This is a genomic window from Bradyrhizobium sp. CSA207 (assembly GCF_029051685.1).
Classification (GTDB): Bacteria; Pseudomonadota; Alphaproteobacteria; order Rhizobiales; family Xanthobacteraceae; genus Bradyrhizobium.
In genome coordinates this window covers 56836-171241 of record NZ_JAACFT010000014.1, presented here as the reverse complement: position 1 = coordinate 171241, position 114406 = coordinate 56836, and the positions used below count along the sequence as shown (strand labels likewise).

The window sequence follows — 114406 nt, the reverse complement described above, 5'->3', positions numbered from 1 at the left end:
GAACAGCCTGTTGAAATAAGAAATATCCCGGAACCCGGCATTAAATGCGATTTCCGCAATAGTTGCGCGTCGATGAGCGTGATCCAGCAAATTCCGGGTGCAAACGAGGATCCGCAGTCCGTTGATGTGTTCTCCGACCGAGCGACCCGTGGTGGAGAACAGCTTGTGCACATATCGTTGCGAGCAGTGGAATTTCAGCGCGAGTGTGGCGGCGTCCAGCTCGGGCTCGTTCCCGTGACGATCGATATAGTCAAGCATCATCGACAGCAAGACAGACCGACCAGCCCGTTCCGGCGGTCTTTCATCCAAAAAGCCAGGAGCATGAGATATCAGGTCAACGACATGTTGAGCGCCGAAGGCAGAGATTCCCGAGTTCGGCTCCGAACGAAGACAGAGTTCGGCATGTCCTGCGAGTGTCCGTGATAGCGCGCGGCCGGTCTCAGTAGCGGAAAGCCTCAACCGTGGTCGCTCCGCAAGAGCACTTGGCAATAACTGTCGCGGCACCGCAAAGCAAAACAGGCTAAAATTCCGACAATTCGCGATTTCGAATGGCTCCGTCGTGTCGACGATTGCAAGATCTCCGGGTCCGCAGATCTGCACGTGGTCGCGCTGAGTGTAGCGACCAACGCCATCGAGCTGGAGATTGACAAAGTACACATCGCCGATGCTTCGCGCGATGTGCGAGCGCAAACGGAGCACGACGTGCTTTGTGGCTTCGACACGGGAAATCTGGATTGACGCGACGTCTGCTCGCGAGATCATTCCTTGGAAAGGTTGCTCGGTGATTTTCCGCGGTTCGAGCTGAACGAAAGCGTCGGCTAAATCTTCGGCCCAACTTCCGAAGGGCCGGTCTGCCTCAATCGCTTTTGTCGACCACTCCATAGGACCACCCACAATTCACAGCGGCAAATTTCATGGTTTGGCCTTCGCTCGATAATACATCAGGGAGTGACGAGGTCAAATCCGCTACGGTATAGGGGACCGAACCTCAGACGGCGCCGGTGGCCGTCTGCTGCAATTTTGCGCTCCCGGAGGCTTCGCCGTTGGATGAGGCGACCGCAGTCATCGGCCGGCTTGTCCCTTATATCGTCGCGCGGCGCCGGATGTCGCGATCCGTCACTGTGAAACCGGACGCTGAGGGCAATCGTGAACGACCTCAGAGCCCGGCCTCGAGCTGTGGGGTACCGTGCGCGGCGAGCACATGGCGCTCGTCGGAGAGCTAGGGACAACGCCGATCGACTACCAACATGAGGACTTCACGCGCGTTGTGCCGGGCGGATTTGACGTCATCGTCGACGGCATTGGCGAAGACGGCTATCGCCGTTCATACGCAGCGCTCAAGCCCGAGGCCTGCTCTGCGCGATCGGCTTCTCGGCGAGCGTGCAGGCGCGGCGTCGCATGTTCCCTATCATGATGGAGATCGCGCGCCTATACCTGTGGAGACTGTTGCTGAGCGGCAAGCCGCTCTCTTTTACTCGGTCAATGCGATGCGAGCGCGGCATCCGACTTGGTTCAAGGAGGACTTGGAGCGGCTGTTCGGGCTCTTGGCTGTCATTCGGCGCGCTGTTTGACCGGGCCGGACATCAATGACGAAGCCCTTGGACGGTCAGCGAAAAATTCATCACGTGTGGGGTCAATCTTGGAAGCCGATGGGGGTCAAAGTTCCTCGCTTATTCACATGCAGAAGTGGCGCTTTCCGCGACCGCCCCACTCACTTCAGAAAGTTTGCTCACGTTGGATGTCGCAAGATTTGACCTCCCGGTGCACACATCGTGCACACGCCGCCCTCTAACCAACTGAAATTCCTGAACTCTCGCTCCAATCCATCAAGGGTCCATTTGTACGAACTGGAGCCTTCACTTCTCGCTCAGCGTTCCTTCAATGGCAGGGCCAAACCTCACCCAGTTCTGTCCGTCGAACTTCTGCAATTGCATCTGCTCGATCGGATAGTGGTCGGCTGGCGACGTGTTCAACGTCACATCCGGGAGCAGCATGTCGAGATGAACCCGGCTCAACGCCTCGGCCTGCCTCATGATGTTGGCGCGTGTCAGGTCATCCTTGCACCGCCCGAGGACCTCGACGAGCGCCTGGGCGGCATTGTAGCCGTAGACCACATAGAAATTGGTCCTGTCCTCTCCTGGCATGTATTTGTCGATGAACCCGGAAAACCGCTTCAAACCGGGATCATCCTTCCAGACGATATCAGCAGGATCCTTGCTGTAGTTCGCCGTGATGATGTCCTTGGCGTTCTCGAGGCCGGCGGGTTTCAACACCGCGCTGATAGACTGCGAGTTGCCATGCAGGATCTGCACGGGCTTCCAGCCGATCTCTGCTGCTTTCTTGATGGCCTGTGCCGCAAATTTCGCCGTGGCGAAGTTGACGAAGACGGTTGCGCCCGAGAATTTCAATTTCACCAATTCGGAATCGATCGTCGGCGCGCTGGTCTCATACGTGACTTCGGCGACGATGTTGCTGACAGCGTCGCCGAGACCATCCTTCAGTCCCTTGATATTGTCCCGCCCGAAGTCGTCGTTGGACGAGAGAACGGCAATCTTCCCGGCGGGATAGTTGTCGTGCAGGTACCTGCCGTAGATGCGTGTTTCGCTTTGGTAGCTTGGCTGGAAGCCCATCGACCACGGATATGTCTTCTGATCGCCGAAGATGGTTCCTCCGGCCGCGATGAACAGCTGCGGCACCTTTTTGGCGTTGACATATTTGATAACCGACATGGTGGTCGGCGTACCCAGTTGATTGAAGAGAAGAAGAACCTCGTCGCTTTCGATCAGCTTGCGGGTCTGCTCAACGGTCTTCGGAGGACTATAGGCGTCGTCGTAGGAGATAAACTCGATCTTGCGGCCGTTGATCCCGCCTTCATCGTTGATCATCTTGAAATAGGCGCCTTCCGTTCTGGCGATGATGCCGTTCGACGACAGCGGCCCGCTGTAGGGAGCGGTATTGCCAATCTTGATGGTAGTATCGCTCGCGCCGGCATCGTACCGCTTCTGCCCTTGCACGCTGCTTGGCGCTGCAACGGCCGATCCGATCAAGATCGCCAGCGCGATACCCCAAAGAGCCGATCGCGGCCTGCGCGTGTGCTGTGACATGCCTCTCCTCTTGGATTTGATTTTCGAGCGATGGTCGGCCGGATCGTCAGGCCGTCTTCAGGTCGAAGTCGAACCGGGTTCCCCATGTCGTCAATTGCTCAATCGTCCATACCCGAGGACGTTGGGGATACGCCTCATGCCAGGGCCGCGGCTCGAAAATGTTGAGCTCCGGAACGAGCACGTCCATGTCGGAATAGAGCTCGATCAGAAAACGGCTCGGGTCGTAGTGATAGGAAGCAAGGTTGTGGCCGGCAGTGTGCCGCGACGGCCCCCAGAGGATCGGATGGTTTTCCTTGGCAAGAAAATCCGCCACGTCGTGATGCGCGGCGCGGCTGCGCAGCTCAAACGCCAGGTGATGCAGCCGGGTTTCCGGCGCACCGATGACGTTGAGAACGTGGTGATCATGATTGCAGGTCAGGAACGTCGCAATTCCCTCGAACCAATCGGTCGTGCGGAATCCGATGGCCGAACAGAAATCCACGAATTTGTCGGCCTCCGGCGTGATCAGGGCAACATGCCCAAGACGCGTTGGGACGACGCCCGAGGTGCGGAAGCCGGGGCCAGGCATGGCCATCTCCGGCAACAGATGGAGCGTGTGCCCCGCAACGACGACCTCCACCAGGACGGGAACGCCCGGCCGGGCGTCGCTTTTCTTTTCGGCAGAGAGACCGAGACCGCGGAGCGACTTCACAGTCTCGTCGGCTGCTTCCTGTTCGATCCTCAGGCCGAGCGCCGTGAGGCGCTTCTCGGGCGCCGGCCTGATGGTGATGTTGTGGTGATCGAGACCGAGGCTGAAATAGGCGCGCCCATCGGATCCACGCTCGGCAGGTGTAGCGCCGAGCACGCGGTCGTAATAGGCGACCTCCTGCTCCGCAGCAGGCGTATCGAGATCGACATAGGCGATTTGGAAAGCGCGGGTCATCGTTTTTCCTCCGGCGTCGGCGCGACGGCTTCTGCGTCGTAGCCATAAAGTCTGTTCATTGCCTCAGGGCTGCCGCGCACACCGCGCGTGGCGAAGAGCTGATCCCTCTCGAGTTGTTGTGGTCCATCCCGGAGGTGGAAGCTCGTGGAATTGGCGCGGGATCTTTCCTGCACCTCGGTCGCGCGCGGCTTACGCAACGTGACGTAAGCCCGAAACGCCGACGGAATGTCGAAGGCTGCGTGCTTCAGGCAAGCCGCCAGCGCCGCACCGTCCTCGATGGCCTGCGCCGCCCCCTGTGCCATGTAAGGCAACATGGGATGGCACGCGTCGCCCAGCAGCGCGACGCGCCCCTGCGCCCATTCCGGAAGTGGATCGCGATCGAACAACGCCCATTTGAACGTCTCGTCGACGGCGTTGAGGATCGTCGCGATCTGCGGATGCCACCCCTCATATTTCTTCGCGGCATCGGAGATCGAACCGCGGTCGGACCATTGCTCCCGGGTCCAGGTCGCCTCTTCGCTGACAGCCACGAAGTTCAGGAATCGACCGGATGAAACGAAGTAGTGGACAAAGTGTCCACCCGGCCCCACCCAGTTCGTGACATCGAGCGGGAGGCCGAGATGCGCAATCCGTTCGGCAGGTGCGAGCCCCCGATACGCGATCTGCCCCGAGAACCGCGGCCTTTCCACACCGAACAGGCGCTCGCGGACCTGGGAGTGAATTCCGTCGGCCCCGATGAGGAGATCGCCATGCTCGGACGTGCCATCCTCGAAGCGGGCGGTCACGCCTCCTTCGTCCTGCTCGACATCGACCAGGCGCCGTCCAAGCTTGATCTCCTTGCGACCGAACGCATCCGCCAGAAGCGCGATGAGGTCAGCCCGGTGGAAATGGTAATAGGGCGAGCCGTAACGGCTCTCGATCGCGTCCCCCAGCTCTTCCCGCCCCAGGACACGACCGTCCTGCCAGCGACGAAAAACGACCGCTGAAGGGCGAACAGCGGCCCGCGCCATGGCGTCGCCGAGCCCATAACGGCCCAGCAGCCGGGAGACGTTGGGGCTGATCTGGATGCCCGCGCCGACTTCGCGTTGCGCCATCGTCTGCTCGAACAAGGAGACGTCGAGGCCGGCCCGACGCAATGCGATGGCAGCCGCCGTGCCGCCGATACCAGCACCGATCACCAGGGCATGAAGCGGCTTCACCGGTCCACCCCCCAGCCGAGAGCCGTCGCGAGGATCGCGTCGGCGTTGGGCGTCGTGCTGCCCGTTCCGCGCCACGCAATGTGGTGGTCGGGCCGAACAAGCAGCATGTCCCGTCCGTAGACGCCCTTCAGATCGGGCTCGTCCAGCTGCAGGATCGAGAGCGGTATCTGTCGTCGCGCCGCCGCGTCGACAAAGGATGACGGATCGCTTCCGCGGAAATCGATCAGCGTGAAATGCAGGCCCAGCCGATCGTAGAGCGCCGTCCCGTCTTTCAGATATGTGCTGGGCAAGCGGGCACCGGGCGTGGTCGTCGGCTTGTAGACAACGGAATCGAATGGAAAGGGAGTAGCCGAGCTATTTGCGACGATCGGCGATCCCTCATAGATAAAGCCGTGTTCGATCCCGAAACATTCGTTCTCGACGTTGCCGAGCCTGGCGATCGCTGCACCGACTTCCGCCCGACGCACGGGATTGTCGCCGTTGTCGCCTTCCAACAGGCTCCCATAGGCTTCGGCAATCTGCATTCGAACCTGCATGTGGCGGCCGGATGCGTCGCGATTTCGTGCCGCCACGGGTCGCCGCTCGATCTCATACGAGGCGAGCAGGCCGGGCCCGCCGAAGCCCTGCAGCGTCGCCGCCAGCTTCCAGCCGAGGTCGACCGCATCGCCGACCCCGGAATTCATCCCGTAGCCGCCGGTCGGGATGAACTGATGCGCGGAATCACCTGCGAGCAGGACACGACCCTTGCCATAGCTTTCGGCGACCAGGAGGTGCGGCGTCCACGCATTCGCGACCAGAATCTCGAAGGAGAATGGTCGGCCGGCATAGGCTTCGACGAGCGCGCGCGGATCGAGCTTGGTCGCGTCCTGGCCGGGAAGCACAGGCATGTGAACAGTCCAGATATCATCGTCGTTCTGGGCGATCATGGTGCCAAGCGGCGATTGGTAGTGCCAGGCAACGCCCCAGCGTTGCAGCAGATCCCGCTCGGTCGATCGAAAGTGGATCATGTAGAGTTCGCCGACGCGCGCCTGCCCCTCCAGCTGAATGCCCAGACCCGCCCGAACGCGGCTGGTACCACCGTCGCAACCGATGAGATATTGGCAGCTGACCTGCTCCTGGGCGCCGCTTCCCTGCTCCCGCAGATGAGCGACCACACGATCATCCTGCTCCTCGAAACTTTCGAAGGCGACGCCGAACCTGACCTCGACTTCCGGACGCGCGTCGATGGCTTTCTTCAGAACCGGCTCGATCTCGACCTGCGAGACCCGCATCGGGGGTTCGAGCGGTTGGGTGCCGTCGTTCTTGATGCGGATCTGCTTTCGAAACTCGCTCGGGGGCATGTATCGAAAGCGATGCAGCTCATATCCGGCGAGACTTGTGATCCAGGAAACATCGAAAGGATGATCTTCCGGCACCGCGACATGTCGCAACGCGTCCGCGAGGCCGAACTTGTGAAAAAGCTCCATGCTGCGGCTGTTGGTGATGTCCATCTTCGGGTGGCGGGTCGTCGTCGCATTCCGCTCGACCAGCATCGAGCGGATTCCGAAATGGGCGAGGACCTTCGCAAGCGTCATCCCGACGGGACCGCCCCCTGCAATCAGAACAGGAACTGATTTCATCGCTTCCTCCCAATAAGAGCGGCGCAGGATTTTTATTGTGCTGCCGCCTCCGAATGACACCCGATCAGAACCTCGCCAGATCAACTCCCTTGAGACGAAGCAGTGCAGCTATCGACACTCGTCATGACCTCGCCTCCGAGGAGACCATATGATGCCCGCATGGATCCGCGAGCAACAGGATCAACGCAGTGTCAGGCCGCCGCCTGCACCGTATTTTTCCCCTCCTGCGCAATCGGATTGCGAAGAACACCCAATCCTTCGATCTCGATCTCGCAGACGTCGCCGGGCTTCATGTAGAGAGGCGGCTTGCGCGCAGCGCCGACGCCGGACGGCGTTCCGGTCACGATAATGTCTCCGGGAGACAACGTGATGCCGACGCTGATCAGCGCGACCAGGGTTGCGACATCGAAGATCAGATCGGAGGTCGACGCCTTCTGCATCACCGTCCCGTTCAATCTCGTCTCGAGTTTCAGGCTGCTGGCGCCGGACGGCAACTCGTCGGCAGTCACGAACGCAGGCCCGAACGCTCCGGTGCCGTCGAAATTCTTGCCAATCGTCCATTGCGGCGTACGGAACTGATAGTCGCGGATCGTACCATCGTTGAAGATCGAATATCCGGCGACATGGTCGAGGGCCGCGGACTGCGGGATATGACGGCCACCGCGCCCGATGACAGCGACAAGCTCTCCCTCAAAGTCGAGCGCATCCGAGACATTCGGACGCACGATCGGCGCACCGTGGCCGACGAGGCTCGATGCGAACCGGCCAAACAGCGTGGGGTAGTCAGGCTGCTGGATACTGCTTTCGGCGGTGTGGTCCGCATAGTTCAATCCCACGCAGATGATCTTGCCGGGTGAGGACAGCGGAGGCAGGAAGCTCACCGCTTCCGGATCGATCGGTTCGCCCTTGAGGAGAGCGGCCGCGAGATCTTTCAGCCCGTCCCTTCCACCGGCAATGGCGCGCTCGAGCCTGCCATCTCCGCCGTCATCAAGCCCCCAGTGCCGGCCGGCCTGATCGGCCACCGCGAGGCCGCGCGTTCCGTTTCTTTCATAGGCGATGAAGCGCATGGGGCGTTTTCCTCCGTGTGCGATCCCCTATATCACATAAAATGCATATTACAATATAAAATGCATAATTTCCAAAGTGTGCATATTTACAAGTGACTCCGGTCATTTCGTCCGCTATGGCTATCAGCACCATGGAATCACCCACGAGCCTCACCCACGGAGCCTATGCGGAGCTTCGCTCCGAACTGCTCGCGTGCAACTTCGCCCCCGGAGAGAAGCTGAAGATCGACGATCTGTGCCGTCGCTTTGCGGTCGGCTCGAGCGCCGTGCGTGAGGCGCTGTCGCGCCTCGCATCGGAGGGATTTGTCGTCAGCGAACCGCAGCGAGGCTTCCGCGTCGCGCCACTGTCGGTCGATGCCCTTCGCGATCTCACCGACGTTCGATGCAGCATTGAGGCGCTCTGCCTTCGAGGCGCGATCGAGAAAGGTGGACTGGAGTGGCAATCGCAGGTCGTCGCCGCCCTGCACCGTCTGACGCATACGCCGGTATGGGCCGACAAGGCCGCGCGTCGCTACAGCAACGAATATGCGAGGGCTCACGAGACCTTTCACGAAGTCCTCGCAGCGGGATGCGGCAGCCCTTGGCTTCTTCATCTGCGAGCGGTTCTTTTCAATCACTCTGCACGCTACCGGTGGTTTACCGGTCCCTTGTCCAAGGTGGATCGAGACCTCGATAAGGAACATCGCGAGATTGCGGAGGCCGCTTTGTTGCGGGACAGCGAACGCGCTGTCGCACTAATGAACGCACACCTACAATTGACCGCAAAAATCGTCCTCGACGCTGTATCGTCCGAGCGCGAGCCGGCTGCGAGATCCTCAAGGGCAAAGCCGGGCAAGGCTCATGCACCCGACGGCCCAAATCTAAAACGCAAGCGCATCACGGCATCCGCCTGACGACCTGCCAGCTCCCGCCCCGGTATGGGCAAACCGGGTGTCGCTACAATCTGATGACCAGCTTCCCCCGATTCTCCCCGGCGTAGAGCATCGCAATCGATGCGGGAGCGGCCTCGATGCCGTCCTGCATGTCCTCGCGATACCGAAGCTCGCCGGAACGAATCCAGCCAGCCAGCGCCGCAATGGCCTCTTCATATCGTGGAGCAAAATCGGTGGTGAGGAAGCCCTGCATGATTGCGCGCTTGACGAGCAGATGCCGCTCCGGCCGCGGTCCCTCGTTCCAGGGATCCCAGCTCGCATATGAGGCGGTGCCGCAAATAGCGATGCGCGCTCCGACATTGATCTGCCGGACAACGGCATCGTGAATTGCACCGGACGTGTTGTCGAAGAACGCGTCGACGCCATTGGCGCAAAGCCGGGCAAGCGCTCCATCAAGATCCGCTGTCGACTTGTAGTCGACGGCAGAATCGTAGCCGAACTCTTCGATGCACTGCCGGACTTTCTCCGCGCCACCAGCGAACCCGATGGTACGGCATCCCTTGATCTTCGCGATCTGGCCCACGGCAGAGCCAACCCCGCCGGCGGCCGTCGAGACCACGACGGTTTCCCCTGTTTTCGGCCGGCACACGTCGAGCAGGCCAAAATAGGCCGTGAGGCCGTTCAGTCCGAGCACGCCGAGCGAGAGCGACAGCGGAAGGTCATCCTCGAGGACCTTCCGCATGACCTGCTGCGGTTTGCCTGCGGCATAGTCCTGCCAGCCGAATATGCCCATGACCTTGTCGCCAACCCCATAGCCAGGGCTTTTCGATTCGATCACCTCTCCGACCGAGAATGCGCGCATGGTATCGCCAACTTCGATCCTCGGCCAATAGGTGCTCTTGTCGGCAATCCATCCGCGCATTGCGGGATCTGCCGACAGGAAGATGTTGCGAACGAGGAACTCGCCGTCCGAAATCCTCGGCACCTCCGCCTCGCGCAGCGCAAAGTCCGTCGGCTGCGGAATTCCGTTGGGGCGTGAACTTAGCCATACTTGCCGGTTTTTCATTGCTACCGCCTTTCCTATCTCGTCGCGCTAGGGAGCCGAGCTGCGTGTTTCGGTCCAGTCGACCATGAGCTTGCGCTCGGCGAAGAGCCAGGTGCCGTCCTGCTTCACGAACTTATCCAGGTAACGGATCGACGCGATCATCAACGTGCGCTTTTCACCGTCCAGGCTCACATGATGAGCAATGCAGTAGCTTTCACCGGTCGCTCCATCGCCATCGAGGCGGAAGGTGCTCTGGCCGTTGAAATGCGTCGTCGCCTGATATTGGTTCAAATCGGCGAAGACGGGCGCAAGCGCGCTGCGGCCGTGGAGGACGTAGGTCGGCTCGGACAAGCGACTGTCCATGAAGACGTGAAACGCCGTGTCCTCAGTGAAGAGCGCCATCTGCCCGCTTGCGTCGCGCCGGTCGGCGCAATGGGCATAGGCGTCGATCAGTTCTCTGATAGCAAGGCGGTCGGCCGCTTCGTCCGGGGTCATGGTCGGGTTCATGGCGCTTCCTGTTGCCGGCTTGAGAAGGTGGCTGAGGTTACTTGAGATCGGTCCCGCGCATCCAGACGACCTGGCTGCCGGAGCTTCGGCCCGCCAGCAGATCGATGAACGCCCGGGGCAGCTGATCGAAGCCGTGCCTGTGCTCCTGGATAATGCGAAGTCGGCCCTGCCGGATCCATTGCCCGAGTTGTTCAAGCGCCTCATGCCGCTTTTGCTCGGAATATTCGAAGATGCCGAATCCTTGCAGTCGCGCGCGCTTCCACACCACGCGCATCAGATTATAGCGCGCCCGCCCACCGTCCTCGTTCAACACCGATACGCCGCCGCACATCACGACGCGGCCGCCCTTGGCCAGGTGCTCGAGGCAAGTATCGAGCACGTCACCCTGCACGTTGTCGAAATAGACATTGATGCCTTCGGGACAAGCATCCCTGAGCTGCCGGGCGAAGTCGGGCGCGGATCGATCGATGCCCGCGTCGAATCCCAGATCGTCGACAAGTTGCCGGATCTTGCCTTGCCCGCCGGCAATGCCGACGACGCGCGCACCGCAAATCCGCGCGATTTGACCCGCAATCGATCCGACCGACCCGGCTGCAGCGGACACGACCACGGTCTCGCCGGTCTTTGGCTGCGCGACATCCATGATTCCGAAATACGCGGTAGAGCACGTCACAGCGCTCGGCCGCGACGATCTCGAGGGTTTTCAACGGATCGAACGACTCGGACGGATACACCATCGTCGCCGCATGGGTAACGCAACCAAGGTTGCCCATCACCATGCCAAAGCAGTGATACAGCGGCACCGGAATACACACGCGTGAACCAGGCACGATGCCGGTCGCTTCACCGACGAAGAATGCATTGTTGATCAGATTGTGGTGCGAGAGGGTCGCCCCTTTCGGCAATCCTGTGGTGCCACTGGTGAACTGAATGTTGACGGCATCATCCATCTGGACCTTCGGCGCAACGAAGTCCAATCGTCCGTTGCCTGCTTTCTTGCCCTTGTCGAGGACCCAGTCAAGCGGATCCACCCCTCCAGTCGGCGATTGTTGCGCAGGCTGAATGGCAAATTGGCCGGCGTTTGGCCGAAGGCCGAAGGAGACGGCAGCGCAAAGGTCGCGAGCACGACGCCGAGCGACTGCGTGAAATGCCTGCGGGAAAGCCTCGCAACGCTCATCGTTCCAGCTCCATGGCGGCCCGGCGAACGGCGCGCACCACCCGATTGTGGACGCCGCAGCGGCAAAGCTGGTTCGCCAGCGCGTCCTTGATTTCGTCTTCGCTGGGGTTCCGATTTTGATCCAGCAAGGCTTTTGCAGCCATGATCATGCCGTTGGAGCAGTAGCCGTATTGGGCCGCCTGCTCGTCGATGAACGCCTTCTGGAGCGGATGCAGCTTCAGCGTCGTGCCCAATCCCTCGAGCGTGACGATGGGGGCGTCTCCGACATCTCGCAGAGCAATCGAGCAGGTCCTCGTGAGCGTTCCGCCAACAGATGCGGCACAGGCACCGCACTGCCCGAGACCGCAGCCGAACTTCGGGCCGTTCAATCCGAGATCGTTCCGGAGCACATACAGAAGCGGGGTCTCCGGAGCCGCCGCGACCACATGGGACTCACCGTTGACCGTAATTTGATATGACATTCCTCACCCACCGTCATGTGCCGGTCGGCCCGCGGTTTACTGCGGGACCGACTGGCGATATAGGCTCTTACGGGACGGTGAGTTCCGAGATCTTGGACAAATCGGCATCACCTGCCCCGGTAGACGTCGCTCCGAAGCCACTCAGCGAGCTGCCGCCGCGTTCGCAACGGACACGCTATCCTTGGACAGTCGGTTGTCGAGGCTGAGGGCACCTGCGCCGAACGCCGCGATCTGAAGCAGGCCGCCGGCCATCATGACGTTCTTGAGGAAGTGGATCATCTGGTTCTGATCGGCGAAGTTGTTGTGGAACGCCACGCCAGCGGCGATACAGAACACTGCCTGCGCGAGCGCGACGAAGCGTACCTGGTAGCCTGCAATCAGTAGGATCCCGCCACCGAGCTCAAGCGCGACGGCCACGATGTAGGCAAGCGGCGGCAGAGGCAGACCGGCGGCGGCGATCATCGCGGTCGTCGGACCGAAAGCGGCGAGCTTGCCGAGGCCGCTCATCGCGAAGGGCAGGCCGATCAAGATGCGACCAATGAGGGGAAGATAGCGGTTCATGTGAGTAGCTCCTTTGCTGGTGTGAGGTCAGGCGACATCGACGAGAATGAACTCCGCATCCTCGATGGCCGTGATGGTGAGTTCGGGTTCGTCGATGGCGGCGAGACCATCGCCGACTGCAACCCGTTGCCCGTTGACAAGAATCGCGCCCTGGGCAGGGGCGAGATAGGTGTGCCGCAAATGTGCCGACGGCGTGTGGGTCAGAGTGGTCCGCGCAAGCAGCGTGGCACCGAGAACACGGGCGTCGGCACGGATCGTGAGGGCCTCGGCATTCTCGGGGTTCCCGCTCGCGAGCTCGATGAGGTGTCCGGCACGATCTGTCTTCGGGAATTTGCGGCTATCCCAGCGAGGCGTCCCGCCGAACTGACGCGGGCGCAGCCAGATCTGGAAGAGCTTGAGCGGACCATCGTCGCGGTTGTGCTCGGAATGGCTGATGCCGGTCCCGGCGCTCATCACCTGCACATCGCCGGCCACGGTCCGGCCGACATTGCCGGCGCTGTCTTCGTGCGTGACGGCGCCCTGGCGGACATAGGTCACGATTTCCATGTCCGTGTGCGAGTGGCGTCCGAAGCCCGTGCCGGGCGCAATCTCGTCGTCGTTCCAGACCACGAGCGCACCAAGGGGGCCATTCGCGGGATTGCCCTCGGCCGACACGATGAAATGGTGGCGCGCTTTCAGCCAGCCGCGATCGCCGTGATCGAGCGTCTCTTTGGAGCGAAGCTGCAACATGACCATTCCTCTGCGTCGGACCCGTGTCCGTTTCGGGAATGGTTATGTGGCCAAACCGGTCGGCTGATTAGTCAGCAGATTCCGGACGCATCGTTCTACCTGGTGAACGATCGCGGGCCGATGGACAAGAAGCAGACGACGATACCAAAGGCCGCGCCCGTCTCCGCCTGAGAGACAAACCACAGCAGCGCAAGGCGGCCGTTGAACTCCGGCTATGAGGCCGCCGACGATCTCAGGGCCGCGGCAGCGAAGTCGATCACCGCCCGGACGCCCGGCAGCATGCCGCGCCGCGAGGCGAAGACGAGATGCAGGATGCCATCGGTGCCGCTCCATTCCGGCAGCACCCGGACGAGCGCGCCGCTCGCGAGCGCGTCCTGACAATATCTGGCCGGCAACAACGTAATTCCGGCGCCCTGGCACGCCGCCGCCATCAGGATATCGAAGCTGCCGCTGGCAAGGCGCGGCTCGACCGGAACGCTGCTGGTCTCACCGTTTTCCGCCGTCAGAAGCCAGGTACCGCCGCTCTGCTCGTCCTGATGCAGAGTAGGAAAATTGCCAAGGTCCGCCGGCGATTTCGGAACGCCCGCCTTTGCCAGCAGGCTCGGGCTCGCGACAAGGATGCGCCGGCTGACACCGATACGCTTCACCTGCAGATCCGCATCGGTGTCGAGGCGCTCGCGAACGCGGATCGCGACATCGACGCCTTCGTGGACCAGGTCGACCCGGCGATTGGTCGCGATGCATTGAACGCGCAATTGAGGATGAGCCGCAAGGAAGCCGGGCAAGGGACCGGCAATCGCGCCCTGAAGTCCGAGCGGACAGCTTAGCCGAACGAGCCCGCGCGGCTCGGCTTGCATGCGAAGCGCGACCTCCTCGACCGCGTCAGCTTCGATCACCGCGGCCTGCGCGTGCTCGTAGACTTGCTGGCCGACCTGGGTCAGGCCAAGTCCGCGCGTCGTCCGATCCAGCAGCCGCACGCCGAGCCGCTCTTCCAGCAAGGCGATGCGGCGACTGACGCGCGATTTGGGTACGCCAAGCACGCGGGAGGCCGCCGAGAATCCCCGATTGACGACAACGGCGACAAAGAACTGGAGATCGTTAAGATCGCGCACCGTTTGCCGCCGTTTCTCTCGTCGAAGCGGACCTTCCCGCACGGATGGCGAGGATGTCACGTTCGTTCTCCGACTCGTTCCATCATCGGCCGGTGAAGACGATCTTTGGCGGCTCGATCCCCTTCTTGATGGCCTCGGACCGCGCTGTGCGTCCGCGCCTTGCATCCTCGGAGCTGTGGAGCGCCATGGTGATATCCAGGATCATTGCATCGGCGGTCGGCACACCGCCTCCAGACCACGCCTTCAGCAGGGTTCGTATGGCCGCGTATGAGCGCGTGGGACCGGTCGACAGATCCTGCGCGAATTTCAGCGCAGCCGCTTCGACGTCATCCGCCGGCACCACGAGGGTCGCAATTCCCAGTTCACCGGCGGTGACGCCCGACATCGGCTCGCAAAGCATCGCGTAGCGGGCCGCACGCGAACGGCCGATCCGCTCCGCCAGTCGCTGCACCGCGCCGGCGACCGGCGCAGATCCCACCGAAGCCTCGATACAGCGAAACACCGCATCTTCGGCCGCAACGATGAAGTCGCAGGCGAGCGCGAGCTCGAAGGCGCCGCCGAACGCGGATCCACGCACGGCCGCGACGGTCGGAATCGGCAAGGCCTCGATGGCGCGAAACGATTGATTGCATTCGGCAATGAAGGTCCGGAACTGACTGGTGTTCTTCTCCAGAAAATCGAGCACATCGCCGCCCTGGCTAAAATTGGGGCCTTCCGCCCTCACCAGCAATGCCCTGATGTCAGTCTCGCCGGCTTCGTGAACGGCCTGCTTGAGCGCATCCGAGAAATCCGATGCAATGAGGTTTTTCGGCGGGTTGGCGAGCACGATGTGACCGACCGAGTCTTTCTGTTCGAACTTGATCACTTGCATTCCGACCTCCCTTCAACACGTGAATATTGTGACACCAAAGACGCCCCTCATCGCGCGCTCTCGGGAACGAGCGACGACATGACACGGCCGGGACGCATCTGCCAATAGACGGCGAGAAGACACAGGCCGCCGGCTATCGCCAGCGCACCGCCGACAGTTGACAGCGCGGAGCCGAGAGCGCTCTGCGTTCCCTCAAACATGCGATCGGCGATCACCGCAACGAGCGTCGGCGCGACCGCCGTTCCCGTGATGCCGACCCACGCGAAATGAACGGCCGTGATTTTCCCGATCACCGAGCCCGGCGACAGATGCACGATCGTAGAGGTGCCGATGGTGAAGAGGCTCGCAGCCAGCAGATTGAAAGCGGCCAGCAGCAACCAGGTCGCGGAGATGGATCCGGCCGCAGGTGCCAAGACGGCCGGCAGGAAGATCAACGCGCATATCGCAATTCCGAGCGCCGGGACCCCCGGCAGGCCGTACCGCCGGTAGACCAGGTCGACGAGGAAGCCCGCGCTGAGTTGGCTCGTGGTGCTGAGCAGCAGCACGATGAGACCATAAGTCAGGCCGATCTCGCCTGCCGGGATCTTCCATACCCGCCCGAGAAATGCGGGAACCCAGGACGAATAGGCCACCGACAGCATGATCGTCGAAGCGTTTGCCAGAAAGAGGAGCGCAAATACCAGCCATCGACCACGGATCGCCTCTAGAACTTCCTTCAAAGCCACAGATTTGGTTGGGCCGGCCGATCGTCTTGCCGGCTCCGGAAACGTGAAAACGAGCAAGGCAACAGGCAGTGCAAACACGCCACAGGCGATCATGACGAGCTGCCACGAGCGAATTGAGATCCCGAGCACCGGCACGACATAGGCCCCGTTCTCGCCGACCAGGTGAAGAATGGCTCCTCCAGCAAGAAGCGCGATCCCGCCGCCGATACTCGCGCCCATCGCCCAGATCGCAACGGCACGCCCGCGGAAGCGCGTATCAAATGCATCTTTCACGAGCGACATGCTCGCCGGCCCACATGTTGCCTCGCCCGCACCAACCCCGCAGCGGCTCAGGAACAGACCTGCATAGGTCGTGGCGGAGCCGCAAAGGATGGTCGACACTCCCCAGGCCGCGATCCCGATGCCGAGAATGCGTCTGCGGGAGAACCGATCGACAAGCACGCCGACAAGAAAGCCTCCGATGGCATAGGTGATGATGAAGGCAGCTCCGATCAGAAGGCTCATCATCGTGTCCGATATGCCGAGATCACGCTTGATGGGTTGAACCAGGAGCGGAAGCGCCGCACGATCGATGAATGCGACCGCATTCACCAGGCAAAGGACGCCGACCATCCACCAATGAGCCGGAGCGGGCCGGTCTGCTTCCTGTTCCATCTTCATCCTTCGTTTCCTCCTGTGTCGGCTTTTGTGTGCTATTTCGTTGCTAAGGCTTCGCTCCACGTTTCAGCCGCGATTTTCCGAACGACAGCGTTGAATTTCGCGGGCGCTTCGAGCTTGAGCATGTGGCCGCAAGCCTCGAACGGATGCGACGTCGCGAAAGGAGCCGAGGCGAGCAGCCGCGCCGCGTGATCCCGATGTGGCGCGACCTGATCGAGCGTGCCGGAAAGGATGGCAATCGGGCACCGCACGGCCGAGATGACGTCCGGCGTGTAGATGGTGAAAAGCGATCGTATCGCCTGCCGCCAGCCGTCGGTCGTCATGGCGTCGCGGAGGCGCTCGACATGCTGCCTGACCAGCGATGGCGTGTCGGGCGCCAGCAACTTGTCCGCGATGGCCGCGCGTGAGACCGGAATGTCGATATCCGCCGTGCAAAGCCAGGCGTTGAGCTCGGCTGCGCGGGCATCGCCGAGGAGATGGCCTCTGGCGACATTCGGGGCGGACAGAACGAGGCCGTCGACCATTGCCGGATATCGCCGCGCGAAGGCCAGCGCCACGACGCTCCCCCATGAGCTGCCGACAAGGACGGCAAGCCGCCGCACCCGAAGCGCGCGCAGCAACCCTTCCAGGGCATCTGCATAGTCGTCGATACCGGCGTCTTGCCCCGGGATGGGCGAGCTGCCGCCGAAGCCCGGCGCATTCCAGGCGATTACGTGAAAGTCCTGCGACAGCCCGGCAAGCTGGGCACGGTATCCGGCCGCGCTGGAGCCGAGCCCGTGCAGCATCAGCACCGCGGGATTGCGCGCGTCTCCGGCGGCACGATATTCGATGTGCCCCCGTTCTCCGGAATAGACCGGCGACGCAACGGCCAGCTGCGCAAGCCTGGACAAGTCCTGCGCAAGGAGTTCGGTGTCGAGGGCGGATAACGCTGCCATCGATCAAGCTCCAGCCGCCAGCTCCAGCCGCTTGGCCGGTTCATGCGCATCGTCGGAGCGGTAGCCGAGGCGACGAGACAGATCTTCTGCGCTCTGCCGAAGGGCACGGGCGAACACGCCGTCGAGATCGGCGCGAAACCGGCTCGCCTCGCCGACCGCAGTCAGAGCCAGCACCGCCTGGCCGCTCGCATCGAGCACCGGAGCACTGAGTGCGTTGATCACGGTCTCGCTACGGTAGAAGGTTTCGAGCTCCTGCCTTGCGAGTCCGGATCGCCGGACGTCATCGAGACGCTGTTCCCAACCGCCCGCCTCGGACATCGCAACGTCGCCGGGCCAGTCCGTCTGCGCGATCGCCTCGGGCGGCAGATGCGCGGCGAATGCCAGACCGGTTGCCGTCGAGGTCACCGGCAATATCAATCCGACGGGAAGCGCGTCGCTGACGGGAGCGGAGGCCGGCTCCCAGTGGGTGATGGTTGGGCCGTGGGTGCCCCAGACGGCGAGCGCCATCGTCTCGTCGAACTGGTTCGCAAGGCGCTCGATCGCGCGCGTGCCGAGCCGCATGGCGGCGAGTTGCGCCTGCTTGCGATCGGGCGACAATACGCCGTCAGCCAGATCGTGGGGATCGGCCAGCAGATATTGACCGTTGCCGAAGACAAGCGGCTTGCGTTCGGCGCAGTCGATCTCAAGCACCTCGCCGACATAGATGGTGTGGTCGCCGCCCGGCACGCGCGACACGACGCGGCACTGGAGCCTGGCGCTGCAATCGCGGAGCAGCGGCACGCCGCCGGAGCCGATATCGACATCGATGCCGACGAACTTCTCATGCGAAGACTTCGCAAAGCGCTTTGACAGCTCGATCTGGTCCTCGGCCAAGATGTTCACGGCAAAACGTTCGGCCGCGAAGAACGCCGGGTGGCTGTGACTTTTGACCGCCTGGCTCCAGAGTACCAGCGGAGGATCAAGCGAGACCGAGCTGAAGGAATTGGCGGTGACGCCATGGAATCTGCCGTCGTCATCGGCCATGGTCACCACGGTGACGCCAGTGACAAAGGTTCCGAGCACGCGCCGCAGGTCGCGGCTGTCGAACAGAGGAGCATCAGCCATCTTCCACCTCCTTGCGTTCACCCGTTTCGGGCACTCAAGCGGCAAGCGCTTCGGCCGCCTTCACCGCAGGCATCACCGCTTCGGCGAAGCGGCGGATCGAGGCCGCCGCCTCCGCATGCGGCATGGTTCCGAACATGAAGCTGCCGATCACGTAGTTCAGTCCGCCAAGCGCGACCTGGTCGGACAGGATTTGCGTGACCGTTCGGGCCGAGCCGGCGATCGCATGGCCGGATTCGACGAGCTGGTCGAACGAGGGCGGCAGCTTCGCGTTGACCGGCTGCGTCCCGTGCTTGCGCCAGAGCTTGATGAAATTGTCGTAGAACGCCGGCCAGGCCTTTCGACCGAGCTCATGGGCGTCGCGGTCGGTCTCGCCGACGATGATGTAGCGATTGACGCCGATGAGGGGCGAGGCTCGGCCCTGTAGACCGGCGGAGGCCATCTCCTCGCGATAACGATCGGAAATGGCGCGCACGCGGGACACCTGTCCGCCGCAGACCACATTCATGCCGTTGCGCGCCGGCCAGACCACGGAATCGGGCGAACCGACCGCGTACCACATCGGCGGATGCGGGCGCTGGAGCGGCTTCATTTCCACCGCGTAGTCGTTCAAGCTCCAGAACTCGCCTGTCGTCGTGACCGAGTCCTGCGCAAAGCAGCGCTGGATCGCTTCGAAGGCCTCCGCGTACATCTTCGCCGCCTTCGCGGACTCGATCCCGAGCGCGTCGAGCTCGTGCGGCGAGGCGCCGCGGCCAATCCCGAACTCGAACCGGCCGCCGCTCAGATGATCGAGCATGCAGATCTCTTCATAGAGACGCGCGGGATTGTAGGTCGGCAACAAATAGACCAGCGGACATAGCCGCAATCTCTTGGTCCGCTGGGACAGAGCCGCCATCCACACACTGGGCGACGGCGTCGTGCTCAGCGGGGTGCCGTGGTGCTCGCTCATATGGAAGCAGTGGAAGCCGAGCCGATCATAGAGCTCGGCGAGCGCAAGCCGGTTCTCGTACTGCTCTGCCAGCGGGAAACCGGAGCGATCGTTCTGATCGAAGACGCCGAACTTCATGATGAGGATCCTTTCGCAAGTGATATGGTTGATGCGCGAGCCGCAGTTAGGTGCTTTGCCGGACGTGGATCTGGAACAGATTGTTCTCGGGGTCGGCAAACGTCGCGACGCTGCCGTGCGAACCCATGTCGCGGCTCGACAGGTGCAGCCCACCGAGCCGCTCGACCCGCTGCGCCAACGCAGCCACGTCGGTCGCGCCGAAAACGACCACACTCCCGCGCGCGCCCGTGGCCGCTTCGGATGGCGAGCTCAGCGCGAACGCGAACTGTCCAACCTTGAACTGGCACCAGTTGTCGCGATCCAGAAAAGCCAGCGGAAGCTCCAGCGCCTCTGCGTAGAAGGCCTGCATGAGATCCATATCGTTGGCGACCGTGTAGACGCTGCGGATGGCACTGAGGGGCATCTTCGTCTCCTTCCCAGATATTTCAACAATATTGAAGACATATTTTATTGTTGTATAGTGCTCGCGACTTTTGTTTGTGTCAATCTCGATTCACTGAACCGGTCGAAGGAAGCAGATGCAGGAGAAGAAGCCGCGCCGCGGCATTCAGTCGGTGGAAATTGCCTTTCGGATTCTGAGCGTTATGCAGACGAGCCAGCAGGCGATGGCTCTCAAGGACATCGCGCCGCTGGCGGGCCTGACGACGAGCGCCGCGAATAACTATCTCGTGAGCCTCGTCAGGATCGGGCTCGCCGCCGCGGACGAGAAGCCGGGCCACTACCGCCTCGGGCCTGCGGCGCTCTCGCTCGGCGTCAGCGCAATCCAGCAGATCGACGGCTTCGAGATCGTCCGCCGCGAGGTCACCAATCTGCGTGACATCACGAGCCGAAGCGCGGCCGTCACGACATGGACCGACAACGGCCCGCTCAGCCTGTTCAAGCAGGACGGCGATCAGCGCGGCGCGTTCGAGTTTCGGACCGGACTGATCCCGATGCTGGGGTCTGCGGCAGGGAAGATCTATGCCGCCCGGCTGGCGCCAAACCTGACGGCGCATCTGATCGAGCAGGAGTGGGGCGCCGTCTTCGGCGGAAGGCCCGACGCCGGCAAGTTCAGGGACGATGCGGCGCGCGAGCTCAAGCGAAAGGGCTACACGACGATCGTCCGATCCGACCTCACCGGCTATGTCTCGATCGCGGCGCCGATCGTGGACTGGAACGGCGATCTTCGCTTCACCCTCAGCCTCGCCGGCACCCGGGCCTCCATGCAGGTCGAGCCGTCGAGCGATCAGGTGAAAGCGCTACTCGCCAGCGCATCGAGCGCGTCGCAAGCGCTTGGCGGCAAGACCGAAAGCCGCGACTAAAGCGCGATGAGAATCATCATCGCGCTTTAGGTTGCTGTTTGAGCATGATCTCCGCGCAAACGAACTCCGCGTTTGTCGCGAGGGGAAAACCGCTTCACGCTTTTCCAGATCATGCTCTCGCCGATTGCGCGACGCCGAACGGAAAGCCGATAGTTATTGCCTGTGGCTGACCAGCACATGGCGGCACGCGGAAGAAGGTTTCAGGCGATTTACCTTGAGGCAGGAAAGCACGACAGAGTCGCGTTGATCCACCAGCTTGCTGGCAGAAGCGCTGGACGTCCGGTGGGCAAGCCTTCTCGTGCCGCTATGCGCGAGGGCGCTCGTCGAAACCGGAACAGACCGCAGGATGAATGCCAAGAAGAATTTGTGTACTGCTCCCAGACGTCCATATTTCCAACGGCCACGGAGTGGGGAATGCCTTTCATTCCATCACCATCGCGTGGTCGTTTTTGCCAGAGGTTGGCGCGCTCCGCAGCAGCAGGACGAGGGGAATGGCCGCGAGCGAAAGGACCATCATCAACTTGAAATCGTCGATGTAGCTGATGATGGAAGCCTGCGTTTGTATGGTCTGATCGAGCGCCGCCCGTCCGCTTGCGGTCAAGGGACTGAGGGCGTGCCGCACGATGCTGCTATCAAATACGTGATTGAATGCCGTGACATGGCTCGCGATGGTCGCATGATTGACCTGATTGTTTCTCGTCAGCAGATAGGAGACGGCCGATATTCCCACACTGGATCCGACGTTGCGAGCGAGGTTGAACAGACCAGTGCCGTCCGCTCGCTGCTGGGGCGCAAGTGTGGCAAAGGTGACGGTGTTGAGCGGGACGAACAGGAATCCAAGTCCCGCACCCTGGATGAACCCGGTTACCGCGATTGTCCACTCCGAGACGTTCGGATTCCATCCGGTCATGTCGTACATGGCCCAAGCGGTCAGCAACAGGCCGATCAGGATCAGGAACCTGGTATCGACCCGTCCGACGAGGCGCCCGACCAGGAACATGCAAGCCATTGTGCCGAGACCGCGCGGACCCATGACGATTCCCGCAGTCACTACGGGATAACCCATCAGTGTCTGCAGATAGGGTGTCAACAACGCCAGGGACGCCAGATAAGTTACCCCGACGATGAAGATGAATAGCACCCCGATCGAGAAATTTCGATCAAGAAACAGCCTCGGATCTACGAATGAATTTCTCGCCGTAAAGGTGTGGACGAGGAAGATGTAGAGTGCTGATGCGCAAACGACCGCCTCAATCAGAATCTCGAAGGAAGAAAACCAGTCGAGTTGCGCACCCCGGTCCAGAAACACCTGCATTGCGGCAATGGCAATGCTCAGGCTGCCAAATCCGAGCCAGTCAAGCTTCGCCGCGGCGCTGGTCTTCGTCTCCTTCAGAAAAAACGATAGGCCGGCGAATGCGAGCACTCCCAACGGCACGTTGATATAGAAGACCCATCGCCAGCTGTAGTGGTCGGTCAGCCAACCGCCGATCACCGGCCCTAGCACCGGTCCCACCATGACCGACACGCCGAACAGGGCCATCGCCGACCCCCGTTCTTCGGCCGTATAGGCGTCGAGCAGAACGGACTGGCCAAGAGGAACGAGCGCCGCACCGAAGAATCCCTGCAGCAATCGGAAAGCCACGATCTGGACCAGCGATTGCGCAACGCCGCACAGCACGGAAGCAACTACGAAACCGACGACGGCCGCCATCAACACGCGCTTGCGGCCGAACCTGTTGGCGAGAAACCCCGATGGCGGGGTCATGATGGCCGCCGCCACGATATAGGACGTCAGCACCCAGTTGATCTGATCGGCGCTCGCCGACACGCTGCCCTGCATATAGGGCAGCGCGACGTTGGCGATCGTCGTATCCAGCGCCTGCATGATGACGGAGAGGATGACGCACAGCGTAACCGCGGGCCGGTTGATCGGCTGCGCATTTCCAGCGGCATCAGCCATGTTCAGCTCCCCGATCCAAAGAGACCGGTTAAAAAGCTCGGAAATCCGCGAGAATGTCCGGTGTAGACATTTACCTCCACGCTCATGCCGACGCGCAGCGGTGGCTTTCCGGGCGCATTGGTAACGCTGACACGCATCGGTATCCGCTGCACGACCTTGACCCAGTTGCCGCTGGTATTTTCGGCCGGCAGCAGCGAAAAGCTCGACGCTGATGCTGGGCTGATGCTGTCGATGGTGCCCGTCCATTGCTGGCCCGGATAGCTGTCGACCTCGACCAACGCCTTCTGCCCAGGCTTGACATAGGTCAGTTCAGTTTCCTTCGGGCTGGCCTGAACCCAGACGCGATCGGTCGAGACAATGTTGAACGCGGTCGCGGCGGCAGCAAGGTATTGGCCGGGCTGTAAGGATGGCACATTGGTCACAACGCCCGCAAAAGGCGCGTGGACCACCGTGTGCGCGAGCTGGCGCGCCGCTTCGTCTCGCGCGGCGACCGCATCCTTGTATCTGGGATGACTTTCGATCGGCGCATCGGGGTCGCCATTCAGATTGGCTGCGATACCGGTCAGTTGCTGTTGCAGCGAGGCGAGCTTTTGCTGTGACCCTTGCAGGGTGTTGCGGGCGGCGTCGAAGGTGGCTCTTGGCGTAAAGTTGTTGACGAGCAATTGCTCCTGCCGCTTGAAGTTGACCATGTTGAAGTCGACATCCTCTTGTGCCTGTTCGACCTGGGCCTGCATGTTGCGGTAGCTGGCCTGCAGCGCAACGAGATCGTTGCGGGTATTTCCGATCTGAGCCTCGGCACGATCCAACGCCAATTGAAACTGCAAAGGTTCCAACTTGAACAGGATGTCGCCCTTGGTGACCTCTTGATTGTCGTGAACCATGACTTGCGTGACGATGCCGGCGACGTCGGTCGACAATCCGACCATATCGGCGTGGACATACGCATTATCCGTCGACATTACGGCGCCGCCGGTCACATAGAAGTAGCCGCCCGCGACAAGGGCTACCGGCAGCAGCGCAAACATCAGCGGGCGCACCCATGATTTTTTGCGTGCTGGGGTACTCGCCGCGACCGGGCTGCCGCACGGTTCTTTGGACGGAACGACTTCCGGTTGACGATTTTCCGGATTCCGCATCTTCCCTTCCGCCAGCCTGGCGATCAAGTCAGCCCAGGCCGCTTCGATCCAAAAAGCGCCACGTTGCCCAGCCAGCCCCCTAGATTCTCGGCCCTGGACGCCTGCAACCGCTGAGGGCGGCCCATCTTTCTCTGCTTCAAACCAGCATGGGCCGCGCCGGCGGCGCGTCGCTCGGCCTCAGTCAATGGGAAGGTGAGAAGAAAGGAATATCCGTCGGCGGCGCAAGACGTATGAACGCGCCCTCCCAAACGGCTGGCCAGCTCGCCGATGATCGCCAGCCCTCGACCGCGCCGGATCGTTTCAGGTGCCGAGCCATTGTCAGAGACCCTGCATTTTACGACGCTGCCTGCAAGCTTCAACTCCACTCGCAATTCTGGATTTCTAGCGTCGAATTGCGCATGTCGCGCCGCATTGGTCAGCAGCTCGGATACAATCAGCCCAAGCTTCCAGCAGCGGGTTCCTTCAAGCCGCAGATCATCGGTTGAAAACAAGAAGCGTATCGCCAGGCGGTTCAGTCGATACTTCGTTATGGAGAGGCAAAGCTGCTGGAGGTACTTCGCGGCATCGGTGAGACGCCCCTGGTCCGGCATGCGCTGCGCGCGATGAACATCGGCGCATTGATGCAGGAGGTCTACGACGTCGAGGAGCGCGGCCTTGACCGCCACGTTGTTCGAGTGCATCGCTTTGGCTGACACCGTGTATATGGCGGAAGTAAGCTCGTTTTTTATTCTGTGATTCAGCTCGCGAAGGAGCAATGATTCATCGGAATTCGGTAACCGCACAGTGTGTTTTGTCATCTCGTGCTCGTTGTTTCTCTCTGACCACAAATGACGCTGAGCGTCCGCCGCGGCTTCGTTCGGTGGCAATGCCGTTCCAGACGGCTCGCGCAACGAATGGTTTCGGACAGGGACCATTATGGCTCGATACCGCGGCGCGCGAGTTCGGCTTCAATCGCATCGAAGGCAACCGCAGCCGGCATTACCGTCAGATTGATCCATAAGATGATCGCGATGCGCGTGACGATCAGGCAACTTGTCATGCCGATGCTACTCCCTGCACGAGATACCCATTAGTCGACGGTGTAGGTGATCGTGCTCCTATTATGATCTCAGGGTACCGCGCACACCCGCAATAATCTTGATCACGCGTGATCTCTTTGGAGGGAAACTGCGTTCTTGCTCTCGATTCTTCAGGTGTAGAAATCGCTGCGCCGCAAGTCCTAGAGATCGCGCCGAGAGGCACGTTCGACGCCCCCAGCAGGACGATGCAAACCTGGTCGTATGGAAGGCGGCCGTGGCGGTTAGACCCCGAACGCCCGCCTCGACGACTCCGCGCCGATCGGAACGGCCGCGAACTCCCGAGGACAGCTGCCTTCCACCCTAAACTCCCCTGCCATCCTGTTTGCCGATCACGCAGCGCCACGCCGCCAGGCGCTCGGCGGGATGCTGCTTCATCCACTCCGCGAGCTGCGGCGCGCCCATCAGGCAGGATTGCATTGAGACCTCAGCGAAGTCCGAGGTGGTGACAGTCTGCTCGTGGCAATTTTCCGGAGAGGAGAGACTGCAGAGCACGGCGATGATCTTGATCACGACAGGGAACTCCCGAGGCTGCGATGGGCATCGGCGCTGCTAACCGTATGACTTACTGGTGCCTCGTTCTGCTTCTCGCTGACTGTGTCATCCGGTGGGGAGATGCTGTCGTATATCGTGCGAGCCTCTCGAATTAGGCGAGCTCGCTCAAGCTCAGACTTTGAGACAAATCGAATAATTTCTCCCATACTCGCTCCAGACCATTAGTTCGAGAAGGGATCCGCAGAACGATTCCGCCGTTAGATGACGATGATAACTCCATATCGATCTAGGATATCACCGCAACTTTGAAGCTCTGCAGACGGTAACGAAGGGATAGAGAGCTCGTGCTGGGCCGCACGCCCGCATCCCAACGTCACTAGGCATTCTTCCGCAGGTGAGGCTGTGAAGCTGCTCATCAGGTCAACTCGCGTTCAGCGCTGGCAGCCGATCGCGCGAATGCTTTGGCCGCATCAACATACGAAGCTTTCTCGGCTCGCCGCTCGTAGTCATCGGCAAGGGCCTTAAGCTGACCCAATCGCTTGGTCCGTCATGGTTTTGGCGGCGCGGAGCAAGGTCCGTGCTGTCTCTAGATATTCCTTGCCCCGTTGCGAGATCTGGACCGTCATGAAACCCTCGCGCGGTTCTCTGGCAGCCGAAAGGCGATTTGGAGCCAGCCCATCCAACTGCGATCACTTTCCCTGCGAGCTCTGAAGCGATCGACGCACTTCGTGGAACAAAGCTGGGTTCGCCACGAGTAGTGCCGAACAAGACCAAACTTACCATCGCAAACTGCGCATCGCGCGGCTCTGCCAGATCTGAGACTTTCGGAGCAGTTTGACACTGTCGCCTCCTCTTGATTCTATCGTCGCTATTCGTCGATCATCCCTTTTTCACCGTCGCACTTCATCAGCCTGTGCGATCTTCCAACGCATGCAGCTTAAGACGATCGCGATCAACGGCTCAATTGCACGTACGTAATCGTGCGGCATCCAAAGGCGTCACGGAAACGATACGAAGGTCTATGGCGCTCGAAAGCCACTTCTCGATGCGAGACTTCGATTGCTCGACGGTGTCGGCGATCGTGCTCCCATCGTGAGCTCAGGGATATCCTACACACCCAAAGCAGTCTTGCTCGGTTGTGACCGGTTTAGAGGGGAAATGCGGTTTTGCTCTCGCCCCTTCGAGAGGAGAAGATAGTAGCGTTCTCGCATTCTCTGATCGCGGCAAATCAAGCAACGGAGCATGCGATGACGCCAACAGACGCGGCATGACCTTTAATTTACCTCCGGGAAATGCCAGCCCATCCATGGGGCCCGATGTGCCACGCGCTTGCGCGATGCAGCTCTCGATATTGGTGGCCTATCCGCCCACTCCAACCGACAGCACTCCTCGCCCGTGCCCCATGTTGGGGACTCGTTGCGATTACGGGCCCTGGCCACATGCGTCGATGGAACTGCTCTTGCAGGCTTACGCTTGGCCTGCGCGGGCCGGCGATGAGCATCGATCGCTCGTACATCAGGATTTGGCTTTGGCAGCGGGTCCGCCGACGTTTGATCCGTCATCTCGTCGGGCAGGCGCGCGACCGACTGCTCGGTCGGCGCCACCTCAATGGACGGTGCTGCGATCGTCGGCTGATGAGTGTCCAGGACGACCTTTTCCGGCCATTTGCGCTCGGATCTGATCCGAATAGTCGCCCTGTCGATGATCTCCGGCCGCTCAGAAAAACTTGGCGGGGGCTCCGGCAAAGACCAGCCGGCTATCAGTAGAAGAACCACAAGCGTGCTTCCGACAACGATAAAATATCTGGCTACGGGCACAGCCGATGGCTCCCGCGAGTTGAGCAATCGCGGTCAGCCCATGGCAGTGATGCTTGACCACACGCATGCTGCGCGGCAACTCGATTGGGGGTGACGCGCTGCCACATCGCACCTTCAATTAGAGAAAATTCTCCCTCACCATTTCCCAGACGTCCCCTCCACGGCCGTGCAGGATGGCGCGAGTCGAATAGAGCGCCATTCCGATCGCCGGCTCTACCTGCATGAATGGCGGCATGACGAGCTGCATCGGGTTGACGTGCACGTGCAGAAGTGCTGGTCCCGGTTGCACCAGCCAGTCCTTGACCGAGGTCTCCAGCTGGTCCGCGTCCGAAACCGTCTGGCCCCAGAGACCCAACGCGCGCGCAACCCCTGCAAAGTTCGGGTTCTTCAATTTCGTGAAGGTATCGAGCATCCCCTCAGCCTTCTGCTCAATCTCCACAAAACCAAGCTTGCCGTTGTCATAGACGGCAATCTTGATCGGCAACTCCTGCTGCACGACCGTCATCAGATCTCCGAACAGCATCGAAATTCCACCGTCACCTGCCATGCACACAACTTGTCGTCCGGGTTCTGCTTTTTGGAGCCCGATCGCTGACGGCATGCCATTGGCCATCGTTCCATGAAGCAGGCTTGCGAAAATGCGGCGCTGACCGTTCGCCTCGATATGGCGATAGGCCCAAGCGGCCGGGGTACCGTCGTCGGCCGTGAACAACGCATCTTTTGCCGCGTGGCGGCTGATCACCTGTGTCAGATAGGTTCCGGGAATGCTGCCATCGTGGCCGACAGCGACTTTAGCCCGTTCCGACTCCCGATACTTCGCATAGCGCTTAACGTATGCGCTTCGGAACGAGTCGTCGGTGCGCTCAACCAGCATGGGCAGCAACGACGCCATCGTCGCCTTGACATCGCCGACTACGCCCTTCGTGATCGGATGACGTCGTCCCAGATGGGTCGGGTCAATATCGACCTGCACGATCTTTGCCTTGTCTGGGTAGAATTGTCGCCAAGCAAAGTCTGCGCCCAGCATCAACAACGCATCGCAGTCCAGCAGGGCATGGTAGCCGGCCTCGTTGCCGAGCATCCCGGTCATTCCGATGTTGTAAGGATTGTCAAACTCAAGGAAGTCCTTTGCCCGCGACGTGTGCGCGATTGGCGCCTTCAGCTTGTTGGCAACCGCGAGAATCTCCTGGTGCGCTCCCTGGCAGCCCGATCCGCCGTACAGCACAACATTTTCGCTTTTGTTGAGGATTTCTGCGATCTCGGCGAGATCGGCGTCGCTCGGCCGTGTGACCGGCCTGGCGACATGCACCGCGTAAGGGATATTATCATCCACGACGGATGCGGAGATATCCGCCGGCACGATCAGAACGGCAACACCGCGTTTCGCCAGGGCCGTTTGGCAGGCGATCACGGTCTTGCGGCGCGCCTGCTCCGGCGTATGGATCATGTCGCAGAAGACGCTGCAGTCCTTGTAGACCTGCTTGAAGTCCACCTCCTGGATGAAATCGAAGCCCAATTCGTCGCGAACGATTTGACTTGCGATCAGGATGACGGGCGCACGGTTCCGATTGGCCTCGAATATCCCGTTGATAAAATGCAGACTACCGGGACCGCAGCTGCCAGCGACTGCCGTTAAGCGATCTGCTACCTGCGCCTCCGCCTGCGCGGCAAACGCTCCTGCTTCTTCATGTCTTACCGACACCCACTCGATTTCGCTTTTTTCGAGTGAGCGGGCGATCAGATTGAGCGTGTCGCCCACGATGCCGTAGCAATGCTTGACGCCCGCATTCTGCAAGGTTTCGACAATGATGTCCGCGACCAGCCTGCCCATTGTATTCAAACCCTGCTGTGACCATTCCTGCCACAACATGCACCCGTCTTCAGGCTCGGGCTTGTATCGGAATGCGAGGATTTGAACCCGACTGCGCAGACAGCGCACAACCGTCGAAGTCTCCGCTTTAGCCGACAGCCTTGGTGCCCGATTGGAGTCGATTGAGGACTTGCAGAGCGCGCTCGTGGTCGGGGGATACAATTCCGGTTGGCATTCGATCAAGAGCCGCCCTGAGATGTTTGTAGGCTTCTGGCACGCGCCTCTGTTCCAGCAATAGCTCGGCAAGGTCCGTCGCGGCCTTCAATTCAAATAGGGTGGCAGACTGGCGTTTCGCCCAGTCGATTGCGGACAGCAGGCTCCCTTCCGCTTCGAAATGATGCTCGGCCGATCGAGACGCCAAGATGAGTCCTTTCATCCTGAACAAGGCGGGCATGTGCAGCAATTTTCCGACGCGCTGCTGGACATCGATTGCGTTCAGGATCAGCCTCAGCGCCTGCTCCTGCCCACCAACCTTCGTGAGCGCCACGGCCAGATCGCAGACGAAATCCATACTCAGCATTTCTTGACGCTGAGCGTGAAGCTCCTCCAAAGCCCTCTTCAGCAATGAGATTCCATCAAGGAGATTGTTTTGAAGAAGCAACCATTGACCTCGCAGACCAGTCGCTATGGCGGAGTATGGTTTCAAGGAGTACGCTGCCGAGAGATCGCTCAATTCGGCGATGTACTGATCCGACCGTCTAGTGTCCATCATGTTCAGAAAGATAGGAACGATCAGAGCCAGGGATCGGCAAAATGTGGCCGGATGCCCCGACTTTTCACCTTCCTCTATGGCGAGCTTCGCGTACTCCAGTGATCGATCGAGCAAGCCGCTATACAGCAGAGACCGTGCCATGCCGATGAGCAAGAAGCTAGTGTAGTGAAACAGGTGCTGGCCGGGTCGAAAGCGCGGAACGGACTGCGAGTAGCGGAGACCGGACTCGCAATGCTGTTGTGCGATGATGTGATTGCCCAGCAGATGATTGGAGGCGGCCAACATCGATTCTGCCAGCGCCATGTCATCGGAGTCCCGCGTCTTCAGCGCCAATTCCCTGCTCCGGGCGGCGATGTCGGTCGCACCACGAATATCCATGGTCCAATGCGAATACATAAAGAGTCCGCTTAGGAGCCTCAGCTCATAGGCGATGTCCCCCAGATTGGTCGCAATCTCCAGTGCGCGCGAAAAAGACGCTCGAACGTTTTGATCGCTACCTTCAGTATGCATCAATACCGACGATAACGATGCATAGATTTCCATTGCCCGGCGAGAGTTTTGATTTCGAATTCCAAGGCGCGCTATCGCCTGTTCCGCCCACGCTTGGCATTCGATGAGCAGTGATAGCTCCAGAAACACCTGTGCTGAAGCCGCGGCCAATCGCGTCGCTATTTCGTCGTCACCGCGTCGCCCAAAGCTCCATTCGAGCGCCGCACGGATGCTGCTCAATTGGTCGGAATAGGCTGCGGTCCTCCTCGCTCTCGGCAAGGACGGCATCATCTCCCTCTGTGATTCGAGAAGTTCCGCAACGTATTTCGCGTGTTGGCCGGAGATCACATCGAGCTCGTCATGCTCCTCCAATTTTCCGAGTGCGTATGCCCGCGTCGTGTCAAGCAGTCGGTACCGTTGCTGGCCATCGTCAAGCCGAGTTACGATCAACGACTTCTCGACCAGGCCGGCGATCGCGTCGAAAATCTCACCGGTGTCTTCACCGAGTTTGCCTGCGACATACCGCGCGCCCTCCAGGGTGAAATGGCCGACGAAAGGAGCAATGCGTCGAAAGACAATCCTCTCTGCGTCAGATAGCAGATCATAGCTCCAATCCAATGTCGCCTTGAGGGTCCGATGTCTGGGAACTGCCGTCCGATGGCTTAGTTTCAGCAATTCCGGCCGAGACACCAGGCGGGAAGCGGTGCTCTTGAGGCCGAGTGCGGCCACCTGCCCCGCTGCCAACTCAATTGCCAACGGCATACCATCGAGATTTCGGCACATTTCCCCGACAAACGGCGCCTCCTCGTCGGTGAGAAGGACGCTTCCTGCCTTCGCCGCCACACGCCGTACAAACAACTGCACTGCCGGATATCGAAGCACGGCATTTGCCGTTTGCTCTGAGTCATCTGGTGGAAAATCAAGGGGAAGCACCCGGCAACAATGCTCGCCCTCTACCTTGAGCAATTCGCGACTCGTGGCCAGAAGATAGATCTGCTCCGTTTCCTGGTAGAGTTGCTCGGCGAGCAATGCGATCGCCTCGATCACATGCTCACAGCTATCGAGAATGATAAGGAGCTTTCGTGAACGAACGAGGTCGATCAGCTCCAGGCCGGGTTCCTTCGATTTGAGTGCAAGCCCCAGGGATGTCGCGACAGCCCCCGCGACATGCTGCGGATCGGTAAGGCTTTCCAAGTCTGCGAGATAGACCTCTCCGCCAAACTCTTCGGCAACGGCGCGGCCAACAGCCAAGGCAACGGTCGTCTTGCCAATGCCGCCGGGGCCGAGCAGTGTCACGAACCGCTCATTTCGAAGCTTGTCGCTAACCTCGCTGACGACCGTTTCGCGCCCAATCAGCATGACCGGTCGCACGGGGAGTCTGCCTTGGTGCCGGAACTTGGCGGTCCTGCTTTCCGTGCCGCCACCGAGAGGGGCCACGGTGCCGACAAACGAATAGCCCCGGCCCTTGATGTTTGCGATGTACCGGCTGCCAAATTGGCCATCACCAAGCGCTTTGCGGATCGCGGCCACGTGGACCCGGAGGCTCCCCTCCTCCACGGTGACGTCTGACCAGACGCGATCAATCAGCTCCTGCTTCGCGATGATTTCACCCGGGCGGTCGGCAAGGTAGATCAAAATATCCAGCGCCCGATCCCCGAGGGGAAGCGCCTGCCCGTCGCGCCGGAGCACCCTCTCGCCGATCGAAAGTTCGAAAGGGCCGAACTTCAGCTTCCTATGAACGGCGGCGCCAGACATGTGTCAGCCAAAATGAGGGATTTCCCAAGTATGCCTACCGCCGGTCGGCAAACGCTGCAACTGTGCGCGCGTAAAGTTGGCTACTACGAAGCTCGTAGGCTTTCCCATGCCTTTGGAAAGCACGAACTAAACCTTGGTATAACTCGATGGCGCTCAATGCGGAGGAAGCCGGACGCCGCGCCGCTGCAACGACAATGACCGGGCACGAGCAGCATGCGCGGGCACAACCCGCCCTACGCTGCGCGTCCAGCCGCTGAAGCCGGTTGCACAAGGATCGGTCGGCAGATAGCGGACAGATCTTATGTTCGCGCGCTCTGAGATGCCGATGTGGATTGAGTTGCAACGCCGGTGGCCAGCGGAAGCGACCTGTGGCCTACTGGCCATTGACGCGACATGGCAAACTAGTGCGCGCCTCTATTCCCCTTTGCGCGATCTAGCGCGGACTGAATACAATTCAGAAGGTCGCTCTCATCGAACGGCTTGGGCAGATAGCAGATGACCCCGGCTTGAAGTGCGCGAGCACGAATTTCATCGCTCGGATAGGCAGTTATCAGTATGGTGGGAATCGTTTTACCCGATCGAGACAAATTGTTGTGCAGATCAAGGCCACTCATCTTTGGCATGTCGAAGTCGACAACCAGGCAGCCGGTGCGGCTCAGTTCGGGTGAGCGCAAGAACTCCTCCCCCGACGAAAATGCCTGGGCGACCAAACCTACCGAACGCATCAAAACTTCGATTGCGTTTCCAACCGCTTGGTCGTCATCGACTATGGCAACTATTGGTTGGCTATTTGGCACTTGGCAAGACCGGTGACCGCGAGCAGCTTCCACGGAGCAACGGATATCGTCCGTGACGACTCTTTCTTATCTAGCCTAGGCACAACCGCTACGTGTTTCGATTGTACAAATGTATAGGAACTCAACGATTGACTTCGGTGGCCGGAAATCTGGTCGTCCATGGAGCAAGCTGCGCCACGGGCATAGACCCCTCGTTGACTCTGACCCCTGTTAGCTCGCGAGAGGCCCCTCCAGCGTAGACCGCGCTGGAGGGGCAAGAGAGGCCGCAGGAGTGATCGGCCTCGAGGGAGGAGAGCCTGACCATAACGGCACACGTTGGCACTCACAATTGATCCGGCGGAGAGGTCGGTTACCAAATAGGCGCATGCACACTATACAAAGGTTGGGCTGCCAGTCGGGCCGACTTTGGTGGCACCTGGCGTCTGTCGCAGAACACCGGCCGACTTCAACCGGCCGGTTCGCCGATGGCTGCGATCCGCGGAACCGAATTGGGCTCGTCCTCCCCTCTATCGCCAACGCGATAATCTCGCTATGCTCCATCGTGAACTGGCAAAGCTAATGCGCATGTCAACGAGGAACATGTGGTAGAGCAACCGCCAACAGTGATGGTCATCGACGATGATCCGGGAGTGCGGGGTTCATTAGGCAAGCTGCTTCAATCGGCGGGCTTTCGGGTCAGCCTGTTCGGTTCGGTGAGCGAATTTCTCGCGGCGCAACGGCCAGAGGGACCCGCTTGCTTGGTGCTGGATGTGCGGCTTCCCGGCCAGAGTGGACTCGAACTGCAGCGCGAACTGGCAGGTGCCAAAAGGCAGTTACCAATCATCTTCATTACCGGACATGGTGACATTCCAATGTCGGTGCAGGCGATGAAGGGTGGCGCGATCGAATTCCTGACAAAGCCATTCCGAGAGCAGGATTTGCTTGAAGCGATTCAGCTTGGTCATGCCCGTGACCAAGCGCGGCTTGAGCAGGAACGAGCTATCGCAGAGCTAAAAGTTCGTTTCGAAACGCTGACGCCGCGGGAGCGCGAGGTCATGGCGTTCGTGGTGACCGGACGGTTAAACAAGCAGATCGCAGCCGATCTCGGCGTAAGCGAAATCACGGTAAAAGTTCATCGTGGCCAAGTCATGCGCAAGATGCGGGCATCGTCCTTGCCTGACTTGGCACGCATGGCCGACCAATTACAGCTGACGCCAACAAAGCCGCATAACCCGGGTCGCGTTGCCTAGCGCAAACGCTCAACCTGCATCCGCCGTAACGATCCGATGCGTCTCACCACCGATCATCAGGATGCCTGTTAGGCTCGACGTCTGTCCTGTTTTCCCATCCGAAGCGGCATTCTACTCACGATGCGGCGGCCGGATGAGCCGGCGCAATGAAACGAAAGATAGCGCCACGTGGCGCGTTTGGGCTCGCCCACAATCGCCCGTTATGCGCTTCGATAATCGACCGGCAGATCGACAGCCCAAGTCCCAAACCGCTCGATTTTGTCGTGTAGAAAGCCTCGAACACGCGGTCAAGATCCGCCGGTACGAAGCCCGGACCAGAATCTCGCACCTCGACTGACACGCCATCCGGTTCGGAACGGGTGCTGATGAGCAATTCTCGCTCGTCTTCGCCGACGTCGCGCATCGCTTCGATGGCATTGATGATCAAGTTAAGTAGCACCTGTTGCAGCTGGACCCGATCTCCCTGGACACGCGGCAAGCCCTCCGCTAATTGCGTCCGCACCGAGACGCTATTGTTTGCGGCCTCCGCACGGGTGAGAGCAATAACCTCGAGGATGGCATCGTTGATCTCTACAGCGTCTTTTCGTGCGGGCGACTTCTTAATGAGCGCGCGAATTCGCCCGACGACCTCGCCTGCGCGATTCCCCTCCTTGACAATAAGAGAGAGCGCGTCGTCCACCTCGCGGAGGTTCGGTGGCTCAGCGCTTAGAAAACGTCGAGCGGCTAACGCGTACGTGACTGCGGCTGTGATCGGCTGGTTCACTTCATGGGTGATCGAGGCCGTCAACTGGCCCGTCGTCGCGACGCGGTTGGCATGCTCGAGCTCTAATTGTACCTCACGGTATCGCCGCTCGTTTTCGCGAGCTTCTGCCTCCGCCCGTTTGCGCGCCGTCAGATCAAGTACGTAGGCGACACCCTGGTTACCGCCCTCCTCAAATGTTGCCCCACCTATTAGTACAGGCACACGTCTACCGTCCTTTCTCGTATATTCTTTTTCGAATGGCTCGAAACGGCCGCTACTCTTTTGCTGTTCGATCCTAGCGTTATTCCGGTCGCGCCAGTCCGGCGGCGTCAGGTCCGCCCACCTTATGCGGCCCAAACACAGGTCTTCACGGTCATAGCCCACCATGCGAAGAAATTCGTCGTTGGCCTCAAGAATGCGACCGTCGAAATCCCAGATGAAAACTCCGATGATATTGGAATCGACAAGGCGCTGGATCTTCGCCTCGCGTTCCCGCAAAGCATGTTCTGCCCGCTTGCGCTCCGTCACGTCCATGCCCGTGGCGACAATCTCGAGAAACTCTCCGCTTGCCGTGAACACAGGATAGTTAGTTGCTTCGACGTGTTTGACCGTTCCGTCGGGAAGCATGATTCTGAACTCGTTCACAAAGCTTCTCTTTTCGCGCACTCCGTGTTCGATGCTTTCGTTCACCCTGTCTAGGTCGTCTGGATGGATCCGTTGCCACACCGCTTCGCGGCTAGGAATGCCCAGCAGCGGATCAAACCCAAAGATGCGGGCAGCTTCGTCGGACCAATAGGAAACTTCCGTCTCGGTGTAGACCGCGGAACCAGTGTGGCTCAACCTCTGTGCTTCCGCCAGATAGGCTTCGCTGCGGCGTAGCCGGTCTTCGGCCTTCTTGGCTTCATCGACATCAACAGACAGACCATACCACTGGATGATGCGTCCCTGCCGATCGCGCAGAGGCTCACCACGAACATGGTGCCAACGAAACTCGCCGTCCGCCCGGCGCAGGCGATGCACAACCTGGTACGAAGTTCCGGTCTGAATTGCGTGATAGAAAGCACTAGCAGTCTCTGGAAAATCGTCCGGGTGAACGAGTGCCTCCCAACCACCATGCAAATAGTCCTCAAATTGCATGCCGCTATAGTCCAATATGCGCTGATTGAGGTGGGTTGGTTCGCCGTCGGGCGCCGTTGACCAGATAAGGCCTGGTACTGTTTCGATGAGTTGACGGAGCTTGTATTCGCTTTCCCGCAGGGATTGCTCAGCGCGCTTAAGATCGTCAATATCCACGTTGACCCCGACCCACTGCAGCAGGGTTCCATCGCTCGCCCGGAGCGGTTCGACGCGACTGCGGAACCAGCGGTAGCCTCCTTGGGCGTTACGAACTCGAAAACTCTCCTCAGCGGGCTCGCCCGTGCGCAGGCAGGTTGACCAGGATTCGCGTGATCTTTCGTGGTCGTCGGGATGCAACAACGGGATATGGGCGTCCCACTGTGCGCCAATGTCGATGCCGAACCGTAGGGGATGATCTTTCGGAAGACCAAGGTAATCCGCAGTTCGTTTATTCACGAAGGTGAGGCCACCGGACGGAGCCGCGCACCACGCATACGCCGGAATCACATTTAGAGTGGCTTGCAGCTGAGCCAAGAATCTCGACTGTTCTTCGGCCTTCTTGCCATCAACGTCGACAGTCATGTTCTGCCTGCGGGTTTTGTGCATCGACCGGGCGCCGTAGCGGCCCTTATGGCTAACTCTTTCGCTCTGGATACATTGCGTTGGACAACATTATCGCAAAACATCCGTGAGAGCACGTTCCGAGTACGTGCCGTTCGTCGAATGCAGCACCACCTTTCAGCTCCGGCGCTGAGCTTGCTACTTGAATTCGGCAAGGCCTTACGTGCGCCACGCACCGCGGCGGCAGTCCGTCCTGCAGAATCTTACTGCATCGCCTGCATCTCGAGGAATCTTTGGCTTCGATGATCCGTCCCCGCGAACTCCCGCTAAAGATGCCGATCATGTTCGAGTTGACCAAGCGCTGGATCCTTGCCCCCGCTCCTTGGAGATCATTGTACAGGCGCGCTTTCGATCGTGTTCACCGTCAGGTCGGCGAGGGGACCGGACATGCAGGAGATTAGCACGCAAGCCAAAGCACCCGTCAGCATATTTGACAGCTTCAAGCTCACGCTCTGCCCGACGATTTCGCCATCCTTCGCCCGCCTTGCCGCGCCCGAACGCTCGTCTGGTCGAGGATTCGCCTGGCCGAAATGAGATCGGGTGTTGCGAGACCTTCGGAGAATCGATTGTAGACAGGACCGATCAGATCACGGGCTTCCTGCACTTCGCCGCGCCCGATCCAGATACGCGCGAGCTCCAATCCAGCACGCAATTCGAACGGCAGCGCTGATTCCTGCCGGGCCTGCATCATCGCCTTCGCGAAAAACTCCTCTGCCAAGAGACTCTCGGGCACGTCCCCGGACGCAAACGCGGAGCCTTTCGCCAGGAAGAAGGCGGGCAGATGAAGGGGCTTTTTGGCCTTGACAACGGTAGCAATCGATCGATCGATAAGCGCCAACGCTTCCGAGCGTGCGTTTTGCTTCGCCAAGCCAACCGTTAGCTCAGAGACAAAGTCGCTCGTCAGGACTTCGTGCCGGTGAATTGCAAGTTTCTCCAAGCTCTCTTGCAGAAGTTGCACGCCATCCGCCGTTCGGCCGACGTGGACCAAGTAGCGGCCCCTAAGCCCCGAAGCGACCGCACGAGCTGGCGCCAACGAATAGCTCTCAGCGGTATGCTCGAGCATTGAAAGGCTATGTTCGACCTGCTCTAAATCTCCGATCCAAAAATAGAGCCGCATCGGGTGAGTGAGCGCCCGAAACAGTCCGATTGAATGCCCTGACCTTGCGGCCTCCTCAATGTTCATTTTGGCGTAGTGGACGGCTTGGTCGAGATTGCCCGAGAAAAACAGTGAATGGATAAGAACGCTAAGCGAAGAACTCCGAAAATCGAACAGATATTGGCTCGCGTTGAACCGTCGGAGGTGAGGCAAGCCATGCAATGAGCGTTTCAGATGCTCCTGCGCCCGCAGTTGGTCAGAACGCAGACAGTATGCTGCCCCCAGCAAGGAATCAGCGATGGCCGCATCGTCCGGACTTCCGGTTTTCCCTGCAGCGGCCACGCTACGAAGCGCGAGCTCATACGCTCCTGCCGCGTCGACAATGCCATGAAGATACATCGACATGCCGCTAATTAGAGACAAGTGCAGACGCGTATCTTCGTGGCGCTGCACAAAGTTCAGCGCTGTATGGAACGCCTCGCGAACCCTCTCACTATTCCCTTCGGTGTACATAAGCGACAAAGCCAAAGCCGCCTGAATCTTCATCTGATGCCGAGGATCGCAATCCGGCGTCATCCGGTCTATCGCCTTCTCCATCCATGTTCGGCATTCCAAAAGCAGCGACATGGCCAGGAGTAGCTGCGAAGCCGCGGCAGCCAATCTTATCGCTGTGGGGTCATCTCCATTGGGACCAAAGCTCCATTCAAGCGCGGCACGGATATTCCCGAGATGGTCTCGCACGGCGTCGGCTGCCGCTTCCGTGGACTCCAGATCGAAGAGGTTGACCGGGTTGCTTTCCAGCATTTGAATCGAGAAGCTCGCGTGCCGCTCGGCGATAGACTCCTGCTCGCCACTGGCGGCCAACTTCTCTAAAGCGTAGGCACGCGTCGTATCAAGCAACCGGTAGCACGGCCCCCGCGAGCTCGGCCAAACCCCGATCAGAGATTTATTGACGAGATTTCCTAACGCGCCCGCGATCTCGGACTCGTCTTTCCCCAATTCCTCCGCCACTGCGAGCGCTGCCTCCAGCGTGAAGTGCCCCACAAAAATTGCGACACGTCGCAAGAGGACTCGTTCAATCTCCGAAAGATGGTCGTGGCTCCAGTCCAGCGTCGCGATGAGCGTTTGATGCCGTGGATTTGCGGTTCGCCGACCGAACTTCAACAGATCAAGGCGCGACCCCAGTCTTGCCATCATATTCCTGACGCCGAAGATAGCGGCCCTTCCGGCGGCGAGCTCAATAGCGAGTGCAATGCCGTCAAGCTTGCGGCAAATCTCGGCAACCATGAAGGCTTCGTCGTTACCGAGCGAAAAGTCGCCACGGCGAGCACTGACACGCTCGGCGAACAACCGTACGGCCGGATAGGCAAGCACCTCTGACGCAGTCAGTCCCGGCTGCTCTGGCGGGCAATCCAGTGGACAAAGACGGAGTACGCGTTCACCAGGGACGTGCAGTGCCTCCCTGCTGGTCGCAAGTACGTAGGCGTCGGGGGCATTTTGGAAAACATAGTCTGCGATCTCAGCGGTTTTCTCGATCAGATGCTCGCAACTATCAAGAATGATAAGCAGCCTGCGAGGGCGCAGAAACTCAAGCACCGCTTCCTTTGGATCGACTAACTGCGGGTCGAGCCCGATCGCAGAAGCGATGGCGCCTATGACCTGCTCCTTGTCTCTAACTGTCGAAAGATCGACAAAGAAAACCGCACCGGAGAAATCCGCCAGCACCCTGTGTCCGACGGCCAGAGCAACCGTCGTTTTGCCTATGCCGCCCGCACCCAGAATCGTAATCAGACGTTCCGTCTGGAGCCTGACTTGAATTTCAAGAACAACGGCGTCGCGACCGACCATGCGGCCCAGTGCGGGCGGCAGGTTGGACAGTCCCGAAGATGAGTTATCTCTATCGCGGTCCGCGGGAACACGCGTGACCGGTGCGATAAAGCTATAGCCCTGGCCCTGTACATTCGCGATGTACTTGTTACCGAACTGACCGTCGCCCAGTGCCTTGCGCAGTGTCGACAGATGGACGCGAAGACTGCCTTCCTCGACCGTTACGTCAGGCCACGCCTTTGCAATCAGTTCGGCCTTCGCGACAACCTCACCGGCCTTTTCGAGAAGTGCGATCAGGATGTCGTAACCCCTGCCGCCAAGCGGAATGACCTGGGTTGCCTTCTTGAGAGAGCGCTCCGCGACATTCAGCTCGAATGGGCCAAACCGAAGCCGGATTGCACCCTGTGGGCCTATTTGTTGAACCGACATGAGCTATTCCGCCAAGATCGTCGATGATTCGGTCGTTGCGCTCATCGTCGTCAGTCTTGTGCAAATATACCCCCGGCCCATCAAGTGTTAGCCAAAACCTCTTTCAGCGACAAGCCCGTCACTATATCGAATTGACGGCGCCATCACGCCAGTGTGAACAGTCTAGCATCTGCGTGGCCAACCGCAGATCGGGAGTATCAAATCCCTCTCGAAATTTCGCGTGAATGGCTTGTAAGGCCTGCCACGCGGCCTCCTTTCGCCCGTCCGACTTTTCGGCAATAGCAAGGCTGGTCGCGGCCCTGAGCGCCCACGACAAGCTCGCTTGTCTGTCCGATAGTTCGAGCGCACTGAGAAAATACTGCCTGCCAACCGCAAGTCCCTCGTCGTTCCCAAGGGCCAATTCGCCCCTGATACGGCGCAGTTCCGGAGCGTACCATTGGGTGTCGCCAAGATTGATCTTCGCCCGTTCGAAGACTGCTAGTCCTTGCCGGGGTTGACCTGCGACGGCCGTACACCTTGCAAACTCTGCTTGCAGGATCCAATTGAAGACCCCATAGCGCGCCGCCGACAACTTCTCCAATCCTCGGTAAAGCGTCGCCGAAGCTGTATCCCCCTCGCCCCGCCTGACTCTGCAGAGAGCCTGCATGCTGAGGCCGAAGCCGTGATAGCTCTCCACGGCGTATTTCGCGGCGTGGTCGACAAGCTCGTTGGCAAGCGCTTCAGTCTCGAGATCGTCCGGAGTTGTCAGGTACGTGTTGAAGCTTGCCCAGGCGAGCGCCACGCAGAGCGGTACCGCGTGATCGAGTTGGCGTGCCTCGGCGATCGACATCAAGTTGAGGCGTCGCGCCTGATCAGGGCGGCCCAGGAGCCACGCCAGGTTGGCCAATACCGCCAGGGAATCGACTTTCCGATCGTAGCCGAATCGCTTGATGAGAGATTGTCGGGACGCTTCATCATCGCGATGCAGAGACAATTCGAAATGAGCTTCGGCCTGCAGCATGCGTCCAACGTGGTGGTATGTTACGCCGCGCATGTAGTTGGCCGTTGCGATCGCGCCACGATTGCCGGTCCCTTCAGCGACATCGCCGCATCGATCAGCCAACTCTGTCGCCTCGGCATAACTAGGAAGCCGTATCTGGTGAGCCCAGAGGACAAGCAGAGAATCGAGCTGGCATGCGGTGTCGTTGAGGCACTCGGCAAGAAGGCGAGCTTTCGCCCAGTTCGCGTACGACTCTTCAGTCATACCATCCGTGAACATCATGCAACTGGCGAGTGCGGACTGAATGATCATTTCTTGCCTTGAGCCGGCACTCGCATCGTCGAGTCGACTGCTGGCTTTCGCCATCCACTCCCGGCATTCGGTAAGAAGGGCCATTGCCATCCAGGTGCTTGCCGAGGCGGCAGCAAGTTCAACGCCGATTTTCGCATCACCCTCGATTGAAAAAGCCCAGTTCAGGGCGGCTCTGAGATTGTCCACCTCGCCCCCAAACGCCCTTAGCCTTTCAGGCATATCCATTGAAGCGCCTTGTTTGAACAAGTCGCAGAAGTAGAGGGCGTGGCGCCGGCGACAGTGGTTTCCTTCATCGCTTTTGGCAAGCCGCTGTGAAGCAAAAGCAAGAGTGGTGTCGAGTAGACGCAGCCGCCCTTCCTGCCCTCGAGCGGCAATCATCGACTTCGAACGAAGCTCCCAAAGGCAATCCGAGACATGTGCTTCATCTATCATCTCGTCAGCGACAACAGCGACCGCAGCTTCGAACGTAAATCCGCCGGCAAAAACACTGAGCCGGCTCAGTACACGCTTCTCTGCTTCACCGAGCAGGTCATAGCTCCACTCCAGCGCGGCGTTTAAGGTCTGGTGCTTCGGCAAAGCCGTTCTACGCCCCACCCATGACAGGTTTAGTCGGTCGTCGAGCAAGCTCGCGGTCTTGCTGAGACCAAATATGTCAACCCTGCCGGCTGCGAGTTCGATCGCCAGTGGAATTCCATCAAGCCGCCGACACATTCCCGCGGCAATCGGCGCATCTGCATCGACCAACTCGAAGGCACCTCGCACGGCGCGCACACGGTCGACCAGCAGTTGGACCGCGGGATATTGCAGGACATCGTGTGCCGACACGCTGCTGTCTTCAGGAGGGCATTCAAGCGGGCAGAGTTCATAGACATGCTCACCTTCAACACGCATCGCCTCCCGGCTGGTAGCGAGCAAATGCAGTGTCGGGACACGGCGAATCAGTTCTTCTGCCAAAGCCGACGCCCCGTCGATAAGGTGTTCGCAACAGTCGAGAATGATGAGCGTTGGCCTATCCTGCAAACGGTCGATCAAGGCTGGTACGACATTATTTGTTTGTACCGACACACCGAGTGCCGCGGCCACGGCTGGTGCGACGAGCCAAGCGTCGCTGAGAGCACTCAGGTCGACGAAATGAAGCTCGCCATTGAAGGTAGCGCTCATCTCATGGGCAACTGCCACGGCTACCGTGGTTTTGCCGATACCGCCAGGACCGACGATCGTCACAAACTTCTGCTCGGCCAGTTTCATCTGGATTGCGGCGAGCGCCTCTCTTCGTCCGAGCATCCGCATCAAGCGCGCAGGCAGTTGAGACCTCGAGGATGGCTTGAGATCCCCCGACGTTGACGAGGAAAGTGACGTTACCGGAACAACGAAGCTGTATCCCCGCCCGGGCACGTTCGCGATATATCGCCTACCAGGGTCACTCTGAGCGAAAGCCTTCCGTAGTGCCGAGATATGGACGCGCAGGCTGACCTGTTCGGCTCCTCTCTTTGGCCAGACGAGCTCGATCAGAGCTCTCTTGTCGACGACCTTGTTTGCCTGCTCCACTAGGACGATCAGGAGATCCATGGCGCGCGCGCCAAGCGGCACGACCTTTGAACCATTTGTCAGAAGCCTGCTTCCGATCGACAGCTCGAAGGGGCCGAAGCTCAGGACTTTCCCCTGCTGACCGCTCATGGGATGTTCTCGTCCGCGCTGGTTCTCGAGGCTTCGCCATGGATTCCACGCTCGCGTCGCCAGCGGGCCGGACTTTGACCAAAGGCCTGTCTAAAGAGCCTGCATAGATGAGCTTGATCCGAAAAGCCAACGCTCAAGGCTATTTCGCTCAGTGATGCCTCGTTGGTCATCATCAGATGGCAGGCCCTCTCGAGACGCCTTTTCACCACGTAGGCATGCGGCGACTCGCCGACAGCCAGTTTGAATTTCCGAGAGAAGTGCGCCTTGCTTCGACGCGCGACCGCACTGAGATCCCGGATGTGAATGGTGCGGTGTAAATTGCTGTCAACGTAAGCTCGCACGCGAGCGACCTGCCAGGCCGCCAGACCGCCTATTGCGGAGCCGTTAGCGCCTGAACAGCGTTCAATCTCCGCTTGCAGGATATGCGATGCTGTGACCAACGACGCCTTGGCCGCCTCCCGATCACGCGCGAACTCTCGCGTCGCGGTTTCAAGCAACTGGGCCAGGCTGTTCGCAACAAGGTGGAACTGCTGGTCGGCTGCCAGAGAAGGGTCGGGTCCGATTTGAAGTCCTTCCATGATCACTCCCTCGACGAACTCTATCCGAGGCTTCGGGTCGGCGAGAGAGTGCAGCAAGGAGCCCGCCTTGGCTTGTTAAGTAGCGTTCTGAACTGTTAAAGATGGGCAAATGCCCTTTCCATGAGCAAACGCTCGGATCGAATAAAATACTGTTTATTTTCAATTCGTTGCCGGCGCGACGGGGCCCCAGGCGCGGACCGATCGCCGACAACAAGAGCTGTCCGGAACGCCTTAGGCTGGCTCAGATCCAACGCGCTACAAGGGAAGCGAGGATGCAGACGTACAGGGCCGCCTCCGCGAGCGGAGGATTCGCGAACATTGATCTCAATCCGAGGCGACCGACAACAAATCGGACGGCTATCAGAATCACCAACGCGAAAAACAGATATCGCACAAAGGGATCCACCAGGATGCCTCCCAAATCAATATCCCTTGGTGCGCCCATCGAATTTCCCTAAAGTAGATTTTCCAGCCGATAGAAGAGCCCCCGGTCGCGCCTGGCCGCCGGCATTCCCTCTCCTCCGACAACCGAGACGCTGCAGGTCATTCCCGCAACGAGCGGTACCTCCGGCGGGACTTGTTCGATCCTGACACGCACCGGAATTCGTTGCGCAAGCCGAACCCAAGTAAAGATCGGGTCGACGTTTGGAAGCCCTTGTGTGCTGCTTGCCGCGTTCGCAGCACTGATGCCGCCCGTGATGCTCTCGATCTGCCCCCTGATCAGCTCTTGAAAACCCAACAGCGTCGCTTCAACTGGATCGCCGACATGGATGTTGGCGAGTTTTGTCTCCTCAAAATAGGCATCGATCCAGTAAGAATGCTCGTCGATCACCGACAAGTTTGGCGTACCGGCTCGAGCAAAGTCTCCCACGCGCATCAGGAGGTTTGTGACGTAGCCGTCGACGGGAGACCGCACCTCCGTCCTTTGAAGATTGATGTCGGCCTGCGAGAGCCCTGCCTTGGCGCTCGCAAGCGCGGCTTCCGCCATTTTCGCGTTGCCGTCGAACACCTGCTTCTCCTCAATCGAGGTCGACAGCGTCGTAAGAATCGCGCGCCGGGCGTTCTGCGCCTTCTTGACTGCGAGGTCGGCCTCTCGGGTCAAGATGGTCGCCTTGGCATTGTCCAGCGCCACTTCGAAATCAAACTTTTCGATGACGTAGAGCACATCTCCCTTGTGAACATGCTGGTTGTCGTGTGTTCGCACCTCAACAATCTGCCCCGATATCTGTGGTGCAACGTTTGCGACCTGCACACGGACCATACCATCGCGCGTCCACGGAGATGTCATGTAAATCCGCCAGCCATGTCGTGCGACAACAAGCGCCGCGACCACAAGTACGCCGGTGGCAACATAACGGAACGCCTTGAGCGCAGCCCGCCTTCTCGTCTTCAGTGCAACGACCATGGAACATCTCCTTTCCTGACCGAGCCATGGTCACAGAAGTGCCGGATCCTGCGCTGCTCGTGCGCAAGCACCAGGCCTGCCGTCCAGAGATCCGTCGCCGCCGCCAGAAGCGCCTCGCGTGCCTCGATTTGACTCCCGCGCATCCGTCGGAGAACCGACCTGGCGCCAGCGAAAAGTCTTCGGCTGTTGCCGGACCAGAGAGCACGTTGCAATTGACCAATCCTCGAACCGATTGCCGGGTCGTCCGAGCTCTGCACCAAATGAAGGTGCGCTGACGCCGCAGCAAGCGACAAGTCATTGATCGAAAGGAGGGCCTTGAGCACTTGCCGACGCGGCCGGCGTGCGCCGGCAGCCGACGTGACGTAGTCGGCGATCCGGGACGCCAAATCACACTCCAGCGCTGGCAGGCTGCACTCGGTGCCCGAAACGGATGTCGTCAAGCTTTCCTGTGTCGCTTTGACGACCGCATGCTGCTTGTCGAGCGCGGACACCGGCCACACCAGGCGGGAGGCCAGAAACACCACCCCGAGGGCGAAAGCGACGAACACGCATTCGGAATAGAAAGTGAGCGGGTTGTAGACCTGAGGGTTGGACGGCGCGAGCAGGACCAGGAATATGATATTCATGATCAGACCGATGCCGCCAATCGCAGGACGGACACTGAGCAAACAGCCAAAAAACACGACGGGCGCGATTGCAACGGCAAGTCTCACGAAGTCCTGCGACTCCGTCAGGACGTAGAAGCGTACGATTCCAGCGCTCACCGAGGCGAGCGCAAAGCTCAGCATAGCCGCTACCGCGAATTTTGAAGGACTTGGCATTGTGGTGCTGAGCGCGCACAGGATCGCTGTAATCGTCAGGGCAGCAACGGATGCGGGCCAGCCGGCAAACAAGAGAAATGTCGCTCCGGCGACTAGAGCAATTCCGATGCGCGTTGCGTTGCCCAACGCAACTGCAAATTCCCCGCGATGCGGCAGGCGTATGTCACGCGCGGGCTCAAGTCCTTCGCGCAAAGATAGCAGTCCGTCATCGAGGAGACTTTTCGATTCCACGAAGCGGATAGCCTGTTGAAGCTGCCACACCGCCCCGACCACAATATTCGGGCGGGACAGCTCGGTTTCACGCAGCTCTGTCAGGAAGGTAGGTGCCTCGGAGTGGTGATCGTCGATAACGGCAAGACATTGATCTCTGATGGTGACGGCCAACGGATCTCGGTGGGCAAGCAAACGCAACAGCCGAACCTGATGGACGATCTCGACGAGCGCGAGCATGGCGCTCCTTGCGCCCGCAGCCCGATGCTGCCCGTCCGCCATATCGTGAGCGACGATGTCGACCTGATCTCTCAATCCCGAGATTTGTGCAAGGAGTTCTCCCGCATGCTCGGACTTATCCTCGTTCCCACTCAGCACAATGCGCACATAACTTCGAATATCGGCCCAGATATCGTTTATTCGGCGCTCCAATCCGCGCCACACCGGCGGTGATCCGAAGACGTCATTTATCAAGGTCACGCACAGGATACCGATCGTGATCGCAGCCATTCGGTCGGTCATCGTCGTGAACACATTCTGCGGAGTATCGATGTTAACGAGGGTAATGATTGCGACCGTGTAGCCGGACAGTACCGCAGCGTAGGCTTGATAGCCGCGGAGGTAGCTTGCGACGAACACACAAATGCATATCCAGCAAATGAAGGCGCCGAGCATTCCGATCCGCTCGCCGGCAAAGAGGCCGGCGATCACGACTGACATGGTAGCGCCAATAAGTGTGGCCGCGATCCTGTTGGCTGCCTTGGCAAGCGCCGCGCCGCGCGTCGGCTGCGCCAGAATTGCCACCGTAACGGCTGCCGATGAGGCTCCTCCAAGCTGCAGCCAAAACGCGACGTAAAGCGCGATTACGGCCGCCAACCATATCCTGAAGGCATAGGCCCATATGTGAACCGGTATTACCATGCGCGAACGTCATGTGCTCTCAAGGGACGGCTCTGGACCTCCGCAATGAACTGGAATGCCTTGGGAAAGCGCCACGCTAGACCACCCCGTAGAAGCTCGCCCCCCATCATGTCCCTGCTCCTACCTCCCGCAGTCATCGGGAGAGATTTACCTTCGCGAGGTCGATAAGCTGGGTCGCCCGGCCATCGAGAACGGCCTTCATCATGTACATCCCAAAATGATAGGCTTGATCCAGTGTGGTCCTGGGTGGCATGGCAAGCTCCTGCCGCGCACTCATCACATCGACGAGAACCGGTCCCTTGTGCGCCAGTGCGGCCTCGATGGCGCCCTTCAACTCCCGCGGCTTTTCAACCCTGATGCCGCGGACGCCCATGGCTTCCGCCATCAGGGCAAAGTCGGGGTTCTTGAGATCACAGCCCGTGTCCAGGAATCCGTTCGCTTTCATCTCCATCTCGACAAAGCCGAGCGTTCCATTGTTGAGGACGATGACCTTCACTGGAAGTCCCATCTGGGTCAGCGTGATGAAGTCTCCCATCATCATGCTGAAACCGCCGTCGCCCGACATTGAGATAACCTGGCGCTCCGGATAGGTCGCCTGTGCGCCAATTGCTTGCAGCATCGCATTCGCCATTGATCCGTGATTGAACGATCCAATAATGCGGCGCCTGCCGTTGACCTTGAGATAGCGTGCAGTCCAGATAATCGGCGTTCCGACATCACAGGTGAAGATCGCATCATCGGCCGCCACTTCGCTGATCACGCGGGTGACATATTGGGGATGAATGATGTCGCCGTCCGGACCACTCTCTGCCAAGGCGTCGAGGTCTCTGCGCGTTCTCTGGTAATCAATCAGCGCATCGCTGAGATGACTTGAATCCGTCTTCTCCTTGATCGAAGGTAGCACGGCATCGAGCGTGTCCTTGACATTGCCGAGCAAGCCTAGATGAAGCGAGCAGCGATTGCCGAGCGCTTCAGGCCGCATATCCACTTGAGCAATTTTTGCATGCTCCGGATAGAACGCCCGGTATGGGAAGTCGGTACCGAGCATCAAGAGCGCACCGCAATTCTTCATGGCGACGTAGCCGGATGCAAAGCCGACCAGGCCTGTCATTCCCACGTCGTAAGGGTTGTCGTATTCGACAAACTCCTTGCCGCGAAAGGCATGCACGATCGGAGCCTTCAGTTTGCGGGCAAGTTCTATGACCCCTGCATGGGCGCCTGCACACCCAGCGCCGCAGAACAAGGTGACCCGGGATGCTTTATTGAGAAAGTCTGCCAGGTGCCCGATATCGGCCTCGCTTGGCCGCAAAACGGGCGCGGTGGGTGCTATCCATTCCGGAACGTCGTCATCAATCTTCATCAGTGCGACGTCGCCGGGCAGCACAACGACTGCAACACCACGTTTGGCAATCGCGACCCGCATTGCACGTTTCAAAATCTGCGGAAGCTGCTTGGGATTGGAAACCAGCTCGACATAATGGCTGCAATCCCTGAACAGGTTTTCCGGATGGGTTGACTGGAAATAATCAATCCCGATTTCGCTGCTGGGGATGTGGGCCGCGATCGCCAGAACAGGCACGCCGTTGCGCTGACAGTCGAACAGGCCGTTGATCAGATGAAGGTTTCCTGGACCGCAGCTCCCCGCGCACACAGCAAGGCTGCCGGTAAGATGAGCTTCAGCGCCCGCCGCAAAAGCCGCGGCCTCCTCATGCCGCATGTGAATCCAGTCGATGGATTTTCTTCGCCGCAGCGCGTCAGTAAAGCCGTTCAGCGAGTCCCCCACAACTCCATAGACACGCCTCACGCCAGCCTTCTCGAGAGCTTCGACCAAATATCCAGATGCAGTTCTGCTCATCGAATTTTCTTTCCTATCACAAGAACGTCTCCCGTTGAGGGTCTCCACGGGACGGGAGTGCTGCAGCGACCCTCTCGGCGGAGCGAGGGACTCGACGCTCCGCCGCTACGGCGGGGGTGCTTTCAGCCCCCTAGCAGCTATGGTCTTCGAGAACCTTCAGATCCCTGACGGAGTAAGAAAGTGAGTAACGAAACCCGGACTCGATCCTTTTCGGCGCGAGCGCATGGAGTTCTTCACCATTCGCTTCCGGAAGGTTAAGCTCGCCCTTCCCGATCCATGCGCCGGCGACGGTGAGATTGTCGGTGATCGACATCGCCAGTTCGTTGACCGCAGGCTTGTCCTGGTAGCCGGCCGCCAATCTCGGGAAATATCGCAACAAGACCGTGGGTCGGCTGAGGAGAGACAGTCCGTTTGCGACCGGCTTGTGCAAGGTGACGCAGGCTTCCGCAAGACGCTGGCCATGCGCCGAAAGGCTCGCGCCAAACCGGCCCCCGGACGCGACCGGCGCCGCGGCGGGACCTGAGGCCGCAAAGGAGCGCGTCTGGAAAATGCTACCCATTTTCTTTGGAAAACCCTGCGTCCAACCGCGCGCCAGCGCAGCGTCATTGTCTACATAGATGTACGGACACCACATTACGGGCACGTCGCGGTACATCGCGTCGACCAAAATAAACGCTTCGCGATACTGATAACGAGCCGGCTCGAGATGTTCGTCGTCCTGGGCCGTGAATTGCCAATCCAGAAACATCATGACGGCGTGACCGTTTGAGTTCGGATCTTTGGAAAGACCACTCGGCAATGTCGCCGCCGTCGCGTCGGGGTCCGTCCAGAACTCGACTCCAACAACGTCGCCGGCATAGTGCCAAGGTGGTGGCGGAGTTAGAGCGGCCTGGCCGAATGGCGATTTCGGAACTGTAAAGCCCTTTAGCATTCTCGTGGTCCTGATGCATCTCTTTCAGCAAACAGGCTACCGACTCCAGCCACAATTGATTTGATTGAAGTGCGTTGACTTGTTTATTCCTGCCACAATCGAGAACGCGCTTGTTAGCATCACGCGCCATTTGCTAGGCGGTCAGATTTGCCAGGATCTCGATATCGGTGACCGAATAGGAAAACGAGAACCGATATCCGCGCCCCACCTTCAGTGGCCCCAGCACTTCCAGCTCTTCGCCATAGGCTTCCGGAAACCTGAGCTCACCCTCGCCGCTCCAGATGTTTGTGATCAGGAGGCGGTCCGAGACGCACCGCACCAGTTCATCCACGGCGGGCTTATCGTGCATGCCCGCGGAGAGCCGCGGAAAATATCGCCGTCCCACTACCCGGCGATCGAGCAAGCCAACAAGACGGTCTACCTTTTCACGCAAGGTGACGCGGGCTTGCACCAGCAACCGGTCATGAGCGGACATGCAGGCGGCGAACCTGCTATCGTGCGCGAGTTGCGCCGAGGCCGGGCTCGGGGCGGCAAAAGTGCGGGTCTGGTGTACGGCACCGAACTTCTTTGGATATCCCTGGATCCAGCCTCTCATCAAGGCCGCATCGTTATCGGCATAACAATATGGACACCACGCTATTCGTGCCCCCTTCCACATCGCGTCGAGGAGGACGCTGAATCCGCGACTCTGGTATCTGGCAGGATCGAGATACTCATTGTTCTGCGCGGTGAACTGGTAGTCCGTGAAGAGTGCAACAGAGTGGCCCGGACATTTCGTGTCAAGCTCGACACCCGTCGGAAGAGTATGGACTGACACATCGGGATCATTCCAGAACTCCACCGCCAGAACGTCGCCTGCGAAATGCCAGGGCGGCGAAGGGACCAATGCAGCGGCGCCCAAAGGGGACCGAGGGGCGGTGAATCCTTTGAGCATTTCCTCGTCCCCACCACCAATTGCGTATTGGCCGTTCGTCACTTGAACGTGCAACGTTAGTGTTGTTGTCGTTCCCAACGCTTGGACAGACGTGCGGTGACTTGGTGGTTTGTGCACCCCCGATGTTGATGGCCGCACTCACGCTTTTGGGAAGCGGAAGGACTGCAGAGAGGTCGAAAGCTCCAAAGGCTGACGCTTTGCTACAAGCATGGGCCTCGGCGAGAGCGTATTTGTTTTTGCCGTGATCGATTACCAATGGCAGGTCCTCTAATGAATGTAGAACGCCAGAATATTGGGATGATACTTCGGCTAAGGTCCTCGCTGCAGTGGTGCGTCTCGCTGGCCCTACTGTCCGCGACGACGTCTCCCTCCTTCTCACAAGGCACACTAGAACAACGCATGGCGTGTACGCCCGACGTGCTCAGACTTTGCAGTGCATTCATCCCCGATGCAGATGAGATAACGATTTGTCTCAAAGACAAGAACGCCGAGCTCAGCGATGCATGCAGGGCGTCGCTTGAGGCGGGAATGAAGCAGCTACCCAGCGCGAGCGAAAGCACCGGAGCTCGCAAACGCACCGCGAGATAGAAGGATCGGTGAGATGTCTGTTCACAAAATGAAGTTTATGCTGGTGAACGACTTGGCGCCGCGCAGGCCCTCTGTCTGCACGGAGTGTTCGCGACCGCTGGAACGGGGGTACTTGCATGATCTTTCCACCTCAAAACGCTATTGCTGCATCGATTGCTACCCCCAATGGATGGTGATGAGTGGCTTTGTCGGATTGATCGCTTCAACGACTCCGTTCGAACTCGCTATCGCCTGGCCGAAACTGACCGTTGATGTCGCGACAGCGCTGCTCGACAGCGCGTGGCGCGATCATCGCGGCTGATGCTTGAGACGAATTCGCCTGCTCTTATCCTGTCTTGACAGGTGGTGGTGCTACAGCGCGGCGCCGACAACGCCAGTTCCAGCTCTGTGACAGGCATGTACCAGGTAAAGAACAATCTGAGGTTCACGCGGCAGTTGGTCGCTCACGTTTGCGCACGGCCCGCCATTATCGTCGACCTTTGCGACGCGGCAGCGTTTATAGACATGCACGGCGACCGCACTCGGCTATGGGTCACCGCGGAGACCGCCGTTAAGTGCGCCGATAGCAACCCCCGTCTGATCGACCAAGCCACCAAGACTCTCGAAAACACACTGCGCCGTGAAGGCATGCTTGACTAGCAACTGGCCTCCTTTACGGATCAGACCCGCTTATCCGAGCGCGCTCTTGAACAGGGCACCGCCACGCAAGGTCTATCGGCTTCGCCTCGCAGCGGTGATTGAGCCTGATCCGCAGCCTGCACGAACCAGCGTGACCAACAGGCGATGAAGAGCGCCGCCAGCGCAAGACCGGTGGGCAATACAAGCGACCACAGTCCGACGTGCGCCTGGCACCAGGCGCCAAGGCCCGCCCCGGCAAGAAAGCCCGCAATTGCTACTCCGGTGCGCCGTGCTCGCGTCACGGCCTTGGCGCGGCTATCGGGGTTCGTTCCGAGCCACACCTCACCAAGATCCAGTACCAGCCGGGTCAAGTTGGTCGTCATGACCGCAGTAGACGGCGCATCCTTGAGAGAGAGTTGCACAAGCGCGTTTTGTACGGCCATCGCGGAAACGCCGAGCATGGCAGCAACTATCATGATCGCCGCATCCGGATCAGTGAGGCAGCCAACCCCGACACAGATCGTGAGAAGACCGGAAAGGAGAAAAAACTGCAGGAACAGCAGTGGCCTCAGAGAGACAATCCTGGACCGATCGAGTCCGGCCGCCAGAAGTCGCGCTGCAACGAGCGCGATGATAAACACGGGCACGGACAGCAAATGCGCCGCCGACGCGTGCTCGCCTGCAGCGGATCTTGCCGCAAGGATCACCAGATTGCCGGTAACGTGGGCGATGAACAGGGTTCCCAGCCCGAGGAACCCAATCACGTCCACACTGCCTGCGATGACGCTCAGCACAAAGGTCAGCAACTTCGTGCCGAGCGGGTCGCTGACCGTCTCCACGGTTCAAGACCTTTTCATCAATGATTCAAACTGTGCTCACTCCGGGTAGACGGGGCGATAGACACACGATCGGATCAGCGCGCCGACATCGGCAGGCCGAGGCACTCGCGCCAAGCCTTGGTCGAAAATGCAAGCGGCAACCCGCTCGGCCACGTGCAGTGAGGTGGCGAAAATCCGTTCGCGCGGCGGATAGATGAGCTCTGCTGCGAGGTTGTCCTCGCTGACCTGTTCGGCAATGGCCTGCGCGGCGGTGAGGAACATTTCGTCGGTGACCCGCTCCGCCTCCGTGGCAAAGATCGCCATGGCCATGGCTGGGAAGATGTAGACGTTGTTGCCCTGGTTCGGCACGAATTTCCGCCCGCCGATCTCGACCGGGGGAAACGGGCTGCCGCTGGCAAAAATGGCGCGACCGCCAGACCAGCGATAGGCTTCCTCGGCCGAGCACTCGGAGCGCGAGGTCGGGTTGGAATATGGAAAGATGATCGGTCTCTGATTGAGCTCGGCCATGGCTTCGACCGCCTCGCGGGTGAACAGTTTCGGGATTCCGCTGACCCCAATGATGCCGGTCGGCTTCAGGGCCTTGATCGCCTCGACGAACGTCGAGATCGGCTGCCGGTCCTGCGCGAACGGGCGCTGAAAGTCCGCGAGATCATCGCGAGAGGTGACGAGCAGACCCTTGACATCGAAGAGGGCGTTGCGATGCCTGGCTTCGTGTATATCCATGCCGGCTCTAGCCATGGCCTGGCTGATCAGTTCTGCAATTCCGGTTCCCGCCGAGCCAGCGCCGAGAAACAGGAACCGCTGATCAGTGATCTTCTTTGTGATGCGCAATGAGGCCAGGATACCGGCCAGCGCCACTCCCGCGGTGCCCTGGATATCGTCATTGAACGTACAAACCTCGTCGCGGTAGCGCTCGAGGATCGGCACGGCATTGATGTTCGCAAAGTCCTCCCACTGGAGACAGCATTTGGGGTAGAGCTGCTGCACCGCCGCAACGAACTCATCAATGAATGCTGCATATTCGTCGCCGCGGATGCGGCCTTGCCGCAGTCCCAGGTAGAGTGGGTCGTCGATCAGAGCCTGGTTGTTCGTGCCGACGTCGATAACGACCGGCAGGCAGGACTGCGGCGGCACGCCGGCACATGCAGTGCACAGAGCGAGCTTCCCGATCGGGATGCCCATGCCGCCGGCGCCGAGGTCCCCTAACCCGAGGATGCGCTCGCCGTCGGTCACGACGATAAAGCGCACGTCCTTTTCGGGCCAATTGGACAGGAGTTCCTTGACCCGGCCGCGCGCGCTGATCGGCAGATAAATGCCGCGCGGCTGGCGGAAGATGTGGCCGAATTTCTGGCAAGCCTCGCCTACCGTAGGCGTGTACACAATCGGCATGTAGGTCGCCGGATCCGACATCAGGACCGAGTAATAGAGGGTCTCGTTGCGTGCCTGCAGATCGGACAATACCAGGTATTTGAGCAAATCGTTTTCAAGACGGACGATCTCATCGTGTCGGCGCGCAACCTGCAACTCCAGCGAAAGCACGGCCGGCGGCAGCAGGCCTTCGAGACCGAAAGCACCGCGCTCTGCCTCCGTGAATGCGGTACCTTTGTTGAGGCGTGCGTTGTGTAGCCGGTCGTAACCGGCAAGCTGCTTCGCAGTCATTTTGGTTGGTGCGTTCATCGTGATTGCTCCATTTGTGCGATTTCGCCAGTGTTTGCTGCGAGCATCCCTGAATGGATGAGCGCAGCCGCCTTGACTGTGCCAGCGGCAAGTGCGGCGCCTGTGCCCTCCGCCTCGCCCATCTCGAGATCGAAGAGCGGTGTCAGGCCGATCTTCTCCGCGAGTTGCCGATGCCCGGGCTCGTTCGCTGCGACATGGGCCAACAGGCAATGGTCGAGAGCCGCCGGATTGGCGCGATGAAGCACAGCCGCGGCCGCCGTCGCCGCAAAGCCCTCAAGGACGACGGCAACCTGTGTCCGCGCGGCGATGATTGTGCCGGCGATTGCCGCGAATTCGCGCCCGCCCAGGCGGCGCAGAACTTCGAGCGGATCCTCAAGATGACCGGAGTGCTGGGCGAGCGCATGATCGACAGTCGCCGCTTTCCGGCTGATCATCGCAGCATCGGCTCCCGAGCCCGCGCCGACCCAGTCGGCACCGCTGCCGCCAAAGAGCGCGGCCGAAATCGCCGCGGCGGAGGTCGAAGCACCGACGCCGATACTCCCCAGCGCGATGAGATCAACGCCGTCGGTGATCGCCTCTGTGCCGAATGCCATGGTTGCGGCGCAACCTCTCTCGTCCAGCGCGGCGCCAATGGCGAAATCGGCAGTCGGCAAGTCAAGCGCGAGGTCATAGAGCTTCAACCCGAGGCCGTGGGCGGCGCAAACCTGGTTGACTGCCGCGCCGCCGGCCGCCGCAAGCTCGACAAACCGCTGGGTGGCCTCAACGGGGCGTGGCGAGACGTCATGGCGCGCGATCCCGTGGTTGCCGGCGACGATTGCCACGACCGGGCGCAAGACAGCCGGCGGCCGGCCCGTCGAGACGGCGAGCCACGCGGCAACCTTTTCGATCCGACCAAGCGAATTTTTTGGCTTTTCGATGCAGCCGAAATCGTCGCGAACGCGGGCAGCCGCGCGCTCATCCAGCGGAGGCAACCGCTCTATAAGCGCGCGAAAATCGCCGAAGGGCAGCCCGGAATCAATTGACGAAAGAGTTGCCATCGGTCATGTCCGTTGACGACCGGAAGCACTTCGCTCTGCTTCCGTGAAGGCGGTGCCCTTGTTGAGGCGCGCGTCAGCGCCTGCGGCCTGAACGCCATGATCGGCACTATTTGCTACATAGGGTCTGACCATCTTTGCGGGATCGACGACGCGGTCGAAGGTCGCCTCGTCGACGTGGCCGAGTTGTAGGGCCGCCTCTTTCAAGGTCAGATCATGCTCCGCTGCGAAATGAGCGATCGCTGATGCCTTGTCATATCCGATGACCGGAGCCAGCGCCGTGACCAGCATCAGCGAGCGCTGCACGTATTCGGAGATCTTCTTTCGATTCGGCCGCGTTCCTTCGACCAGGAATTGGCGGAAATTCGTGCACCCGTCGCTGAGCAGTGTGATCGACTGGGCGATATTGGCGATCATCACGGGCTTGTAGACGTTCATCTCGAGATAGCCTCCGGCGCCGCCAAAGCCCACTGCGATATCGTTCGCCATGACCTGCACGGCGATCATCGTCAGTGCTTCTGCTTGCGTCGGATTGACCTTTCCCGGCATGATTGACGAACCGGGTTCGTTCTCCGGAATCAGCAGTTCGCCGAAGCCGGCGCGCGGGCCGCATGACAACAACCGGATATCGTTGCCGATCTTGTAGAGCGACACCGCCAAGGTGCGCAGCGTCCCCGAGAGTTGCACCAGCGCGTCATGCGCGCCCTGAACGGCGAATTTGTTCGGTGCGCTTACAAACGGCAGTTTCGTCAGCGCGGCGATCTCCGCGGCGACCGCCTCGGCGAAGCCGGGTGCGGCGTTGATCCCGGTACCGACCGCCGTACCGCCCAGCGCAAGCCGGTAGATGCCCGGCAACGCCAATTCGATCCGCTCCAGGTCGTCCGTTAGCATCGCGGCGTAACCCGACCATTCCTGGCCAAGCGTGAGCGGCGTCGCATCCTGCATGTGGGTGCGGCCGATCTTCACGATGTCGTCCCATTCGACCGCCTTGACCGCGATCGCATCGCGCAGCGCGGTGACGGCGGGAATGAGCCGCTCCTTGACATTGACGGCGGCGGCAATGTGCATTGCCGACGGAAAGGAGTCGTTCGACGACTGCGACATGTTGACGTGATCGTTGGGATGAACCGGGTGCTTGCTGCCGAGCGGTGTGCCTGCGAGCTGACAGCAACGGTTCGAAACGACCTCGTTGACGTTCATATTGAACTGGGTACCACTCCCGGTCATCCACACATGCAGCGGGAACATGTCCTGGTGGCCGCCAGCAAGGATCTCCTCACAGACACGTGTAATCAGGGCATGGACCTGATCCGGCAGCCGGCCACCTCTGTGGTTTGCGGCGGCGGCGGCGCGTTTTATGATCGCATAGGCAACGATCATTTCGCGGGGGATCAGGTCGCGGCCGATGCTGAAATGCTGCAAAGAGCGCTGGGTCTGCGCACCCCAGAGTTTGTCGGCTGGCACGTCAACTTTGCCCAACCCGTCGGTTTCCGTTCGAAATTCTGACATGGTGCTCTCATCTGCTCGGTGACATCAGCCCCGCTCGGACATCATGTGTTTGGTATTGGCGATCGCGCGCGCGGGATTCAGTCCTTTCGGACACGTCTTCGTGCAGTTCATGATCGTATGGCAGCGATAGAGGCGGAATGGATCCTCGAGGCGATCCAACCTTTCGCCGGTACTTTGATCGCGACTGTCAGCGAGCCAGCGATAGGACTGGAGAAGGATGGAAGGACCAAGATACTTGTCCTGATTCCACCAGTAGCTCGGACATGATGTGGAACAGCAGAAGCAAAGGATGCACTCCCACAGACCATCGAGCTTCGCGCGATCCTCGGGAGATTGCCGGCGCTCGCGGTCCGGCGGCGGCTGATCCGACTGCAGCCATGGCTCGATCAGCGCGTATTGCGCGTACAATCCGGTCAGGTCAGGAATGAGATCCTTCAAGACCGGCAGATGTGGCAACGGCGTGATTCGGCTCGCACCCGCCTTCAGGCTGCTGATGGGCGTCAGACAGGCCAACGTGTTGTGTCCGTTGATGTTCATCGCGCAAGAGCCGCATACGCCCTCACGGCAGGAGCGCCGGAACGACAGCGTCGGATCGATCTGGTCATTGATCTTGACGAGTGCATCGAGAACCATCGGTCCGCAATGATCGAGATCGATTTCGAACTCATCGATCGTCGGGTTGGCGTTCTTGTCTGGATCCCAGCGATAGATCCGGAAGCCCTTCAGGTGCACTCCATCTTTCGGTGTCGGCCAGTGCTTGCCTTTGCCGACTTTGGAATTCGCTGGAAGCGTGAACTCGGACATTTTCGGGCTCTCCTGATTTGATGCCGCCTTGCCGCTATCGACGTACCCGACGTGTTAGTGAGTGCGCTCTGCTGGCGGGAAGCTTTCCACTTCGTTGGAAAGTGTATTCAGACGCACCGGGCGATAGTCGAAGGTGACCTTCCAGTCAGCGTCTTTCCAGGCAACGGTGTGCTTGAGCCAATTCTTGTCATCGCGCTGCTGAAAGTCATCTCGCGCATGTGCGCCTCGCGACTCCGTTCGGGCAACGGCGGAATGAGCAATCACGACCGCCTGCTCCGCCAGGTTGGCGAGCTCGAGCGCCGAGACCAGCGCGACGTTCCACTTCAGCGAGGGGTCGTCCACCGTAACGCGCTCCAGCGGATCGCGCAGGTCCGTCAGCCTCTTCATGCCCTCCTGCAAGGTATCGCCGCGGCGGAACACGCCGAAGCCCGATTGCATCGCCCCCTGCATCAGCGGACGAATCTCGCCGGGCTTGTTGCCGCCCCTGCTATTGCGTGTCCGGTCGAAGCGGGCCAGCGCGGCCTCCTGCGAGTGACCATTGACCTCGCGCGCGCGGGTTCCCGGCTTGATCAACTCGGCCGCGCGTAGCGCCGCCGCCCGGCCGAAGACGATGAGATCGAGCAAGCTGTTGGTGCCGAGCCGGTTGGCGCCGTGCACCGAAACACATGCCGCTTCTCCGATTGCCATCAATCCCGGCACGACTGTCTCGGTGTCGTTCTTCGTCGGACTAATGACTTCGGCCTTGATGTTCGTCGGAATGCCGCCCATGACATAATGTACGGTCGGAATGACCGGAATTGGCTCTTTGTGGGCGTCCACGCCGGCGAAGGTACGCGCTGACTGGACAATGCCGGGCAGACGCGCATCGAGCACATCGGCAGGCAGATGCTCGAGGTGAAGGTGAATGTGATCCTTTTTCTCGCCGACCCCGCGCCCCTCCCGGATCTCCACAGCTTCGGCACGGCTGACGACGTCGCGGGATGACAAGTCCTTCTCTCGCGGCGCATATTTTGGCATGAACCGCTCACCTTCGCTGTTGGTCAGATAGCCGCCCTCGCCGCGGGCCCCCTCGGTAATCAGAACGCCGGCACCGTAGACGCCGGTGGGATGGAATTGGATGAATTCCATGTCCTGCAGCGGCAGGCCGGCGCGCAGCACCATCGCGCTTCCGTCGCCGGTGCAGGTGTGCGCCGACGTGCAGGACTGGTAGACGCGGCCGCAACCGCCCGTCGCTATCACGGTCATGTTGGCGCGGAAGCGATGAATTGATCCGTCCTCAAGGCACCAGGCGAGCAAGCCGCGACAGACTCCGTCGTCGTCCATCAGCAGATCAAGCGCAAAATACTCGATGAAGAAGCGGGCCTTATGCTTCAGGCACTGCTGGTAAAGCGTGTGCAAAATCGCGTGGCCGGTGCGATCGGCCGCGGCGCAGGCCCGATACGCCATGTCACCCTTGGCATATTCCGTCGTGTGTCCGCCGAAGCGCCGCTGGTAGATTTTGCCGGCCTCGGTTCGGCTGAACGGCACGCCCAAATGCTCGAGCTCGATGACCGCATCCTCCGCCTCGCGACACATGTATGCGATCGCGTCCTGGTCGCCGAGCCAGTCAGAACCTCTCACCGTATCGAACATGTGCCAGCGCCATTCGTCGTTTTCGATGTTTCCCAGGGCGGCGCTGATGCCACCTTGCGCCGCGACGGTGTGGCTACGCGTGGGAAAGACCTTGGTGATGCAGGCCGTGTTCAAGCCGGCCGCGACCATCCCGAGCGTCGCCCGGAGCCCGGCGCCGCCGGCTCCGAGGACGATCACATCGAAAGAGTGGTCAACTATTTCGTAAGCGTTGGGCATCCTGGTCTCCCTAGCGGCCGAGAAAGAGTTTGAGGACTGCGAGCACAGCGCCGCCTGCGAGGATCACGGCAACGGCACGAAAGAGAAGTTCGGCTGCAAGCAGCCGGGCGCGCGTGTGCACGTAGTCAAGAACAACGGAGCGAACGCCGATCAGCGCATGCATGATCCCCGCAAGAACGACGAGGATGACGAGCAGCGCCGGTACAGGCGAAGAAAGCCAGTCGGCTGCCGTCTTTCGGTCCAAGGTCGCGATCGACAGGATCGACGCTGCGAAATAGAGGCTCAGCGGGATCAGCGCGATCGCCGTCAGGCGCTGCAATCGCCATTCGCGCAGTCCATCGCGCGCGCTGCCGAACTGGCGGACCTGGCGGGGCACCACCTCGTCGCGCAGTGCAGTCGTATCCGATAGGGAGGTCGCCTTTGTCATCGCAGTCTCCTAGGCCAGAAACACATAGAGCCAGGTCATGGCGGTCAGCAGTACGGTCCCGGCAAGAACGGCGTAGCCGCTGCGAGCAGCGCTCCTGATTTCAAAGCCGTAGCCGGCGTCCCAAGCCAAATGACGAACGCCATTGCACAAGTGATAAAAGAAGGCGATCGACCAGCCGCACAACAGCACGATGCCGAACGGAGAAGCGAGAAGCGCGTGGGTGGTTGCAAATACTTCGCCGCCGGCTGCCACGCTGATCAGCCACCAGACGAGCAGGATTGAACCTACTGCCAACGCAATGCCAGTGAGCCGGTGAAGGATGGACAGCGCCGAGGTGATCTGGAAGCGATACCAGGTCGGAAACATGAAGGGCGATAACGGACGTTCCATGGGGTGCTCCAGTCGATATTCCGATTTCAGTGGCGACCAATCTGCCGCGATGCACGATCTCGCTCGGTGCAGAAACTGCGCAGTAGTCGCATCACGTCGTGTTCATGTTCCGGCGGCGGATCGCTGACGCCGAAGATCCAGTCAAACAGATCCGGGTCCGTGCAATCGAGCAGTGCTTCGAACCGTCCGAGTTGATTGCTGTCCAGGGTTTTGAGGGAGCCCTCGGCGAACGGGCCGAGAATGAGGTCGCTTTCCTGCGTTCCGCGATGCCAGCACAGAAAGAGAAGCCGCCGGCAGCGAATATCTCGCTGCTCGCTCTCCGATGGACAGGAAATATGATTATCCATTCTGCGTGCTTCCCTGTGCCAGGGAGGCCCGGTGCGCGATGAAGACGCCAGGCCGATCCGCATTTTCGTCAGTCGTCTCGATATTCATCACGCTGCTCCGGCAACGGCATTTCATCCCGTTTCGCAGCGCTGCACTTGTCGCTGCGTACACACAATGCTCTTTCCAGACGGTCCGTTCTTGGACGCGACGGCTTGATCGTGACTGATCATGCTCAAAATGGCGGCGACCAACGTTGAACAAACCACGGCGGCGTGCCAGATCCGCTGTGCAGCCGATCGGAGATTTTTCATGAAGATCGCTTCACCGCGACCACAGCGAGCTCGTCGACATCTTCGCCAACTGCCGCGCTGACGAATCGGGCGGCGTCCGTGGCAAGCAAGACCGCTCGCGCGATTGCCTTTATCCTTCGTTGCTCCGGAGCAGCGACGGTCGCCTACGAGCTGGTGTTTTTCCTGGGACTGCAGGGACTTTGGGCTGCGATGACGGCAATGATCGTTTCGCAAGAACGATTGCACGAGACGCGCTCGTCCTTGACGGGACGCATTCTCGGCACACTGCTTGGGATCGGCATCACCGTCGCAGTGAACGAGATCGGCTCACGCACTGCAATCTCCACTGCCGTCCAGATGGCAATTGCAGTGGCGCTCTGTGCGCTGGTCGTGCGCGAGCTTCCAACGCTTCGAGTTGCGATGTGGACCTGCCCGATCATTCTGCTGACTGCGCAACCGTCGGTCCCGATGCTCCTGGTCGCACTACATCGCGGCAGCGAAGTCATCCTCGGCGCCATCATCGGGTGGACAGTTCATTGGCTCGCCGAGGTCGTCGTAGACGCATTGGCTGGCTCGGAGCCTGATCTGCATTGTGGCCGTGTATCACGTCACGAACCTGCGCAACCTGTCGATCGACAGCGAACTGAGCATATCGAGGGTGACTAGGCCGGGAACCCATAAATTCGCTGGACGGACGGCTTGCCCGAGTCCGCTATGCCCCATACCGACAAAATTCTGCAGCGCAGCTAATTGACGAGATAGGCCATAAGCCGACATAGACCCTACAAGGCTCACAGGGTTTGCACTCGCGGGTTCCTTGCGACGTCCACCGCGGTTTGTACGCCGGCTTATTTCTACGAAATCAGCTTCATGGATAAATTCCACAGCCGTTCGGCGTTCTCCGGATCGAGCGCATATCCAGCATACCCACCCGTGAAGTCGCTGGGCCGCTTTGTGACCTGCTGAGCCTCGTTGCAGTCCTCGAAATAGAGACCGCTGGTGCCCTCAAGAAGAGGTGATGCTGCCAGCAACACCGACGTGGAGGCCCCTTGCTCCAGCGTCTTACGCCGATCGGGAGGCGGCCACCCGTATACTTCTGCAGCCCCGTCGCTATTGCTCCCGGGTGGAGCGTATTCGAACGAATGCCGTTATCTGCCCAACGCTGGGTGATGCCGACGGCCAAGAGGGCGGCAGCAGTCTTGGACTGGCCGTAGGCGCCGATTGGCGTGTAGGGGACGAAGTCGAAATTCAGATCATCAAAAACAACCGGCGAGAACAGATGGCCGGTAGAGCTTACCGATACGACTCGGGCGCCGTTCGCTGCAGCAAGGGCTGTGTGCAAACCGATGGTGAGCGCGAAGTGTCCGAGGAAGTTGGTGCCGAACTGAAGTTCGAAGCCCTGCGGCGTCCTTTCGAGCTCCGGCACCGCCATGATGCCGGCGTTGTTGACCAGGATGTCGAGTGGGCCCTCCCAGGCATCGGTGAAAGCCTTGACGGACCTGAGATCCGACAGATCAAGGGGCATTATGTCGATGGCCTGGTTGCTCGTCGACCGGCGCAGTTCGGCGGCGACCGGTTCAGCGACGTCCACGCGCCGCACCGCCATCGTCACGGCGGCGCCTGCACCGGCCAAGGCACGCACAGTCGCAGCGCCGACACCCGCCGCGCCGCCAGTGACGATCGCTTTTCGTCCGGTCAGATCGACGCCCGCGATGACTTCCGCCGCCGTCGATTGGAATCCAAAGTGGGTGGTGAACCGTGCCATTGTTCCGATGTAGCAGTTTACGTGCGCCCCGTCCGGCGGCCTCGGGCCTTCTGATCGCCTCATCGATGGGCCTCATCGCGTGGCGATTATCCTGGACCGCGACAGTAACGCGGAACCTTTCCATTGAATGAGAGTGTCGTAGCTGGCACGCTCGTCCCACCGCGCCCGGTTCATTGTGCCGGTCTACTGTTCGAGAGCCCGGCGCCACACGCGCGGACTTACGCCAACCATCCCTGTGAAAGCCCGCGTGAGGTGGCTTTGGTCGCAGAAGCCGCAGGCCGCGGCCACATCAGATATCGACAGCTTCCCGTCGCGCAGCGTTTCCTTTGCCACCTCAATGCGGCGCTTCATGAGCCATCGGTGCGGCGCCATTCCTACGGATTGGCTAAACGCGCGCGAAAAATGGGCCTTGGAGAACCCGCATTCCCGAGCCAACTCCTCCACCGGCACACCACCCAGGTTGGCGTCGATCAGCTCCTTCGCGCGCCGCTCCTGCCATGGCGCAAGCCCACCCTGGACCGGCCGTGACATTGGCCGCATGCCTCCATAGGTCTGAGCGACATGCGCCACAACCGCCAGCAGAACGTGATCGACGAACAAGGGGTTGGCCTGGTCGGGATGTCTGAGGGCGGGCAGCAGCAAGCTCCCGAGGCTGGACATCATAACGTCGTTGACGCCCACACCGGGCTTATAGTTCAGATCGCGAATTCGCGGTGCGTTGGCCTCGTCAGCGATCGCGTCCAGCACCGCACGCGGCAGATAAACGACCAGAGAGTGATAGGGCTTGTCGAGGAGAGTGACAGGATCTCGCCTCAGGTCATGGAGTGACGTCTCGCCAGCCCGCAGATCGCACACTGACGCTCGTCGGCCATCCGACCAGTATTCGCGATGGGGAAAATCGCGGAGTTGCACGGAGACGAGGAACGCATCTTCCGGTCGAATCGGACCGCTCAATCCCGGCCGTGGATTATCGCATCGAACCTCGGTGACAGCCATATCAGCGTTGCGCAATGCTCGGGAAACGATCGCAGGCGCGTTTTCGACTCGCGCTCGCTCGCCAAGCCGGTGTCCATAAGCCTCGGTCATCATTCCATCCATCGGAAATTCTCCGCACTCCATCCGATCGCCAAGCTCGCGACGTAGCGTCTTGGCTCAAGCTCTTTCAATGTTGCATCCTCATGCTCATCGGCGCACCCGAAGGCATCATCATGTTCGTATTCATATCTGCCACGATCCACATCGTGCCGGCGATCACGACGATTACGATGAGAACGCCAAAGGCGAGCGCGAGTACGTTGTTGGTGCTTTCCGGCCCGCTGGTGATGTGCAGGAAAAACACCAGGTGAATGCCCATCTGGGCAATGGCGAGGACAGCGAGCCCGAGGAATACGCCGCCCGGCCAAAGCAGCGTCGTGTTTGCAGCCCAGAACGACGTGGCCGTGAGAAGAACCGCCACAAACAGGCCGATCGTGTAGACGAGAAGCTCGGAGGGAGCCGATGCGTGCATCTCGCGGCTCGGCCTGTCTCCTGGTGCGCGTTCGTGTCGAGCTTCGGTCATGAACTCACTCCCATCAGATAGACCACCGTGAATACCCCAACCCAGACGATGTCGAGCGCGTGCCAGAACAAGGAAAAGCAGAGCAGGCGATGCTGCACCCTCGCAGCGAATCCGAATACCGCCACCTGCACCATCATCACGACCAGCCAGATCAGTCCGAGCGCGACGTGCAGCCCGTGACATCCGACAAGCGTGAAGAATGCGGACAGAAAGGCGCTCCGCTGCGGCGCCGCACCGATAGCGATCATGCCCAGGAATTCGCGGATCTCGAGGCTAAGAAACATGGCTCCGAGTACCAAGGTGATTAGAGCCCCTAAATAGGTCCTGAGGTAGCGGCGCGAATTGATGGCCAAGGACATCAGTCCGCAGGTGTAGCTCGAAACGAGAAGGCAAGCCGTTTCAATCGCGACCGTAGTCTGATTGAACAACTGGGCGCCGGTCGGCCCGCCGGCTGTGGAGCGCACGAGGACCGCGTAGCTCGCGAACAGCGCGGCAAACATGATGATGTCACTCAGCAGGAAGATCCAGAAGCCATAGGCGACCACGATCCTCTTTGGAGCAGGTCCCGCCTCACTCGCACTTGGCAGTTCGTCTTGCGGAATCTGGTCAATTGCGACGGCGATATTCATGCTGCAACTCCTGCCTGGTGGGATCGTACGAACCGGGCGACCTCCTCGGCTGGCACCTCAATTTCGTTGTGGCGGCGGAATGAGAAGGCAAGCAACGTCATGAATGCGCCGAACACTCCGACGATGGCCAGCCACCAAATGTGCCAGATGAGCGCAAAGCCGATGACGACAGCGAAGAAGGCGGTAACAAAGCCGGTGGCGCTGTTCTTCGGCATTTCGACGGGCTCGTACTTGCGCGTCGGCGTCGGCTCGTCCTTTGTCGCTTGCGCGCGGCTCTTGCTGCTCCAGAACGCGTCCAGTCCGGCGACCTTGGGTTGGAACGCAAAGTTCCATGCCGGCGGCGGAGACGCTGTCGCCCATTCGAGCGTACGACCGTTCCACGGATCGCCGGTCACGTCGCGCAGCTCCTCGCGATTACGGATCGACACAACAAGTTGCACGACTTGGCAAACGACGCCGACCAGGATGATAGCGGTGCCGAAGGCCGCCGCTATCAACCACGGCTGCCAGGACAAATTGTCGTAATGTTGCATGCGCCGGGTCATGCCCATCAGGCCCAGCACGTAGAGCGGCATGAAGGCGACATAGAAGCCGACGAGCCAGCACCAGAACGAGGCTTTGCCCCAGCGTTCGTCGAGCTTGAACCCGAATGCCTTGGGGAACCAATAATTGTACCCCGCCATCACGCCAAACACGACGCCGCCGATGGCGACGTTGTGGAAGTGCGCGACCAGAAACACGCTGTTGTGCAGCTGGAAGTCGGCCGGAGGCACCGCCAGGAGCACGCCGGTCATGCCGCCGATGACGAAAGTCACCATGAAGCCAATCGACCACAGCACCGGCACCGAGAACCGAACCCGGCCGCCGTACATCGTGAACAGCCAGTTGAAGACTTTCGCGCCCGTCGGCAAAGCAATGATCATGCTCATGACGCCGAAGAAGCCGTTGACGTTTGCGCTGGCACCCATTGTGAAAAAGTGGTGCAGCCAGACAAGGAAGGAGAGGATACAGATGGTCATCGTCGCGGCCACCATCGAGCGATAGCCGAACAACGGCTTGCCGGAGAAGGTCGCCATCACTTCCGAGAATACGCCGAACGCCGGCAGGATCAGGATGTAGACTTCGGGGTGCCCCCATACCCAGAAGAGGTTGGAGTACAGCATCTGATTGCCCTGGCCTTCGAGCGAGAAGAAGTGAAAGCCGAGATAGCGATCGAGCGCCAGCATCGCGAGCGTCGCGGTCAGAACCGGAAAAGCCGCGACAATGAGCAGGTTAGCGGCAAGCGCGGTCCAGCAGAAGACCGGCATGCGCATATAGCTCATCCCTGGCGCGCGCAGTTTGAGGATTGTCGTGACGAAGTTGATGCCCGCCAGCAAGGTGCCGATACCGGAGATTTGCAGCGACCAAAGATAGTAGTCGACGCCGACGCCGGGCGAATATTGCATTTCGCTCAAGGGGGGATAACCCCACCAGGTGGCTTTTGAGAACTCGCCGACCGCCAGCGAAATGTTGACCAACAACGCGCCCGACGCAGTCAGCCAGAAGCTGACGGAGTTGAGCGTAGGGAATGCGACATCGCGAACACCAAGTTGCAACGGCACCGCGAAGTTCATGAGCCCCACCACGAACGGCATTGCCATGAACAAGATCATGATCGTGCCGTGGGCAGAGAAAATCTGATTGAAATGCTCGGGCGGCAGATAACCCTGTGCACCGCCGGCTGCGAGCGCCTGCTGCGAGCGGATCATGATTGCATCGCTGAAGCCGCGCAGCATCATGACGAGCGCCAGTATGCAATACATTGCGCCTATCCGCTTGTGGTCGACCGAGGTGAGCCATTCGTGCCACAGATAGAGCCAGGCTCCCTTCGCCGTGATGAATCCGAGAACAACCACCACGACGAGGACCATGAAGCCCGTTGCGCCCATGATGATCGGTTCATGGAGGGGAATCGCGTTCCAATCGAGCTTGCCAAGAAGATTCATCGCTCTGCCCTCTGCGAGGTTGAACAAATTGATAGAGAGGAGTCTTGCGCACCCATGTCAGCGTTTACGATGCTGCTGAACAGATCGGGGGCGACGGCGCGATAGGTGAACGGCGCGACCGCCTTGCTTGGCTTGACCAGGTCGGCGTAAGTCTGCTTATCGAGCGCCGAACCGGTTTCGCGGGCCTGGCGAACCCACTGTGCGAATCTATCGTCTGTCACTGCATCGACCGTGAAGCGCATGTCGGGAAAGCCGTCGCCGCTGAACATGGCAGATATCCCCGCATAGGTTCCGAGATGGTCCGCCTGCAGGTGGAGGCGCGTCGCCATACCGGACATGGTGTAGATCTGGCTCCCGAGCTGAGGCACGAAGAAGCTGTTCATGACGCTCGATGAAGTCAACTCGAAGCTGATCGGCGTGCCAACCGGCACGACCAGCTTGTTGACGCTCGCTAGCCCCTGCTCCGGATAGATGAACAGCCATTTCCAATCGAGTGAGACGACCTGAACGTTGACAGGCTTGACGGTTGAGCTAATCGGCTTGCCCGGATCAAGGTCGTGTGCGCCGATCCATGCGACGCCGCCGACCAGGAGCACCGTCATCGCGGGGATGGACCAGACCAGCAACTCCAGGCGTCCGGAATATGTGAAATCCGGCCGATAACGCGCACGCTCATTCGATGCACGAAACCAGAAGGCAAAGCCGAGTATCGCAAGGATTACCGGGATCACGATCGCCAGCATGATACCAAGCGCGTTGAACAGAATTTGCCGCTCCGCCAGCGCAATCGGCCCTTTCGGATCGAGCACGCCTTCCGTGCAACCACTGAGCGTCATGGCTCCGATAAGGAGGCCAGCCAATAAGCCGTATCGCATGTTAGACCTCGCTGAGGTTGATGGTGCGCCACGCGGTGCGGGCGGCTTCCGGCAGAAGCTCGCCATGCACCGAGATGCCGAGGCCAGCATGCGAGGCACGCATGAGCGGGGATGAATTGCCGCCACGATCGACCAAGAGCGCCGCGAACAGCACGAACAAGTAGGCGATGGAAAACACGAACAGCCTGTGAGCAGGGCGGCGATCAGGCCCAATGCTCCTGTTCAGTTGAACTGCGAGCAGAAGGAAAAGCGCTCCGCAGATGGCGGCGATCGCACCATACACCGTGCCTGCAAATCCGATCGCCCAGGGCAGCTCCGAGGCGAGAGCCAAAAGGCCGCTGTAGATCAGGATCTGGCGCGTTGTTGCAGCGCGTCCTGCGACAATCGGCAACATCGGCACGCCTGCACGGGCATAGTCATCGGCGCGGTTGAGCGCTAGCGCCCAGAAATGCGGCGGCGTCCAAAGATGATGAGGAGCAGCGTCAGCGGCTCCAACCCGATTTGTCCGGTTGCCGCGACCCACCCGACCACGGGCGGAAGCGCACCTGCGGCGCCGCCGATAACGATGTTATGTGGCGTCGTCCGCTTCAGCCACGCCGTGTACACGACGACATAAAAGAGAACCGTGCCGGCCAGCAATGCGGCTGCCATGAGGTTCGTCGCCAAGGCGAGAACCACCACAGCCAGACCGCCGAGAACGAGTCCAACGACAAGCGCCTCTAGCCGGGAGATCTTGCCGAGGGGAATTGGCCGCATCGCTGTGCGGCTCATGACCGCATCGATATCGGCGTCGTACCACATGTTGAGAACGCCGGCGGATCCAGCCCCGGCGGCGATGGCAAGAACCGCGGCAAGAGTGGTTAGCACATCTGGTCGAGTCGGAGCGATGCTCATTCCGACGAGCGCGGTGAAGACGGCAAGCATCATCACCCGCGGCTTCGTCAGTGCGGCGAAGTCGGATGCACGGCGATGACCAGCTTGCGGACGAGCCAAATGAGGCGACGATGCAAAGCGTCCGCGTCTCTCCTCAAGCTGGGCAGCGATGGATTTGACGCTCATCTCCCTGCTCCGTGTTCTCTCACGAGTGTTCCCTCACGTGTTCGGTTCGAATGGTCGTCAATGCGTGCAGGCAATATGCATTCGCGCCCTCGGCGGCGATTGAACGCGGCTGCTCGATTGGGGCCAATCATGCTCAAAATTGCCTGCTGACGAATTCCGGCCTGACGACACGCGTTGCGATGGCACGATTCAGGACAATCTGAGCACGTTTCAACAAGCGTCCTGCGCCGGCTTTTTCTAAATCAGATCATCGTTCGGATACGCGCAGCGCGCGGCTTGGAGGACTATCGATGAAGATGTCGTTGCTCTGGATGATTGCAACTGTCTGCCTCATGGCGCCAGCGTCCGCCGCGCAGGCGCGGTCCGCCTATGACGGCTCCTGGGATCTCGTCTTCGTGACGCAAAGGGGCGAATGCGATCCCAGCTACAACTTCACCGTCAATATTTCCGACGGCATCGTGACCCACCCCAATCTGGTGAAATTCAGAGGATACGTCGCGAAATCCGGTTCGGTTCGAGCGTCAGTGACGGTTCACGAGAAATTCGCGTCCGGCACCGGCAGGCTTACAGCGACCACCGGCGGCGGGAGATGGAGCGGTCACACGGGAAGTGCGCGATGCTCTGGCTACTGGACCGCACAGCGCAATTGACCAATCCGAAAAAGGACACACCGTATCCCGCGCCGCCGGCCCGCGAGGCGGCATTGGAGATGACCGCGCTGGCAGCCACGCTTCTGTTTGCTCACGGTCAGACCACGGAACGAACGGTTGTCGCCGCCGAGCGCCTCGCGCGCGTACTCGGCGTGGCGGTGAAGGTGCTGCCATATTGGGGCGAGCTCATTGTCAAGGTCGACAGCGCGCCCGTCTCACACATCGTTCCCGCCAAGCCACTCGGTGTCGACATGGGCAGGGTTCTTGCGGTCTCGAGCGTGATTGAACAGGTCTGCCATGGCAAACTGCCGGTCGAGGCTGCCCAATCCGCACTCGAGTCGGCCGGCCGTCTGCCACCGTCCTCAACGCCACGCTTCATCTTGTTCGCAGCCGTCGGCGCGGCGTCGCTTGGCGTCATATTCGGTACGCTCGATACGACAAGCCTTCTGCTGATCGCAGCGAGCGCCGCCATCGGTGCGCTCGCCCGCCGCTGGTTGTCCGGTTTCAGCCATAACCCGCTCATCCAGCCGCTTTGTGGCGCGCTTATCGCCGGAGTCGTGGCTGCTGCTGCCAGCCGTATCCAACTATCGGTTGCATCACCGCTGGTCGCTTTCTGTCCCTGTATGGTGCTGGTCCCCGGTCCGCATATTCTCAACGGTGCAATCGACCTTGCTCGTACGCGTATCGCGCTGGGAATTGCGCGCCTGGCCTATGCCGGCGTCATCGTGCTCTTGATCTGCGCTGGCGGCCTGTTTGGGTTCACCGCCGCCGGCGGAAACCTCGCGATAGCCGGATCGTCTCCGCCTGTTCCCCTGATCATCGACGTGATTGCGGCAGGATGCGCCGTCGCCTCCTTCGGCACGTTCTTCTCGATGCCGTCGCGCCTGCTAATGTTCCCAATCGCGGTCGGCATGCTGGCGCATGCGGCCCGCTGGGCGCTGATCTATCTCGCCGGGGGAAGTGCTCCGATGGGGGCGCTCGCCGCCTGCATGCTCGTCAGCATCCTCACGGCGCCGGTCGTCGATCGCCTGCATCTGCCCTTCGCGGCTGTCGCCTTCTCCGCCGTCGTCTCGTTGATGCCGGGCTTCTTCCTGTTCAATGCCGCGACGGGCCTTGTCGAATTGGTCTCAATCGGTCCGGACGCGCCGGCGGCTCTGCTGACCGGTATCGTCGCGAGCGGTACCACGGCATTTCTGATCATCATGGCCATGGCCTTCGGGTTGATCCTCCCCCGCATGCTGTACGAACGCCTCTCGCCCTCCGCCGTATGATGGGGCACGGCCGTTCAATGCGCCGCAGCGCCATCCAAGAACAGTCCGCACCTCCCCTGCATTATCCTGTCGGGCCGGCTGGCCCCCAAGAGTCGGTGCACCCATGACGACAGTTTTGACCAAATCGTTCCCGCAGGAAAAGCCGCCATCAACACAAGCGGCGCGAGGCAAAAAGCGCGTCCTGATCGTCGGCGGTGGCTTTGCCGGTATCGCTGCGGCACGGGCACTGAAGCGAGCCGATGTCGACATCACGCTGATCGACCGGCGCAATCATCACATCTTTCAGCCGCTGCTGTACCAGGTCGCCACCGCTGATCTGGCGCCATCCGAGATCGCGGCGCCGATCCGGCAGCTCGAGGCGAAACAGAAGAATCTCAGCGTGTTGCTGGCCGAGGTCAGGGGCATCAATCTCGGGGCTCGCACGGTCGAGGCCATTTGCCCGGAGATTGGCAATCGAAAACTCGACTACGACTTCCTGGTGATCGCGACCGGAATGCACCCGAGCTATTTCGGTCATGACGAGTTCGCGCGGTTCGCGCCGGGCCTCAAGAGCCTGAACGACGCCGAAACGATCAGGACCAAAATCCTGAGTGCGTTTGAATTGGCGGAATCGACCGATGACGAGCAGGAACGCGCGCGCCAGACAACTTTCGTTCTGGTGGGTGCTGGCCCGACCGGCGTCGAGCTTGCCGCTTCGATCGCTCAACTGGTCTCGGTGACCCTGCGCAACAATTTCCGCAAGATCGACCCGGCCAAGAGCCGAATTGTCCTGCTGGACGGCGGCACCCGCATTCTGCCGACCTTTGCGGAATCGCTATCGCGAAAGGCGGCCAAGCGACTTACGAAACTCGGCGTCGAGGTGTCGACGGGCGTGAAGGTCGAGAAGGTCGACGATCAGGGCGTGATCGCGGCCGGCGTCCGCATTCCCAGCGCCACCGTACTGTGGACAGCAGGCGTCAGCGCCTCGCCGGTCGTGAAAATGCTCGGGACGCAGACGGACCGCGCCGGGCGCGCATTCGTCGGCGCCTTCATGGACATCGCCGAGGCGCCTAACGTGTTTGTCGCGGGAGATGCTGCCACGATGACCCAGGATGGGCATCCCGTCCCCGGCGTGGCGCAGGCAGCCATTCAACAGGGACGATTTGTCGGGCGCGTCATCGCCAACCGTGTCAAGGGACGCAAGGACGGTCGACCGTTTCGGTACCGCAACAAAGGCAATATGGCGGTGGTCGGCAAGAATTTTGCGATCCTCGAGGCCGGACGTTTGCGCAGCAGCGGCTTTCTGACTTGGGTGGTGTGGGCCGCACTACATGTGCTCGCACTGCCGCAGCTTCAGAACCGGTTCCGCGTTCAAACGCAATGGTTCTGGTCTTATCTGTCCGGGCAACGGAGCTCACGGCTGATTTCCGAAGGGCCGCGGTCGTCTGGGTCATAGTCATAGTTAGGCTGAGTAATTATTGCCGCTGGACCTGGTTGGGGACTGCATCTGTGGACGCTTCCATTATCTCCGGGCTCGCCGCCCTCATGGGAGCGGCTGTCGGTGGCTTGACGAGCGGGCTTGCAAATTGGTTGAACCATCGAAGTCAGCTCCGCGCCCAGTGGCTGCTTCACGAAAAGAGCCGCCGGCAGATCCTCTACGCGGAATTCATCGAGGATGCCTCCAAGTGCTATATAGATGCGCTCCAGCACGGTGAAGGCGACATTCCAGGTCTGATCGGTCTTTACGCCAAGTTGAGCAGGATGCGCGCCGTGTCTTCAGCGCCGGTGGTCCAGCGTGCCGACGAAGTCGCCCGAAAAATCCTCGATACCTACTTGGAGCCGGATAAGAGCTTCGTCGAGCTGCGCGAAATGGCCATCGACGGCACGATCGATCTGTTGCAAGGCTTCAGCGCTGCGTGCCACCACGAATTTGATGAGATGTGGGCTGGACAATTTTGACCCCTGTCAGCCCGGAGCAGGTCACTCCGCCGCCAACGGCGATCGAGCGAATGGCAGCTCCAGTCTCCGCCAAACGTCGATCAACGCATCGAGGAGCTGGTCTATTAACGCCTGACCATGGAAAGGCGTCGGCGTTATCCGAAGCCGCTCGGTTCCTTTCGGCACCGTCGGATAGTTGATCGGCTGGATATAGATCCCATGGTCGCGCAGCAGCAAGTCACTGGCCTGCTTGCAAAGGCCGGCGTCGCAGACCATCAACGGCACGATATGTGTGCTTGTCGGCATGACCGGCAGCCTCGCTGCGCTCATAACCTGCTTCAGGCGTGCCGCGCTCGCCTGCTGCAGCCGGCGTTCCTGGTCGGACGTCTTGAGATGCCGGATCGCCGCAGTCGCGGCAGAGCAAATCGGAGGGGGAAGAGCGGTAGTAAAGATAAAGCCGGGCGCGTAGCAACGAACCGCGTCGATCAGATTGCTGCTCCCCGCGATATAACCACCAAGACATCCGAACGCCTTGGCAAGAGTTCCCTCGATCACGTCGATCCGATGCATCGTGCCGTCGCGCGCCGCAATACCGGCTCCGCGCGCGCCGTACATCCCGACAGCGTGCACCTCGTCACAATAGGTCATAGCGCCGTAGCGGGTGGCCAGATCGCAAATCTGCCCGACCGGCGCAAGGTCGCCATCCATGGAATACAGGCTTTCGAAGACAATTAGCTTGGGCCTTGCGGGCTCTGCTGCAAGCAGCCGCTCAAGATCGGCAACGTCGTTGTGCTGCCAGATCTTTCTGTCAACGCCCGACTGCCTGATACCCTCAATAATTGAGTTGTGGTTCAATTCATCCGACAGAATAAGACAGTCGCCAATGAGCCTAGCGATCGTCGAAATTCCGGCCTGATTCGACACATAGCCGGAGGTAAACACCAAACCCGCCGCCTTGCTGTGTAGGTCGGCAAGCTCGCGCTCAAGCTCGACCAGCGGTGAATTGGTGCCCGCGATGTTGCGCGTGCCACCGGCACCGGTTCCGGTGCGCGACGCGGTCTCGGACATGGCGCTGATCACATCCGGATGCTGGCTCATGCCCAAATAATCGTTCGAACACCAGATCACAATCTCTCGCGGACCGCGCGGGGAATTCCAGACAGCGTACGGACAGCGCCCTGCGATGCGTTCGATTTCGATGAAGATGCGGTAGCGCTGCTCGTCGCGCAACCGCGTCAAGGCCTTCGCAAAGACATCGTCATAGATCATGTTGGGCGGTCTTCTACGGGAATGCTGTCGACCCTGGCGTTGAGCTCTGCACGGCCAATGGCGCGATGAGCGGGCCTGCAGGCCGTGAGCTTCGGTTAACTGGGGCTGCCTCGACCTATGCCGCAGGTTGCTTTGTGTTCGGAATGGCGCCGCCCGCACGCAAGCCGTCGATCTCAGAAGCGCTAAATCCGAGCTGCCGGAGAACCTCCTCGTTGTGTTCTCCAATCTTTGGGGCGCGCTTCGCGGGTACTTTGGCGACCCCGTGCACTTGAAGCGGGCTGCTGATTGTGGACGTCAGCTTGCCGCCGGCACCGTTGAGCGGAACGATGATGTCGTTCGCCCGGAGCTGGGGATCATTGATCACCTCTTGTGGTCCACGTACCGCTCCGAACGTCACGTGGACGCCGTTGAACACCTCGTACCAATGTGACATCGGCTCGGAACAGAAGGTCTGGTCGAGAATCGCCGTGAGTTCCGTCATGTTCGCCATTAGCTTGGCCGGGTCGGAGAACCGCGGATCAGTCAGGAGATCGGGTCGGCCGATCGCCTTCGCCACGGCCTCCACCTTGTCGGGCGTGATGATGAGAACGAACCAGGTATCATCCTTGGCGCGATACACGTTCATGGCCGCATTTGCGGGGTGCATACGATCATGTAGCCCGAAGAATTTCGCGTCGCAGAGCGCTGCCTGGATCGAGACGCTGGCGGACCACACGCCCTCGGCAAGCAGCGAGGTTGTGACATGCGCCCCCTCCCCCGTGCGCTCGCGACGATACAGAGCGGTGACGATCGCCGAATAGAGCCCGACGGCGGTGGCGTTGTCGCCGCTGCCGGCCACCGGCCAGGTCGGCGCCGCACCGGCATCGCGGGTCATCGACAGCAATCCGCTGCGGGCCCAGTACGACGTGATATCAAAGCCGGGAAGATTCGCATCCGGCCCCTTGTCGCCGAAGCCCGTGATGTCGGCATAGATCAGTCGCGGATTCCACCCCGACACATCTTCATACTCAAGCTTCAATTTCTTGCGCGCCGGATGCGGGGTGTTAACGATGAGAACGTCGGCCCATTTGACCAGCTTCTCGAGAACCTCATGCGCGCCCGGCGATTTCAGATCGAGCGCCATGCCGCGTTTGTTGCGATTGGCCAGGTGCCAGGGATAAGCGTCGTCAGCGACCGGCTGCGGCGGGAGATGGTTCGCATGCCGCCACAGCTCGCCACTCGGCGGCTCGACCTTGATCACGTCGGCGCCGAAATCGGACAAGATCACGGCCGCGCTGGGACCCGCGATGAAGCTCGCGAGGTCCACCACCTTCAGTCCGGAGAAAATGTTGTCGTTTGCCATGGGTGTCCTTTCCAGATCCTCGTAGAGGTCGGCCTTGCTTCAGCGTCCGCGAAACTGCGGCGCACGTTTCTCGAGGAAGGCGGCGGTGCCTTCCTTCTTGTCTTCGGTGGCGGCGCAAATGCCGAAGAAAGAGGCTTCCAGTGCAAGGCCTTCACCCTGGCTCGTCTCCATCCCCTTGTTGGCGGCTTCCAGCGAGAACTTCACCGCGATCGGCGCGTTGGCCATGATCTGCTTCAGGACCGTCTCGGCGCGATCGATCAGGCTGGCGGCGGCAACGACCTCGTTGACGAGGCCGATGCGATAGGCTTCCTGCGCGGAAATCGTCTCGCCCGTGAGGATCAGCTGCAACGCACGCCCCTTTCCCACCAGGCGCGGCAGGCGTTGCGTTCCGCCACCTCCGGGCAACAGGCCCAGCTTGACCTCGGGTTGCCCGAATTTGGCGTGCTCGGCTGCGATCCTGATGGTGCAGGCCATCGCGGTCTCGCAGCCGCCGCCGAGGGCAAAGCCGTTGATCGCCGCGATCACCGGCTTGCCGAGATTCTCGATCAGGTCCAACACACCCTGCCCGAACCGGCTAGATTCTTCGGCATCGTAGGCGTCGACATGTGCGAGTTCACTGATGTCGGCGCCGGCGATGAACGCCTTGTCGCCCGCACCGGTGAGGATCACGCCGCGCACGGAGGCGTCAGCCTTTACGTCCTCGAACGCGGCGTGCAAATCAGTCCAGGTCGGCGTATTGAGCGCGTTGAGCACTTTCGGCCGATTGACCGTGACGTAGGCAATCAGCCCCTTTTTCTCGTAGAGGACGTTCGCAAGGGCCAGCGCCGCTCTGGGTGCTGAGCCTGGTGCTGTTGCAGGCGAAGGGGTGAAAGGTGCACTTCCCGAAACCATGGTCGTGTCTCCTGGGTAGGGCAGCCGGCGCTGCTGCGCCGGCCCCGCTGAATGGTCAGAGGAAAGCGCCGTGACCGGTGATGGCCTTGCCGACGATCAGATTCTGCATCTGATAGGTGCCTTCGTAGGAGTAGAGCGCCTCGGCATCGGCAAAAAAGCGCGCGACGTTGTAGTCGGCGACGATACCGTTGCCGCCCAGCACCTCGCGGCCCCAGGAGACCGTCTCGCGCGATTTCGAGGTGCAGAATGCCTTCGCCAGTGCCGCGTGGTGGTCGCCAAGCTTGCCTTCGTCATCGAGCTGCGCCAGGCGGAGCATCAGACACTGGCACGCGGTCAGATTGCCGAGCATCTTGGCGAGCAGGTCCTGGATCATCTGGAACGAGGCGATCGGCTTGCCGAATTGCAGTCGCTCCTGGGCGTATTTGAGGGTGGCTTCATATGCGCCCATCTGGATGCCGGTCGACGCCCAGCCCACCATGTATCGCGTCATCCGCAGCACGCGCGCGGTATCGCGGAACGAATTGCCGCCCTGGAGACGGTTCGCTTCAGGCACCCACACATCCTTCAGCGTGATCTGGCCGTTTTGCACCACCTTGAGCGCGATCTTGTGCTCGATCTTCTCGACGCTGAAGCCGGGCGTCGACTTGTTTTCGACGATGAAGCCCTTGACCTGATTGTCGGCGAGATCGCGTGCCCAGATGATGGAGAGGTCGCACCACGGCGCATTGCCGATCCACCGCTTCTGCCCGTTGAGAACCCAGGTATCGCCTTCGCGCTTGGCCGTCGTGGTCAGACCGCCGCTCGTTCCGGAACCGACCAGCGGCTCGGTGAGGCCAAAGCAGCCGATCTTCTCCCAGCGCGCCATCGCCGGCAGCCATTTCTGCTTCTGCTCCTCGGAGCCATCGAGATAGATTGAGCCCATGGCGAGGCCGCTGTGCACGCCGAAGAACGTGCAGAACGAGGCGTCGGTGCGCGCCAGCTCCATGGCGACGAAGCCGAACAGCTTCTGGCTCCCGCCCGCGCAGCCGTAACCCTCAAAGCCGAGCCCGCCGAGGCCGAGCTCCTTGAACGATGGCAGCAGCTCAAAGGGAAACGCGTCGTCCGACCAGTACTTGTTGATGACCGGCTGAACCTTGGTCTCCATGTAGGTCCGCACCTTCTTGACGAGCGCTCTCTCGTCGGCGGTGAGAAGGTCAACCAGCTGATAGAAGTCGCCATCGGGCGCAAGCGCGGGCTTCGGCGCGGCGGTCTTGTTTGCAGGGGTTGCGGTGGGCATTTGGAATCTCTCCTCGCTGCGGCTCGGAAGCCTGAAAAAGTGAAGGACCGGTTTGAGTGTGATTGATCTCGTCGCTGCCGCCGATTTTGTTAGCTCGGCTTGGCGGCTTTCTTGCGTAGCTCGATCAGGCCGAGCAGAACTTCGTCGCGCTCCGCCTCCAACTGCGCGATGGTGCGCGATCCGGCCTCGGCATGGACGCTGTCGATCAGCTTCTTCTGCACGTCCGGCGTCAGCACCGGCGAACCGAGAGTCTTCCACCAGGCCGTCATCGGGCCGGTGAACTGCTGGAAGAAGTGCTCGATGCCGCCCGGACCGCCGCCGAGATGGTTGAGCATCATGCTACCCATGACGCCCCAGCGCAGGCCTGGCCCCCAGCTCAGGGCGGTGTCGACATCGGCGGCGCTCACCACACCCTCGGCGACTAGGTAATAAACCTCGCGGCTCAGCGCGGCCTGTAGACGGTTGGCAACATGCCCCGGCATTTCCTTGTTGAGACGCACCGTCCGTTGTCCGATCGACGTATAAAATTCCTCTGCGCGACGGATCGTGGCTTCGGAGGTCTTTGCGCCGCCGACGATCTCCGTCAGCGGAATCAAATGGGGCGGATTGAACGGATGGGCGATGACGCAGCGCTCGGGATGGGACACAGCCCCCTTCTGGATCTCGCTCATGGTGAGCCCCGACGAGCTCGATGCGATGATCACGTCGGGCGGCAGCAGCTCGTCGAGCTGGCCATAGAGCTTCTGCTTGAATTCGATCCGCTCGGGCCCGTTCTCCTGGACGAGGTCGGCGCCGTCGAGTGCCTGCGCGACGTCGGGTGTGAACTTGAGGTTTGACTGCGACGCTCCGGGCGACAGGCCCAATCGCGTGAGCGCCGGCCAGGCCGTCTCGACAAACTTCCTCAGCGCGGCTTCTGCGTTCGGCGCGATATCGGTCGCGACGACCTGAAGTCCCTTGGCGAGAAACAGCGAGCTCCAGCTCGCGCCGATCACGCCGGTGCCGATGATGGCGATGCGGCGAATGGGCTTGGCGTCGGTCATGTCGTTCTCTCCAATGCGTTGGTTAGACTTCGGCATAGGCAATGCCGGTGAGATTGCCCTGGGCGTAGAGGAAGTTGCGCTCGCCGGACCCATCGAGCCGCGCGGAATAGACCGAACCGGCAAAATCGGTCACGAACATGCGATCGTTCGGGACGTCGAGCGCGATACCGATCCCCTCCATGAGATGGGTCACCACGATCTCGGACTCGGCGGGCTTGTTGTCGATCGAAGCCCGATTCACCGTGTTGCCGCGCGGAGGGTCACCGCGGTCGGTCCAGTAGAGAATCCGATTCGTGTGGTCGATCTCCAGATCGATCGGCTCCGGCAGACCGTCATAGAAGATCTCGATATCGGATCTTGTGGCTGCGGTCTCGCCAGCGGGTATTTCGACATTGGCGCGGAAGATGCGGCCGAGCCCGGCATTGTCGGGGCCCTTTTGCGTCCAGTAGATGCGTCCGAATTTCGGATCGATCGCGAGCCCAACGCACCATCGGGTCTGGTCCTTGCGATCGGCTTCGCTGTGCCCCGCCTCGATGAGCGTCTCCAGCTGCGAGCCATCGAGGTTACAGCGCATGAGGCGCATGCCCTCGCGGTCGCACCAATAGAGCTTGCCGCCTTTCTTATCGAGGATGATCTGCTTCGGCGTGTGGGTGTGTCCCTGCGGGACGATTGTCTTGCGGTTCTTGCCGTCGATGTCGGCGCGCTCGATGGACCCGTCGTTCAGGCTCGGGATGCCCATGTTGGTCCAGTAGATATGGCCAGCCTCGACATCCACGACGATGCCGTCCGGAAGGTGGCAGCCGGCCACGATGGTCGTGCGTTCTGAGCCATCCGTGTTCATGACGTGAATGCAACCAGCATTCAGCTCGAGAACGAAGAGACGAGGGACTGAGGGGTTTGATTTCGTGACGGCTTTTGGCATGTCGCACCTGCATCCTGGCCCGACCGCGAACCGGGTCAGGTGACGCGACTATGACGGGACCGCCGTCCGTCATCTTGGACAGGAATGTCGCCGCTGGAATGGGTCTGCTGCTCGATCCCCTGCGCCCCTCAGGACCACGGGACGACCAACGATGCGAGAGCAGCAGCTTTCGACAAGTAAGGAATCAAATGTCCAAGCACGGGCAACGGACAGGCTACATGGTCGGTTTTGACTCAAAAAAAATCAGCGCCTCGCGATAGCGACTGGGCCTGGCAACCGAATAAAGTGGGCCATCCGGTCACGAGAAAGGGGGTCAGGCATGGAAGTGCCGAGCTCGGACAAGGACATTCAAAACACACCCGACGAGCCGGCTAACGGACAGGCGAAAACCACGCGCAATGCGACGCGTACTCCTTCCATCATCGTCGGGGTCGTTGCGGCTGCCGTCGTCGCGCTTTCCGCCTTCTATCTCTTGCGACCGGAACCATTGCTCGTTCAGGGCGAAGTCGATGCAACGCGGCTCGATATCGCCGCGCGTGTCGACGGACGGGTCGGCAAAATCCCCGTCGAACGCGGCCAGAACGTTGCTGCGGGCGCGGTGCTAGTTCAGATCGACAATCCAGAAACCCTGGCCAAGCACGAGCAGATGGAGGCGGCCAAGGCCGTCGCGGACGCCCAGCTTGCCAACGTGCTCGTCGGAACGCGGGTGGAGGTGATCGCGGCACGGAAGGCGGAAATGGAGCGGGCGCAGGCGGCGCTTGTGCTGACGCAGAAGACGTTCGACCGCACGCACACATTGACCGAGCAAGGCAACGCGCCGCAGGCCCGCCTCGACCAGGCCACCGATGCGCTGCACGAAAGCGAGCGCGCGGTCGACCAGGCCAAATCGGCCTATGAACAAGCGGTCAACGGCTACACCAAGGAGGAGCGGGCCATCGCCGGGACCAACGTAGAGAAGGCCAGTGCCGACATCCAGAGCGTCCAGTCGATCATCGATCAGCTCGTGGTCTATGCGCCCATCGCTTCGCAAGTCTACCAGCGCAATGTGGAGCCTGGCGAATATGTGTCGCCGGGCGTCCCGCTCGTCACCTTGATCAACCTCGCCGACCTCTGGGTGCATTTCGATCTTCGCGAGGATCTCGTCAAAGGCCTCAAGGTCGGCGATCGTTTCAATGTCCGCATTCCCGCCCTCGGCGACCGCTCGGTGACAGTCGAGGTCAAGCTCATTGCGACCAAGGGCGAATATGCAAGCTGGCGGGCCACGCGCGCCTCCGGCGATTTCGACCTGCGGACGTTTTCGATCCGCGCCTATCCGGTGCAACCGGTGCCCGAGCTACGACCGGGAATGAGCGCCTATCTGGATTGGCGGTCACGGCCATGAGGCCGGCGCCAAAGCCCGGATTTCTGCTGGTCGCACGGCGCGAGTGCCGCTGGCTGTTTCATGATCGCGTGGCGCTGCTCCTGATCTTCGGCGTGCCGCTGTTCGCCTTCGTGGTCCTCACGACGGTGTTCAGCCATCCAGTCATTCGCGGGCTCGGGGTGACAGTCGTTGACGAGGACAAGTCGGACGCCTCGCGGGCCCTGGTGGAATACATTGCGGCGTCGCCAAGCCTGAAGATCGTCGACCGCTCCGGCACGCTGTCCACGGCGGTGCAGGACATACGCTCCGGAAAGTCGATCTCGGCCGTCTACATCCCGCCGGATTTCGAGCGCGACCTGAAGGCCGCGCGCCGCCCGCAGATCGTCGGATTTTACAACCAGCAATTTTTGACCCCCTCCGGCATCGCATCCTCGGGTCTGAGCGATTCACTTTCCGCCGCGGCAGCCGTGGCCGCTCCCGCCAGTCGCGCGGCACCTGCGCCAGCGTCCCTGGGCGCGCTCAAGGCGGAGACCATGGCGCTCGTCAATCCGCAGAAGAACTACGCGCAGTTCCTGCTGCGCGCGCTGCTGCCGACTATCATCCATGTGGTGATTACCCTTGCCGCCGGCTATTCTGTCGGCTCCGAATTCCGCCGCCGCGACGCGCGGGCCTGGCTCGAAAGCGCCGGCGGCGATCCGCTTGTCGCGCTGGCCGGCAAGCTCGCGCCGCTGTTCTGCATCTTCATTTTGATCATGCTGGCCGAGCCACTGTTCCTGGAGGGCGTGCTGGAGGTTCCCTTCAAGGGCGACTTGCCGTTGATGATCGCTGCGGCCTCGCTGCTGATCATCGCCTATCTGTCGCTCGGCGCCCTGCTCCAGCTTCTGGTCGGCAATCTCGCCACCGGACTCGGGCTTGCGGGCCTGATCGCCTCACCTGCATTCGGCTATGCCGGCGTCGGCTTTCCGACCATCGGCATGAATGCCTTTGCGCAGACATGGAGCGCGATCCTGCCGCTTCGCTGGTACATGGCCGTCCTGCTGGGACAAGCCGCGCGGGGATTGCCGGTCGCAGATTCCGCTGTTCCCTTTGCGGCGCTTGCGGGCCTGGCGTTGCTCTTTGTCGGCCTGGCGTGGATGCGCATGGCGAACGTCACCCGCATGGGCTGGTTTGCGACAGCGCGGCCTGCCGAGCCATCCGAGGCCATCTCCACACCGCGCGGCGTCGGCGGCGCCTTCGTGGCGGAGTGGCGGCGCGTGCTGGGAACGCGGGGCGCCTTCGCTCTGCTGTTTCTCGCTCCCCTCGTCTACGGCATCTACTATCCGCAGCCCTATCTGAACCAGATCCTTCGCAAGCTTCCGATTGCGGTCGTCGATAACGATCTCAGCGATCTCAGCCGGCAGATCGTCGAGACGCTGGATGCGAGCGGCGCATTGAGCGTGACGGTTCGCGCCCGAACGCTCGCCGAGGCGCGCAGCGCGATCGATCGCGGGCAGGCCTTTGCCGCCGTCGAGATTCCGCCCGACACCGAACGCGACGTGCTCAAAGGCATCACCGCCCACATACCCGTCTATGCGGACGCAACCTATCTGTTCATCTTCAGATCGAGCGCCAGCGGTGTCGCCACCGCCATCGGAACCTTGACGTCCGCACTCGCTTCGCGCGGCGCGCGCCCGGATGGCAGCCTCGTCAAGGCGAAGCTCGCGACGTCGAGCCCGGCTGACGTGTTGCTGCAGCCGATCTTCAACCCGGTGGGCGGCTATGCGAGCTACGTCGTTCCGGCGGCGTTCATCCTGATCCTGCAGCAGACCCTGCTGATCGGCGCGGCCATGCTGACCGGCACCGCGCTGGCGAGCGGAGGCGCAGCCTTTGCCGGCGTGCTCGGCCGCGGCATCGCGCATCTGACCGTCTACCTTCCTGCGCTCGCGCTCTACGTTATCGTGCTGCCCCGCATCTACGGTTTTTCGGCACTCGGCCATCTTCCGCAGATCCTTGCGCTCGCGAGTGTCTTTCTGCTGGCAACCAGCTTCATGGGTCAGGCCGTCGGGTCCTGGTTCAGACGACCGGAGAACGCAACCATCCTGCTGCTGGCGACGAGCCTGCCGCAGTTCTTCATGGCCGGCTTCGCGTGGCCGCGCGAAGCGATTCCGGACGTGGCCCTTGCGTTCGGCCGGCTATTCCCGGCCGACTCCGCGATCGACGGCCTCGTGCGCATCAACCAGCTCGGCGCCGGCATCTGGGAGGTTGCGCATGACTGGCTTGCATTGTGGTGCCTCGTGCTTGGCTACTTCGCGCTCGCGGTGATCTCGGCTTTTGCCGTCAAGCGGAGACAGGGACATGCCCAACCTTAGACCGGCCGCCTTCGTCGCGATTCCGCTCGCGCTGGTCGCGGCGGGGGCGCTGCTCTACGTCATACGCCAGTCGGCACCGCCGGCAGCCATCGTCGGCGTCGTGCGCGCGACCGAGATCAGGGTCGAGCCGGAGGTCAACGGCCAGTTGGTCTCGATCGCGGTCGAGAAGGGTGCCTCTGTGAAGGCCGGCGACGTCGTGGCGCGGCTCTCGGCGGTGGAGTTGACGGCGCAGGCGGACCAGGCGCGTGCGGCACTCGCGTCCGCCGTCGCAAGCCGCAACAACGTCTATGCCGGCGTCCGCCGCGAGCAGGTCGCCTCGCTGAAAGCCGCGATCGCCAAGGCCAGCGCCCGCCTCGAGTTCGTGCAGGCCCAACTCACCAGGACGAGCACGCTGGCGCGCCAGAGCTTCGAATCCCAGCAGTCGCTCGACCAGGCCGAGAACGACGTTGCAAGCGCGCGTGCCGACGTGGCCGAGGCCCAGGCCAATTTCGATGCGGCCGTGGCGGGCCCGACCCGGGAAGAGCGCGCGATCGCCGACGCGCAGGTGCAGGCCGCGGCCTCCGCGGTCACCGTGCTCGAGCGCCGCCTCGACAAGATGGTGTTGCGCGCGCCGGCCGACGGCGTGGTTAGCGTCATCGCCGCCGAGGTCGGCGAAAATGTTCGCGCCGGCCAGCCGATCCTGATGGTCGAGGCCGCGGGCAGGCAATGGCTCTCATTCAACGTGCGTGAGGACCATCTCGATCGTCTCGCGATGGGAGAAACAGCGAACGTGATGCGGAACGGCGCCAATAGCGCGACCAAGGCGGTCATCACCGAGCTTCGGCCGCTCGGCGTGTTTGCCACCTGGCAAGCCGAGCGGGTGATTGGCGATCATGACCGCAATACGCTGCGCTTGCGCCTCGACCCCAAGGGAGAGTCGACAGACCTTGAGCCGGGCATGAGTGTGTGGATCGGGAAGTAGCACCGAGCATCGAAATCCGCTTTCAGACCGCAGATGCAACATCACGGTCTCGCAGGTTTGCATCCAGAAAAAACTCGTTTTCAAGGATTCGTTCTTAGACCGACTTTGCGGCAAAACCGATAGGAAGCAGTGATCGTTGCATAGACGGCCCGAGTTTGTCAGCGCGCGCTAAGCAGCCTGCTCGGCGTCTTCGCCGTCTTCGCGCTTCTTATTGATTAAATTCAACAGATGGGCCGCTGCCCTCGCGTCAGATAGTGCTCGATGGTGATTCTCAAGCTCGATGTCGTAGATTGTGCACAGCTTCCCTAGGCCGTACGATTTGTGCCCGGGATATCGACGCCGCATGCCCACGCAAGTGCACAGCTTCGGAAAGCGGAAGCGCCGTTCGAGCCGCTCGTACTCGCAGGACAGGAAGCCGTAGTCGAAGTTTACGTTGTGGGCGACAAAGATGCTGTCGCCCATAAACGCCATAAAACTGTCGGCGACTTCGTGGAACACCGGCGCATCCCGAACCATCTGGTTGGTGATGCCGGTCAGTTCGACGATCTTCGCAGGGATCGGTCGCTGCGGATTGACAAGAGAGTGCCACTCGTCGACCACCTGATGGTTACGAACCTTGACCGCTCCGATTTCAGTGATGCGATCACCGGACGACCAGGCTCCCGTGGTTTCGACGTCGACGACTACATAGTCCTGCTCAGGGTCGAACCTATAGTCCACGCGACCGATCCCGGCCGGGATGCCGGCGTTCTCCAGTTGGCCTAGACGGGTCAGTTGGTTACGGCGTAGGGCGTCGCCTTCCGTCTTGACCTCGACGAATGACACCTTGCCGTCGCGCACGTGCATCAGGTCGGGGAAGCCGTCCCGCATGCCGCGGAAGTCGTCGCACATCGCCCGAACAATCTCGGCCAAGCCGTCCGCGCCGGCGCCTTCGAGCAAGGCACGCAGTGCGTCCATCTGCACGTGGTCCCAAGCGAAGATTCCGTTGGGCCGGCCCCATCTGGCGGTCACAGTGCGCAAGACAATCGGAAGCGCATTACCGGATCTGACCGCGGCGAGCTTGCCGTCGATCTGCGAGGCGAACCGCTGATAGAAGGTCCGGTCGCGGAGGCAATGTGGGACCCAGTCGAAACCGCTGTGAAGTTGGGCGGACTCGAAAAGCTCATCCCAGAACAGCAACCCAAACAGCGTATGCCAGAGCCTGTTCTCCGCGAAGTAGACTTGCCCGCCCTGGCGCCGCAGCACGCCGGCGACGCCTGCCTCGGGATTACCGCGATGAGTGTCGTCGACAACAATCGTCAGCCCCGATCGCAGCAACTCGGTGCACAGACCTGTCCGCCGTCCGCCGAACTTCCGCGCGTAGAAGTCCGTCGCGAAGAGATGCTCGTCATCGCTTTCGGGATCGTCGATCATGTCCCGCAGCAGATTCTCAGCCGCCTCCTTGTCGCCCTTCGCGTACAACAACCGGACGAGGCGCTCGCGGCAATCTGCCGAGCCGCCAAAACGATAAAGCCGTTCGGCTAGATCTTTGTTGCCCTGCTTCTCGTAGAACTGCCCGACCTGACACGCGGCGCGGGCTGCAAGGTCGGCGGCGTATTCGGTCGTCCGCGGGGGTCCATCCAGGATCGCCGCGACCGCTTGTTGAAAGATGTCGGCGGAACGGACCTCGATGCGATCCAGCACTTGGCTGTAGTGAAAGCACGCATGCGCTTCGTCGGCATCGGCGAAGCGAGCACTGAACGACGTCTCCCTGTTGGTGCGCAGGACGCCGAGATCGCGCAGAGCGAAGTTCTTGAGGTTGTCCGCCGTCTTCCCGAAATAGAGGTACAGTAGGAAGTCGATCGGTCGTGTGTTGTCGAGCGCTATGAATCCGCCGGCGCCGGAATGCTTTGCGGCAAGATCGAATGGAATCGCGGCGACGAAGAAGTCGGCCAGCACCGGCTTCGACCATGAGGTACGGACGTCGCGGCCGAACCCCGCCGCACGGGCGCCGTCGAGAAGCGCGGTCTTCGGCAGGCAAAGTACGAAGGCAGAATAGTCTTCGGCACGCAGGCCGCGCGCATGGCCACACTCGATCAAATCGCGAGCCGCGGTTTCAAGGTCGGTTATCTCGGGGTACTTGAAGAGCGCGCGATTGAAGATCACCCCTCGCCGGTTGACCATCCGGATGAGGAGACATTGCGCATCCTTCGAAAGGCCGCGAAAGCGCGCGGTGAACGAGCGATGCTCGTCGGTGAGGATTTCGCCATACGTCTTCTCCACGAAATGGAGCATTTCGACGAAGTGGTCGAGATAGTAGTGGACCGGCAACGTGTTAGGCTTCATTGCGCGCCGGGTTCCCATCAATTCTGGTCGACGAATCTGTTCTCAATGACCAGCCAAGTACGGTTTTGTCGTTCCTTTTTTGTTCTGGCAACTCTATTTGTCAAGAGTCCGCGCGGCGCAGCACAATCGCAGCGCGGAAGCCGAAATGCGCGCCATTCTGGAGGCCGCCGTGCGTCCCGAAGGCCGGCTGCGGCTCGGCACCGCCCTTTCGGAGATGAGCCGGAAGATTGGCCTTACCAATGCCGATGTCGAAGGCACTCGAACATGGCCGCGACGCGCGTCCCGCTGAGCCGATGTGCTTCGAATGATCCTGCTCGATACCAATGTGGTCTCCGAGGCGATGAAGCCCGCCCCCTACCCATCGGTCCGTGACTGGCTCGACGCCCAGGCGGCCGAGACGGTGTTTCTCTCCAGCGTCACCTGAGCACAGAACGACCAGTTTGCAGTGGGTGGCATTCGACCTGGCGACCCCCAAGCGGTAATCTGGATGAACCGCGTCATCGGATAGTGTCATGGGTGTTTCTGAGCACGAAAAGCTCACAATCAAAGAATTTTTCGATGCCATCTCTGGTGTCGAGGGCCACTACGAACTCGTAGCCGGCGTAGCCTACGCCATGGCCGATGCGAATGAAGCGCACAACGTCATCTGCAGCAACGTTCAAACGGTGTTCGTCCCCGCTGGAAAGCACAAGGGATGGCGCACCACATCAAGCAACACGGCCGTGCAAACCGGGCCGACTACAATCCGATATCCGGACGTCGTGGTGGATTCCGGCCCGGCCAATGCAGCGGCAATGACGGCCTCGAGACCGACTATCATCGCAGAGGTTTCCTCGCCGGGCACGGCCGTCTTCGATTGCGGGACCAAGCTACGCGAATACCAGGGGGTGGCAAGCGTCGATACAGTGATGCAAATCGAGTCGGGAATTGCCCTCGTCAAAGTTCACAGACGGCACAAGAGTGGAACCTGGACTGAGGAAACAATCGAAGAGTTTGACGTCGCGATCCCCTCCCGTCGTTGGCAACGTTCATCACGCTGAACGAGATCTACGATACGCTTGAGGTGAGACCTCGGACGCGTCTCAAAGTCTTTAGAAACGATCACGGCCACCGGTTTTGATCGGGTTAATTGCGCTGGACGCCAAGCTGAGATCTGCACTGCAGGCGGCTTAGGCGCGGCGCCGTACGCCTCGACACGGTGGAATCTGACGGCGCCGCCTTCCGCTCCTGACTTCCTGAAGTAAGCCGGCATCCAGGATGGACTTTCGATATTCACACGCGGCCGGTCGCTGCTACGGGGCCGAATTAGAGCGGTGATGTCGAAGGATGAAGGCGCGTATCGAGCGCGAACGCTTCCTGAAGGTGCTGCTGGTACGCGCCTTTCGCCCTGGTCGCGTCGAAGATCAGATTCCAGCTGTGATTGGACACCACACTTGGGATCACGACGAATTTGTGCTTGGCCAAGAGCGCATCACCGAACGCCTGCTGGCCCGCGCCTGGGATTCCCGGTCGCAGCCAATTGGCGTTCGGAACGTCGGCAGCGCGAACCATTTGAACGTCGGACACGTCGGCGATATGAAGCGCGGTCAGTACGTGCGGCAGAGAGTCGAGCGCTTTGAAGCCTTTGTGAACCGCCACTTCGAGGATCGCGGTCGCTGGATCAATCCACGACGCGAACGCCTTTGCTGTTCCACCGGCCGCCGACCTGGAATGCGCCTTCGCCACTGTCCCAGGTCGACGCAAAGCGCGCCTGATCGAGGCGCCAAGCGATGAGCTTGCCGCCTCCCAATGGCTCTAAAGGCGTCATGCATACACGCCATATGCGAGGCGTGTGAGGTACTGTTCAACGAGTTCGATGCCCGCCGGAGTGGCAAGCAGGTCGATCGGGCGGCGCTGTTCAAGACCGATGGCCGGACGCTCGAGCCACTGCTCTGCCTCTTCCTGGGAACCGAACACGTCCGTGGCCTTGGCCAGGATTTCGGCAAACTTCCAGGTCCGCCCACTTTGCTCCTGGCTGAGCGGCTTGTCCGGAGCGTCCTTGCGTCGCTGAAAGGTGCGAAGGCTCATTCCGAAGGCTTTTTCCAGCGAGTCCGTTTGAATGAAGAGGAGGTGACTGACGAAGTGGGTCAGCGCGGAGCCTGGCAGTCCGTCCAGCAGCAGTTCGTGGGCGTCGAGGGTGCTTGCGATGCGGCGCGACAGGATGCGCGGCCCGCCGAGCAAATCGGCCACCTTCTGCAGATCATTGCCTAGCTCCTTTGGAGCCGGTTTCTCGGCTGCAGCAGTCATAGTAGCCCTCATTCATACCCAAGACGTGCTCTCCAAAAGATGCGGGTCCTTCGGAATAGTGAGCTTCCGACTGAGGCACGACGCCAGCACCTCGTCAAGGAAGCCGTTGGCAGACGGCGATCTAACGTAGCGCAAGTCAGACTTAACGGACTGCACGAACTGGTCGTAGCTGTGCCAGCCCTGCCAAGTTGGTCTAAACCAGTCTTCCTTGTCGTCGAGCACGTTGATAATACCTTCGGTCATGCCTCGCTCCCTCGCACGGTGATAGTATGCCCTAACAGGCGCTGATCAAGCCACGAACTTAGAAGAGGAGAGTCGGATGGGTAACCCAGCACACTATAGCCGCGAAGTCCCAAGCCGATGTTTGCAACTCATCGACGGCCTTTGGCCGTATGTGGAGGGGGTCTTTCAGTCGGACCGGCGCGACCTCGGCCCTCTCACCAGCACATTTTTGATTTCGATGTCGTATCCAATCGTCAATTTACCGATTGAGAGGATCGAACGGCACAGTTCTAAGCAAGACCAAGGGTATGCCGACGATAGGCATGTTGACCCACACCTCGCGGCCACGGTCTGGCGAGATCTAGGGGGGCAGAAGTTGGAGGACGCTCCCTTCTTTGCGCCAGACGTGTGGAGCTATTGCCAATCCGAGGTGTTCAACATCTCGAGCGGTTTACCGGAGCAATATGCTGAAATACTAGCTTCGCCGCTGGCCCACGCCAGCGCTGGCGATCTGGAGACTTCAAAATGGTGCAGCGCTCTAAGGAACGCGCTGGCCCATGGTGGGATCGCTTACCTCAATGGCAACGGTCGCTATGCCTATGAAGCTCCAGTGAGCATGTATCTGTTTGTTAGTGGACGCTATCGCAAAGAGAAGGAGGAGGATCGACCGGTGCTGGTCGGGCTCAATCTCCTGAGAATTAAGGAAACCGACTACCGAAATTTCCTCCGAAGCTGGGTAAATTGGCTGCAGGTTTCCAAGATTGAAGCAACTCTAGATGATGCCGCCTAGTCAAATCTCGGAAATGCAAGTCGCTGCTTTCAAGAAGGTCGAAGACGCCCGTACACGCCGGGAGTTCTGGTGGCCCCTGCCTAGGCCCTCCGGAATATTATGTTGAAGCGGATCTGCCTTAACCCAGCAACGAAAATCCATCGCCCAGAACCGTTCGGGTCAGCAGTCCTCGGTGCAGCCGGGTGTTCCGCGCATTACAGGAGGTCTCGAGGACCAGCAAGCAGGCATGACAAGCCGCCCCCTGCAAACGGGTACCCGCAACATCTCCGATTGCGTGCGGCGGTCGCAACATGCGCTGAACGGCTTCGTGATGGTGATCGTCGGGTGCGCGCCATTCCCAGGCGGCCTTTCGTTTCGGTCTGTGACGCTTCTCGCGTCCACCCGCTGCGACGGTCGCCATCGCGATCGGGCTCTTCGCGGGCCCGCGGCGGCTGCCTCTGAGACCTATTCGGCTGACGCGGCGCACAAACGCTATACCCCTTGCCTGAAATAGTTGGCGGCGCCCCTTGGCATCAGCGCAGAACGGTGTATGTCCAGCCGCCCATTCACAATTGGAGTCTTCAGATGAAGCCCTCACGCAAGTATCGCGCCTTCCTTCAAGAGCCGACCATCCGCAACGTATTTACGACGACCCTCCAATACGGCGCCGTGCCGTTTCATGTTTTCGTTCCGCTGGTCCGCGCTCGATTCGGTAATCCCACCCGCGCGGAGCGCCAGACTCTCGGCAAAGAAATCCGTCGGGCAGCCGAGGCGTTCGGATTCCGCCATAGGCGTACCGGCGTCCGGCCTGCGAAGCCTATTGTCGGAGCCGGTTCTTCGTATCTTTGATACTCTCCGCATCGTGGCCGAATGGTCGAGGCGCTGTTCAGAGCCTCACAAACGGCCAACCAACCGATCAGTCGGCGTGAGGCCGGTGGGTGAGCTTGTGGTTCGGAGCAGGCAAGCCCATCGGCTTGTAGAAACAGCCCACCATTAGCACTGGGGTGCCTCGACTTGCGATTTCGATCAGCCGGGCATGCTCCGGACTGTCGTTCAAGTTCTCGGTCACGTGAGCTAGTCCTTTGTTCGTCACTTGAAAGACTGCGAATAGCGCATTCTCAGCTTCACCGCTCGGGCCGGGATAGCGGCCTGCGGCGTCAGCAGGACTCACCTTTTTGAGCGGCGCGCCGGACGATGTGTTGAAGTCTTCTATCCCAATGTCGGTTGAGCGACGCTTCTTGATGTTGCCGAGCCTGCCGTTCTTGTCGCACAACCCCAGAAACTCCAGCAGCGCACGGCAGTGCATCATCCCGGCTTCGATGCAGGGATTTGTGAAGCCGTGTAGAGTGCCTTCGACCACCAACTTGTCGCTCGCATAGAGCGTCATGGGAGCCGCGCCCCACCTGGTGTTGAGGTTGAGCGCCAAGTTGAGCGTTTCAACTGCATGCATGCGATACGGAAGCAGTTCATTCAGAAGGTGATCACGATCCATCTTTAATCTTCTCAACGAGGTCGTTAGGTCGGCCCACTGAGGTCGCCCCCGGTGGGACTTCCTCGTGCCCCCTTCGTTCCGGTGCCGCTTGGTTCAGGCTAGGTCAACTCCTGCCGCAGACGGGCGACCAGAACCGTCTTTGCGCGGCCAGCGCGCGCGTTCATACGACGGAGTTCGTCGCCGTCAGAGAATATCAGCAGGCAAGCGGCAACGTGATGTTCCGATCGTTCACGCCGCAGCGCACGGCGCAGATCAAAACTCAAGGTCGACGTCTTTCGCGACCCGGCCTTTGCGACGGATGAGTCTCGTGCCGAAGTCATCTTCGAGCGCCACCTCCGCCAGCGCGTACTCGATAAGCTCGGTGTCGGACGTTATGCCGGATTTTTTCTTCGCGGCTGCCACCAGATCTCGCCAAACGCGGCCGCCGATCCGACGGCTTTCGCCACCGAGCAGACCAAGTTTCCGTGCCGCTTCCAAGACCGCACGCCGCCTGACGTTCGGCTGTACCGGTACGCTTGGACTGTCGCGGGTCGACTTCAAAATGATAGATCTCCTGCTCGGAAAATAGAGATTTGGTCAACGGGTTCAACGTCCTTATGGCCCAAAAAGACGTCAACATTTCCCGGCCTGACGAACAACTCGAAAAACAAGCTGCCGAACCTAGGGGAGTCAAGGATGAGTTTGCGGGATCACCTCAAAAGACTCCGATGGAGACACGATCACAGCGGTTTCGGCAAATTCGGTGGCCCAATCGCCCGTGTCCACGTTCCCCCTGATCGCAGTGACGGGGGCAATTCTCCGCAGCGCGGTGATGATCTCGGGATCGCCGATGTCGCCGCCGTGAATGATGTGATCGACATGGGCCAGCATGCGCAGAGCCTCCGGCCTAAGCAGGCCGTGCGCACCCGAGACGATGCCGATGAAGGTCATCAAAGCGTCCAGTCGAAGCACCTTAATCACGCGTTGAGCCGCAACTTCCTGATGCACCACCGGTGCCCCGGACACAACCGACTAAGCCGACTTCCGCCGCTGGCCCGTCATGGGTTTCTTCGCCGCTGCTTCCTTCGCCGGCTTCTTGCCTTGGATCGGCATCAACATCTCTTTCTGGCCCGCCGCCACCTTGCGCGGCTTCTTGGCGGGCTCTGCTGCCTTCGCCGGCGCCGCCTCCCGACCGACGCTCTGCCGCAGCGCCTCCATCAGATCGACCACGTTTTCGCCTTTGGGCCGCTCCTTCGGGCGGATGGTCTTGCCTGCGCGCTTCTGGTTGATCAGGTCGACCAGCGCGGTCTCGTAATGATCCTCGAATTTCTCGGGGTCGAACGTGCCCGTCTTCTGGTTGACGATGTGCCTTGCGAGGTCGAGCATGTCCTTGGTGACTTTGACGTCCTGGATCTCGTCGAAGTACTCCTGCTCGGAGCGGACCTCGTAGGGGTAGCGCAGCAGCGTACCGACGAGACCCTTCTCCAACGGCTCGAGCGCGATAATGTGCTCGCGGTTGGTGAGAACCACGCGGCCGATCGCCACCTTGTCCATCTCCCGGATGGTCTCCCTGATCACCGCGAAGGCGTCGTGACCGACCTTGCCGTCGGGACGCAGGTAGTACGGACGGATCAGATAGCGCGGATCGATGTCGGCCTTGTCGACGAACTCGTCGATCTCGATGGTTCGCGTCGACTCCAGAGCTAGCTCCTCAAGCTCTTCCTTCGTGACCTCGATGTACTGCCCTTTGTCGAGCTCGTAGCCCTTAACGATGTCCTCGTTCGCGACCTCGTCACCGGTATCGGCGTCGACCTTCACGTACTTGATCCGGTGACCGGTCGCTCGATTGAGCTGATTGAACGAGATCTTTTCGGATTCCGATGTCGCCGGGTAGAGAGCCACCGGACAGGTGACGAGCGACAGACGCAAGAAGCCTTTCCAGTTGGCTCTCGGGGCCATGTTACGCAGAACTCCAGTTCGGGACGGCTCGGACTCAAGACGAACGGGAGGGCATGGTTCCGACAGCATGGACGGGCCCACAAGAGATATTTTTCACGTCGGCTATCGACTCTTTCGTTCCTGTTATGTTCTATGGAGCATGACTGGACCGACCCGCGACCTGGCGCATGCCGAACCCGAAGGAGATGGATAAGATGGCCGCTCTCGTCGGCAGAAACGTGCCTCGGGAGCCCGAATTGGCTCCGGAAGCTGATCTGCCGCCGGAATACTGGCAGGCGCTTCTGGACGACCCTCGCGCAGAGAGCAGGTCGGGCCCCTCCGGAGGGGCGCTGCGGCTGAGCCAAATTCCTCAACATATTCTGAGGGTGGGGTGCCGGCGCTGCGCCAGGGTCGTCGAGATTCAGAAGGTCGATGGCGTCCGCCTCGATGGTCGGGAGACGCTCTGGAAGGATGTCGGGCGGCGACTCTTGGAGAATACCTGCACGCAGCGGACCGGGCGCCACGAGGAAGACGGCTGCTGGCCTGCGTTCGAGTAGTCGCCGGCGCGGCCGGAACTGGATGCTGCCATGGCACCGAAACATCACCCGACGCCCCTCAGCGGCGGCGACCGCAAGGCGCTCACCAAGGAATTGGGGAGGGCGCGCACGATGACGACGATTCTCGCTGGCCAGTCTGCCGAAGCCCGCGCCAAGGGCGAGACCCTCATCCGACAGGCCGACAAGCTGCTCTGCGAATCGTGGAATGAGAGGATGTGGGCCGACGGAGGACCGATCGACCCATCGCCGACGATCGACCAAGCCATAAACGGCAGCTATTCCTGGCTCGAAATCGAATGCTCGCGCTGCAAGATGAAGCGGGACGTCGTTATGGCCGCGCTACGCCATCCGCCGACAACTTTCGTGCATGACCTGGCGAGCCGGCTTCGATGCAGCAAATGCGCCAAGGCGAATCGCCGCCCGGCGGCGACGCTGCTACAGTTGACGCAACGCCCGCGGCACACCGATGACGAGAAGCCGCCGCACAAGGACTCGAAACACGGATCCGACGCATGACGACATTGCAGGACATCAAGAAGAATCTGCCCGACTGGCCCGACGACGTTATCGATCAGTGGCTTCTCAAGCTCGCCAACCAAACCGGCATGAGCTGGCCTCCATCCGAGCCGCTGACGGGACGCTGGAAGCTGCTGCTCACGCACCCGGTGTCGTGGTGGAAGGACGTGACTTGGACGCAGGAGAAGCGCGACTGTAGCTTCGACAAGCTGTCCATCGACGGCCGCAAGACGATGAACAACATGTACGATGCGTTGGTCGAAGGTAAGGACAACGGCTTCGGCGGCGACAACAGTCCCGCTCGGTTTCAACGCCAATTGAAGATCGTGACGACTACCGGAGAATTCGAACGTCCCCCCGTGCTCTTTCCGATCGCCAGCGGCCTGAGCCCGCTGGACGGCAACCATCGTATCTTCGCCCATCACATCGCCTTGCAACTGACCGAAGAAGACCTCGCCAAGTACAAGGTCAAGCGACCTGATGCCATCCAGACCGCCTGGATCGCCAGCCACAAGAACGGCGAGGATCCGGGGTAGCGATTCATGTGCAATCTCTACTATGCCGACCTCGGGATTATGCCGACCATGGCCTCTGAACGGGCTCTGGCCGCGGCGATCGCTGCGTTAGAGTCGGCATAATCCGATTGGTCCCACAGCGACGTATGGCCAGAGACAGACCGCAAGCTGTCAATCGGCGCCGAACTCGGCCCGTTGAACTAACGGCGGCAATTCCTTGTCGCACCTGACCGACTCTGCGTTGAGGTGGGTCCCGATCGGCGCCGATCGTGACCCCACCCCAACGAGGCTTTCTTAATTTCGTTCAGACGAATACTGCCGGTACTTCAAGCGACGTGACCCCGGCGCCGATTCACACCCCATACGTTGGAGTCGGTCGTCGTGAGTACGACGCGCTTGGGGTCCGACCAGTCGTAATGCAGACGCTCCCAGATTCCGCCCGAGCCTTCCGTGACATCGGCCTGCAAGCCGCCCCGGTGATGCACCTTGAGGTATGCGTCGGCGCTGTTGCCAAAGAGCCTCGAGCGACCCGGCCCGAAATCGGTCAGTCCGGCGACGTACTGCTCGGGCGTACCAGTTGACGTTCCATGAAGGTGGATGATGGACATCTGCAGTTCCCTTCTTCCATTCCCAATTTCGACTGAAGTTCACTCCGTGGCCGTGTTCGCCTTGCGAACCAGTACGCTATCGTCCTTCCGGACGATCTCGATTGCTCGCCCTTGTTGCGCCGTTGAGAGAACCACGCGCTGACCAGGTGCAAGAACAGAGACGACACGGATCGGCGTTCCCGCTTGGCCCTGCGCAAGAGTGGCAACGACGTGAAAGCCGTCCCGCTCGACAGTGTAGTAAGCGATGCCCGATATCTCGCCGAGGTCGATGCTCTTGCCCTCGATCGGACGTAGGCTATCGGCACGCGCGCCCGCCAGAGAGGCAATACCGAATGCCGTGGCAAAAAGGATCTTGCGGATTGACATAGCAACTTCTCCTATCAGTTCGAGAAATGAAGCGGCCATCCGGCCAGCTTGTTGTTACGAAAGCACTTCGCCGCCCTGGTGAAACTTGGCTCCATTGACCGAATGACCTGCGTCGACGGCTTGCCCATTGTCCAAACCGGACGGCGGAAAGACGCTGTCGTAAATTGCGCGGGCTTCGCGTATCAGGCGGATTCGTTCGCGCTCAGCCTTCGGAATAAATTGGATAACCTCACCCATATTCGCCTCCAACTGTAATGCCGTGTTCGGCAGGTCCTGGTTGGCAGATGGGACGAAGCATCTCAGTCAGCAGGCGTGTAAATCGGAAGACATCCTTCCAAGTTTCGGAAGGCCAGGACCGAGAACTAATAATCTCAGGTCAGCGGAAGAAGCGCGCACACGATCCGCTTTTGGGGCCAAATGGGGCCGCATCTCACAAATAGCGGGGCTCGTACCGTGACGCTGCTAATCCGCGAAGATTCGCTTCAGCCGAGGCGCGGCAAAGTCTAGAAACGCGCGTACCTTGATCGGCAAAAACCGGTTCGCGGTATACACCAAATTGACCGGCATTGATGGCGGCTGGAATTCATCCAGCACGGTTTTCAATGCTTGTTCCTGCGGACCAGCCTCGATTTGATACGCAAAGGCGAAGGAAATGCCTAAGCCAGCACGAGCTGCGGCACAAGCCGCTTCAGCGCTGCCGACGATGAGCCGCGTACGCACCGGCGCCGCTATGGTCATCTTGTCTCTGACGAATGTCCAGGCATCGGGCAGTGAAAAGCCGGCATAGCTGATGCAATCATGCTCGACTAGATCTTCCGGAGTGCGCGGCGTTCCGCGAGCAGCCAGATAGGCGGGACTGGCGCACACCACCCGGCGCGTTCTTCCGACCCTTACCGCGACCAAGCTCGAATCCGGCAACTCGCCGATGCGCACCGCGACATCGATTTGCTCCTGAGCCAGGCTCAGCTTTTGATCCGTGGGAATCATCCGAACCTTGATATCCGGATAGGTCTTGAGGAAGTCCACGATGATCGGCATGAGAATGATGCGCCCAAGCACCAATGGCGTGGTCACAGCCAGTTCGCCTGTAGGTGCAGTGTACTCACCTGACGCTGTACGCTCCGCTTCGATGACATCCGCGAGAATGCGCTTGCACGCCGCAAGGTACGAACTGCCCGCATCCGTCAGCACCAGCTGACGGCTCGATCGGTTGAAGAGCTTCGTCCGCAGGTGAGACTCTAGTTCGGAAACGTTGCGGCTGACGGTTGTGAGCGGCGTTTTCAGACGCCGTGCGGCCGCGGACAAGCTGCCCTGCTCTACCACGCTCAGAAACGTCGACATCGCTTCCAGGCGATCCATCGAATTCCCTTCCATGGTTAGGAAGACTACTTTTCGATTTTGCCACATCACCCCGGCTTTCGGAAGGCCGGCATGGCTTGCGAGCGGCCCGCCGAGCCCTGTCGACGGAGCTTCCGCTACGCGGAAGGACCCCTTCCACGTAGAGCCATTTCAAACGTTGGCCGTCCAATCGATCTCCTTGGGGGCAAGGCGAGCGGCCTGTCTCTAACACTGACAAGGAGAGTTAAATGACAAGGCATATCGAACACTATCGTTACGAAATGCAGCACAGCGATGATGCCAGCTTCGTCGCGTACCAGCGCAGGTCGGGCGATGGCCTCTGGTACACGATCTCCTTATGGATGATACCGGAGGCGGCGGGTCACTGACTTCTGGCCAGCCGCCGGTGTCAGCCAACCTTGCTGATCCAATGGCAGACTCATCACACCGAATCATCTGGCATCGTAATGCGATTCATTGAGGAAATGAGCGTCGGGCGGCGAGTTGGCGACGCCTTTCGGAGCATCGGAGAGTAGAATGGCTGCCATGCTTTCAAACGTCGTCCTGCCCGTTGTCATGAAGCGGCCTGGCGCATTTTATTGGCTACTCAGCGCCGCTTGCGACGGGATCGTGAGCTATCTCGCCCGTCGGAGCACTATTGCATGCCTTCACGGTCTCGACGACTGCGCACTGCAGGACATTGGCCTGGTCCGTCTCCAGATTGAAACTTCTGTCACTGGCCTCTTCACGCTTTCTGGCCAGGCGGACGAACGGATGACAACCTTCGCCGCCGCGATGGAGCAAAATCGGCGCCACCGGAAGCCAACCGCGGAGGTCGCGCAATGGAGCTGACACTTGGCGGTTCTGGTCGCTTTTGCCGGTGTCTTTCTGATTTGCTTCATGAAGGGCGCGTTCGGGGGCGGTTTCTCCATCATTGGCATCCCGCTGTTGTCGACCGCGATGGATCCGGTCACCGCGGGCGGTCTCCTCGCGCCCCTGTTCATCGCGATGGATTTGTTCGCCCTGCGCTACTGGAAGCCATCGACGTGATCGAAAGCGGACCTTCTGCCGCTGTTACCGGGGCTCGTGAGCGGTATCGGACTAGGCTATCTCCTATTCCGCTTCCTGGACCACCGCGCCATCGCGATCGCGATGTCTGCCATTACCTGATCTTCATCGGGCTATGGCTTGTGGCGGGCGCAGAGGTCAGGATTCGTCCGCGTTCGGCGCCGAAGGCGCTTACTGCCGGTCTCGCCTCGGGAGCCACCACGATGGTGGCGCACTCGGGCGGACCTCCGCTTGCGATGTATCTGCTGCCTTTAGGACTCACCAAGGACGTCTACGCGGGGACGACTCGTCTGTTCTTCACGGTGGGCAACAAGGCGGTGCCGTGGCTCCTTCTGGTGAAGCCGACAGCCAGCATCTGGACATTGATGGCTCTTTGCGTGCTCGCCATTCCCACCGGCATATGGGCTGGTTGGCGGCTTCACCGAAGCCTGGACCAACGCCGGATCTATCGGCTCTGCTACGGATTGCTGGTCGTGACGGCGCTCAAGTTATTGTGGGACGGAGTTTCCGGCTACCTCGCGTGATCATCTGGTGGCGGCGAGTCGATTTGATCATTTTGCGACGGTATCGAGAGTAGACCAACCTGAGCGCCGCCGGCAGCCGATTAGATCTGCCATGGCAATTCCTAAGAACGTCATTCAGCTTGGCACGTCCCCGAAGCGGTTTTTTTGCAATGGACACCACTGCGCGATTCGCGATCCTCGGTTCTGGCCGGATGGGCGATATTACCCAACGGGTGTCCTTGGCGCTGCGGTCGGGGCATAAATCACGCGCTGCTTGAGCCCGAGCTTGCCGCGAACGATGAGCCATAGGCTTGCAATCGCGATCAGTCCCACGACCAGGTTGCTTGCGACAAACAGAACCGGCGCAAGCTCGGACATCGCGCCGCGATCACCGAACTGAATGAGCCGCAACGGCGCCCAGGCCAGTGCAGTCGCGCCGAAGGTGAAGGCCCAATAAGACATCGAGAACGGCTGCTTCCTGATCCAGGGAATCAGGCGAAGCAGCACCAGCGCCTGCAACAGTCCATATCCGATCAGGGCATGGGCGAAGATATCCGGTGGGCCAGGAGACAGGTTCAGATAGGCTACCGCACCAACTGGCGCAGGCGCGAGCTGGATGCCCAACGTCGGTCGCAGTACTTCTGGCAGGCTCTGCTGGGTCAGAAGACGATGAACGAGCACGGATTCGATCGCGAGCCACGAAAAGATCCCCGCGCCAAACGCAAGCTGGCCCCAGTCGGAGTGGCCGAAAATGGCGCAAACAGCCGCGGATACGAAGCTGCCTGCTACGGTCGGGAGGTAGAGCACGGGCGTCGTCGCGGTGTGATCGCGCTCGCCGAACCACAATCCTCCGGTTCTCCACACTGCAAAACCGAACGTAAACAAGGCGCCGGCAATGAGGAGAACTTCGGCCATCATCCGTGAATACGGTAGGATGCCTGCCGCGACAATCATCGTGGCGACGCCGATGAGGCCGATGAAGCAGCACTGCACTGGATGAGCCGCCTCAGCAAGCGTCTCATGAGGGGCTGCAACCGTCTTGAGCAAGTACAAGACGAGCAGGATCGCCCACGCCGCGACGGCCGCGAACACGAGCGCCTCGCCAATAACGGCCGGCAGATCCCAGAGGCGGTGGGCCTGGCGCCAGACGTTGCCGAGCCCCGCGACGCCAAGAACGACGCCGAAGAAAGAAGCAGGAACGATCGGGACCTTGATATGCATCTTTGTCCTCGCGTCTCAGGGGTAAACGACCGTTAAACCGACCTCGTCGATTGGCTCAGCATGCTCGCCTTCGATCATCTCCACCAAGTAAACCCGCCCTCCAAAGCGGAATCTGATCACTTGGATGAAGGCTTTTGGACATCATCGAAATTGGCGCCAGGCTCTTCGATCAGCACCGCTGGCTCGTCATACCCTTTCCGGCTGCTGTAGAAGATGAGCGCCATGAGGCCGATGCCGACAAGCAAGGAAAACAGAACACCGAATCCCATGGCGACGTAACCAGAATCCGGCACGGCCGCATCGCTGATCGTCCAACCGACATAGGCAATCACAGCAGAGGCGATCAGAAGCAACCCTAGCACGGCTATCGTGACCCAGATGCCGACCTGGCTGCGCTGCGGACTTGCAGCTTCGATGGAAGGTCGGCCGTCACCGGCGATTTCATTCATGAGAGATGCTCCAATACCCCTCTCCGGTTTCCTTCGCTCTCAAGCGCCGTGGTAAACCAGTCGGGTGAAAAATTCCGGCGTGATGACGAACTGACCCCATTTTGCGTCGAACGCCGCCGTCGGCCTGGCCGCGACCGTCTCCTCGATCGAGCGGCCCTGCTGCTTCAGCCGGGTGACGTTCTCGTGAATGGCAACCAGCATGTCGCGATAGGCCGAGAGCTCCGCCTTGTTGCTGACGGGTTGGCCGTGGCCGGGGATCACGATGGTATTGTTGCCGACTGCGGCGACATTGGATTCCGCCGCTTTGATCATCCCACCGATGCTGCCGCCGGTCGAATAGTCGATGAAAGGATAGATGCCGTTCCAGAAGGTATCGCCGGTATGAAGAATATCGGCCTCGGCAAACGAGACCGAGATGTCGCCGTCGGTGTGCGCTGGGCCGTAGGGTTTCAGGCGAAGCGTGGTGCGGTTCAGCATCAGCGTCTTCTCCGCGGAGATCACCTCGGCCGGAATGGCCGCGGGCGGCGAAGGCGGGAAATTGAAGTTCCAGTCTTCGACCCGTTGCGCCGCCAGCAGATGCTTGCGGGTGTTCTCATGCGCGACGATCGCCGCTCCCTCACCGTGCAGCCATTCATTGCCATCGGTGTGATCGAAGTGCCAATGGGTGTTGATCAGATGCTTGATCGGATCAGGACTCAGGCTGTTGGCGGCTTCCAGGATCCGCCGCTTCGTGGCGGTGATCCCACCGTCAATGAACACCTTGCCGTCGGTGCCGGCCAGCATCGCGATATTGCCGCCCGACCCTTCCAGAATGCAGACATCGCTGCGCAGCTTGTGAACCTTGATGGGCGCTTTGGCGGCATCGTCGCGGATAAGGTCCACGAGGGTGCGGGCCTCCGCATAGGCTTGCGAAGGACTGAGCCAGCCGCCTCTTGCGGCGACGGTCGTGGCGGCCGCGCAGCACAGGCAGAAGCGGCGCCGCGTCATGGCGTGCTGACGTGAAGACATTTAGACCTCCGTATTGCTGTGCTTGTCACTGGCACCAAACCGGCGCATGGCTAGGAGCGTCTGTCGGAATCCATGCAGCAACGGGGTGAACGGCGTATCGATTGCCCCGGCCTGTCGGTAGAACTCGCCGACATCGTCGACCGGTGTGAGAGGTGGTACCCATGGCAAGCCTCCTGTTCCATGAGTTCACGGCGTTGCCGTCGCTTTGGTCGCGATCGCTTTCAACGCGGCCGACATCGTTTCGATGGCGGCCTTGGTGGCATCATCCAGGCCGTGGCGTTCCGCAAGAAAATGCGGGTCGTTGTACGAAAGCCAGATCGCGCCCGAGGCGTCCTGCCAGACCAGCGCCTTCAGCGGCAGGTCGATCCCGATTGTCTGCACCGATTGCATCAGCGGCGTGCCGCCGTTTGCGTTACCGAAGATCAAGAGATCGGTCGGCCGGAGCGCCAGCCCCACGGCGGCCGCGCCCGCCGCATGGTCGATATGGGCGAACACCGTCATGCCCTTGGCCCTGACTTCGGCCTCCAGCCTGTTCATCGTCTCTTCCGATCCATGGCCGCTGCGTATCGTGATCAGTCCCTCTGTCGCCATTGCTCGTGCTCCTGTTAGTTCAATCAGTGCAGTCAGTGCGAAGGCGATTATCGCCCGCTCGGCGAAGCGCCATCTCATTTCCTTCCAGCGCCCCGGGTCGGGCCGAACTCCGCCTCGGGAATAAAGCCGTCGCGATTTGGCATCTTGACTTGCGGGAGCGACGCCTTATCGAGGCTGGCATCTGCGGAAATGATTCCGTTGAGGCTGAGAATGTAGGCGGTCACGGCATAGGTATCGTCGTCGCTGAGCGAACCAGGCGCGGGATATGGCATGGCGCGGCGGATGTAATCGAACAGCGTCGTCGCATAGGGCCAGAAGCTCCCGACAGTCTTGACCGGCATATCCGACGCCAGCGTGCCCTGCCCGCCGACCAATCGATCTTTGATGCCGCCCTGGCCGCCATCGCCATGGCACGCGGCGCAGTTCTCCTCGAACACTTGCTTGCCGCGGGCGACGGCGCCGCTGCCTTCGGGAAGGCCCTTACCGTCAGGCCGCACGTCGATGTCCCACAGTCTGATCTCGTCGGGCGTTGGGCGGCGTCCGAAGTCGTAGGCAAGCGCCGGTGCGATGCAGGCGGCCGCGACCGCGAAGCTGGCGAAAAGCGTCTCAGGCAAGCGCATTGCGAATCCTCCCGGCCTCATCGATGCTCCAGGTCTGTTGTGCGTTGTAGTGAAACAGCGCGTTCCTCCCCATTTCCGCAATGAAGGAGCCGCGATCAGGCTGGACGTTGCCCTTCTCGTCCGTGGAGCGGCTGACGATCTTCGTGGGCTTGCCGTCCCAGTCCCAGTCGATCTGGAAGCGGGTCTGCGCTTTCGGCAGCACGGGATGGCTCAACTGCGCCTGCTTCCAGCTCCTCGCGCCGTCGGTGCTTACCTCGACCCTCGCGATCTTGCCATGGCCGCTCCACGCAATGCCGGTAATGCGGTTGTAGCCCGGGCGAATCTCCATCATTCCCGATGGCGAGGTGATGACCGAGTTGGTCTCCATCCGAAGCTGGAATTGCCGCGCCTTGCCATTGGCCAGAAGCTGGGTATAGCGCGCGGTTTCCCAGCGCGTCATCCAGGGTTGATCGCCGAACTTCATCCGGCGTAGCCATTTGATATTGAGGTTGCCCTCGAACCCTGGCATTACCAGCCGCATCGGAAAGCCGTGTGCGGGCCGCAGCGGCTCGCCGTTCTGGCCATAGGCCACGAACGCTTCGTCCAGGATTTCGTCCGTGAGCGGGATGCTGCGGGCAACGCCGGCCGCGTCGCCCCCCTCGGCCAGCATCCACCTCGAGCCACGATCGATACCCACGAGGTCGACCAGGAATTTGAGCGGCACGCCCGTCCACTCATTGGTGCTGACGAGACCATGCGTGTTCTGCACGGTCAGGTTCGGGTCGGCCTTCTTCCAGTTCTCCCATCCGTTCCCGGTGCATTCGATGAAGACGACACGCGAGACCGATGGCATCGCCTTGAGGTCGTCGACGCTGAAGACCAGCGGCTTTTGCACCAAGCCGTGGATCAGTAGGCGATGTTTGTCAGGATCGAGTTCGGGGGCACCGGAATGGCTGCGCTCGTAATGCAGGTCCGAAGGCGTGATGCTTCCGACCAGCTTCTGGAGAGGTGTCTTGGAATTGATCGCCTCGTCCGGATCGACCTTGCGCTTGCCCGGTCCAGCCTCGGGAATGCGGCCGATCTGTACGAATTTCGACCGTTCGCTGTGGGCGCTGAGATCCGCGCCGGGCTCGCGCGGCGGCACGTCGGCAAGCGTATCCGCCAGCGCCGGGCTCGCAACCAGGGTTCCGATGCTGGCGGATGCGAGGTTTAGCATGCGCCTGCGCGAGAGGGTCGGAGATTCCGGTTCGCTTTCGCTCATTGTACGAATTCCTCGAATCTCGGGAGACGTGTCCGGGCGGCGTTTCACCCCGCCCGGCGTGATTTCGACGAACGACTTGTTCGATCCGGTGACGCGTCTCTGGCTGCTACCTGGCGTTTGCGCCGATCTCGACCGGACTCGCCGCCTTCTCGATGGCAGCCGCTACGCCATCCGGATCGGTGAGAAACGCGGTGTGGCCGGTATCGAGCGTCAACTCGAGGCGCACGGGGGTTGCCATTAGCATGGACGCCTGCAGGCTCGGGCTCACGACAACATCCTGCGCCGTGTGAACATAGACTTTGTCGACTTTTCCGAACCGATCCGACGTCAGATGAACTGGGGTCACGAGCGGTGCCAATGGCTCATCGACAATCAGGTTCGGAACAGCCGCGCGCAATTGCGGCGGACACAAATTGCAAAACAGATCGGCACGACCGGCCCCATCGACGACGGCAATTCCCTGATCCTTCATGATCTTGAGGAACGGTCCGATCTTGCTGTCCTTGTCGGAGTTGCCGAGATCCAGCAGAGACTGTCCGTTCTTGGGCAAGTAGGCAGCAAGATAGACCAACGTCTTTATTTTGGATGGCTCGGCTTCGGCGACGGCAGAGATGGTCATGCCGGCGAAGCTGTGTCCCACGAGAACGACGGGATGCCTCTCTTTGGCGATCGATTTGATGATCGTGTCGCGATAGAGGTCCAGGCTTATCTTGTTGACAGGCACCGGATTGTTGGGGCGTCCGGGCATCGTAATAACGATGACCTTGTAGCCGTCGGCCTTGAGCTTCGGCGTTACGTTACCCCACACGTTCGACTCTTCCCACGCGCCGTGGACGAGAGCGATTGTGGGCTTTTCAGCGGCCTGCACACCGCCGCATGCCATCGTGGCGGTCAACGCTGAAGCGGTGATCGCAACCTGAATAAGACGTTCCATTTTTGTTTCCTTTCCATGTGTGTGAAGACTTGGTCATCATGCGGGAAGCCGGCGATCAAACGAAGTTAGGCGTTGTGATACGCTGTTAGATTTTGGCACTCAGTCCAGGCGCCGGCCTCCAACTTGCCGTTGACGTAGCCGGATGCTTTCATGATTCTTGCCTCGATGTTGGTGGAGGGACGGCGCGCACACGGCACGCGCTGTTATTCTCAAATCGACTGACGCAGCGATCTAAAGGCGGCGCGCAGCTCTGCGCTCAAAAGCTGAGGTTGTTCCCAGGCGGCGTAGTGCCCGCCCTTCTCGACCTCGTTGAAATAGATAAGTTTGTGATAGGCCTTGTCTGTCCAGCTCCGCGGCGCCGGGTAGTTCTCGCCGGGAAAGACGCTGACGGCCGCCGGGATGGAGACGTCGGCGGCGTTGTAGAGGTTGATGCGATTCTCCCAATAGAAGCGCGCCGCAGAAACCGCTGTGTTGGTCAACCAATAGAGGGTGATGTCGTCCAGCACGTCGTCGCGTGTCAGGCCGTCTGCCGGATGTCCGTTTATCGTGCGCCCGAGAATAGCCGACATGATTGCCGCGGCTGGCTGGCCATAGCCGTCGCCGTGGTCAAGAAGCCAGCTCGCCAGGCCGATCGGCGAATCCGCCAATCCGTACAGCGTTTGCGGGCGTGTCGTCATCATTTGGGCGTAAGCGCGCTTCTTCGCGAACAGAATCGCGAGCTGGGCGTAGGCGCGCTTCTCGTCGGCCGAAAGACCCGATGGCGGCGGATTGCCAACCTGCAGCGCTTTTGCGATGTCCGGGGGAATGGTACCCGGGAAGTTGGTGTGAATGCCCAGCAATTCCGGCGGTGCCTGTCTGCCCATCGCAGTGCAGATACCGCCGCCCAAATCACCGCCTTGCGCCCCAAATCGTGTGTATCCGAGGCGCTTCATCAGCACGACCCAAGCGCGTGCAGTGCGATCTGAATCCCAGCCGGGCGTGGTCGGCTTGGCTGAAAATCCGTACCCAGGCAAGGACGGAATCACTAGATGAAACGCATCCGATGCGCTGGCGCCGTGGGCTGTGGGATCAGTGAGCGGGGCGATAATCCTAAGCTGCTCGATGACGGAGCCGGGCCATCCATGCGTGACGATGAGTGGCAGCGCATTTTCGTGTTTCGAGTTAACATGAATGAAATGGATCTCGAGCCCATCGATCTCGGTCATGAATTGCGGCAGCGCATTCAGTTTCGCCTCGCACTTGCGCCAATCGTAGTCCGATCCCCAATAGCGCGCGACCTCCCTGATCGCCGCGAGTTGTACGCCTTGCGATTCGTCAATGACCGTTTCCTGGTCAGGCCACCTTGTCGCGTGGATGCGCCGGCGCAGATCGACAAGCGCCTCCTCTGCGAAATTGACCCGGAAGGGGCGGATGTCGCCACTCGTCGCGGCCGCCGCCGGATGGCTGGCAGCAAGGCCCGTGGCGTTTGCTGCGGCGGCTCCGATCGCGGCGGTGCTCAGAAAGTGGCGCCGATCTCGATCGATGATTTCGGAAGCCTTTGACGTAGCCATGGCCAATCTCCTTGGCTGCTTTGAATTATGTTAATCGAATCGATTGATCTCGAGGAATTTCGCTGTGCCGTAAGTGACACATGACCACCGATGAAGGGGGGCTCGTCCCCACCACTCACAATGCTCAAGTCGACTGACGCAGAGACTTAAAAGCGGCTCGAAGTTCTGCGCTGAAGAGCTCAGGTTGCTCCCAGGCCGCGAAGTGGCCGCCCTGATCGACCTCGTTGAAATAGATGAGCTTGTGATACGCGCGCTCTGTCCAGCTCCGCGGCGCCTGATAGATTTCGCCAGGAAAGACGGTCACGGCGGCCGGGATGGAGACATTGACCGCGCTCAAGAGGCGGCGCTTGTTCTCCCAAAAGAGACGGCCCGAGGACACCGCCGTGTTCGTCAACCAATACAGCGTGATGTTGTCGAGGATGTCGTCTCGGGTAAGAGCGCCCGCCGAGTGACTATTGACGGCGTGCCCCAGCACGGCCCACATGATCGCCGACGCCGGCTGACCGTAGTTGTCGCCATGGTCAAGAATCCACGCTGCAAGACCAGCGGGAGAATCCGCGAACGCGTACAGTGTTTGCGGGCGCGTCCCCATCTCCAAAGCGTAGGCCAGGTTCTTTGTACGCAGCCTGACTAGCTGCTCGTACGCGCGCTTTTCTTCGGCCGAGAGGTCGGATGGTGGCGGGCCGCCCGCCTGCAGTGCCTTGCCGACATCGGGAGGAATGGTCTCGGGAAAGGTGACGTGAATGCCGAGCAATTCTGGCGGCGCCTGTTCAGCCATCACGTTGGTGATATTGCCGCCCCAGTCGCCGCCCTGTGAGACGAATTTCGCATATCCAAGGCGCTTCATCAGCGCGACCCAAGCGCGGGCGATATGCGCAGGATCCCAGCCGGTCGCAGCCGGCTTTCCCGAAAAGCCGTAACCCGGCAAGGACGGAATCACCAGATGGAATGCATCCGACGCATTGCCGCCGTGCGCCGTAGGATTGGTCAGCGGATCGATGATCTTGAGCTGCTCGATGACCGACCCCGGCCAGCCATGCGTGACGATGAGCGGTAATGCGTTCTCATGCTTCGAACGGACGTGAATGAAGTGAATGTCCAGGCTGTCGATCTCGGTGACGAATTGCGGCAGAGCATTGAGCCGCGCCTCGATCTTCCGCCAGTCATGGTCCTTGTGCCAGTAGTGCACGATTTCCTGCATGGCCGCCAGTTGCACGCCCTGGGACTCATCAGCGACGGTCTCTTTGTCAGGCCACCGGGTCGCCGCCAGGCGCTTGCGCAGATCCATCAACTCCGCCTCCGGGACATGAATATGGAACGGGCGGATGCCGTCGTTCGAGGCAGCCTGCGACGGATAGGCGGAAAACAGGCTCGCGGCGCCTGCCGCCGCAATCCCCGCGGCTGCCGTGCTCAAGAACTGGCGCCGGTCCGGATTGGTGACTTCGAAACCTTGCGGCTTGCGCATCGCGTTTCTCCTGACCTCATTGAATTGCGCGGACCAGACTGGAAATTGGCCCCAGACCACGTTCGCGCAGAAGCAGGGAAAATGCCCGTTATGGGTTGTGAGACACCGTTAGACGTTGCGAGCGGCGACAAATCGAGCGGCCGGCCTGTGACCTTCGACACCACGGCCTGCCAAGGTCCATCACCAATTGCCACTGTTGGTGCCAAGACCTTGTGCTGTATGTTGCAAGCGTCGGCAGGGGCGCGTGCCGCCGTCCTCCGTCAATACTAGCGCTGCAGAAGATCTCGGGCGGCGCGCAGGTCTGCCGTATCAAACCCTTCCTCGAAGCGTTCATAGGTTCGCTGTAACTCAGCGACGGCCATGGCCGCGGCCTCACCATATCGTGCGTGGCGCACCCAGCTGGAGGCGGCCCGGAGCCGCCAAGACAAGGCCGATTGTCGTTCTGCCAAATCCATTGCGGCGAGAAAGTCCTGTTCTGCCCCCGATGAGTCACCGTTTCGCGCCCGCAACTCGCCCCGAACGCGCATAAATTCCGGCATCTCCCAGCTGTCGCCCTGTGCCGCCGCGGTAGCGTCGATCCGTGCGTTTATCGAGGCGAGAGCATCCGCTGGCCGCCCCAGCGCCGCAATCCCCTCGGCCAGCGCGATTGCCACGGGCCCGCTATGGACCTCGAAACGATCAGCGATCATGCCAAGTAACCCCGGCTGGAGTAGCTTGACACCTTCGTCCACGGCACCGAGTGCAACATGCAGAACACCTCTCAACGCGCGGGAGCCCGTGAGCAATGGCCCAAACCGATGCTTGCGCGAGTAGTTTTCTAGCCGGTCAATTACCTCCTCCAGCCTGCTCAACTCTCCGACCCAGTGATAGATGCGGGCAGCGAAACAGAGTCCTCCGCAGTACAATACAAGGTCGGAATTTGAGCTCGGCTCGGCTAAGCGGTTCGCGACAGCAATCGCTTGGTCCGGAAAGCCAAGGAGCCACAAGTTAGTACACGACAGGTTTTGCGCGCCGCGAGGACTCGCAAAGTGGTCTACCGGCAGATTTGGAATCGCGGCGTCCGCGGCCGCCCCCGCTTGCTGCAGCTCCCAAGCACGCCGCTGATCACCACTCAAGTGGTAGGCGTCTCCAAGGAAGGATTGTGCGCGGGCCAGCGCTGCCGGATCATCGATTTCGATCGCGACGGCTTCGGCGAGCAACGAGACCTCGAGAAGCGATCGCGGATCTCCGGTTCGGCGGTGCAAGGCGTGTAGTCGGCTGAGCAGCCGGAATTGGTTCTGGAGATCGCCAATCTCTTGCGCCAGCTTCAGACCGCGCCACAACGCTGCTTCACTCTCTTTGCTGCTCCGCGCCGTCGACATCGCAGCGTGCCCGAAAGCCCACAGTAGCTCCACTTTCGTGGCCCCATCCTTAAGAGCGTTTTCCGAAACGGCCAGCGCACGACCCGCCCATACGCGACATTCCTCAAGCAGGTTTAGTTCTACAAACAGCCGCGCACAGACGGATGCGAGGGATATTTGGAATTCAGGGTCATAGTCCGCGGCGTCGGAGTAAGCCCACCCCAATGCCGCCCGGGCATCCGACAGCAGTTCCGCTCGATGAGCCCAACCACCCGGTCGCTCTCCCCCCGGTTCATAGGAGCGGGGCGTTAACGCCTGATGTACGTATTTCGCGTGCCTCAGACCAGCCGCGTTCGCCGCGCCAGATGCAGCGAGCTTTTCCTTCGCGTACGCCCGGGTGGTATCCAGCAGCCGAAAGAGCGGTTGGCCGGCCTTGGGACGGCTCGACACCAGAGACTTGGCGATTAACTGCTCTAAAACACCGGTGGTTTCCTTGGGCTCGTGAGAGTCGCTTGCAAGCGCACTAGCGCCCTGAAGTGTGAATTGGCCAGGAAACACGCTGAGACTCTCTAGCAAGCTACGCTCGGCCGGCGAGATGAGTTCGTAGCTCCAGTCCAACGCCGCACTTAGCGACTGGTGGCGGAGCGGCGCAGTACGGCGCCCACGCCAGGCAAGGCGAAGTCTCCCCTCAATGAGTTCGTCTATCTCGATCAAGCCATGCGCCGAAAGCCGGCTGGCGACTAGTTCAATCGCGAGGGGTAACCCGTCGAGCTTGCGGCAGATGCGGCCTATGATCTTAGCTTCGGCATCCGTGAAAGGCGGACTACGACCAGCCGCCACAGCACACTCCACGAAGAGCCGAGTAGAGGGGTACTTTGCAAGCTCGGCTTTGCTGCCGAGGTTTTCGGGGGGACTTTCTAGCGGCGCGATTGCGAGTACGAACTCACCTGCCACCTCAAGCGATTCACGACTGGTCGTCAGGAGAGAAACGCTCGAGGCATGCTGGTAGATCTGTTCGGCAAGGCGCGCGACTCCCTCCACGAGGTGCTCGCAGCTGTCGAACACCAGCAGAATCTGCCGGTCCTTGAGTGACTCAATCAGCCGAGAACTGGGATCTCCGGCCGGAACGAACATGCCGAGCGCTGACGCCACGGCGAAGACGACGTGTTGCGGGTCCTTGAGACTGCAGAGGTCAAGGAATCGGACGCCGTCTCTGAACCGGTTTCCAATTTTATGCGCGACGGCGACCGCGAGCGTCGTCTTGCCGATTCCTCCGGGGCCGCGAAGCGTGACGAACCGACGTGCGGTCAGGCGATCGATGAGCGCGACGATGTCTGCTTCCCGTCCAATGATGCGGGCTGGCCCGACCGGAAGGTGAGGATTTGGCGTTCCTTCCCCAAGGAATGCCTGCTTCGGCGGTGACGCGGCGCGGCCGACCTGCGCCACGAAGCAGTAGCCGCGCCCGGGGACATTCGCGACATAAGGCGCGCCGTCCTGGCTGTCTCCCAACGCACGCCTTAACTGAGTGATATGGAAGCGCAGGCTGCTCTCGTCGACGGTTAGACCGGGCCAAGCCTTAGCCATGAGTTCGGCTTTGCCAACGACTTCGCCAGGGCGATTGACCAATATACAGAGAAGATCGAATGCACGACTGCCAAGCGAGGTCGGCGTACCATCGCGCTCCAGGAGGCGAGCGCGCGTAACAACGCGAAATGGCCCGAAGGAAAATTCGTCCGGGACTGGTTCGGTATCGATAATTGGGCCTGGTCCGTCGCGGCTCGCCACAGAACACCCATTTGGCCTCGGCTGGTGGAGCATTTTTACACCAAACTTCCCGACAATACGACCCGTAGCGCCCGCCGAAAGGTTGGCTAAGCTTCGATATTCGTCGCGGCCGTTATCCGAGGGCAGGCGTCATGACTGTCACGGTGGTGCCGCTACGACTGGCCTCGCGATGCACTTCTGCCCGAATGCTTCGCGCAAGGCCTTCAAGCGGCGGGATCCCAAACACCTTGCGAAGCTACCTTCAGACCTTCGCTAAGCGGTATGCGAAACAGCACCGCGGGTGAATCAATCCAAATCGGATGCGGATGCCGGCGCGCCGTGCTTGGCGAACCATCGAGGACCAGGCTCAACGCGAATAGTGAGGCTCGACCCGATACGGACCACAAGCAGTCGCAATGAGTTTGCTCAATCTTTTCAGGATACCATTCACGCTTCGGCGGAGCGGCACCGTCGTCGACTGAATGGCCAGCATGGTGACCTCAATGGGGCTTGCCCAGCACGAAAGCGAAGGGGACAACAAACAGCTGATCACCGAGGTCGTCGTTGACGTGCAAGATCCAGCCACGCCAATCTTCAAAGCTGCGCGCCATAGCGAGCGATCTCACGACGCAGGCCGCTTGATCACGCGCCTCAGCGAGGTCTTCTATCACGGCGCCACAGCGATCGACCAAAACCTCCTTGCTGTTGGAGCAGTGGAAGTAGACGTGAGTCATGTTCAGCCTCCTTCGAACAACGCCTCGGTTTCGGCATTAGCAGTCGAGCGAGCCATGGCTTTGACCGCATCAGCATACGAAGCTTTCTCCGCTCGCCGCTCGTAGTCGTCGGCAAGGGCTTTGAGCTGATCCGCAATCGCTTGGTCGGTCATGGTTTTGGCCACGCGGAGCAAGCTCTGCGCTGTTTTCACGTATTCCTTGGCTCGTCGTGAGATCTCTAAAGTCATGGCGCCCTCATGCGGTTCTTGGCGCCTGGTCCAAGGTTTGGAACCAGGGCAGCCAGTTGTAGTCACTTACCCGGCGAGCTTTGAAGCGATCGACGCACTTGCTGGAACAAAGGGGGGTTCGCCACGAGTAGTATCGGATGAGGCCAAACCTGCCGTTGCAGATCGCGCATCGCGTGGCTCTGCCATGTCTACGACTTTCGGAGCACTTGAGCATGGTGACCTCCTTTTGGCGCTGTCCTTAGTTCGCACAGGAGGTGAGAGAACGCTCGTTAGGTGCTGTTAGAGAGCGTTAGTCATTGCGAGAAGTCGCAATTCCCGTTGCAATGAACATGGCTTGCGCGTCAACGCTGCGCCGAACGCACAGGCGCGCGAGTAACAAAAGCGCGACAGGCCGCCGTCACTTTGGGAGCATTCTGTCGAGCGCGCCGTCTCAAAGTTCTTCGATGGTGCGGCAGGCGCCTCCATTCCGTCGATCAGACGGAGCACAAGCGCCAGTAGTCCGACCAGCGGCGGCTCAACGAAGTACCACGCGCCGAACTTCAAGAAGCGCAGCTTTGCGTAAGCATCGGACCAGACGCTGCGTCTTCCGGCTGCGCCGGGGCAGGTATGTTGGGCTGAACGTAGATCGCGTCGGCAGTGGTCTCGCGCCCCTGGAAGCCGAGAGCGCCCATGACTGACAAGTTCGGCGGAGGTTTCACCGTCAAGGACGCTGACCAAATGACCGAGGAGGTCGAATGCGCGACTGCGCCCAAACGGGCTTTCTCCGTTGCGGCGCATCACAGACTACCTAAGCGCTTGGTGGACAAAGTACTTTTACACCACCCCCCCAAAAACACGACTTGGGCAAGAACGCGCAAGGGCTCCAAAGCCGGTTCCTTGTCAAGCGATTCACTGCTTCGGCAAATTTGCTCTAGACTTCGTTCGCGTAGAGAAAACGCTAAATCTGGACCTTCCCTTTTTCGAGGGGCAAGTACGCGTGCCAGACGAGCTTATCCAAAAACATCCCATTTCTTTTGGCCCGTTCCGGCTTTTTCCCGAGGCTCGGCTATTGGAGAAGGACGGTGCTCCACTCCATGTCGGGGGCCGCGCGCTCGACATTCTTGTCTACCTTGCACAGCGTCCCGGCGAGGTGGTGGACAAGCGAGAATTGATCAAGCAGGTTTGGGCCGATGTGAATGTTGACGAGGGTAGTCTTCGCTTTCACGTCACCGCTTTGCGCAAGGTGCTCGGTGGCACCGCCGAGGGCGCGCGGTATGTCGTAAACGTTCCCGGGCGCGGCTATTGCTTCACCGCATCCCTTGCCCGTACCGAGCCTTCGCGCGCGCCATCCGTCGGCAACGTGAGCCCCAATCACTCCCTGCCGGCTCCACTGGCCAAGATGATCGGACGGACCGAGGCGATTGAGAAGATTTCGGCTGAGCTTTCGCTTCATCGCTTTGTAAGCATCGTTGGGTCTGGCGGCATCGGCAAGACCTCAGTCGCTGTCGCTGTAGGGCATTGCCAACTCGAAGCTTTCGGAGGGCAGGTTTTCTTTGTCGATTTCGGTGCGCTTGGTGATGCCAAGCTTGTTCCACACACCATCGCGTCAGTGCTCGGACTAAAAGTTCTCTCAGAAGATCCTTTGTCCGGCTTGCTGACATTCTTGCGCGGTCGACGCATCCTTCTGATCTTCGACAGTTGCGAACATATCGTCGATACGCTGACGCCGTTGGTCGAACGCATTGTTGGAGAACTGCCAGACATCCATGTTCTCTCGACAAGTCGGGAGTCTTTTCGCGCCGAAAGCGAACGGGTGTTTCGGCTTTTTCCGCTGGATTATCCACCGCAGTGCGACGGGCTGAGCATTGCTGATATTCTTACCTATCCCGCGGCTCAGCTTTTCGTCGAACGGGTCACCGCAAATCTTGGAGAGTTCCAGCTTGGCGAAGAAGAGGCTCCCCTGGTCGCGGAGATCTGTCAGCGCCTGGATGGCATCGCACTTGCGATTGAACTTGCCGCCGGACGGGTCCACGCCTACGGCATCGCTGGCACCGCATCGCTCCTCAACAGCCGCTTTTCGCTGTTGTGGCGCGGGCGACGTACGGCAATTCCAAGGCATCAGACCCTTAGCGCCGCGCTCGGCTGGAGCTACGACCTTCTGCCTCCCGTCGAGAGCACCACTTTGCGCAGGTTGTCGGTGTTCGTCGGGCCGTTCACGCTGGAAGCAGCGCTCAGGGTTGCTTCCTATCAGGGAGTTAGCGAACCCGAGGCGGCCGAGGCCATCGCAAACCTGCTGTCAAAATCGCTCATCGCGACGCCTTCGGAGCGGCCACTGAGATATCGCCTGCTCGATACGACCCGCACCTTTCTCGGAGAGAAGCTGGCGGAAAGCGGTGAAACAGACCGAGCCGCCCGCGCCCATGCGGAATATTTTCGCGATTTTCTTAAGGAGATCTCTGTCAAATTTACTGGCTTGCAAAGCGACAGTGGCTTCCTCCCCTACGTAGATCAC

Annotated in this window: 104 protein-coding genes and 6 pseudogenes (2 of these 110 running past the window's edge); 24 read left to right on the top strand and 86 right to left on the bottom strand. The window is 60.5% G+C overall.

What is annotated here, in order from left to right; genetic code table 11:
* The 6 genes from GWG65_RS17930 to GWG65_RS17905 form a co-directional block, all read right to left on the bottom strand.
* Positions 1-882: the 5' portion of a helix-turn-helix domain-containing protein gene (locus GWG65_RS17930; protein ID WP_275196874.1), read on the bottom strand. Its footprint begins 69 nt before the window's first position; 882 of the gene's 951 nt are visible here — the first part of the coding sequence; the start codon lies at positions 880-882; its stop codon lies off the left edge, out of view.
* A 974-nt stretch (positions 883-1856) separates the two neighbouring features.
* The gene (locus GWG65_RS17925; protein ID WP_275196873.1) at positions 1857-3104 is read right to left on the bottom strand and encodes an ABC transporter substrate-binding protein; all 1248 of its coding nucleotides are present in this window, start codon (positions 3102-3104) and stop codon (positions 1857-1859) included.
* Between the two features lie 46 nt (positions 3105-3150).
* Complete coding sequence (locus GWG65_RS17920; protein WP_275196872.1) at positions 3151-4026, bottom strand: VOC family protein; 876 nt, start codon at positions 4024-4026, stop codon at positions 3151-3153.
* Entirely contained in the window at positions 4023-5225 is a 1203-nt protein-coding gene (locus GWG65_RS17915; RefSeq protein WP_275196871.1) for an FAD-dependent monooxygenase, read from the bottom strand. The genes GWG65_RS17920 and GWG65_RS17915 overlap by 4 nt, the downstream gene beginning before the upstream one ends.
* On the bottom strand, positions 5222-6844 hold the full coding sequence (locus GWG65_RS17910) for an FAD-dependent monooxygenase (protein ID WP_275196870.1): 1623 nt from the start codon (positions 6842-6844) through the stop codon (positions 5222-5224). Before GWG65_RS17910 ends, GWG65_RS17915 begins: the two co-directional genes overlap by 4 nt.
* A gap of 191 nt (positions 6845-7035) precedes the next feature.
* Positions 7036-7911, bottom strand: coding sequence for a fumarylacetoacetate hydrolase family protein (locus GWG65_RS17905; protein WP_275196869.1), 876 nt, complete (start codon positions 7909-7911; stop codon positions 7036-7038).
* Positions 7912-8003: 92 nt separating this feature from the next.
* Here GWG65_RS17905 and GWG65_RS17900 point away from each other — a divergent pair, with 92 nt between their 5' ends.
* On the top strand, positions 8004-8804 hold the full coding sequence (locus tag GWG65_RS17900; RefSeq protein WP_275196868.1) for an FCD domain-containing protein: 801 nt from the start codon (positions 8004-8006) through the stop codon (positions 8802-8804).
* A gap of 43 nt (positions 8805-8847) precedes the next feature.
* Here the strand turns inward: GWG65_RS17900 and GWG65_RS17895 are convergent, their stop codons facing one another.
* From GWG65_RS17895 to GWG65_RS17830, 14 genes and pseudogenes are all read right to left on the bottom strand, one after another.
* Entirely contained in the window at positions 8848-9849 is a 1002-nt protein-coding gene (locus GWG65_RS17895) for an NADP-dependent oxidoreductase (RefSeq protein WP_275196867.1), read from the bottom strand.
* Positions 9850-9876: 27 nt separating this feature from the next.
* Positions 9877-10335 (bottom strand): nuclear transport factor 2 family protein, encoded by a 459-nt coding sequence (locus GWG65_RS17890; RefSeq protein ID WP_275196866.1) that lies wholly within the window; start codon positions 10333-10335, stop codon positions 9877-9879.
* 37 nt (positions 10336-10372) lie between these two features.
* The gene (locus tag GWG65_RS17885; RefSeq protein WP_275196865.1) at positions 10373-10978 is read right to left on the bottom strand and encodes an NADP-dependent oxidoreductase; all 606 of its coding nucleotides are present in this window, start codon (positions 10976-10978) and stop codon (positions 10373-10375) included.
* Positions 10979-10988: 10 nt separating this feature from the next.
* A pseudogene (locus GWG65_RS17880) lies at positions 10989-11303 on the bottom strand (AMP-binding protein); the annotation flags it as partial.
* A gap of 205 nt (positions 11304-11508) precedes the next feature.
* Complete coding sequence (locus GWG65_RS17875; RefSeq protein ID WP_275196864.1) at positions 11509-11973, bottom strand: (2Fe-2S)-binding protein; 465 nt, start codon at positions 11971-11973, stop codon at positions 11509-11511.
* Positions 11974-12114: 141 nt separating this feature from the next.
* Positions 12115-12534 carry a DoxX family protein gene (locus tag GWG65_RS17870; protein WP_275196863.1) on the bottom strand — a complete coding sequence of 140 codons (420 nt, stop codon included), beginning with the start codon at positions 12532-12534 and terminating at the stop codon, positions 12115-12117.
* A 27-nt stretch (positions 12535-12561) separates the two neighbouring features.
* On the bottom strand, positions 12562-13263 hold the full coding sequence (locus GWG65_RS17865) for a pirin-like bicupin family protein (RefSeq protein WP_275196862.1): 702 nt from the start codon (positions 13261-13263) through the stop codon (positions 12562-12564).
* 212 nt (positions 13264-13475) lie between these two features.
* Positions 13476-14375: a LysR substrate-binding domain-containing protein gene (locus tag GWG65_RS17860; protein ID WP_275196861.1), complete on the bottom strand. Its 900-nt coding sequence runs from the start codon at positions 14373-14375 to the stop codon at positions 13476-13478.
* 82 nt (positions 14376-14457) lie between these two features.
* The gene (locus tag GWG65_RS17855; RefSeq protein ID WP_275196860.1) at positions 14458-15246 is read right to left on the bottom strand and encodes an enoyl-CoA hydratase/isomerase family protein; all 789 of its coding nucleotides are present in this window, start codon (positions 15244-15246) and stop codon (positions 14458-14460) included.
* A gap of 47 nt (positions 15247-15293) precedes the next feature.
* Positions 15294-16631: an MFS transporter gene (locus GWG65_RS17850; protein WP_275196859.1), complete on the bottom strand. Its 1338-nt coding sequence runs from the start codon at positions 16629-16631 to the stop codon at positions 15294-15296.
* Between the two features lie 32 nt (positions 16632-16663).
* A complete protein-coding gene (locus GWG65_RS17845; RefSeq protein WP_275196858.1) occupies positions 16664-17563 on the bottom strand; it encodes an alpha/beta hydrolase in 900 nt (299 codons plus the stop codon).
* A gap of 3 nt (positions 17564-17566) precedes the next feature.
* Positions 17567-18667: a flavin reductase gene (locus tag GWG65_RS17840; protein WP_275196857.1), complete on the bottom strand. Its 1101-nt coding sequence runs from the start codon at positions 18665-18667 to the stop codon at positions 17567-17569.
* Positions 18668-18701: 34 nt separating this feature from the next.
* Complete coding sequence (locus GWG65_RS17835; RefSeq protein WP_275196856.1) at positions 18702-19730, bottom strand: LLM class flavin-dependent oxidoreductase; 1029 nt, start codon at positions 19728-19730, stop codon at positions 18702-18704.
* Positions 19731-19776: 46 nt separating this feature from the next.
* Positions 19777-20133 (bottom strand): VOC family protein, encoded by a 357-nt coding sequence (locus tag GWG65_RS17830; protein ID WP_275196855.1) that lies wholly within the window; start codon positions 20131-20133, stop codon positions 19777-19779.
* A gap of 115 nt (positions 20134-20248) precedes the next feature.
* Here GWG65_RS17830 and GWG65_RS17825 point away from each other — a divergent pair, with 115 nt between their 5' ends.
* On the top strand, positions 20249-21031 hold the full coding sequence (locus GWG65_RS17825; RefSeq protein WP_275196854.1) for a helix-turn-helix domain-containing protein: 783 nt from the start codon (positions 20249-20251) through the stop codon (positions 21029-21031).
* A gap of 421 nt (positions 21032-21452) precedes the next feature.
* On the opposite strand, the gene GWG65_RS17820 is transcribed toward GWG65_RS17825, so the two are convergent.
* From GWG65_RS17820 to GWG65_RS17780, 9 genes are all read right to left on the bottom strand, one after another.
* Positions 21453-22991: a DHA2 family efflux MFS transporter permease subunit gene (locus tag GWG65_RS17820; RefSeq protein ID WP_275196853.1), complete on the bottom strand. Its 1539-nt coding sequence runs from the start codon at positions 22989-22991 to the stop codon at positions 21453-21455.
* 2 nt (positions 22992-22993) lie between these two features.
* Positions 22994-24127, bottom strand: coding sequence for an HlyD family secretion protein (locus GWG65_RS17815; protein WP_275196852.1), 1134 nt, complete (start codon positions 24125-24127; stop codon positions 22994-22996).
* Between the two features lie 23 nt (positions 24128-24150).
* Positions 24151-24924 (bottom strand): sensor histidine kinase, encoded by a 774-nt coding sequence (locus GWG65_RS17810; protein ID WP_275196851.1) that lies wholly within the window; start codon positions 24922-24924, stop codon positions 24151-24153.
* Between the two features lie 116 nt (positions 24925-25040).
* Positions 25041-25166, bottom strand: coding sequence for a hypothetical protein (locus GWG65_RS17805; RefSeq protein ID WP_275196850.1), 126 nt, complete (start codon positions 25164-25166; stop codon positions 25041-25043).
* Positions 25167-25506: 340 nt separating this feature from the next.
* Positions 25507-25716, bottom strand: a complete 210-nt coding sequence (locus tag GWG65_RS17800) for a hypothetical protein (protein WP_275196849.1) — start codon at positions 25714-25716, stop codon at positions 25507-25509.
* Entirely contained in the window at positions 25713-25904 is a 192-nt protein-coding gene (locus GWG65_RS17795; protein ID WP_275196848.1) for a hypothetical protein, read from the bottom strand. Before GWG65_RS17795 ends, GWG65_RS17800 begins: the two co-directional genes overlap by 4 nt.
* A gap of 1729 nt (positions 25905-27633) precedes the next feature.
* Positions 27634-29385, bottom strand: a complete 1752-nt coding sequence (locus GWG65_RS17790) for a thiamine pyrophosphate-dependent enzyme (RefSeq protein ID WP_275196847.1) — start codon at positions 29383-29385, stop codon at positions 27634-27636.
* An 88-nt stretch (positions 29386-29473) separates the two neighbouring features.
* Positions 29474-32341 carry a winged helix-turn-helix domain-containing protein gene (locus tag GWG65_RS17785; protein ID WP_275196846.1) on the bottom strand — a complete coding sequence of 956 codons (2868 nt, stop codon included), beginning with the start codon at positions 32339-32341 and terminating at the stop codon, positions 29474-29476.
* 401 nt (positions 32342-32742) lie between these two features.
* Positions 32743-33138 carry a response regulator gene (locus GWG65_RS17780; protein ID WP_275196845.1) on the bottom strand — a complete coding sequence of 132 codons (396 nt, stop codon included), beginning with the start codon at positions 33136-33138 and terminating at the stop codon, positions 32743-32745.
* 581 nt (positions 33139-33719) lie between these two features.
* On the opposite strand from GWG65_RS17780, the gene GWG65_RS17775 reads away from it, so the two are divergent.
* A complete protein-coding gene (locus tag GWG65_RS17775) occupies positions 33720-34367 on the top strand; it encodes a response regulator transcription factor (protein ID WP_275196844.1) in 648 nt (215 codons plus the stop codon).
* Between the two features lie 115 nt (positions 34368-34482).
* Here GWG65_RS17775 and GWG65_RS17770 read toward each other — a convergent pair whose 3' ends face one another.
* The 10 genes from GWG65_RS17770 to GWG65_RS17725 form a co-directional block, all read right to left on the bottom strand.
* Complete coding sequence (locus GWG65_RS17770) at positions 34483-36807, bottom strand: PAS domain S-box protein (protein ID WP_275196843.1); 2325 nt, start codon at positions 36805-36807, stop codon at positions 34483-34485.
* Positions 36808-37291: 484 nt separating this feature from the next.
* Positions 37292-40198 (bottom strand): winged helix-turn-helix domain-containing protein, encoded by a 2907-nt coding sequence (locus GWG65_RS17765; RefSeq protein WP_275196842.1) that lies wholly within the window; start codon positions 40196-40198, stop codon positions 37292-37294.
* A 121-nt stretch (positions 40199-40319) separates the two neighbouring features.
* Complete coding sequence (locus GWG65_RS17760) at positions 40320-43166, bottom strand: winged helix-turn-helix domain-containing protein (RefSeq protein ID WP_275196841.1); 2847 nt, start codon at positions 43164-43166, stop codon at positions 40320-40322.
* Positions 43163-43744 carry an AraC family transcriptional regulator gene (locus GWG65_RS17755; RefSeq protein WP_275196840.1) on the bottom strand — a complete coding sequence of 194 codons (582 nt, stop codon included), beginning with the start codon at positions 43742-43744 and terminating at the stop codon, positions 43163-43165. Before GWG65_RS17755 ends, GWG65_RS17760 begins: the two co-directional genes overlap by 4 nt.
* Positions 43745-43985: 241 nt before the next feature.
* Positions 43986-44189 (bottom strand): DUF1656 domain-containing protein, encoded by a 204-nt coding sequence (locus GWG65_RS17750; protein WP_275196839.1) that lies wholly within the window; start codon positions 44187-44189, stop codon positions 43986-43988.
* A 9-nt stretch (positions 44190-44198) separates the two neighbouring features.
* Entirely contained in the window at positions 44199-45149 is a 951-nt protein-coding gene (locus GWG65_RS17745) for an HlyD family secretion protein (protein WP_275196838.1), read from the bottom strand.
* Complete coding sequence (locus GWG65_RS17740) at positions 45134-47101, bottom strand: FUSC family protein (RefSeq protein ID WP_275196837.1); 1968 nt, start codon at positions 47099-47101, stop codon at positions 45134-45136. Before GWG65_RS17740 ends, GWG65_RS17745 begins: the two co-directional genes overlap by 16 nt.
* A gap of 133 nt (positions 47102-47234) precedes the next feature.
* Positions 47235-48956, bottom strand: a complete 1722-nt coding sequence (gene poxB, locus GWG65_RS17735) for a ubiquinone-dependent pyruvate dehydrogenase (RefSeq protein WP_275196836.1) — start codon at positions 48954-48956, stop codon at positions 47235-47237.
* A 130-nt stretch (positions 48957-49086) separates the two neighbouring features.
* Positions 49087-49887: an acetoacetate decarboxylase family protein gene (locus tag GWG65_RS17730; protein WP_275196835.1), complete on the bottom strand. Its 801-nt coding sequence runs from the start codon at positions 49885-49887 to the stop codon at positions 49087-49089.
* 133 nt (positions 49888-50020) lie between these two features.
* Positions 50021-50821: an acetoacetate decarboxylase family protein gene (locus GWG65_RS17725; RefSeq protein WP_275196834.1), complete on the bottom strand. Its 801-nt coding sequence runs from the start codon at positions 50819-50821 to the stop codon at positions 50021-50023.
* Positions 50822-51422: 601 nt separating this feature from the next.
* On the opposite strand from GWG65_RS17725, the gene GWG65_RS17720 reads away from it, so the two are divergent.
* Positions 51423-51710 carry a hypothetical protein gene (locus GWG65_RS17720; RefSeq protein ID WP_275196833.1) on the top strand — a complete coding sequence of 96 codons (288 nt, stop codon included), beginning with the start codon at positions 51423-51425 and terminating at the stop codon, positions 51708-51710.
* A gap of 358 nt (positions 51711-52068) precedes the next feature.
* Here GWG65_RS17720 and GWG65_RS17715 read toward each other — a convergent pair whose 3' ends face one another.
* From GWG65_RS17715 to GWG65_RS17675, 9 genes are read right to left on the bottom strand one after another with little or no spacing between them, the layout of a single operon-like run.
* A complete protein-coding gene (locus tag GWG65_RS17715; RefSeq protein WP_275196832.1) occupies positions 52069-52866 on the bottom strand; it encodes a YoaK family protein in 798 nt (265 codons plus the stop codon).
* A gap of 36 nt (positions 52867-52902) precedes the next feature.
* Positions 52903-54525: an NAD-dependent malic enzyme gene (locus GWG65_RS17710; RefSeq protein ID WP_275196831.1), complete on the bottom strand. Its 1623-nt coding sequence runs from the start codon at positions 54523-54525 to the stop codon at positions 52903-52905.
* 14 nt (positions 54526-54539) lie between these two features.
* Positions 54540-55562: a nicotinate-nucleotide--dimethylbenzimidazole phosphoribosyltransferase gene (locus tag GWG65_RS17705; protein WP_275196903.1), complete on the bottom strand. Its 1023-nt coding sequence runs from the start codon at positions 55560-55562 to the stop codon at positions 54540-54542.
* 21 nt (positions 55563-55583) lie between these two features.
* Positions 55584-57086: a class II fumarate hydratase gene (gene fumC / locus GWG65_RS17700; protein ID WP_275196830.1), complete on the bottom strand. Its 1503-nt coding sequence runs from the start codon at positions 57084-57086 to the stop codon at positions 55584-55586.
* A 24-nt stretch (positions 57087-57110) separates the two neighbouring features.
* On the bottom strand, positions 57111-57890 hold the full coding sequence (locus GWG65_RS17695) for a succinate dehydrogenase iron-sulfur subunit (protein ID WP_275196829.1): 780 nt from the start codon (positions 57888-57890) through the stop codon (positions 57111-57113).
* Positions 57891-57944: 54 nt separating this feature from the next.
* Positions 57945-59738, bottom strand: coding sequence for a succinate dehydrogenase flavoprotein subunit (gene sdhA, locus GWG65_RS17690; RefSeq protein ID WP_275196828.1), 1794 nt, complete (start codon positions 59736-59738; stop codon positions 57945-57947).
* Positions 59739-59748: 10 nt separating this feature from the next.
* Complete coding sequence (sdhD, locus tag GWG65_RS17685; protein ID WP_275196827.1) at positions 59749-60165, bottom strand: succinate dehydrogenase, hydrophobic membrane anchor protein; 417 nt, start codon at positions 60163-60165, stop codon at positions 59749-59751.
* A 9-nt stretch (positions 60166-60174) separates the two neighbouring features.
* Entirely contained in the window at positions 60175-60555 is a 381-nt protein-coding gene (sdhC, locus tag GWG65_RS17680; RefSeq protein WP_275196826.1) for a succinate dehydrogenase, cytochrome b556 subunit, read from the bottom strand.
* A gap of 26 nt (positions 60556-60581) precedes the next feature.
* Entirely contained in the window at positions 60582-60902 is a 321-nt protein-coding gene (locus tag GWG65_RS17675; RefSeq protein ID WP_275196825.1) for a succinate dehydrogenase assembly factor 2, read from the bottom strand.
* Between the two features lie 369 nt (positions 60903-61271).
* Between GWG65_RS17675 and GWG65_RS17670 the strand changes: the two genes are divergently transcribed.
* Positions 61272-61838, top strand: coding sequence for an FUSC family protein (locus GWG65_RS17670; protein ID WP_275196824.1), 567 nt, complete (start codon positions 61272-61274; stop codon positions 61836-61838).
* Positions 61839-62040: 202 nt separating this feature from the next.
* On the opposite strand, the gene GWG65_RS17665 is transcribed toward GWG65_RS17670, so the two are convergent.
* From GWG65_RS17665 to GWG65_RS17635, 8 genes are all read right to left on the bottom strand, one after another.
* Positions 62041-62937 (bottom strand): SDR family NAD(P)-dependent oxidoreductase, encoded by an 897-nt coding sequence (locus tag GWG65_RS17665; protein WP_342760652.1) that lies wholly within the window; start codon positions 62935-62937, stop codon positions 62041-62043.
* 183 nt (positions 62938-63120) lie between these two features.
* A complete protein-coding gene (locus tag GWG65_RS17660) occupies positions 63121-64023 on the bottom strand; it encodes an AraC family transcriptional regulator (protein ID WP_275196823.1) in 903 nt (300 codons plus the stop codon).
* A gap of 76 nt (positions 64024-64099) precedes the next feature.
* Positions 64100-64495 carry a cytochrome o ubiquinol oxidase subunit IV gene (gene cyoD, locus GWG65_RS17655; protein WP_275196822.1) on the bottom strand — a complete coding sequence of 132 codons (396 nt, stop codon included), beginning with the start codon at positions 64493-64495 and terminating at the stop codon, positions 64100-64102.
* Positions 64492-65124, bottom strand: coding sequence for a cytochrome o ubiquinol oxidase subunit III (gene cyoC / locus GWG65_RS17650; protein ID WP_275196821.1), 633 nt, complete (start codon positions 65122-65124; stop codon positions 64492-64494). The genes cyoD and cyoC overlap by 4 nt, the downstream gene beginning before the upstream one ends.
* Positions 65121-67109 carry a cytochrome o ubiquinol oxidase subunit I gene (gene cyoB, locus GWG65_RS17645; protein WP_275196820.1) on the bottom strand — a complete coding sequence of 663 codons (1989 nt, stop codon included), beginning with the start codon at positions 67107-67109 and terminating at the stop codon, positions 65121-65123. Before cyoB ends, cyoC begins: the two co-directional genes overlap by 4 nt.
* The gene (gene cyoA, locus GWG65_RS17640; protein WP_275196819.1) at positions 67106-67984 is read right to left on the bottom strand and encodes a ubiquinol oxidase subunit II; all 879 of its coding nucleotides are present in this window, start codon (positions 67982-67984) and stop codon (positions 67106-67108) included. The genes cyoB and cyoA overlap by 4 nt, the downstream gene beginning before the upstream one ends.
* A 1-nt stretch (position 67985) precedes the next feature.
* Positions 67986-68507, bottom strand: coding sequence for a UbiA family prenyltransferase (locus GWG65_RS40450; protein WP_342760651.1), 522 nt, complete (start codon positions 68505-68507; stop codon positions 67986-67988).
* Entirely contained in the window at positions 68420-69043 is a 624-nt protein-coding gene (locus GWG65_RS17635; protein ID WP_342760650.1) for a UbiA family prenyltransferase, read from the bottom strand. Before GWG65_RS17635 ends, GWG65_RS40450 begins: the two co-directional genes overlap by 88 nt.
* Positions 69044-69333: 290 nt before the next feature.
* Between GWG65_RS17635 and GWG65_RS17630 the strand changes: the two genes are divergently transcribed.
* The 4 genes from GWG65_RS17630 to GWG65_RS17615 all read left to right on the top strand — a co-directional run bounded on the left by GWG65_RS17630 (position 69334) and on the right by GWG65_RS17615 (position 72902).
* Positions 69334-69693, top strand: a complete 360-nt coding sequence (locus tag GWG65_RS17630; protein WP_275196818.1) for a hypothetical protein — start codon at positions 69334-69336, stop codon at positions 69691-69693.
* On the top strand, positions 69660-70964 hold the full coding sequence (locus GWG65_RS17625) for a threonine/serine exporter family protein (RefSeq protein ID WP_275196817.1): 1305 nt from the start codon (positions 69660-69662) through the stop codon (positions 70962-70964). The genes GWG65_RS17630 and GWG65_RS17625 overlap by 34 nt, the downstream gene beginning before the upstream one ends.
* A 103-nt stretch (positions 70965-71067) precedes the next feature.
* The gene (locus GWG65_RS17620) at positions 71068-72399 is read left to right on the top strand and encodes an NAD(P)/FAD-dependent oxidoreductase (protein WP_275196816.1); all 1332 of its coding nucleotides are present in this window, start codon (positions 71068-71070) and stop codon (positions 72397-72399) included.
* Positions 72400-72452: 53 nt separating this feature from the next.
* Positions 72453-72902 carry a hypothetical protein gene (locus tag GWG65_RS17615; RefSeq protein WP_210250728.1) on the top strand — a complete coding sequence of 150 codons (450 nt, stop codon included), beginning with the start codon at positions 72453-72455 and terminating at the stop codon, positions 72900-72902.
* Positions 72903-72923: 21 nt separating this feature from the next.
* Here GWG65_RS17615 and hemA read toward each other — a convergent pair whose 3' ends face one another.
* The 6 genes from hemA to GWG65_RS17585 all read right to left on the bottom strand — a co-directional run bounded on the left by hemA (position 72924) and on the right by GWG65_RS17585 (position 79540).
* Positions 72924-74150 carry a 5-aminolevulinate synthase gene (gene hemA, locus GWG65_RS17610; protein ID WP_275196815.1) on the bottom strand — a complete coding sequence of 409 codons (1227 nt, stop codon included), beginning with the start codon at positions 74148-74150 and terminating at the stop codon, positions 72924-72926.
* Between the two features lie 115 nt (positions 74151-74265).
* Positions 74266-75492 (bottom strand): CoA transferase, encoded by a 1227-nt coding sequence (locus GWG65_RS17605; RefSeq protein WP_275196814.1) that lies wholly within the window; start codon positions 75490-75492, stop codon positions 74266-74268.
* A 39-nt stretch (positions 75493-75531) separates the two neighbouring features.
* On the bottom strand, positions 75532-76383 hold the full coding sequence (locus GWG65_RS17600; protein WP_275196813.1) for an enoyl-CoA hydratase-related protein: 852 nt from the start codon (positions 76381-76383) through the stop codon (positions 75532-75534).
* A 55-nt stretch (positions 76384-76438) separates the two neighbouring features.
* Entirely contained in the window at positions 76439-77659 is a 1221-nt protein-coding gene (locus tag GWG65_RS17595) for an acyl-CoA dehydrogenase family protein (protein WP_275196812.1), read from the bottom strand.
* Positions 77660-77748: 89 nt separating this feature from the next.
* Entirely contained in the window at positions 77749-78699 is a 951-nt protein-coding gene (locus GWG65_RS17590; RefSeq protein ID WP_275196811.1) for a 3-hydroxyacyl-CoA dehydrogenase NAD-binding domain-containing protein, read from the bottom strand.
* A gap of 22 nt (positions 78700-78721) precedes the next feature.
* On the bottom strand, positions 78722-79540 hold the full coding sequence (locus tag GWG65_RS17585) for a 3-hydroxyacyl-CoA dehydrogenase (protein ID WP_342760649.1): 819 nt from the start codon (positions 79538-79540) through the stop codon (positions 78722-78724).
* A gap of 400 nt (positions 79541-79940) precedes the next feature.
* On the opposite strand from GWG65_RS17585, the gene GWG65_RS17580 reads away from it, so the two are divergent.
* The 3 genes from GWG65_RS17580 to GWG65_RS17570 are packed head-to-tail and all read left to right on the top strand — an operon-like array spanning position 79941 to position 84290.
* Positions 79941-81002 (top strand): efflux RND transporter periplasmic adaptor subunit, encoded by a 1062-nt coding sequence (locus GWG65_RS17580; protein ID WP_275196809.1) that lies wholly within the window; start codon positions 79941-79943, stop codon positions 81000-81002.
* Positions 80999-83329 (top strand): ABC transporter permease, encoded by a 2331-nt coding sequence (locus GWG65_RS17575; RefSeq protein WP_275196808.1) that lies wholly within the window; start codon positions 80999-81001, stop codon positions 83327-83329. The genes GWG65_RS17580 and GWG65_RS17575 overlap by 4 nt, the downstream gene beginning before the upstream one ends.
* Positions 83316-84290 carry an HlyD family efflux transporter periplasmic adaptor subunit gene (locus tag GWG65_RS17570; RefSeq protein ID WP_275196807.1) on the top strand — a complete coding sequence of 325 codons (975 nt, stop codon included), beginning with the start codon at positions 83316-83318 and terminating at the stop codon, positions 84288-84290. The genes GWG65_RS17575 and GWG65_RS17570 overlap by 14 nt, the downstream gene beginning before the upstream one ends.
* A 168-nt stretch (positions 84291-84458) precedes the next feature.
* Here the strand turns inward: GWG65_RS17570 and GWG65_RS17565 are convergent, their stop codons facing one another.
* Entirely contained in the window at positions 84459-86615 is a 2157-nt protein-coding gene (locus tag GWG65_RS17565) for an exonuclease domain-containing protein (protein WP_275196806.1), read from the bottom strand.
* A 79-nt stretch (positions 86616-86694) separates the two neighbouring features.
* Here GWG65_RS17565 and GWG65_RS17560 point away from each other — a divergent pair.
* From GWG65_RS17560 to GWG65_RS17550, 3 genes and pseudogenes are all read left to right on the top strand, one after another.
* Positions 86695-86923, top strand: a pseudogene (locus GWG65_RS17560) (plasmid stabilization protein).
* A pseudogene (locus GWG65_RS17555) lies at positions 86920-87036 on the top strand (VapC toxin family PIN domain ribonuclease); the annotation flags it as partial. The pseudogenes GWG65_RS17560 and GWG65_RS17555, both read left to right, overlap by 4 nt.
* A 91-nt stretch (positions 87037-87127) precedes the next feature.
* On the top strand, positions 87128-87655 hold the full coding sequence (locus GWG65_RS17550) for a Uma2 family endonuclease (protein WP_275196805.1): 528 nt from the start codon (positions 87128-87130) through the stop codon (positions 87653-87655).
* Positions 87656-87920: 265 nt separating this feature from the next.
* Here the strand turns inward: GWG65_RS17550 and GWG65_RS17545 are convergent.
* The 3 genes and pseudogenes from GWG65_RS17545 to GWG65_RS17535 all read right to left on the bottom strand — a co-directional run bounded on the left by GWG65_RS17545 (position 87921) and on the right by GWG65_RS17535 (position 89144).
* A pseudogene (locus GWG65_RS17545) lies at positions 87921-88422 on the bottom strand (RES domain-containing protein).
* Positions 88419-88901 (bottom strand): antitoxin Xre/MbcA/ParS toxin-binding domain-containing protein, encoded by a 483-nt coding sequence (locus GWG65_RS17540; RefSeq protein ID WP_275196804.1) that lies wholly within the window; start codon positions 88899-88901, stop codon positions 88419-88421. Before GWG65_RS17540 ends, GWG65_RS17545 begins: the two are co-directional and overlap by 4 nt.
* A gap of 12 nt (positions 88902-88913) precedes the next feature.
* Positions 88914-89144 carry a hypothetical protein gene (locus GWG65_RS17535; protein ID WP_275196803.1) on the bottom strand — a complete coding sequence of 77 codons (231 nt, stop codon included), beginning with the start codon at positions 89142-89144 and terminating at the stop codon, positions 88914-88916.
* A 76-nt stretch (positions 89145-89220) separates the two neighbouring features.
* On the opposite strand from GWG65_RS17535, the gene GWG65_RS17530 reads away from it, so the two are divergent.
* Together GWG65_RS17530 and GWG65_RS17525 are read left to right on the top strand one after the other, a co-directional pair.
* Positions 89221-89913 carry a hypothetical protein gene (locus GWG65_RS17530; RefSeq protein ID WP_275196802.1) on the top strand — a complete coding sequence of 231 codons (693 nt, stop codon included), beginning with the start codon at positions 89221-89223 and terminating at the stop codon, positions 89911-89913.
* Positions 89914-90477: 564 nt separating this feature from the next.
* Entirely contained in the window at positions 90478-90741 is a 264-nt protein-coding gene (locus GWG65_RS17525) for a hypothetical protein (protein WP_275196801.1), read from the top strand.
* 67 nt (positions 90742-90808) lie between these two features.
* Here the strand turns inward: GWG65_RS17525 and GWG65_RS17520 are convergent, their stop codons facing one another.
* The 4 genes and pseudogenes from GWG65_RS17520 to GWG65_RS17505 form a co-directional block, all read right to left on the bottom strand.
* The gene (locus GWG65_RS17520; protein WP_275196800.1) at positions 90809-91384 is read right to left on the bottom strand and encodes a hypothetical protein; all 576 of its coding nucleotides are present in this window, start codon (positions 91382-91384) and stop codon (positions 90809-90811) included.
* Between the two features lie 252 nt (positions 91385-91636).
* On the bottom strand, positions 91637-91924 hold the full coding sequence (locus GWG65_RS17515) for a hypothetical protein (RefSeq protein ID WP_275196799.1): 288 nt from the start codon (positions 91922-91924) through the stop codon (positions 91637-91639).
* Positions 91925-92101: 177 nt separating this feature from the next.
* Positions 92102-92314 (bottom strand): annotated as a pseudogene (locus GWG65_RS17510) (metallophosphoesterase family protein); the annotation flags it as partial.
* 81 nt (positions 92315-92395) lie between these two features.
* On the bottom strand, positions 92396-93322 hold the full coding sequence (locus GWG65_RS17505; RefSeq protein ID WP_275196798.1) for a Ku protein: 927 nt from the start codon (positions 93320-93322) through the stop codon (positions 92396-92398).
* A 194-nt stretch (positions 93323-93516) separates the two neighbouring features.
* Between GWG65_RS17505 and GWG65_RS17500 the strand changes: the two genes are divergently transcribed.
* From GWG65_RS17500 to GWG65_RS17490, 3 genes are read left to right on the top strand one after another with little or no spacing between them, the layout of a single operon-like run.
* On the top strand, positions 93517-93858 hold the full coding sequence (locus GWG65_RS17500) for a hypothetical protein (RefSeq protein WP_275196797.1): 342 nt from the start codon (positions 93517-93519) through the stop codon (positions 93856-93858).
* 30 nt (positions 93859-93888) lie between these two features.
* The gene (locus GWG65_RS17495) at positions 93889-94374 is read left to right on the top strand and encodes a hypothetical protein (RefSeq protein WP_275196796.1); all 486 of its coding nucleotides are present in this window, start codon (positions 93889-93891) and stop codon (positions 94372-94374) included.
* Between the two features lie 5 nt (positions 94375-94379).
* A complete protein-coding gene (locus GWG65_RS17490; protein WP_275196795.1) occupies positions 94380-94910 on the top strand; it encodes a hypothetical protein in 531 nt (176 codons plus the stop codon).
* Between the two features lie 305 nt (positions 94911-95215).
* On the opposite strand, the gene GWG65_RS17485 is transcribed toward GWG65_RS17490, so the two are convergent.
* The 4 genes from GWG65_RS17485 to GWG65_RS17470 all read right to left on the bottom strand — a co-directional run bounded on the left by GWG65_RS17485 (position 95216) and on the right by GWG65_RS17470 (position 97222).
* The gene (locus GWG65_RS17485) at positions 95216-95497 is read right to left on the bottom strand and encodes a hypothetical protein (RefSeq protein WP_275196794.1); all 282 of its coding nucleotides are present in this window, start codon (positions 95495-95497) and stop codon (positions 95216-95218) included.
* A gap of 39 nt (positions 95498-95536) precedes the next feature.
* The gene (locus tag GWG65_RS17480; protein ID WP_275196793.1) at positions 95537-95863 is read right to left on the bottom strand and encodes a hypothetical protein; all 327 of its coding nucleotides are present in this window, start codon (positions 95861-95863) and stop codon (positions 95537-95539) included.
* A 54-nt stretch (positions 95864-95917) separates the two neighbouring features.
* Positions 95918-96100 carry a hypothetical protein gene (locus GWG65_RS17475; protein ID WP_275196792.1) on the bottom strand — a complete coding sequence of 61 codons (183 nt, stop codon included), beginning with the start codon at positions 96098-96100 and terminating at the stop codon, positions 95918-95920.
* A gap of 225 nt (positions 96101-96325) precedes the next feature.
* The gene (locus GWG65_RS17470; RefSeq protein WP_275196791.1) at positions 96326-97222 is read right to left on the bottom strand and encodes a LysR family transcriptional regulator; all 897 of its coding nucleotides are present in this window, start codon (positions 97220-97222) and stop codon (positions 96326-96328) included.
* A 227-nt stretch (positions 97223-97449) separates the two neighbouring features.
* Between GWG65_RS17470 and GWG65_RS17465 the strand changes: the two genes are divergently transcribed.
* From GWG65_RS17465 to GWG65_RS17455, 3 genes and pseudogenes are all read left to right on the top strand, one after another.
* Positions 97450-97590: a hypothetical protein gene (locus GWG65_RS17465; protein WP_275196790.1), complete on the top strand. Its 141-nt coding sequence runs from the start codon at positions 97450-97452 to the stop codon at positions 97588-97590.
* Between the two features lie 148 nt (positions 97591-97738).
* Complete coding sequence (locus GWG65_RS17460; protein ID WP_275196789.1) at positions 97739-98053, top strand: hypothetical protein; 315 nt, start codon at positions 97739-97741, stop codon at positions 98051-98053.
* A pseudogene (locus GWG65_RS17455) lies at positions 98044-98793 on the top strand (sulfite exporter TauE/SafE family protein). Before GWG65_RS17460 ends, GWG65_RS17455 begins: the two are co-directional and overlap by 10 nt.
* 201 nt (positions 98794-98994) lie before the next feature.
* Here GWG65_RS17455 and tehA read toward each other — a convergent pair.
* The 12 genes from tehA to GWG65_RS17395 all read right to left on the bottom strand — a co-directional run bounded on the left by tehA (position 98995) and on the right by GWG65_RS17395 (position 111915).
* Positions 98995-99993: a dicarboxylate transporter/tellurite-resistance protein TehA gene (tehA, locus tag GWG65_RS17450; RefSeq protein ID WP_275196788.1), complete on the bottom strand. Its 999-nt coding sequence runs from the start codon at positions 99991-99993 to the stop codon at positions 98995-98997.
* 116 nt (positions 99994-100109) lie between these two features.
* Positions 100110-100442, bottom strand: coding sequence for a hypothetical protein (locus GWG65_RS17445; RefSeq protein WP_275196787.1), 333 nt, complete (start codon positions 100440-100442; stop codon positions 100110-100112).
* Positions 100443-100481: 39 nt separating this feature from the next.
* Complete coding sequence (locus GWG65_RS17440; protein WP_275196786.1) at positions 100482-101450, bottom strand: MBL fold metallo-hydrolase; 969 nt, start codon at positions 101448-101450, stop codon at positions 100482-100484.
* Between the two features lie 186 nt (positions 101451-101636).
* Positions 101637-102041, bottom strand: a complete 405-nt coding sequence (locus tag GWG65_RS17435; RefSeq protein WP_275196785.1) for a DUF302 domain-containing protein — start codon at positions 102039-102041, stop codon at positions 101637-101639.
* 74 nt (positions 102042-102115) lie between these two features.
* Positions 102116-102661 (bottom strand): cytochrome c, encoded by a 546-nt coding sequence (locus tag GWG65_RS17430; RefSeq protein ID WP_275196784.1) that lies wholly within the window; start codon positions 102659-102661, stop codon positions 102116-102118.
* Positions 102648-103856, bottom strand: a complete 1209-nt coding sequence (gene soxC, locus GWG65_RS17425; RefSeq protein ID WP_342760653.1) for a sulfite dehydrogenase — start codon at positions 103854-103856, stop codon at positions 102648-102650. Before soxC ends, GWG65_RS17430 begins: the two co-directional genes overlap by 14 nt.
* Positions 103857-104007: 151 nt before the next feature.
* The gene (locus GWG65_RS17420; RefSeq protein ID WP_275196782.1) at positions 104008-104835 is read right to left on the bottom strand and encodes an alpha/beta fold hydrolase; all 828 of its coding nucleotides are present in this window, start codon (positions 104833-104835) and stop codon (positions 104008-104010) included.
* Between the two features lie 209 nt (positions 104836-105044).
* A complete protein-coding gene (locus GWG65_RS17415; protein ID WP_275196781.1) occupies positions 105045-106385 on the bottom strand; it encodes an epoxide hydrolase N-terminal domain-containing protein in 1341 nt (446 codons plus the stop codon).
* A gap of 124 nt (positions 106386-106509) precedes the next feature.
* Positions 106510-107850: an epoxide hydrolase gene (locus GWG65_RS17410; RefSeq protein WP_275196780.1), complete on the bottom strand. Its 1341-nt coding sequence runs from the start codon at positions 107848-107850 to the stop codon at positions 106510-106512.
* Between the two features lie 266 nt (positions 107851-108116).
* The gene (locus GWG65_RS17405) at positions 108117-110975 is read right to left on the bottom strand and encodes a winged helix-turn-helix domain-containing protein (RefSeq protein ID WP_275196779.1); all 2859 of its coding nucleotides are present in this window, start codon (positions 110973-110975) and stop codon (positions 108117-108119) included.
* 479 nt (positions 110976-111454) lie between these two features.
* Positions 111455-111688 carry a hypothetical protein gene (locus GWG65_RS17400; RefSeq protein ID WP_275196778.1) on the bottom strand — a complete coding sequence of 78 codons (234 nt, stop codon included), beginning with the start codon at positions 111686-111688 and terminating at the stop codon, positions 111455-111457.
* Between the two features lie 2 nt (positions 111689-111690).
* The gene (locus GWG65_RS17395; RefSeq protein WP_275196777.1) at positions 111691-111915 is read right to left on the bottom strand and encodes a hypothetical protein; all 225 of its coding nucleotides are present in this window, start codon (positions 111913-111915) and stop codon (positions 111691-111693) included.
* Between the two features lie 976 nt (positions 111916-112891).
* Here GWG65_RS17395 and GWG65_RS17390 point away from each other — a divergent pair.
* A protein-coding gene (locus GWG65_RS17390; RefSeq protein ID WP_275196902.1) for a winged helix-turn-helix domain-containing protein crosses the window boundary here: on the top strand, positions 112892-114406 show its 5' portion. 1317 nt of this gene lie beyond the right edge of the window; the window shows 1515 of its 2832 coding nt (coding positions 1-1515); the start codon lies at positions 112892-112894; the stop codon falls past the right edge of the window.

What these genes read in the sequence shown, in the direction of transcription:
- sdhC (WP_275196826.1), bottom strand. Translation starts at nt 60,555, where the DNA reads ATGGAACGTCCGTTATCGCCCTTCATGTTTCCGACCTGGTATCGCTTC.
- GWG65_RS17910 (WP_275196870.1), bottom strand. Translation starts at nt 6,844, where the DNA reads ATGAAATCAGTTCCTGTTCTGATTGCAGGGGGCGGTCCCGTCGGGATG.
- GWG65_RS17760 (WP_275196841.1), bottom strand. Translation starts at nt 43,166, where the DNA reads ATGAGCGGTCAGCAGGGGAAAGTCCTGAGCTTCGGCCCCTTCGAGCTG.
- GWG65_RS17590 (WP_275196811.1), bottom strand. Translation starts at nt 78,699, where the DNA reads ATGACCGACGCCAAGCCCATTCGCCGCATCGCCATCATCGGCACCGGC.
- sdhA (WP_275196828.1), bottom strand. Translation starts at nt 59,738, where the DNA reads ATGCCCAACGCTTACGAAATAGTTGACCACTCTTTCGATGTGATCGTC.
- GWG65_RS17635 (WP_342760650.1), bottom strand. Translation starts at nt 69,043, where the DNA reads ATGAGCGTCAAATCCATCGCTGCCCAGCTTGAGGAGAGACGCGGACGC.
- GWG65_RS17460 (WP_275196789.1), top strand. Translation starts at nt 97,739, where the DNA reads ATGGCTGCCATGCTTTCAAACGTCGTCCTGCCCGTTGTCATGAAGCGG.
- GWG65_RS17835 (WP_275196856.1), bottom strand. Translation starts at nt 19,730, where the DNA reads ATGAAGTTCGGCGTCTTCGATCAGAACGATCGCTCCGGTTTCCCGCTG.
- GWG65_RS17830 (WP_275196855.1), bottom strand. Translation starts at nt 20,133, where the DNA reads ATGCCCCTCAGTGCCATCCGCAGCGTCTACACGGTCGCCAACGATATG.
- GWG65_RS17730 (WP_275196835.1), bottom strand. Translation starts at nt 49,887, where the DNA reads ATGCTAAAGGGCTTTACAGTTCCGAAATCGCCATTCGGCCAGGCCGCT.
- GWG65_RS17745 (WP_275196838.1), bottom strand. Translation starts at nt 45,149, where the DNA reads ATGGTCGTTGCACTGAAGACGAGAAGGCGGGCTGCGCTCAAGGCGTTC.
- GWG65_RS17770 (WP_275196843.1), bottom strand. Translation starts at nt 36,807, where the DNA reads ATGACTGTCGACGTTGATGGCAAGAAGGCCGAAGAACAGTCGAGATTC.
- GWG65_RS17600 (WP_275196813.1), bottom strand. Translation starts at nt 76,383, where the DNA reads ATGGTTTCGGGAAGTGCACCTTTCACCCCTTCGCCTGCAACAGCACCA.
- cyoC (WP_275196821.1), bottom strand. Translation starts at nt 65,124, where the DNA reads ATGAATATCGCCGTCGCAATTGACCAGATTCCGCAAGACGAACTGCCA.
- GWG65_RS17445 (WP_275196787.1), bottom strand. Translation starts at nt 100,442, where the DNA reads ATGAATGAAATCGCCGGTGACGGCCGACCTTCCATCGAAGCTGCAAGT.
- soxC (WP_342760653.1), bottom strand. Translation starts at nt 103,856, where the DNA reads ATGCTAAACCTCGCATCCGCCAGCATCGGAACCCTGGTTGCGAGCCCG.
- GWG65_RS17570 (WP_275196807.1), top strand. Translation starts at nt 83,316, where the DNA reads ATGCCCAACCTTAGACCGGCCGCCTTCGTCGCGATTCCGCTCGCGCTG.
- GWG65_RS17525 (WP_275196801.1), top strand. Translation starts at nt 90,478, where the DNA reads ATGAAGCCCTCACGCAAGTATCGCGCCTTCCTTCAAGAGCCGACCATC.
- GWG65_RS17870 (WP_275196863.1), bottom strand. Translation starts at nt 12,534, where the DNA reads ATGAACCGCTATCTTCCCCTCATTGGTCGCATCTTGATCGGCCTGCCC.
- GWG65_RS17585 (WP_342760649.1), bottom strand. Translation starts at nt 79,540, where the DNA reads ATGAACACGGATGGCTCAGAACGCACGACCATCGTGGCCGGCTGCCAC.
- GWG65_RS17885 (WP_275196865.1), bottom strand. Translation starts at nt 10,978, where the DNA reads ATGGATGTCGCGCAGCCAAAGACCGGCGAGACCGTGGTCGTGTCCGCT.
- GWG65_RS17575 (WP_275196808.1), top strand. Translation starts at nt 80,999, where the DNA reads ATGAGGCCGGCGCCAAAGCCCGGATTTCTGCTGGTCGCACGGCGCGAG.
- GWG65_RS17420 (WP_275196782.1), bottom strand. Translation starts at nt 104,835, where the DNA reads ATGGAACGTCTTATTCAGGTTGCGATCACCGCTTCAGCGTTGACCGCC.
- GWG65_RS17475 (WP_275196792.1), bottom strand. Translation starts at nt 96,100, where the DNA reads ATGGGTGAGGTTATCCAATTTATTCCGAAGGCTGAGCGCGAACGAATC.
- GWG65_RS17845 (WP_275196858.1), bottom strand. Translation starts at nt 17,563, where the DNA reads ATGGCAGCGTTATCCGCCCTCGACACCGAACTCCTTGCGCAGGACTTG.
- GWG65_RS17790 (WP_275196847.1), bottom strand. Translation starts at nt 29,385, where the DNA reads ATGTTGTGGCAGGAATGGTCACAGCAGGGTTTGAATACAATGGGCAGG.
- GWG65_RS17465 (WP_275196790.1), top strand. Translation starts at nt 97,450, where the DNA reads ATGACAAGGCATATCGAACACTATCGTTACGAAATGCAGCACAGCGAT.
- GWG65_RS17630 (WP_275196818.1), top strand. Translation starts at nt 69,334, where the DNA reads ATGAAGATGTCGTTGCTCTGGATGATTGCAACTGTCTGCCTCATGGCG.
- GWG65_RS17595 (WP_275196812.1), bottom strand. Translation starts at nt 77,659, where the DNA reads ATGCCCACCGCAACCCCTGCAAACAAGACCGCCGCGCCGAAGCCCGCG.
- GWG65_RS17660 (WP_275196823.1), bottom strand. Translation starts at nt 64,023, where the DNA reads ATGACCGAGGCTTATGGACACCGGCTTGGCGAGCGAGCGCGAGTCGAA.
- GWG65_RS17855 (WP_275196860.1), bottom strand. Translation starts at nt 15,246, where the DNA reads ATGCAAGTGATCAAGTTCGAACAGAAAGACTCGGTCGGTCACATCGTG.
- GWG65_RS17505 (WP_275196798.1), bottom strand. Translation starts at nt 93,322, where the DNA reads ATGGCCCCGAGAGCCAACTGGAAAGGCTTCTTGCGTCTGTCGCTCGTC.
- GWG65_RS17565 (WP_275196806.1), bottom strand. Translation starts at nt 86,615, where the DNA reads ATGAAGCCTAACACGTTGCCGGTCCACTACTATCTCGACCACTTCGTC.
- GWG65_RS17520 (WP_275196800.1), bottom strand. Translation starts at nt 91,384, where the DNA reads ATGGATCGTGATCACCTTCTGAATGAACTGCTTCCGTATCGCATGCAT.
- GWG65_RS17720 (WP_275196833.1), top strand. Translation starts at nt 51,423, where the DNA reads ATGTCTGTTCACAAAATGAAGTTTATGCTGGTGAACGACTTGGCGCCG.
- GWG65_RS17485 (WP_275196794.1), bottom strand. Translation starts at nt 95,497, where the DNA reads ATGTCCATCATCCACCTTCATGGAACGTCAACTGGTACGCCCGAGCAG.
- hemA (WP_275196815.1), bottom strand. Translation starts at nt 74,150, where the DNA reads ATGATCTATGACGATGTCTTTGCGAAGGCCTTGACGCGGTTGCGCGAC.
- cyoB (WP_275196820.1), bottom strand. Translation starts at nt 67,109, where the DNA reads ATGAATCTTCTTGGCAAGCTCGATTGGAACGCGATTCCCCTCCATGAA.
- GWG65_RS17810 (WP_275196851.1), bottom strand. Translation starts at nt 24,924, where the DNA reads ATGACAAAACACACTGTGCGGTTACCGAATTCCGATGAATCATTGCTC.
- GWG65_RS17430 (WP_275196784.1), bottom strand. Translation starts at nt 102,661, where the DNA reads ATGCGCTTGCCTGAGACGCTTTTCGCCAGCTTCGCGGTCGCGGCCGCC.
- sdhD (WP_275196827.1), bottom strand. Translation starts at nt 60,165, where the DNA reads ATGACAAAGGCGACCTCCCTATCGGATACGACTGCACTGCGCGACGAG.
- GWG65_RS17840 (WP_275196857.1), bottom strand. Translation starts at nt 18,667, where the DNA reads ATGGCTGATGCTCCTCTGTTCGACAGCCGCGACCTGCGGCGCGTGCTC.
- GWG65_RS17695 (WP_275196829.1), bottom strand. Translation starts at nt 57,890, where the DNA reads ATGTCCGAGTTCACGCTTCCAGCGAATTCCAAAGTCGGCAAAGGCAAG.
- GWG65_RS17905 (WP_275196869.1), bottom strand. Translation starts at nt 7,911, where the DNA reads ATGCGCTTCATCGCCTATGAAAGAAACGGAACGCGCGGCCTCGCGGTG.
- GWG65_RS17865 (WP_275196862.1), bottom strand. Translation starts at nt 13,263, where the DNA reads ATGTTGCAGCTTCGCTCCAAAGAGACGCTCGATCACGGCGATCGCGGC.
- GWG65_RS17755 (WP_275196840.1), bottom strand. Translation starts at nt 43,744, where the DNA reads ATGGAAGGACTTCAAATCGGACCCGACCCTTCTCTGGCAGCCGACCAG.
- cyoD (WP_275196822.1), bottom strand. Translation starts at nt 64,495, where the DNA reads ATGACCGAAGCTCGACACGAACGCGCACCAGGAGACAGGCCGAGCCGC.
- fumC (WP_275196830.1), bottom strand. Translation starts at nt 57,086, where the DNA reads ATGTCAGAATTTCGAACGGAAACCGACGGGTTGGGCAAAGTTGACGTG.
- cyoA (WP_275196819.1), bottom strand. Translation starts at nt 67,984, where the DNA reads ATGCGATACGGCTTATTGGCTGGCCTCCTTATCGGAGCCATGACGCTC.
- GWG65_RS17550 (WP_275196805.1), top strand. Translation starts at nt 87,128, where the DNA reads ATGGGTGTTTCTGAGCACGAAAAGCTCACAATCAAAGAATTTTTCGAT.
- GWG65_RS17415 (WP_275196781.1), bottom strand. Translation starts at nt 106,385, where the DNA reads ATGGCTACGTCAAAGGCTTCCGAAATCATCGATCGAGATCGGCGCCAC.
- GWG65_RS17665 (WP_342760652.1), bottom strand. Translation starts at nt 62,937, where the DNA reads ATGGCACGGTTCACCACCCACTTTGGATTCCAATCGACGGCGGCGGAA.
- GWG65_RS17675 (WP_275196825.1), bottom strand. Translation starts at nt 60,902, where the DNA reads ATGGATAATCATATTTCCTGTCCATCGGAGAGCGAGCAGCGAGATATT.
- GWG65_RS17535 (WP_275196803.1), bottom strand. Translation starts at nt 89,144, where the DNA reads ATGACCGAAGGTATTATCAACGTGCTCGACGACAAGGAAGACTGGTTT.
- GWG65_RS17890 (WP_275196866.1), bottom strand. Translation starts at nt 10,335, where the DNA reads ATGAACCCGACCATGACCCCGGACGAAGCGGCCGACCGCCTTGCTATC.
- GWG65_RS17440 (WP_275196786.1), bottom strand. Translation starts at nt 101,450, where the DNA reads ATGTCTTCACGTCAGCACGCCATGACGCGGCGCCGCTTCTGCCTGTGC.
- GWG65_RS17740 (WP_275196837.1), bottom strand. Translation starts at nt 47,101, where the DNA reads ATGGTAATACCGGTTCACATATGGGCCTATGCCTTCAGGATATGGTTG.
- GWG65_RS17530 (WP_275196802.1), top strand. Translation starts at nt 89,221, where the DNA reads ATGGGTAACCCAGCACACTATAGCCGCGAAGTCCCAAGCCGATGTTTG.
- GWG65_RS17395 (WP_275196777.1), bottom strand. Translation starts at nt 111,915, where the DNA reads ATGACTTTAGAGATCTCACGACGAGCCAAGGAATACGTGAAAACAGCG.
- GWG65_RS17795 (WP_275196848.1), bottom strand. Translation starts at nt 25,904, where the DNA reads ATGGGAGAAATTATTCGATTTGTCTCAAAGTCTGAGCTTGAGCGAGCT.
- GWG65_RS17410 (WP_275196780.1), bottom strand. Translation starts at nt 107,850, where the DNA reads ATGCGCAAGCCGCAAGGTTTCGAAGTCACCAATCCGGACCGGCGCCAG.
- GWG65_RS17540 (WP_275196804.1), bottom strand. Translation starts at nt 88,901, where the DNA reads ATGACTGCTGCAGCCGAGAAACCGGCTCCAAAGGAGCTAGGCAATGAT.
- tehA (WP_275196788.1), bottom strand. Translation starts at nt 99,993, where the DNA reads ATGCATATCAAGGTCCCGATCGTTCCTGCTTCTTTCTTCGGCGTCGTT.
- GWG65_RS17400 (WP_275196778.1), bottom strand. Translation starts at nt 111,688, where the DNA reads ATGACTCACGTCTACTTCCACTGCTCCAACAGCAAGGAGGTTTTGGTC.
- GWG65_RS17785 (WP_275196846.1), bottom strand. Translation starts at nt 32,341, where the DNA reads ATGTCTGGCGCCGCCGTTCATAGGAAGCTGAAGTTCGGCCCTTTCGAA.
- GWG65_RS17805 (WP_275196850.1), bottom strand. Translation starts at nt 25,166, where the DNA reads ATGACAAGTTGCCTGATCGTCACGCGCATCGCGATCATCTTATGGATC.
- GWG65_RS17815 (WP_275196852.1), bottom strand. Translation starts at nt 24,127, where the DNA reads ATGCGGAATCCGGAAAATCGTCAACCGGAAGTCGTTCCGTCCAAAGAA.
- GWG65_RS17875 (WP_275196864.1), bottom strand. Translation starts at nt 11,973, where the DNA reads ATGTCATATCAAATTACGGTCAACGGTGAGTCCCATGTGGTCGCGGCG.
- GWG65_RS17895 (WP_275196867.1), bottom strand. Translation starts at nt 9,849, where the DNA reads ATGAAAAACCGGCAAGTATGGCTAAGTTCACGCCCCAACGGAATTCCG.
- GWG65_RS17495 (WP_275196796.1), top strand. Translation starts at nt 93,889, where the DNA reads ATGGCACCGAAACATCACCCGACGCCCCTCAGCGGCGGCGACCGCAAG.
- GWG65_RS17925 (WP_275196873.1), bottom strand. Translation starts at nt 3,104, where the DNA reads ATGTCACAGCACACGCGCAGGCCGCGATCGGCTCTTTGGGGTATCGCG.
- GWG65_RS17500 (WP_275196797.1), top strand. Translation starts at nt 93,517, where the DNA reads ATGGCCGCTCTCGTCGGCAGAAACGTGCCTCGGGAGCCCGAATTGGCT.
- GWG65_RS17470 (WP_275196791.1), bottom strand. Translation starts at nt 97,222, where the DNA reads ATGGATCGCCTGGAAGCGATGTCGACGTTTCTGAGCGTGGTAGAGCAG.
- GWG65_RS17480 (WP_275196793.1), bottom strand. Translation starts at nt 95,863, where the DNA reads ATGTCAATCCGCAAGATCCTTTTTGCCACGGCATTCGGTATTGCCTCT.
- GWG65_RS17920 (WP_275196872.1), bottom strand. Translation starts at nt 4,026, where the DNA reads ATGACCCGCGCTTTCCAAATCGCCTATGTCGATCTCGATACGCCTGCT.
- GWG65_RS17850 (WP_275196859.1), bottom strand. Translation starts at nt 16,631, where the DNA reads ATGAAGATGGAACAGGAAGCAGACCGGCCCGCTCCGGCTCATTGGTGG.
- GWG65_RS17620 (WP_275196816.1), top strand. Translation starts at nt 71,068, where the DNA reads ATGACGACAGTTTTGACCAAATCGTTCCCGCAGGAAAAGCCGCCATCA.
- GWG65_RS17765 (WP_275196842.1), bottom strand. Translation starts at nt 40,198, where the DNA reads ATGTCGGTTCAACAAATAGGCCCACAGGGTGCAATCCGGCTTCGGTTT.
- GWG65_RS17580 (WP_275196809.1), top strand. Translation starts at nt 79,941, where the DNA reads ATGGAAGTGCCGAGCTCGGACAAGGACATTCAAAACACACCCGACGAG.
- GWG65_RS17825 (WP_275196854.1), top strand. Translation starts at nt 20,249, where the DNA reads ATGCAGGAGAAGAAGCCGCGCCGCGGCATTCAGTCGGTGGAAATTGCC.
- poxB (WP_275196836.1), bottom strand. Translation starts at nt 48,956, where the DNA reads ATGAGCAGAACTGCATCTGGATATTTGGTCGAAGCTCTCGAGAAGGCT.
- GWG65_RS17625 (WP_275196817.1), top strand. Translation starts at nt 69,660, where the DNA reads ATGCTCTGGCTACTGGACCGCACAGCGCAATTGACCAATCCGAAAAAG.
- GWG65_RS17820 (WP_275196853.1), bottom strand. Translation starts at nt 22,991, where the DNA reads ATGGCTGATGCCGCTGGAAATGCGCAGCCGATCAACCGGCCCGCGGTT.
- GWG65_RS17605 (WP_275196814.1), bottom strand. Translation starts at nt 75,492, where the DNA reads ATGGCAAACGACAACATTTTCTCCGGACTGAAGGTGGTGGACCTCGCG.
- GWG65_RS17710 (WP_275196831.1), bottom strand. Translation starts at nt 54,525, where the DNA reads ATGACTGCGAAGCAGCTTGCCGGTTACGACCGGCTACACAACGCACGC.
- GWG65_RS17750 (WP_275196839.1), bottom strand. Translation starts at nt 44,189, where the DNA reads ATGGGCGCACCAAGGGATATTGATTTGGGAGGCATCCTGGTGGATCCC.
- GWG65_RS17725 (WP_275196834.1), bottom strand. Translation starts at nt 50,821, where the DNA reads ATGCTCAAAGGATTCACCGCCCCTCGGTCCCCTTTGGGCGCCGCTGCA.
- GWG65_RS17435 (WP_275196785.1), bottom strand. Translation starts at nt 102,041, where the DNA reads ATGGCGACAGAGGGACTGATCACGATACGCAGCGGCCATGGATCGGAA.